Annotated in this window: 79 protein-coding genes, 1 tRNA gene and 1 pseudogene; 32 read left to right on the top strand and 49 right to left on the bottom strand. The window is 60.9% G+C overall.

The window, feature by feature from the left end:
• Together VJ464_17155 and VJ464_17150 are read right to left on the bottom strand one after the other, a co-directional pair.
• The coding region (locus VJ464_17155) for a hypothetical protein (protein ID HKQ06865.1) at positions 1 to 358 on the bottom strand (358 nt) is incomplete at its 3' end.
• A 205-nt stretch (positions 359 to 563) separates the two neighbouring features.
• Entirely contained in the window at positions 564 to 947 is a 384-nt protein-coding gene (locus VJ464_17150) for a hypothetical protein (protein ID HKQ06864.1), read from the bottom strand.
• A 202-nt stretch (positions 948 to 1,149) separates the two neighbouring features.
• Here VJ464_17150 and VJ464_17145 point away from each other — a divergent pair.
• A pseudogene (locus VJ464_17145) lies at positions 1,150 to 1,608 on the top strand (NYN domain-containing protein).
• A 334-nt stretch (positions 1,609 to 1,942) separates the two neighbouring features.
• Here VJ464_17145 and VJ464_17140 read toward each other — a convergent pair.
• From VJ464_17140 to raiA, 5 genes are all read right to left on the bottom strand, one after another.
• Complete coding sequence (locus VJ464_17140) at positions 1,943 to 2,932, bottom strand: ABC transporter ATP-binding protein (GenBank protein ID HKQ06863.1); 990 nt, start codon at positions 2,930 to 2,932, stop codon at positions 1,943 to 1,945.
• Positions 2,933 to 2,938: 6 nt separating this feature from the next.
• Positions 2,939 to 3,940, bottom strand: coding sequence for an ABC transporter ATP-binding protein (locus VJ464_17135; protein ID HKQ06862.1), 1,002 nt, complete (start codon positions 3,938 to 3,940; stop codon positions 2,939 to 2,941).
• Positions 3,937 to 4,344, bottom strand: a complete 408-nt coding sequence (locus tag VJ464_17130) for a PTS sugar transporter subunit IIA (protein ID HKQ06861.1) — start codon at positions 4,342 to 4,344, stop codon at positions 3,937 to 3,939. Before VJ464_17130 ends, VJ464_17135 begins: the two co-directional genes overlap by 4 nt.
• Positions 4,345 to 4,459: 115 nt before the next feature.
• Positions 4,460 to 5,335 carry an RNase adapter RapZ gene (rapZ, locus tag VJ464_17125; protein HKQ06860.1) on the bottom strand — a complete coding sequence of 292 codons (876 nt, stop codon included), beginning with the start codon at positions 5,333 to 5,335 and terminating at the stop codon, positions 4,460 to 4,462.
• Between the two features lie 82 nt (positions 5,336 to 5,417).
• Positions 5,418 to 5,954 carry a ribosome-associated translation inhibitor RaiA gene (gene raiA, locus VJ464_17120; GenBank protein ID HKQ06859.1) on the bottom strand — a complete coding sequence of 179 codons (537 nt, stop codon included), beginning with the start codon at positions 5,952 to 5,954 and terminating at the stop codon, positions 5,418 to 5,420.
• Positions 5,955 to 6,151: 197 nt separating this feature from the next.
• Between raiA and VJ464_17115 the strand changes: the two genes are divergently transcribed.
• Together VJ464_17115 and VJ464_17110 are read left to right on the top strand one after the other, a co-directional pair.
• A complete protein-coding gene (locus VJ464_17115; protein ID HKQ06858.1) occupies positions 6,152 to 6,889 on the top strand; it encodes an ATP-binding cassette domain-containing protein in 738 nt (245 codons plus the stop codon).
• A gap of 80 nt (positions 6,890 to 6,969) precedes the next feature.
• Positions 6,970 to 8,517: a glycine betaine ABC transporter substrate-binding protein gene (locus tag VJ464_17110; protein HKQ06857.1), complete on the top strand. Its 1,548-nt coding sequence runs from the start codon at positions 6,970 to 6,972 to the stop codon at positions 8,515 to 8,517.
• Positions 8,518 to 8,552: 35 nt separating this feature from the next.
• On the opposite strand, the gene VJ464_17105 is transcribed toward VJ464_17110, so the two are convergent.
• Together VJ464_17105 and VJ464_17100 are read right to left on the bottom strand one after the other, a co-directional pair.
• Positions 8,553 to 9,422, bottom strand: coding sequence for a hypothetical protein (locus VJ464_17105; protein HKQ06856.1), 870 nt, complete (start codon positions 9,420 to 9,422; stop codon positions 8,553 to 8,555).
• Positions 9,423 to 9,652: 230 nt separating this feature from the next.
• Positions 9,653 to 10,660 (bottom strand): tetratricopeptide repeat protein, encoded by a 1,008-nt coding sequence (locus VJ464_17100; GenBank protein HKQ06855.1) that lies wholly within the window; start codon positions 10,658 to 10,660, stop codon positions 9,653 to 9,655.
• A 292-nt stretch (positions 10,661 to 10,952) separates the two neighbouring features.
• Here VJ464_17100 and VJ464_17095 point away from each other — a divergent pair, with 292 nt between their 5' ends.
• Positions 10,953 to 13,901 carry a putative Ig domain-containing protein gene (locus VJ464_17095; GenBank protein ID HKQ06854.1) on the top strand — a complete coding sequence of 983 codons (2,949 nt, stop codon included), beginning with the start codon at positions 10,953 to 10,955 and terminating at the stop codon, positions 13,899 to 13,901.
• Positions 13,902 to 14,016: 115 nt separating this feature from the next.
• On the opposite strand, the gene VJ464_17090 is transcribed toward VJ464_17095, so the two are convergent.
• On the bottom strand, positions 14,017 to 14,787 hold the full coding sequence (locus tag VJ464_17090) for a MerR family transcriptional regulator (protein ID HKQ06853.1): 771 nt from the start codon (positions 14,785 to 14,787) through the stop codon (positions 14,017 to 14,019).
• A 326-nt stretch (positions 14,788 to 15,113) separates the two neighbouring features.
• Between VJ464_17090 and VJ464_17085 the strand changes: the two genes are divergently transcribed.
• The 4 genes from VJ464_17085 (at position 15,114) to VJ464_17070 (ending at position 19,245) form a co-directional block, all read left to right on the top strand.
• On the top strand, positions 15,114 to 16,514 hold the full coding sequence (locus VJ464_17085) for a glycine--tRNA ligase (protein HKQ06852.1): 1,401 nt from the start codon (positions 15,114 to 15,116) through the stop codon (positions 16,512 to 16,514).
• A gap of 32 nt (positions 16,515 to 16,546) precedes the next feature.
• Positions 16,547 to 16,987 carry a c-type cytochrome gene (locus tag VJ464_17080; protein HKQ06851.1) on the top strand — a complete coding sequence of 147 codons (441 nt, stop codon included), beginning with the start codon at positions 16,547 to 16,549 and terminating at the stop codon, positions 16,985 to 16,987.
• Positions 16,988 to 17,040: 53 nt separating this feature from the next.
• Positions 17,041 to 18,432: a CUAEP/CCAEP-tail radical SAM protein gene (locus tag VJ464_17075; GenBank protein HKQ06850.1), complete on the top strand. Its 1,392-nt coding sequence runs from the start codon at positions 17,041 to 17,043 to the stop codon at positions 18,430 to 18,432.
• A gap of 216 nt (positions 18,433 to 18,648) precedes the next feature.
• Positions 18,649 to 19,245, top strand: a complete 597-nt coding sequence (locus tag VJ464_17070) for a NifU family protein (protein ID HKQ06849.1) — start codon at positions 18,649 to 18,651, stop codon at positions 19,243 to 19,245.
• A 179-nt stretch (positions 19,246 to 19,424) separates the two neighbouring features.
• On the opposite strand, the gene VJ464_17065 is transcribed toward VJ464_17070, so the two are convergent.
• Positions 19,425 to 20,768, bottom strand: coding sequence for an MFS transporter (locus VJ464_17065; GenBank protein HKQ06848.1), 1,344 nt, complete (start codon positions 20,766 to 20,768; stop codon positions 19,425 to 19,427).
• A 182-nt stretch (positions 20,769 to 20,950) separates the two neighbouring features.
• Between VJ464_17065 and VJ464_17060 the strand changes: the two genes are divergently transcribed.
• From VJ464_17060 to VJ464_17050, 3 genes are read left to right on the top strand one after another with little or no spacing between them, the layout of a single operon-like run.
• Positions 20,951 to 21,535 (top strand): sigma-70 family RNA polymerase sigma factor, encoded by a 585-nt coding sequence (locus VJ464_17060; GenBank protein HKQ06847.1) that lies wholly within the window; start codon positions 20,951 to 20,953, stop codon positions 21,533 to 21,535.
• Positions 21,514 to 21,876: a hypothetical protein gene (locus tag VJ464_17055; protein ID HKQ06846.1), complete on the top strand. Its 363-nt coding sequence runs from the start codon at positions 21,514 to 21,516 to the stop codon at positions 21,874 to 21,876. The genes VJ464_17060 and VJ464_17055 overlap by 22 nt, the downstream gene beginning before the upstream one ends.
• 56 nt (positions 21,877 to 21,932) lie before the next feature.
• Entirely contained in the window at positions 21,933 to 22,433 is a 501-nt protein-coding gene (locus VJ464_17050) for a hypothetical protein (GenBank protein HKQ06845.1), read from the top strand.
• 27 nt (positions 22,434 to 22,460) lie between these two features.
• On the opposite strand, the gene VJ464_17045 is transcribed toward VJ464_17050, so the two are convergent.
• The 6 genes from VJ464_17045 to VJ464_17020 form a co-directional block, all read right to left on the bottom strand.
• A complete protein-coding gene (locus VJ464_17045; GenBank protein ID HKQ06844.1) occupies positions 22,461 to 25,952 on the bottom strand; it encodes a response regulator in 3,492 nt (1,163 codons plus the stop codon).
• Between the two features lie 149 nt (positions 25,953 to 26,101).
• Positions 26,102 to 27,256 (bottom strand): sulfate adenylyltransferase, encoded by a 1,155-nt coding sequence (gene sat, locus VJ464_17040; GenBank protein ID HKQ06843.1) that lies wholly within the window; start codon positions 27,254 to 27,256, stop codon positions 26,102 to 26,104.
• 191 nt (positions 27,257 to 27,447) lie between these two features.
• Entirely contained in the window at positions 27,448 to 29,577 is a 2,130-nt protein-coding gene (locus tag VJ464_17035) for a tetratricopeptide repeat protein (protein ID HKQ06842.1), read from the bottom strand.
• On the bottom strand, positions 29,549 to 29,992 hold the full coding sequence (locus VJ464_17030; protein ID HKQ06841.1) for a hypothetical protein: 444 nt from the start codon (positions 29,990 to 29,992) through the stop codon (positions 29,549 to 29,551). The genes VJ464_17035 and VJ464_17030 overlap by 29 nt, the downstream gene beginning before the upstream one ends.
• A gap of 137 nt (positions 29,993 to 30,129) precedes the next feature.
• Positions 30,130 to 31,623 carry a S41 family peptidase gene (locus VJ464_17025; GenBank protein ID HKQ06840.1) on the bottom strand — a complete coding sequence of 498 codons (1,494 nt, stop codon included), beginning with the start codon at positions 31,621 to 31,623 and terminating at the stop codon, positions 30,130 to 30,132.
• A 111-nt stretch (positions 31,624 to 31,734) separates the two neighbouring features.
• Positions 31,735 to 32,712 (bottom strand): polysaccharide deacetylase family protein, encoded by a 978-nt coding sequence (locus tag VJ464_17020; GenBank protein HKQ06839.1) that lies wholly within the window; start codon positions 32,710 to 32,712, stop codon positions 31,735 to 31,737.
• A gap of 135 nt (positions 32,713 to 32,847) precedes the next feature.
• Here VJ464_17020 and VJ464_17015 point away from each other — a divergent pair, with 135 nt between their 5' ends.
• Positions 32,848 to 34,005 carry a M20 family metallopeptidase gene (locus VJ464_17015; protein HKQ06838.1) on the top strand — a complete coding sequence of 386 codons (1,158 nt, stop codon included), beginning with the start codon at positions 32,848 to 32,850 and terminating at the stop codon, positions 34,003 to 34,005.
• On the opposite strand, the gene coaE is transcribed toward VJ464_17015, so the two are convergent.
• From coaE to greA, 10 genes are all read right to left on the bottom strand, one after another.
• Entirely contained in the window at positions 34,002 to 34,619 is a 618-nt protein-coding gene (coaE, locus tag VJ464_17010) for a dephospho-CoA kinase (protein HKQ06837.1), read from the bottom strand. The two genes, VJ464_17015 and coaE, sit on opposite strands and share 4 nt — an antisense overlap.
• A gap of 6 nt (positions 34,620 to 34,625) precedes the next feature.
• Complete coding sequence (locus VJ464_17005; GenBank protein HKQ06836.1) at positions 34,626 to 35,111, bottom strand: YbjN domain-containing protein; 486 nt, start codon at positions 35,109 to 35,111, stop codon at positions 34,626 to 34,628.
• Positions 35,112 to 35,156: 45 nt separating this feature from the next.
• The gene (locus tag VJ464_17000; GenBank protein HKQ06835.1) at positions 35,157 to 37,406 is read right to left on the bottom strand and encodes an ATP-dependent Clp protease ATP-binding subunit; all 2,250 of its coding nucleotides are present in this window, start codon (positions 37,404 to 37,406) and stop codon (positions 35,157 to 35,159) included.
• Positions 37,407 to 37,527: 121 nt separating this feature from the next.
• On the bottom strand, positions 37,528 to 37,959 hold the full coding sequence (locus VJ464_16995) for a hypothetical protein (GenBank protein HKQ06834.1): 432 nt from the start codon (positions 37,957 to 37,959) through the stop codon (positions 37,528 to 37,530).
• Positions 37,960 to 38,155: 196 nt separating this feature from the next.
• Positions 38,156 to 38,923 (bottom strand): hypothetical protein, encoded by a 768-nt coding sequence (locus VJ464_16990; GenBank protein HKQ06833.1) that lies wholly within the window; start codon positions 38,921 to 38,923, stop codon positions 38,156 to 38,158.
• 321 nt (positions 38,924 to 39,244) lie between these two features.
• A complete protein-coding gene (locus tag VJ464_16985) occupies positions 39,245 to 39,736 on the bottom strand; it encodes a biotin/lipoyl-containing protein (protein ID HKQ06832.1) in 492 nt (163 codons plus the stop codon).
• Positions 39,733 to 41,247, bottom strand: a complete 1,515-nt coding sequence (gene accC / locus VJ464_16980) for an acetyl-CoA carboxylase biotin carboxylase subunit (protein HKQ06831.1) — start codon at positions 41,245 to 41,247, stop codon at positions 39,733 to 39,735. Before accC ends, VJ464_16985 begins: the two co-directional genes overlap by 4 nt.
• A gap of 125 nt (positions 41,248 to 41,372) precedes the next feature.
• Entirely contained in the window at positions 41,373 to 42,155 is a 783-nt protein-coding gene (locus VJ464_16975) for a type II secretion system protein GspG (GenBank protein ID HKQ06830.1), read from the bottom strand.
• A 28-nt stretch (positions 42,156 to 42,183) separates the two neighbouring features.
• Entirely contained in the window at positions 42,184 to 42,882 is a 699-nt protein-coding gene (locus tag VJ464_16970) for a CDP-alcohol phosphatidyltransferase family protein (GenBank protein ID HKQ06829.1), read from the bottom strand.
• Positions 42,883 to 43,041: 159 nt separating this feature from the next.
• Positions 43,042 to 43,512, bottom strand: a complete 471-nt coding sequence (gene greA, locus VJ464_16965) for a transcription elongation factor GreA (GenBank protein HKQ06828.1) — start codon at positions 43,510 to 43,512, stop codon at positions 43,042 to 43,044.
• Positions 43,513 to 43,871: 359 nt separating this feature from the next.
• Between greA and VJ464_16960 the strand changes: the two genes are divergently transcribed.
• The 4 genes from VJ464_16960 to VJ464_16945 all read left to right on the top strand — a co-directional run bounded on the left by VJ464_16960 (position 43,872) and on the right by VJ464_16945 (position 49,046).
• Complete coding sequence (locus tag VJ464_16960; GenBank protein ID HKQ06827.1) at positions 43,872 to 44,678, top strand: FHA domain-containing protein; 807 nt, start codon at positions 43,872 to 43,874, stop codon at positions 44,676 to 44,678.
• Positions 44,679 to 44,955: 277 nt separating this feature from the next.
• Positions 44,956 to 46,452, top strand: coding sequence for a protein kinase (locus VJ464_16955; protein ID HKQ06826.1), 1,497 nt, complete (start codon positions 44,956 to 44,958; stop codon positions 46,450 to 46,452).
• 95 nt (positions 46,453 to 46,547) lie between these two features.
• Complete coding sequence (locus VJ464_16950) at positions 46,548 to 47,213, top strand: RDD family protein (protein HKQ06825.1); 666 nt, start codon at positions 46,548 to 46,550, stop codon at positions 47,211 to 47,213.
• A gap of 108 nt (positions 47,214 to 47,321) precedes the next feature.
• Positions 47,322 to 49,046: a SpoIIE family protein phosphatase gene (locus VJ464_16945; protein HKQ06824.1), complete on the top strand. Its 1,725-nt coding sequence runs from the start codon at positions 47,322 to 47,324 to the stop codon at positions 49,044 to 49,046.
• Between the two features lie 36 nt (positions 49,047 to 49,082).
• Here the strand turns inward: VJ464_16945 and dusB are convergent, their stop codons facing one another.
• Positions 49,083 to 50,180 carry a tRNA dihydrouridine synthase DusB gene (dusB, locus tag VJ464_16940; GenBank protein HKQ06823.1) on the bottom strand — a complete coding sequence of 366 codons (1,098 nt, stop codon included), beginning with the start codon at positions 50,178 to 50,180 and terminating at the stop codon, positions 49,083 to 49,085.
• Between the two features lie 38 nt (positions 50,181 to 50,218).
• On the bottom strand, positions 50,219 to 50,899 hold the full coding sequence (locus VJ464_16935; GenBank protein ID HKQ06822.1) for an endonuclease III: 681 nt from the start codon (positions 50,897 to 50,899) through the stop codon (positions 50,219 to 50,221).
• A 174-nt stretch (positions 50,900 to 51,073) separates the two neighbouring features.
• On the opposite strand from VJ464_16935, the gene VJ464_16930 reads away from it, so the two are divergent.
• Together VJ464_16930 and VJ464_16925 are read left to right on the top strand one after the other, a co-directional pair.
• Positions 51,074 to 51,147 (top strand) — tRNA-Arg (locus VJ464_16930).
• A 145-nt stretch (positions 51,148 to 51,292) separates the two neighbouring features.
• Complete coding sequence (locus VJ464_16925; GenBank protein HKQ06821.1) at positions 51,293 to 52,219, top strand: hypothetical protein; 927 nt, start codon at positions 51,293 to 51,295, stop codon at positions 52,217 to 52,219.
• 232 nt (positions 52,220 to 52,451) lie between these two features.
• Here the strand turns inward: VJ464_16925 and VJ464_16920 are convergent, their stop codons facing one another.
• The 3 genes from VJ464_16920 to VJ464_16910 form a co-directional block, all read right to left on the bottom strand.
• The gene (locus tag VJ464_16920; protein ID HKQ06820.1) at positions 52,452 to 52,865 is read right to left on the bottom strand and encodes a hypothetical protein; all 414 of its coding nucleotides are present in this window, start codon (positions 52,863 to 52,865) and stop codon (positions 52,452 to 52,454) included.
• Positions 52,866 to 52,961: 96 nt separating this feature from the next.
• Complete coding sequence (locus tag VJ464_16915; GenBank protein HKQ06819.1) at positions 52,962 to 53,198, bottom strand: transcriptional regulator; 237 nt, start codon at positions 53,196 to 53,198, stop codon at positions 52,962 to 52,964.
• Complete coding sequence (locus tag VJ464_16910; GenBank protein HKQ06818.1) at positions 53,195 to 53,407, bottom strand: helix-turn-helix domain-containing protein; 213 nt, start codon at positions 53,405 to 53,407, stop codon at positions 53,195 to 53,197. Before VJ464_16910 ends, VJ464_16915 begins: the two co-directional genes overlap by 4 nt.
• A 289-nt stretch (positions 53,408 to 53,696) precedes the next feature.
• Between VJ464_16910 and VJ464_16905 the strand changes: the two genes are divergently transcribed.
• Entirely contained in the window at positions 53,697 to 53,831 is a 135-nt protein-coding gene (locus VJ464_16905; protein HKQ06817.1) for a hypothetical protein, read from the top strand.
• Positions 53,832 to 53,834: 3 nt separating this feature from the next.
• Positions 53,835 to 54,038, top strand: coding sequence for a hypothetical protein (locus VJ464_16900; protein ID HKQ06816.1), 204 nt, complete (start codon positions 53,835 to 53,837; stop codon positions 54,036 to 54,038).
• 87 nt (positions 54,039 to 54,125) lie between these two features.
• Here VJ464_16900 and VJ464_16895 read toward each other — a convergent pair whose 3' ends face one another.
• Positions 54,126 to 54,419 (bottom strand): hypothetical protein, encoded by a 294-nt coding sequence (locus VJ464_16895; GenBank protein HKQ06815.1) that lies wholly within the window; start codon positions 54,417 to 54,419, stop codon positions 54,126 to 54,128.
• Here VJ464_16895 and VJ464_16890 point away from each other — a divergent pair.
• The 10 genes from VJ464_16890 to VJ464_16845 all read left to right on the top strand — a co-directional run bounded on the left by VJ464_16890 (position 54,391) and on the right by VJ464_16845 (position 63,287).
• Complete coding sequence (locus VJ464_16890) at positions 54,391 to 55,398, top strand: hypothetical protein (protein HKQ06814.1); 1,008 nt, start codon at positions 54,391 to 54,393, stop codon at positions 55,396 to 55,398. The two genes, VJ464_16895 and VJ464_16890, sit on opposite strands and share 29 nt — an antisense overlap.
• Positions 55,399 to 55,500: 102 nt before the next feature.
• Complete coding sequence (locus VJ464_16885) at positions 55,501 to 56,082, top strand: hypothetical protein (protein HKQ06813.1); 582 nt, start codon at positions 55,501 to 55,503, stop codon at positions 56,080 to 56,082.
• Positions 56,079 to 56,567: a hypothetical protein gene (locus tag VJ464_16880; GenBank protein ID HKQ06812.1), complete on the top strand. Its 489-nt coding sequence runs from the start codon at positions 56,079 to 56,081 to the stop codon at positions 56,565 to 56,567. The genes VJ464_16885 and VJ464_16880 overlap by 4 nt, the downstream gene beginning before the upstream one ends.
• Positions 56,564 to 57,076 carry a hypothetical protein gene (locus VJ464_16875; protein ID HKQ06811.1) on the top strand — a complete coding sequence of 171 codons (513 nt, stop codon included), beginning with the start codon at positions 56,564 to 56,566 and terminating at the stop codon, positions 57,074 to 57,076. The genes VJ464_16880 and VJ464_16875 overlap by 4 nt, the downstream gene beginning before the upstream one ends.
• 794 nt (positions 57,077 to 57,870) lie before the next feature.
• A complete protein-coding gene (locus tag VJ464_16870) occupies positions 57,871 to 58,158 on the top strand; it encodes a hypothetical protein (GenBank protein ID HKQ06810.1) in 288 nt (95 codons plus the stop codon).
• A 284-nt stretch (positions 58,159 to 58,442) separates the two neighbouring features.
• Positions 58,443 to 58,619, top strand: a complete 177-nt coding sequence (locus tag VJ464_16865; protein HKQ06809.1) for an excisionase family DNA-binding protein — start codon at positions 58,443 to 58,445, stop codon at positions 58,617 to 58,619.
• Positions 58,616 to 58,942 carry a ParA family protein gene (locus VJ464_16860; GenBank protein HKQ06808.1) on the top strand — a complete coding sequence of 109 codons (327 nt, stop codon included), beginning with the start codon at positions 58,616 to 58,618 and terminating at the stop codon, positions 58,940 to 58,942. Before VJ464_16865 ends, VJ464_16860 begins: the two co-directional genes overlap by 4 nt.
• Positions 58,943 to 59,007: 65 nt before the next feature.
• A complete protein-coding gene (locus VJ464_16855) occupies positions 59,008 to 62,292 on the top strand; it encodes an N-6 DNA methylase (GenBank protein HKQ06807.1) in 3,285 nt (1,094 codons plus the stop codon).
• Between the two features lies 1 nt (position 62,293).
• The gene (locus VJ464_16850; protein HKQ06806.1) at positions 62,294 to 62,983 is read left to right on the top strand and encodes a hypothetical protein; all 690 of its coding nucleotides are present in this window, start codon (positions 62,294 to 62,296) and stop codon (positions 62,981 to 62,983) included.
• Between the two features lie 130 nt (positions 62,984 to 63,113).
• Positions 63,114 to 63,287, top strand: a complete 174-nt coding sequence (locus VJ464_16845; GenBank protein HKQ06805.1) for a hypothetical protein — start codon at positions 63,114 to 63,116, stop codon at positions 63,285 to 63,287.
• A 446-nt stretch (positions 63,288 to 63,733) separates the two neighbouring features.
• On the opposite strand, the gene VJ464_16840 is transcribed toward VJ464_16845, so the two are convergent.
• From VJ464_16840 to VJ464_16805, 8 genes are all read right to left on the bottom strand, one after another.
• Positions 63,734 to 64,864: a hypothetical protein gene (locus tag VJ464_16840; protein HKQ06804.1), complete on the bottom strand. Its 1,131-nt coding sequence runs from the start codon at positions 64,862 to 64,864 to the stop codon at positions 63,734 to 63,736.
• A gap of 34 nt (positions 64,865 to 64,898) precedes the next feature.
• A complete protein-coding gene (locus VJ464_16835) occupies positions 64,899 to 65,174 on the bottom strand; it encodes a hypothetical protein (GenBank protein ID HKQ06803.1) in 276 nt (91 codons plus the stop codon).
• Between the two features lie 2 nt (positions 65,175 to 65,176).
• Positions 65,177 to 65,833, bottom strand: coding sequence for a hypothetical protein (locus VJ464_16830; protein HKQ06802.1), 657 nt, complete (start codon positions 65,831 to 65,833; stop codon positions 65,177 to 65,179).
• A 36-nt stretch (positions 65,834 to 65,869) separates the two neighbouring features.
• Positions 65,870 to 66,142 carry a hypothetical protein gene (locus VJ464_16825; GenBank protein HKQ06801.1) on the bottom strand — a complete coding sequence of 91 codons (273 nt, stop codon included), beginning with the start codon at positions 66,140 to 66,142 and terminating at the stop codon, positions 65,870 to 65,872.
• Positions 66,132 to 74,435 carry a hypothetical protein gene (locus tag VJ464_16820; GenBank protein HKQ06800.1) on the bottom strand — a complete coding sequence of 2,768 codons (8,304 nt, stop codon included), beginning with the start codon at positions 74,433 to 74,435 and terminating at the stop codon, positions 66,132 to 66,134. The genes VJ464_16825 and VJ464_16820 overlap by 11 nt, the downstream gene beginning before the upstream one ends.
• A complete protein-coding gene (locus VJ464_16815) occupies positions 74,435 to 75,670 on the bottom strand; it encodes a hypothetical protein (GenBank protein HKQ06799.1) in 1,236 nt (411 codons plus the stop codon). The genes VJ464_16820 and VJ464_16815 overlap by 1 nt, the downstream gene beginning before the upstream one ends.
• 387 nt (positions 75,671 to 76,057) lie before the next feature.
• Positions 76,058 to 76,453, bottom strand: a complete 396-nt coding sequence (locus tag VJ464_16810; GenBank protein ID HKQ06798.1) for a hypothetical protein — start codon at positions 76,451 to 76,453, stop codon at positions 76,058 to 76,060.
• Positions 76,450 to 77,001, bottom strand: a complete 552-nt coding sequence (locus VJ464_16805) for a DUF5681 domain-containing protein (protein HKQ06797.1) — start codon at positions 76,999 to 77,001, stop codon at positions 76,450 to 76,452. Before VJ464_16805 ends, VJ464_16810 begins: the two co-directional genes overlap by 4 nt.
• A 267-nt stretch (positions 77,002 to 77,268) precedes the next feature.
• Between VJ464_16805 and VJ464_16800 the strand changes: the two genes are divergently transcribed.
• Positions 77,269 to 77,829, top strand: a complete 561-nt coding sequence (locus VJ464_16800) for a hypothetical protein (GenBank protein ID HKQ06796.1) — start codon at positions 77,269 to 77,271, stop codon at positions 77,827 to 77,829.
• A 183-nt stretch (positions 77,830 to 78,012) separates the two neighbouring features.
• Here VJ464_16800 and VJ464_16795 read toward each other — a convergent pair whose 3' ends face one another.
• The 7 genes from VJ464_16795 to VJ464_16765 form a co-directional block, all read right to left on the bottom strand.
• Positions 78,013 to 78,276 (bottom strand): hypothetical protein, encoded by a 264-nt coding sequence (locus tag VJ464_16795; GenBank protein HKQ06795.1) that lies wholly within the window; start codon positions 78,274 to 78,276, stop codon positions 78,013 to 78,015.
• A 3-nt stretch (positions 78,277 to 78,279) separates the two neighbouring features.
• Entirely contained in the window at positions 78,280 to 78,657 is a 378-nt protein-coding gene (locus VJ464_16790) for a hypothetical protein (protein HKQ06794.1), read from the bottom strand.
• The gene (locus VJ464_16785; GenBank protein ID HKQ06793.1) at positions 78,654 to 80,693 is read right to left on the bottom strand and encodes a hypothetical protein; all 2,040 of its coding nucleotides are present in this window, start codon (positions 80,691 to 80,693) and stop codon (positions 78,654 to 78,656) included. The genes VJ464_16790 and VJ464_16785 overlap by 4 nt, the downstream gene beginning before the upstream one ends.
• 195 nt (positions 80,694 to 80,888) lie before the next feature.
• Entirely contained in the window at positions 80,889 to 81,119 is a 231-nt protein-coding gene (locus VJ464_16780; protein ID HKQ06792.1) for a helix-turn-helix domain-containing protein, read from the bottom strand.
• A 223-nt stretch (positions 81,120 to 81,342) separates the two neighbouring features.
• On the bottom strand, positions 81,343 to 82,173 hold the full coding sequence (locus VJ464_16775) for a hypothetical protein (protein HKQ06791.1): 831 nt from the start codon (positions 82,171 to 82,173) through the stop codon (positions 81,343 to 81,345).
• Between the two features lie 107 nt (positions 82,174 to 82,280).
• Complete coding sequence (locus VJ464_16770) at positions 82,281 to 83,579, bottom strand: site-specific integrase (GenBank protein HKQ06790.1); 1,299 nt, start codon at positions 83,577 to 83,579, stop codon at positions 82,281 to 82,283.
• A 365-nt stretch (positions 83,580 to 83,944) separates the two neighbouring features.
• Entirely contained in the window at positions 83,945 to 85,021 is a 1,077-nt protein-coding gene (locus VJ464_16765; protein HKQ06789.1) for a glycosyltransferase, read from the bottom strand.
• Positions 85,022 to 85,986: 965 nt separating this feature from the next.
• Between VJ464_16765 and VJ464_16760 the strand changes: the two genes are divergently transcribed.
• Positions 85,987 to 86,406: a helix-turn-helix domain-containing protein gene (locus VJ464_16760; protein HKQ06788.1), complete on the top strand. Its 420-nt coding sequence runs from the start codon at positions 85,987 to 85,989 to the stop codon at positions 86,404 to 86,406.
• On the opposite strand, the gene VJ464_16755 is transcribed toward VJ464_16760, so the two are convergent.
• On the bottom strand, positions 86,407 to 86,607 hold a 201-nt coding region (locus tag VJ464_16755), incomplete at its 5' end, for a hypothetical protein (protein HKQ06787.1).

Here is an 86,607-nt window from a genome sequence, read left to right as displayed (position 1 = left end):
CGGCAGGGGCGCGCGGCGGCGCGGGCTTGACCGCAGCCGGCCCGGTCGCGGGCGGCGCGGGCGTCGTCGGCTGTGGTGTCGCGGGCGCGCCGGTTTCCGACGCGCCTTCGACCGCGGGAGTCTTTGATGGCTTATCGGTGCCCGGCAGCGCCGCTTCGTCTTTGGCTTCGGTCTTCGGCTTCTGGCCCGCGGGCAGCTCGGCTTTCAATTTCGCTTCGCCTTCGTCGGCGGGCGCAACCGAGCCGGCGATGGGCGGCAGCGCCTGGGCTTTATCCGGCACGTCAGCGCCCACGGTTTCGGGTGAGCCGCTGTCGGGTGTGCTGCCGATGTCCGATCTATCCTTCGGGTCGTCTGCCATTTGTATGCCCCGTTACAAAACACGCGAAGGTAGTTTTGCTACGCGCTGAAAGTAATGGTCTGTCGGCAGTGGCTTGGAATGAGATGCTGCTAATTAAAGTTGCTTTCGCAATTGCTTTTAACATACGGCCACAGGCTTGTCAAACGCGGTTGCCGAGGGCGCCTATCGAAGCAGGTTTCGAGTAACGCCGCGCCGTCGCGCCGCATCAATGCACATAGATTTCGAGAACGCGATTCTGCGCCTGCGGGTCGTAGATGACCGAGATGACGTCGCCTTCGCTCAACTCGGCGGCGGTGATCGTTTCGTCGTCGTGGGGATCGTCCGTGAGCAGGCCGAGCAGGTCTGTGCCGCCTTCGCGCCCGACGCCGCTGCCGACCAGGTCGTTGTCGCGCGCCAGCACCGTGACTTCCGCATAATCGCGGGCCGGGCGCACGGTGAGCAATAGCATGCCTTTGGCCGGGGAGCTGATCTTGACGACTTCGCCGCGCACGGCGGCAAGCTGTTTGGCAGCGGCGGCGCGCGGCGGCGTTTGCGCGCCCGCCCCGGCCAGGCCGAGCGCGAGCGCAAGGCTCAAGAACGCGGTCAACATTCGTCTCACTCCTGCACCTGAGATGGCCGAGTGGAGAGATAAACCATCGGGAGAATGGTGAGAACCGCTCGCATGCTACACCGGCGGCCGCGACTGTTCAAGCCGGCCGGCCAGGGCGGTTCAGCTTGCAAGGCCCGCGCTCGCTGTGTTAATCATTGAATGCCTGGCAGGAGCTTTTTGAAGTCACCATAAAAAGGATTATATGCGCGGAAAAATAGCGATTTTCATTGATGGTAACAATCTGTTCCACGCAGCGAGATCGGTCGGTGTCGAAATAGACTATGCTAAGTTTTTGAACTTCCTACGCAACGATTCGCCATTGCTGCGGGCTTTTTTTTACACCGGCGTAGACGAGAAGGCCGAGCGCCAGCAGGGCTTTTTGCTCTGGATGCGGCGCAACGGCTATCGCGTGGTTGAGAAAGAATTGAAGACTTACGCCGACGGCACCAAGAAGGCGAATCTCGACGTCGAGATCGCCGTTGACATGCTCTCGCTCGCCGACAAATACGACACGGCGGTGCTGGTATCGGGCGACGAAGACTTTGCTTACGCCATCAATGCCGTCGCCTACAAAGGCGTGCGGGTCGAGCTGGCGGGTTTTCGCAGCAACACCAGCCCTCGGTTGATCGATGTGGCCGACCAGTTCATCGAGCTGGATTCGCACCTCGATTCGATCTGCAAATCCGAGAGCCGCTACAATCACTACCACAACAACAACCATCACGGGCATTCGGTGCAGACGCGCCCCAGCGGCAGCCTGAGCACGGGCAGCCTGAACACCGGCAATCTGAACGCCAATCACCTCAATGGCAGCGCGCCGGTGACCGGCAACCTCAACCCGAACAGCCTGCCGACCGGCGGCTTCGTTCGCGTGCAGGACGAAGAAGAGCAGCCACAGCCGGCAGGCACGCAAGCGACCGATTAACCCTTCGCCCTTGTCCTTCGTCGCTGCTCATTGGTGATGACACAGGCAGTGATGAACGAAGGACAAAGGATTATTCCACGCGAATACAGGCGACGCGGTGGCCGGGAGTGATCTCGGTCAGCGGCGGGCGGGCGCTCTTGCAGTCGTCTATGGCCATCGGGCAGCGCGTGTGAAAGCGGCACCCGGCGGGCGGGGCGGCGGGCGTCGGCGCGTCGCCTTCGAGCTTGTGCGGCGCGCGGCGCGTTTTCGGCACCGGCACCGGAATCGCCGCCAGCAGCGCCTGCGTGTACGGGTGCAGCGGGCGCGCGAAAATCTCTTCCGTATCAGCCTCCTCGACAATCTCGCCGAGATACATGACCGCGACACGATCAGTGATGTGCTTGACGACCGCCAGGTCATGGGCGATGAACAGGTAAGTCAGGTTGAGGTGCTGTTGCAGGTCGCTGAGCAGGTTGAGGATTTGCGCTTGAATCGAAACGTCGAGCGCCGACACGGCCTCGTCACAGACAATGAACTTCGGGTTGAGTGCCAGGGCGCGGGCGATGCCAAGGCGCTGGCGCTGGCCGCCGGAAAACTCGTGCGGGTAACGGCCCTGATAATCGGCGCTGAGCCCGACAAGCTCAAGCAACTCTGCCACACGCTCGCGCACCGCCTGGCCCGTGGCGCGCGCGCCGGCTTGCGCTTCGACGAGGCGATGCACGCGCAGCGGTTCGCCGAGCATCGCGCCGACGGTCATTCGCGGGTTGAGCGAGGCGAAGGGGTCTTGAAAGATGATCTGCATCTCGCGGCGCAACTGGCGCAGCTCGCGCGAGCTTAAGCCGAACACCTCGCGGCCATCAAAGACGACGCGCCCGGCAGTCGGCTCGATCAAACGGAGAATCGTGCGCCCCGCCGTCGTCTTGCCGCAGCCCGACTCGCCGACCAACCCCAGCGTCTCACCTCGCCGGATGGTAAAGGAAATGCCATCCACGGCGCGCACCTGCCCGATGACGCGCGGCACCACGCCTTTGCGTATCGGGTAATGCTTCACCAGGTTTTCGACTATCAGCAAATCGTCCATTGCGTTTCAGGCGGAGCCGCGCGCGGTCTCGCCGACCTGCTCGGCGAAGTGACAGGCCGCCAGGCGGCCTGCGCCAATCTCGCGCAGAGGCGGCTCTTGCTTACAAACTTCCTGCGCCATCCCGCAGCGCGTGCGAAAGCGACAGCCGGAAGGGAAGTCGAGCGGGCTCGGCACCGAGCCGGGGATCGCCGCGAGCCGCGCTTGCCGCTCGTTCAAGGACGGTAGCGAGCGAAACAGGCCGTGGGTGTACGGGTGACGCGGGCGCTCGAACAGATGGCCGACCGGCGCTTCTTCGACAATGCGGCCCGCGTACATCACGGCGACGCGGTCGCAGGTTTCGGCGACGACGCCGAGGTCGTGCGTAATCAGCAAGACGCTCATGCCCATCTCGCTTTGCAGCTCGTTGAGCAGGTCGAGAATCTGCGCCTGGATGGTCACGTCGAGCGCCGTCGTCGGCTCATCGGCGATCAACAACTGCGGCTTGCAGGCGAGCGCCATGGCGATCATCGCGCGCTGCTTCATGCCGCCCGACATCTGATGCGGGTACTCGTTGAAGCGCGTTTCCGGCGAAGGGATGTGAACCCGCCGCAACATCTCAAGGGCGCGGGCGCGCGCTGCTTGCCTGGTCACCGACTCGTGCTCAAGGATGACTTCGGTGATCTGCCGCCCGACGCTCATGATCGGGTTGAGCGACGACATCGGCTCCTGAAAGATCATTGAGATGAGGTTGCCGCGGATGCGGCGCAGCCGGCGCTCATCGAGCGTTAAGAGGTTTTCGCCGCGAAAGCGAATCTCGCCGCCGGCATACTGCGCCGGCGGCGCCGTGAGCAGTTGCAGGATGGCGTAAGCGGTCACCGATTTGCCGCAGCCCGATTCGCCGACCAGCCCGAGCGTTTCGCCCGCTTCGACCGACAGGCTGACGCCGTCAACCGCTTTCACCGTCCCGGCGTCGGTGCGAAAGTGAACGCGCAGGTCGGCGACTTCGAGCAATGGCGGATTGTTGCTCATTTCTTATGGGGCGTCAGAATGTCGCTGGTGAGATGAATCTGGCGCTGGCCTTCGTCGCGCACGCGCCGCGCGACTTCGCTGAGCGGCTCGTCCTGCTGCTGTGTGACCATCTTGATGACCATCGGCAGGTTGACGCCGGTGACGATCTCGACGGCGGCCTGGCCGAGAAAGCTAGCGGCGATGTTGGTCGGCGTGCCGCCGAACATATCGGTCAGCAACAGCACGCCGTTGCCTGTATCAACGCGCTGGATGGCGCGCTCGATCTCCTGACGGGCAACGTCTACGTCGTCGTGCCAGCCGATGGAGACGGCGGTAATGTGATGAATCTCGCCGACGATCATCTCTGCCGCCGAGACCAGCTCGTTGGCCAATTGGCCATGTGTGACGATGACTCCACCAATCATTCTTCGGAGAAGTCAGGAGTCAGGAGTCAGAAGCCAGAATGGAAAGGGAAGTCGGCTATCACCTCAGCTTTTCCATTCTGACTCTTGACTCCTGACTCCTGACTTCTTTCTCCTCTCAGGTTTTGTACCGCTGTTCGTCCTTACTGATGTCGCGGTGGACGACGCGGGTTTTAAAGCCGGCGGCGGCGAGCCGCTCGTGAATGGCGTCGGCAATCATCACCGAACGGTGGCGGCCCCCTGTGCAGCCGACGCCGATGCTCAGATAGCTCTTGCCTTCGCGCGTGAAGCGCGGCAGCAGAAAGGTCAGCAAGTCAACGAAGCGCTCGATGGTTTCATTGACCTCGGTTTGCGACACCAAATAATCGATCACTTCCTGATCGCGCCCGGTGTGGGCGCGCAGCTCAGGCACGAAGTGCGGGTTGGGCAGAAAGCGCACGTCGAACAGCATATCCAACCCGCGCGGCAATCCGTGCCGGAAGCCGAACGACGAGATCGCCACGTTCAATTCGTGAGCGCTGCCGCGCTCGGCGAAGCGATCCTTGATCACGTCGCGCAGCGTATGCACGGTCAGCTCTGTCGTGTCGATTACAATATCCGCCAGCTCGCGGATCGGCGCAAGCAGCTCGCGCTCCTGGCGGATGGCGGCGACCACCGTTTGATCCGTCAGCGGGTGGGGCCGCCGCGTTTCGCTGTAGCGGCGCAGCAGCACGTCGTCGTCGGCTTCGAGATAGACGATGGTGACGGCGACGCCTTTGCCCTTCAACTCTTCGTGGATATGCGGGAACAGCCCGAGGAATTCGCGCGAGCGCACGTCAACGACAAAGGCGGTGCGATCAATCTCGCTCGATTCGTCGCACAAGCGGACGAAGGTCGGGATGAGCTGGATCGGCAGGTTATCAATGGCAAAGTAGCCGAGGTCTTCAAACGCCTTGAGCGCCGAGCTCATCCCCGACCCCGACACGCCCGTGATGATGACGACAGAAACACTCATAAAACAGGGGCTGGGGGCTAGGGGCCGGGGGCCGGGGACCAGAGAAAATCTAGCCCCTGGTCCCCAGCCCCTAATCCCTGCTTCAGGGTTCGATCAATCCATAGTTGCCGTCGGTGCGATTATAGAGCACGCCGACCTTATTCGACTCGGCGTCGCGGAAGACGATGAAGAGGTCATCGGAATCCGCGAGCAGCAGCGCCGCCTCTTCCTGGGTCATCGGCTTGACGCGGTAGCGCCGCTCCTGGACGATGCGCGCCGCCGCCGCCGCCGCCGCCGGCAGGCTGCCGCCGGGAACTGGCGCGACTTCTTTGACCGAGGCGCGGCTGCGCTTGCGCGTCTTGAACTTCTCTTTCAAGCGCATGGCCTGCTTGACGACGCGCTGCGCTGCCGAGGTAACCGATTGCCCGGCGTCGGTATTTTCGCCGACTGCGGTGAAGACCGAATCGCGCCAGTAGACGACGATCTCCGCGGCCTTGCGATGTTTTTCGGAAGTGACCGTGACGTGCGCGCGCAGGGGCGTCGAATCGAGAATCTTGTCGAGCTTTCCCAGCTCCTTCCGGGCCAACTGCTCAATCGCCGGGGAGATGTCCATGTGACGACCGGTGAATTCAAATTCCATGTATTCGTCTCCTTTGATTGCGGATTGCGGATCGCGGATCGCGGATTATCGGGGTGGTCCTGACGCACTGTTTTTGCGTGTGGGTTGCGAATGCAGGATTGCGGAACCGGAAAGCTTGCTTACTCCCGCAATCCGCAATCCGCAATCCGCAATCCGCAATCGAGACCGTTATCGAATTTCGCGATGTGGCGTTAGCGATGAATGGCAAGCAGATCGTCAATGGCGTCAGCTTTGCCGTCCGGCGCGGCGAAACGCTCGTGCTGCTGGGCCGCAGCGGCTCAGGCAAGACGACGACCCTCAAGCTGATCAATCGTCTCTATGATCCGACCGCCGGCACCGTCGCCGTCGAAGGCCGAGCGACGTGCGACTGGGATGCGATACGCCTGCGCCGCCACATCGGCTACGTGATTCAAGAGACCGGCCTGTTCCCGCACTTCACCGTCGAGCGCAACGTCGGACTGGTGCCGCGACTGGAAGGCTGGCCGGAAGACCGCACCCGTGCGCGAGTGTGCGAGCTGCTCACGCTTGTCGGCCTCGACCCCGAAGTGTTCGCGGCGCGCTATCCGCGTGAGCTGTCGGGCGGCCAGCGCCAGCGCGTCGGCGTCGCCCGCGCGCTCGCCGCCGATCCGCCGGTAATCTTAATGGACGAGCCGTTCGGCGCGCTCGACCCGCTGACGCGCGCCGAGCTGCAACGCGAGTTCGCACAACTGGCCGAGCGCTTGCAGAAGACCATCGTCTTCGTCACGCACGACATCCGCGAAGCCTTTGCGCTGGCCTCGCGCATCGGCCTGTTCAAAGATGGGCAACTGGTGGCGCTCGACACGCCCGACGCGTTCACGCATTCAACTGAGCCCGAAGCGCAAGCCTTCTTGGAAACGCTGGAATCGGAAGTCAGAACTCGGAAGTCAGAAGTCAGGAGTCAGGAGTTAGAATGAGGAAGGAGGCGCGACGAGGTTGCTCACTGCCGCCGGCTTCCTTTTTCATTCTGTCTTCTGACTCCTGACTCCTTCCCCTTATGTCTTTGCTCAGATTCTTCATCGAAAACCGCGGCGAGGTGTTGCAACTCGTCTTGCAGCACCTGCTTTTGGTCATGGTGGCGACGGGCGCGGCGGCCCTGGTCGGGGTGCCGATTGGCATCTTGTTGACGCGGCGGCCCGCGCTCAGCAAGCCGGTGCTGGCGACGGCCAACGTCTTGCAGACGATTCCGAGCCTGGCGCTATTCGGCTTTTTGATTCCACTGCTCGGCAGACAAGGCATCGGCTACGTGCCGGCTATCATCGCGCTGTTTCTCTATTCGCTGCTGCCGATCATTCGCAACACCTTCACCGGCATCAACGGCGTAGACCCGGCAGTGCGCGAAGCGGCGCGCGGCCTGGGCATGACTGATCGCCAGATGCTGACGCAGGTTGAGCTGCCGCTGGCGATGAATGTCATCATCGCCGGCTTGCGCGTGGCGACGGTGATTGCCATCGGCACGGCGACAATTGCCGCCGCCATCGGCGCGGGCGGCCTCGGCGTTTATATCTTTCGCGGCCTCCGTGGCGGCGGCAGCAACAACACACTGGTGCTGGCCGGTGCCCTGCCTGCCGCGTTAATGGCTCTGGGAGCCGATTTCGCGCTGGGCTGGGTTGAAAGAAGGCTTGCGGCCGGCGCTCGGCACGGCGGCAGAGCCATCGGCGGGTTGATCGCGGCGGCGGGGCTGACCGTGATTATCGTGGCAGCAGTTTTCTTCTTCAGCCACAACGCCGGTACGTCGAGCGCACGCCACATCGTCGTCGGCTCGAAAGACTTCACCGAGTCGCTCATCCTCGCAGAGCTGCTGGCGCAGACTATCGAGTCGAAGACGGATATTCAGGTCGAGCGACAATTCGAGCTGGGCGGCGACCTCGTGCATCGCGCTTTGCTTTCGGGGCAGATAGACGCTTACGTCGAATACACCGGCACGGCCTTCACGGCCATCTTGAAGCATCAACCCATCAGCGACCCGCGCGCCGTCTACGATCAGGTGCGGCGAGATTATGGCGAGCAGTTCAGTTGCGAATGGCTGGCGCCGCTCGGCTTCAATAACACGTTCGCCATTCTGGTGCGCGGCGACGAGGCGCGGCGCTTGAGCTTGAAGACGGTCTCGCAGGCCGCGGCTTATGCGCCGCGATGGCGTGCCGGCTTCGGCCAGGATTTCATGTCACGCGAAGATGGCTATCCGGGATTTGCGCGGACTTACGGATTGAAGTTTGCCGAGCCGCCGCGCGAGATGGACCTATCCTTAACGTATCAAGCATTAGCGCGGGGCCAGGTGGATTTGATCGCCGGCAACTCGACCGATGGGCTGATTGATCGGCTGGGGCTGGTGCAGCTCGAAGACGACCGCCACTACTTCCCGCCTTACGAAGCCGCGCCGGTCTTTCGCCGTGACACGCTCGACCGCTACCCGCAAATCCGCGAGGCGGTGAACCAGCTGGCCGGCCACCTGACCGACGCCGAGATGCGGCGCTTGAATTACGCCGTTGACGGCGACAAGCGCGACGTGAAGGAAGTCGTGCGCGAGTTCCTTTCGCGCCTGTGACGGCTATGCAATTTTTGCTACCTCTTGCGCAATCGCTACTGGCTGGCTACCGCATCCGGCTCGCTGGTTTCAAGCCGGCGCCGCGCTCTTTTCGAAGAAGCCCTGCGGAACACGAATAGTAACTCAAGCCCGACAAGGCATGCGCCGATGGCATAAAGCGCGTACTGCACATAACGCCAGACCGACCCCCGCGAACGCAAGCCGGCGGCGTCGCGCACTTCTTCAGCCGCCGTCAGCGACAGCCCCATCGCCTGCGCCTGCCGCAACTCGCTTTCGACCTTGCGCCAGTCCTTGTCTTCAACCCCGACCCAGGCGTTGAAGTAATGCGTTTCCATGATGTCGGGATGCGTCTGCATCAGGCGCGCGGCGGCCTGCCGCACGTACTCCAGGCGGCCCGTCTTGACCGAGATCATTGCCCAGAGGATGAGATAGCGCGGGTCGTTGTCATGATTGAGGTCGGCGGCCTGGCGGACGTAGGGCAGGGCGCGTTCAAGGTTTTCACGGCGCGGCTGGCTGCCGTCGGCCGGCATCGCCAGAAATTGCGCGACACTAAAAAAATTCTCCGCCGATTCTTTTTTCTTCACCGCCGCTTCAAGCAAAGCGAAGCCTTCCTGGTTGCGCCCGCTCAACACCAGCGAGCCGCCGAGCCGCCGCATCACCACGTCATAGTTCGGCGCTTTTTTGTAGACGAGTTCGTAGAGTCGCACGGCTTCGGCAAAGTCGTTCTTGTCGAGCGCCGCCGTCGCTGCCTTAAAGGTCTCGACCATATCGGGCGCGATGGCTTGTAGCGCTTGCCAGATGCGCTGCTCTTTCTCCATGTCGCGTTGCAGCGTTTGCGCTGACGTGACTGCCGTAAGCAGCAGCAGCAGCGCACAGGCGAGATAACCGCTCTTCTTGTTGAACACGTTTGCTCCCAATGCTGATCGCCGCGCGCCGTCTGATTACCGTTGACCTGTCCGCTGGCAGGCAGGCTGCCGCAAGTCGCCGGTCATCGGTCGTCGGTCGTCGGTCTTTAAGTGTGAATCGAGGGGCAGGTGACTCGCTTACGCGGAGGAGATTCCATCATAGGCAACGCCGGGCGCGCCGTCAACGGTTGTCTTTTCGCGCGCCGGTCAGCGTTGTCGGTCAATCCACATCACTTGTCGCTCTTCTTGCTGCGCAGCTTGACCAGCGCTTCTCGAACACTGGCGGCGTTGCGGGCTTCCGGCTCGGATTTCAGGTAAGCCTCAAGCTCGCGCGCCGCCGCCTCTTTGTTGCCGCGCCGCTCGTAGACGCGGGCGAGCTGCAAGCGCACTTCGTTCATGCGCTGGTCGCTCAGCTCCCAGGCGCGATTCAGTTCATGCTCGGCGTCTCCGAAATCGGCTTCGCGCTGCGGATTGTCTTCGCGTATGGCCAGCTCGATCAAAGCGACGCCGCGGTGAAAGTGCGGCAGCGGGTTGGCCGGCTTCAAGGTCTCGGCCTCGCGGAAAGCGCGCTGCGCCAGCGCGTATTTTTTCTCCTTGAACATAATCAAGCCGAACAGGTGATAGACCGCGTCCTGCCGGTCATTGATCTGCCGCGCCCGCTCCAACTCTTCAAGCGCCTCGCGGTCCTGGCCGGCGCGGAACAACTCCTGCCCGAGCATGTAGTGGGCGTCGAAGTAATCGCTGAATTCGGCGATGGCGGCGCGCAGTAGCTCGACGGCTTCCGCCGCCCTGCCTTCGTGGAGTTTGCTGATCGCTCGCTCGTAAGCGGCGCGCGCCGCTTTCGGCACGTCTTGCGCGAATAGGGTCGTCGGCACGAGCGGGGCGGCGTCAGGCTTTGGGCGGATAACGATCTCGACGTTGACGAATTGCATGAGCCGCATGCCGCCGTCGTTATCAAAGCGCACCATCTGCGCCGCCGGCTGGAAGCCTGCCATGACCACAGCGACTTCGTATTCGGCAGGCTCAAGGCCACTGAAAGCGAAATCGCCATCGTTGCGCGTCACCGTCTGCGCCAGCATGCCGCCGCCGCCGAGGCGCAGCTCGACGATGGCGTTATTGACCGTGCTGCCGCCGGGGGTGCGCACCTTGCCGCGAATCGTGCTGCGCTGCGCCTCGGCGGCGGCGGCCAGAACGAGCATGAGCGCCAGCGCCATAAACCATGTCCGCCGATTGATCATAGAGCGCCTCCTTCTTGGCGGCGATTATATCAGCATCTGCGCTTTCATGGCACAAGGATGCGCGGCGGCTGAATGCGCCGCCGCGCATCCGACAGTAAATTTCTTCGATTGACACCGTGGCCGGCGGCGCAGTAAGTTATTCGCCGGTACGACATCCGGCGGATGCGCGGGGCTTCATCTCAGGTTTTGACGCCCCTTGCCTCGCAAGCCTTTGCCGTCGCGTTGCGTCCCACAGGTATCCCGCAGGGTTTCATCAACATTTCTATTTCAGCGCCCCCGCGTCGGAGGCTGTATGCGTCTTGCGCTTCGCCTGTTTGGTCTGCGATGGGTTGTGTTGTTTGCGGTGCTGACGGTCTGTGCCGCGAGCGCTTCGGCAACGACCGTGATCATTCCTGCCGATGACGACATGATCGTCGGCGCCCGCGCCATCATCCGGGGTCGCGTGCTTGCCGTCACCTGCGACTTCGACCCGCAAGGCCGCATCTATACCTACGTCACCGTGCGCGTCAACGAAGTGATCAAAGGCCACCTGACGGCGCGCCGCATCGTCCTTAAAGAGCCCGGCGGGCAGGTCGGCTTGCAGGGCAACCTCGTCTTTGGCGCGCCGCAATTCAAGCCCGATGAAGAAGTCCTGCTCTACCTCGACACATGGAACGATGGCGGCCTGCGCGTGCATCAACTCTTCCTGGGCAAATTCACCGTCACCCGTGAGGCGGCGACCGGCAAGACGATGGTCACACGCGAGGGGCCGGACGCTAACGTCGTCGTCGAAGAGCGTCCGCATGCAGACGGCGCGCGCGGCCCGGCGACCAGTCGCATGGAGCTTGCCGCTTACACGGCGTTGGTGCGTGCGCGGCTAATCATCAACCGCGAGCGCGCCCGCGACTTCGAGCGCGCCCACTATAGCAACGTCGCTTTGCTCGCGGAGCCGCCGGGCTACAGCCGTGTTGCCGCGGGCGGCATCCATGCGGAATTCAACTTCATCACCAATCCGCCGGTGCGCTGGTTCGAGCCCGACAGCAATCTGCCCGTCGCCTTCAACGTCAACCTCGAAAGCGCGCCGCCGGGGACGATTGATGATGTCGTTGCCGCTATGAATGCATGGTCAACGATTCCCGGTTGCGCGATGCGCGCCATCGTCGGCAGCACTGGCAATTACTGTTTCGCGCGCGGCACCAACACGATCACCTTCAACAACTGTGACGGCCAGTTCGGGCCGACGCCGGGCTGCGCCAGCATTCTCGCCATTGGCGGCTTGAACTGGGATGCGGGGCAGACGCGTGTAGTGAACGGCGTGACCTTCTATGCCGGCAACACCGGCCACGTGTCGTTCAACCCATACGCCAGTTGCGATTACGACGACCACTGCAAAGTGCGCGAGATCGCCACGCACGAGATCGGCCATGCGCTTGGGCTCGGCCACTCGTGGATCCCCTGTTCGGGATGCTCACCACCAGGCGCGGCGCAGCAGGAAGCAACGATGTATGGCGTGGCCCACTTCGATGGCCGCTGCGCAACGCTCAAGCAAGACGACACGAACGGCATTCTTTTCATGTACCCGGCGGCGGGCGCAGGGCCGGGGCCGCTGACGATCATCACCACCTCGCCATTGCAATTCGGCTTCATCGATCACGTCTATTCGCAATCGCTAGTCGCATCGGGCGGCACGCCGCCTTATCGCTGGTCGCTTGCCGACGCGGGGGCGTTGCCGCCGGGGTTCGCTTTCAACGCGTCGGGATTCGTCGGCGGCACGCCGACCGGCGAAGGCACTTACGTCTTTACGGTGCAGGTCACAGACGCCGTGAACGCCACCTCGCAAAAAGATTTTGGCATCACCATCACGCGCGCTTCTTCAAGTTTGAATTCGACGTTCGATTCTCAAGAAGTGCCGACGAAGCTGGAGCCCGGTCAGAACTTCCCCGTAGTCATTCGTTTCCTCAACAGCGGCGCGCAAGCCTGGGGCACCAGCGGCCTGTACGTCCGCTCGCAAAATCCGACGGATAACGCCTTGTGGGGCGGCAACATCGTGCCGATCTTCGGCAACCCGATTGCGCCGGGCGAATCGTTAGAAGCGCGCTTTATCGCCTTCGCGCCGCGCACGTCGGGCGTCTACGATTTTCAGTGGCAGCTTTATCAGGACGGCCAGGGATGGTTCGGGCAGATGTCAACGAACGTCCGCATCACGGTCGGCGATGGCGTGCCGCCTTTGAAGATCACCGGTGCCGCGTCGGCTGAAGCTGTGCAGGGGCAGGCCTTCACGATGCCGCTTGCGGCAACCGGCGGCTCGTCGCCTTACACCTGGACAGTGACGGCGGGCGCGCTGCCGCAAGGTCTGACCTTGAACCGCGAAAGCGGCCTGCTTGCCGGCGTGGCGGTGGCGAGCGGGGCTGCGACCTGCACCGTCGCGGTCAGCGACGCGCAATCACGCCACGACGAGCGAGTGATGACGATCACCGTGCTGCCGCCGCCTGTGCCGGCGCTCGAAATGACGACGGCGCAACTGGCGGCGGGTCAGCAGGGCGTGGCCTATAGCCAGCCGCTCGCCGCCGTCGGCGGCAAACCGCCTTACGTCTGGTCTATGGCAGAAGGCAGCTTGCCCGCGGGCCTCGCGCTCAACGCCGCGAGCGGCGCAATCAGCGGCATGCCGAGCGTGTCGGGCACCTTCAACATCACGCTGGCCGTCAGCGACGCCGACGCGCACACGGCGCGCAAGCCGTTCACGCTTACGATCAGCGCGCCGCAGTTGACCATGCAGCTTGCGACGCTCATTGAAGCTTCCGTCGGCCAGGCGTTCAGCTATCAGCCTGCCGCCGCCGGTGGCCGCCAGCCTTATACGTGGGCGATCACGGCGGGCGCTCTGCCGGCGGGATTGGCGTTGAACGGCGCGAGCGGTTTGATCTCCGGCACGCCGACGGCGGCGGGCAGCTTTGCGGTGGGGATTACTGTGCGTGACCCGGACAGTCGCAGCGTCAATGGCAACCTGACGATCAAGGTAACCGACCCGGCGACCATCCCGGCCATTAGCAGCGTCAAGTACAAAGGCGGCAAGAAGCTGATGGTTTTCGGCGAACGCTTTAACGCGGCGGCGGTGCTAATGATAGATGGTTTGCAGACGGCGGCCAATCCGAACGATAACAGCTTCGTGGTCAAGCGCCTGACGCTGGCCACAGGCACGCACGAAGTCAAAGTCATGAACCCCGGCGGCGTCGCGTCAGCGCCATTCATCTTGACGGTAAACTGAGCGGGATTTTTGGAGTGCGGTGACCAGTCGCCGCACTCCTAAGCGCCGACTTGTCAGCGCGATGATGCGATGCTCAGGCACAGGCGGCGACTGGTCGCCGCACTCCAAATGAAGATCAGCTCTCTTTCTGGCGGTGCGCCCTCGCCTGATTGACGAAGGCGGCATGGTCGTTGCGGAACGGCTGCTCGAACGTCGTCGGCCAGTTGGCCCGATCCGAGTAGAGCCGTTTCAGGCCCGCCGTGACCTCGGGGTCGCCGCCGGTGAAGCCGCGAATCAGGTCGTCCCAGCGCGTCGCCAACTGCTGTGCGCGCTCGCTCGCAGGGTCTACGCCTTCGGCCATTGCCGCTTCGACGTCTTTGAACAGCGCCGCCCAGTCGGCCTGAGCTTTCGCTTGTTTTTCGGGGGTCCAATCTTTGGCGCGCTCTTCGATCTTCTTGCGTGCCGCTTCCGAGTAATACTGCATCATCCAGTTCGTGTCGTTTTCCATATTGATCACCTCAATGATTTGTTTGAAGGCGTCGAGCGGGGCTTCGCCTTGCGCGCCGATCATGCGCTCGGCGCGCTCGATGGCCGCAATGGCGCGGTCGAGCGCGCCGCGCTTGCGGCTGATGATCTCGCGCTGCAAGCGCAAGGTCGTCGCCAGGTCGAGCGCCTCGCCTTCCAGCACCGTCTTGATCTCTTTCAGCGACAGGCCGATGAACTTCAAGGCGACGATCTGTTCCAGCCGCGCCACGTCGTGGTCGGCGTACAGGCGATAACCGGCGCGTGTGCGCCGCGCCGGGCGCAGCAAGCCGAGGCGGTCGTAATGGTGCAAGGCGCGCACCGTCACACCCGTCAATTCGGCAAACTCGCTCGCCCTGTACCAGCCTGCGACTTTGTTGCTCACCGCCTCGGCCTCCTTTCACTCGTCCATCGTAAACCCTGACGCTGCGTCAGGCTCAAGTCTTTTTTTTTGTGGTTTCATTTCTCTCTTCGGCAAGTCCCGGAAGCGAATCCAGAGTCTATTCATACTCGGTTCAGAGACAGGGGATCAACCGCCAAGACGCCAAGAGCGCCAAGCCCCTGCTAAAGACGTGCAGCTTTCTCTTGGTGTCCTTGGCGTCTTGGCGGTTAATCTCCGAGAATATCGCCCCAACTTTTAATCGCCGCGGTTGATGATGTATAGTTGTGGATTCAACCGAGGAGTATTTTTTCGACTGAGAGAACTTTCATATGGCAGATATCGAAACGATTACCAGTTTAGCCAAGCGGCGTGGCTTCGCCTTTCAATCGAGCGAGATTTATGGCGGCCTCGGCTCGGTCTGGGACTACGGGCCGCTCGGCGTCGAATTGAAGAATAACATCAAGCGCGCCTGGTGGCGCTCTGTGGTCTATGAGCGTGACGATATGGTCGGCCTCGACGCCGGCTTGTTGATGAACCGACTGGTCTGGAAATACTCAGGCCACGAGGCGACCTTCTCCGATCCGCTGGTGGACTGTCGCAAATGCAAGTCGCGGCTGCGCGCCGACAAGCTCGAAGGCGATAAGTGCCCGAACTGCGGCTCAACCGACCTGACCGAGCCGCGCCAGTTCAATCTCATGTTCCGCACCACCGTCGGCGCGGTCGAAGACGAATCGGGGCTGGCTTACCTGAGGCCGGAAACCGCGCAGGGCATCTTCGTCAATTTCAAAAACGTCCTCGACACCACGAACCGCAAGCTGCCGTTCGGCGTCGCGCAAATCGGCAAGGCGTTCCGCAACGAGATCACGCCGGGAAACTTCATCTTTCGCACACGCGAGTTTGAGCAGATGGAGATCGAGTTCTTCGTCAAGCCGCCGCAGGTGCTCAAGCCCGGCGAGATGACCGACGAAGAGTGGCACGAGCGCTGGGTCGAAGACCGCTATAACTGGCACCTTGAGCTCGGCATGAATCCGCAGAACCTGCGCAAGTATTACCAGACGAAAGACGAGCTGGCGCACTATGCCAAGGGCTGTGTCGATTTGCAGTACCGCTTCTTCCCCGAGCGCGAGGACGAACAGAAGCAGTGGGACGAGCTCGAAGGCATCGCCAATCGCACCGACTTTGATTTGAAAGCGCACTCGAAGAAGCCGGTCAATGACGAAGGCAAGCGGCTCAACCCGGACTCGACGGCCGACCTGACCTACTTCGATCACGAGTCGAATCAGCACGTCTTTCCTTTTGTCATCGAGCCGTCGGCGGGCGTTGATCGCAAGGTGCTCGCTTTTCTGATGGACGCCTACACGGAAGAAGAGGTGCGCGGCGAAAAGCGCGTCGTCCTCAGGCTGCATCCCGAGCTGGCGCCGATCAAAGTCGCGGTGCTGCCGCTGGCGAAGAACAAAGAGCCGATTGTCAATCTGGCCAAAGAGATCAAGCGCAACCTGACGCGCACCGGCGGGCTGCGCGCCGTCTATGACGACACCGCCGGCATCGGCAAACTCTATCGCCGGCAGGATGAAGTCGGCACGCCGTTCTGTGTGACCGTTGATCATCAGTCGCTCGAAGACAATCAAGTGACGATCCGCGAGCGCGACAGCATGGCGCAAGAGCGCGTGCCCGTGGCCGAGCTGGCGAAGACCATCGGCCAGAAGCTCGGCATGCCGGTCTGCGTGTAACGCACATTTACGAATCGAAAGGAGAATAGCGAATGAAGGCTTGGAAAATGGGAATCGCTTTGATGTTGACGGCAGTATTCAGCGCCGCCTGCGAAGGTAACAGCACGACGAACGGCAACGCGAACAATGCCAACCACACGGCCATCAAGAACGAGCCGGCGGCTGCGGCTGCGAACACCAACGCCGCCAACAGCAATACGAACCCGATGGGCGCGCTCGCGGCTCCCGGCGAAGGCGCGGCGCTCTATGAAGCGCGCAACTGCAACGTCTGTCACGGCTTCGACGGCAAGGGCAATGCGCAGATGAAGAACGTCCCCAACTTTACCGACGCCGCATGGCAGCGGAAGACCACCGATGCCGAGATGATCAATGTCATCCGCAACGGCAAACCGCCAATGCCTGCTTACACCAAACAGCTCACCGACGATCAGGTCAAATCGGTGATCGCTTACATCCGCTCGTTGGCGAAATAAGCCGCGGGCGCGGCGGCGCAGCAATCATCGGTCGGCGCGTTAGAATAGTCATGATGAACGGAGCAAGCAAACAGAGCTTCGCGGTGCTGCTGGTGTCGGCTTACGAGCTGGGGCACCAGCCGGCGGGGCTTGCCGTGCCGCTCGGTTTTCTGCGCCGCGCCGGTTTCGCCGCCGACGCCATAGACATTTCGGTGCAGGGCTTTGATGAAGCGCGCGTGCGCCGCGCCGGCTTCGTCGGCATCTCTGTGCCGATGCACACGGCGCTCCGGCTCGGATTGCGCATCGCCGAGCAGGTGCGGCGCATCAACCCCGCGTGCCACATCTGCTTTTATGGGATGTACGCGACGCTGAATGCCGAGTACCTGCTCGACACGGTGGCCGATTCGATCATCGGCGGCGAGGTCGAAGAAGAGCTGGTTGCGCTGGTTGAAGCCGTCGCCGGGGATGAACCGCTCAACGCGGCAGAGATCAAGCGGCGGGCCGGGCTTCCGGTGCTGGCGCGTTTGGACTTTCCGCTGCCCGAGCGCGGCGGGCTTGCGCCGCTCGAACGCTATGCGCGGCTCGCGGTTGATGGCGAGGAACGGCTCGCCGGCTATGCGGAAGCGAGCCGTGGCTGCCTGCACCACTGCACGCATTGTCCGATCCCGCCGGTTTATGGCGGGCGCTTCTTTGTCGTCCCGCAAGACATCGTCATGGCTGACATCCGTCAACAGGCCGCGGCGGGCGCGCGGCACATTACCTTCGGCGATCCTGATTTCTTGAACGGCCCGACGCACGCCCTGCGACTCGCGCGGCAGTTGCACGCCGAGTTCCCTGATCTGACTTTTGATTTTACGGCGAAGATCGAGCACCTGCTGAAGCACCGCGCGCTGCTGCCGGAACTGGCGCAAGCCGGGTGCCTCTTCGTGGTGTCGGCGGTCGAGTCGTTAAGCGATGCGGTACTCGGCCATCTCGACAAAGGCCACACGCGCGCCGACGTTGACGAAGCCCTGGGCCTGCTCAATGAAGCCGGCATCGCTCTGCGCCCGTCGTTCGTCGCCTTCACGCCGTGGACGACGCTCGACGATTACCTTGAGTTATTAGCGTTTGTCGAATCGCGCCACCTGATCGATCACGTTGACCCTGTGCAATTCAGCATTCGCTTGCTGGTGCCGCCGGGCTCGCTGCTGCTCAAAGATGCCGGCGCGTGGCTCGGGCCATTGAATCAGCCGGCGTTCACTTACGAGTGGCGTCATCCCGACCCGCGCATGGACAAGCTGCACCGCGAGGTCACAGGCATCGTCGAGCGCGCCGTGCAAGGCAACGAAGATGCGGCGGCGACCTATGCGCGAATTTTTGAAGCCGCCGACGTGATGCAAGGCGGCGGTGATGCGATCAAACGATTGCCGCGGGCCGCACCCATGCGGTCGCACCCGCCGCGCCTCACCGAAGCCTGGTTCTGCTGAGCGGAGCCGACGCGGGACCAGTTCGGTCCCCTCGAAAAACGCGCAGGACTTTAGGGAAGGTGACCAGTGACAGGTGACAGGTGACAAGAGGCGGCTTATTTTGACAAGGCGTTTGGCGATGCGCTGAGCAGGCGGCTATAATGGATGTTCAAAGGGTGATGCGCCTGATCGATCTTGTCACTGTTTAGTTAGTCACCGAATCGAAGGAGCTAGAAAATGAGTTCACCATACGCAAGCAATATTCAGATTCGCGCCGAAGTTGACCAGCGAGACATTCACGTCTGCCACTTCACGGTAGACCGCCCGGTCAATTCGGGCGCGGCCACCTTTGCCAGCGCCGAAGAGGCGAAAGCCAATGACCTGGCCAACCGCCTGTTCAGCATTCCCGGCATCACTAAAGTCGAGCTGGATGGTTACAAGGTATCGGTCACGCAATCGGGCAGCGAAGACTGGCGACAGATCGGCAAGCGCATCGGCTCGGCCATCCGCACCTTCCTGAACCCGCCGCCCGAAGTCCCCGAAGGCGACCGCCTGCCGCCGGATGAAGTCCGCCGCCGCGTCCAGCAGGTCTTAGACGATATGATCAATCCCGGCGTGGCTTCGCACGGCGGCTTCGTCGAGCTGCTCGACGTGCAGGACGATAGCATCTTCATCCGCATGGGCGGCGGTTGTCAGGGCTGCGGCGCCGCCGACATGACTTTGAAGCAGGGAGTCGAACGGCTGATCCGCGAGAACGTCCCGCAGGTGCGCGAAGTCCTCGACCAGACCGATCATGCGTCGGGGCGCAACCCGTACTACGCCGCGTCGAAGTAAAACGGCGAAGTCACGCGCCGCGTGGCGCAGATCATCAATCAAACAGCAAGGGCGCGAGCGGCTGTCAGTGAGCCGCCCGCGCCCTTCGCTTGTCTGTGCCGCCGTGTAGCGCAATCTGTTAGATTGCGCGAGCCACAGCGCAATCTAACAGATTGCGCTACAAAAAAACCGCTCTGATCTCAGGGATTCGCCTCTTGCGCCTTCGCCGTGTCCTGTCCGACTTGACGGGTGCCTTTGCTGACATTGACAAAGAGCAGCAGCGAGAGGCCGAGGATCAAAAAGATCGCTACCGACAGAATCGCTACGCGATAGCTCCCTGTCAGATCGTAGGCCAGGCCGAACAGCAGCGGGCCGAGCCAGCTTGTGCCCTTGTCGCTGACTTCGTAGATGCTGAAGAATTCGGCCTCTTGCCCTTTAGGAATCATCAGCGAGTAGAGCGAGCGGCTGAGCGCCTGGCTGCCGCCGAGGACGACGCCGATAATCGCGCCCATAATCAGAAAGTCGCGCGCCGTGTGCAGCAGGGCGTAAGCATAAACCACGACGCCGATCCAGATCACCAGGCTGATGATGATGGCGCGCTTGGTGTTCGTCAGCCTGGCGATGAAGTTGAAGATCAGCGCGCCGAAGAAGGCGACGAATTGCACCAGCAGGATGGTGCCGGTCAGCGTCGAAAGCTCCAGCCCCAGCTCTTTGTTGCCGAATTGCGCCGCCAGCGCGATCACCGTCTGAATGCCATCGTTATAAAGCAGGTAGGCCAGCAGCATCAGCAGCGTGTGCGGGTAACGCCGCAGACCGCGCAGCGTGTGGCCGAGCTGTTTGAAGCCGGCGGTGAGATAGCTGACGCCCGCGGGCAATTGCTTGACGGCGTGGCGGGGCTTGAGCCGGGCCATCGGCACCAGCGAGAAGAGCGCCCACCATGCGCCCGCCGACGCCAGGCTGATGCGCGCCGCGTGCGCTTTGCCGATCCCCCAGGCTTCGGCTTTCGCCAGCAGCACAAGGTTGGCAGCCAGCAGCAGACCGCCGCCGAGGTAGCCCCAGGCGAAACCGACCGATGAAACCGCGTCGCGCCGGTCGGGGCTGGCGATGTCGTTTAGGAAAGCGTTATAGAAAACGATGGACGCGCCAACGCTGAAATTGGCGATGAGAAACAAGCCGCCGCCGAACAGGTAGTGATCGCCCTGGAGAAAGTACAGGCCGAGCGTCGCAAACGAGCCGGTGTAGGCGAACAGCATCATCAACTGCTTTTTCAGATTCGAGTAGTCGGAAATCGCGCCCAGTACCGGCAGAAAAAGCATCTGGCAGAAAACCGACAGCGACACCACATAAGGGAAGAAAGCGTCGGGGCGGATTTGCAGGCCGAACGGATGGATGTAGCCGTCGGCGCCCGCCGCCGCTTCGGCGACCCCGGTCAAGTACGGCCCCATAAAGACGGTGACAACCGTCGTATAGAAAGCCGAGTTGGCCCAGTCGTAGATGTACCAGCCGAACAGCTCGCGGCGGTCGTTAACGGGAGGTGCGCTCATAATGGCTTGTTGGCTTCGCTTTCTTGAGAGGCTTGACTGCGCAAAGACACGCGCAGCATAAGCCATCGCCGCGCGCGATAGCAAGCACACGGGCGCGGTATACAATCCTCCACTAACCTTTTTCTCCGCCAGTGTCTCTATACTTATGAAGGCCGCCGCCTGAGGCGAGGCCGGGAGTGCGCATGGCAAAGCACGGGACCGAACCGCCGGATGAAGTGCTGGTGGTCGCCGCTATCCTGGGCGACCTCGAAGCTTTCGACGAGCTGGCGACGCGCTATCGCGCCGCGGTCATGCGTGTCGCGCAGGCCATCGTCGGTCGCGACGATGCCGAAGACGTGGCGCAGGACGCCCTGCTGCTCGCCTTCAAAGCGCTGCCGTCAATCGAAGACCCGACGCGCTTTGCCGCGTGGCTGGCGATCATCACGCGCCATCGCGCCTTCCGTTTTAACAGGCAGCAGCGCGCCCACCAGACGGGCCGCGTCGAGCTGGATGAATTTTTGCTCGGCCAGCTCGGCGCGCTGAGCGCGCCGAGCCTTGCTGACGACGACGAAGAGCTGGGCCGGGCCATTGAAAACCTGCCGGCAGATTACGCGATGGCGCTGCGGCTGCGCTTCCTCGACGAGATGCCGCTCAAGCGCATCGCGGCTTTCTTAAACGTGCCGGTTTCGACCGTCAAGTGGCGCGTGCATCGCGGCAAGCAATTGCTGCGCGATCAGGTTGAATTACTCAGACAAAGAGGTGAGTCATGGAAAGAGATCGAGAAGTGACAAAGCTGACGAACGTGTTGCGGCGCATCGCGCGGGCTGCGTGGTATGCCGCATGGAACCGGGCCGAAGCGGACGCGGCGCGCTTCTGCGCTTTGCAGTACAACCGCGTGCTGGCGCGGCTCGAACGTATCGAGCCCGCGGTCAAGCCGCTCTTTGCGCCGTTGCCGGAATCCGCCTCGCCGCAGGTGATTCGCATGGCGGCGAGCGAGCTGGCGGCTTTCTTTGACGACGAGGCCGCCGAACCTCACGAAGGGCACGAGCGGCATGGCCAGCGACAGCGCCGCCGCCATGGCTGTCGCCCGCGTGTCATCGTCGGGGTGATGCCGGTAGATCGCTGCTAGGTTGCTGCTGAACCGATTCGTAGGATTTCGAGTGATCTTTTGACAAGAGGTGAAGTATGGAACGGGACAAAGAACTGGCAAAGCTGGTCAACGTCTTGCGCCGCACGTCGCGCATGGCGTTGCAGTCGGAATGGACGGGCAGCAGCGCGGACGCGGCGCGCTTCTGTGTTGAGCAATACAACCGCGTGCTGGCGCGGCTGAAAGAGATGGACGCGGACGTCGGCGCGGTGTTCGAGCCGCTGGCCGAGGACAGCTCGCTAACGGTCGCGGCCATGGCTTGCCGGCAACTGGCGGCTTATTACGAAGACGAAGTCGGCTCGGCGGGCTGGGGCGAGTGGAAAGGCGTCTGGGGCGATCCGCGCTACGGCGCGTGGGCGGATAAGAAAGCCTTCAAGGAGTTCTGGAGCCGCTCGGCGCGCGAGATTGAAGACTTCGGCGAGTTCATCCGCGAAAACATCGAAGAGTGGGTGAAGCAGTACAAAAGCCGTCAGCCCGCCGCGGAGCCGTCGGGTCGCTCGACCAGCCGCATTGATCCCGATGAAACGAAGCGGCAGTAAGCGGCGCAATCACAGACCGGGTGCCGGCTATGACGCGGCACCCGTGCCGCGCTCGCCGATGGCCTGATGCAATTCGGCCAGCAGCTCGTCGCGGGTGAAGTTGCCCTTCTGAATGATGCGCGTCGTGCCGGTGTCGAGCGCCCGCCGCTCCTCGTGCGACAGGTCGCGCGCCGTCAGCAGAATGATCGGCGTGTCGCGCCACTCGGCGTTGACGTTCAGGCGGTGGACGACCTCGAAGCCGTCCATCTCCGGCAGCATTAAATCGAGGATGATGGCGTCGGGCCGATTCTGCGAAATGATTTCTAGCGCCGCCCGCCCGTCGCGCGCCGTCTCGACTTCGTAGCCGCTATCTTCGAGAATCGCCTCGACCAGCGCCAGCGCGTCATCGTCGTCTTCGACGATCAGCACGCGGCCCGCCTGGCTTAGCGTCGCGCGCTCAACCGCCGCGACCAGTGGCTCGCGCTCCAGCGGTTTTAAAAGAAAGGCGGTTGCGCCCGCCTGCCGCGCCGCCGCTTCAAGGCCCGCATCGGTCGCGGCGGCGATGATGACGCTTGATTTCTGTGTGCGCTCGGCGTTGTCGCCGGCAATCGTTGCGAGCAGATGGATGCCATCTTCGAGATGATCGAAATCAACGACGATGACCGCCGGCTGCGCCAGCCGCGCGATCTCAGCGCCGCGCCCCCCGTCGTCGGTCGCCGCCACCGAGTAGCCGATTTCAGCCAGATACTTCTTCGTCAGGTAGAGCGACGCCGGGTCGCTGGCCACGACCAGCGCGGTGCGCTCAGGGTCGGCTAATGCCGGCTCGTCATTTGCGACAAGGGCGCGGCCTTCAATCGCAATCGGCAATGTCATCGCGAACACAGAGCCTTCGTCAACGCGGCTGCTCACTTGAATCTCGCCGCCCAGCAGCTCGACCAGCCGGCGAGTGATGGCCAATCCCAATCCTGTGCCGCTGTGGGCGCTATGCGCGGCACGGCCCACCTGGCGGAATTCCTCGAATATCTTCGGCAGGTCGCTTTCGCTGATCCCCGGCCCGGTGTCGCTGACGCTGATGCGTATGCGATCAGCGGCGGCGCGCTCGGCACGGACATTGACTTCGCCGGCAGCGGTGAACTTTAAAGCGTTCGACAGCAGGTTAATGAGCGCCTGTTGCAGCTTGGTGCGGTCGGTCTTGAGCGTCGGCAGCTGATCTTCGACCGAGACGTTAAGCTGAATGGGGCGATTCTCTTTCAGCGGCTCGACGACGGTGATGGCGCGCTCAATGATGTCACGGACATCGGCGGCTTCGGCGTAGACTTCCATGCGCCCGGCCTCGATCTTCGACAGGTCGAGCACGTTGTTGATCAGCTCAAGCAGGTTGCGGGCGTTGCGCGAGACGCGTTCGAGATTGCCGCGATGGCGGTCTTGCAATTGCAGCGAGCGGTCGTCGAGCAGCAGTGAGGTGAAGCCGATGATGGCATTCATCGGCGTGCGCAGCTCGTGCGACATGTTGGCCACCAGCCGGGCGCGCGTGTGCGTCTCGGCGTTCAGGCGGCGGTTCTGCTCAACGAAAACACGGTTGCGCTGCTCAAGGTCGGCGCGGGCGCGCTCGCTGGCTTCGACGCGGGCGCGCAAGCCGTTGGCGTTCTCTTCGAGCCGTGAGGCGATTGATTCGAAGCGCTCGATAGCGTTTTGCAGCTCCTGATTGACCTGCGCCATCGCCGCATTCTCCTGCTCAAGGTCGAGCGCGCGCGCGTTCAGGCGGGCGATCTCCTCTTCAAGCTCGGCGGAGCGGGCGCGGACGCGTTCAAGCTGGGTTTCCAGCTCGACAGCGCGCGGGCGGAGCTGCGCCGCTTCGAGGGCGAACTCGGTGTTGCGGACTTCAAGCTGGTCGTGCGTGTCGCTGAGCGCCGCGTGTAGGCGTTGCAGCTCGGTCAGCGCCTCGCGGTCGGCGCCCGCGCCGCGCAACTGTTCGCCGAGCGCGGCCTGCTCTCGTTCCAGCTCCTGAATGCGCCGGCTCGCCTCGGCGCGCTCTTGCTCTAGCTCTGCCGTCAGCGCTTCGACGCGCTTCTCTAGATCGGCGGCCCGCGACGCAGAGGAAGCATGCTTCTCTGTCATCTCGTCGGCGCGCAGTTGCAGCCGCGTGTTCTCCTGATAAATCTCGTCACTGTGCTGCGCCTGCTCAGTGCGCAGTCCTTCAAGCTCGGCGCGCAATCGCGCATGGTCGTCATCGGCGCGCAGTCGGTCGCCGCGCAACTCTTCGATCTCGCTTTCAAGCTCGACGACGCGCGCCGCAAGCTGTGCGCGCTGCTGCTCGTGACGCTCGCGGGCATCTTCGGCGAGGCGCAAGGTACGCTCCAGCTCAAGAATGCCGTCAGCGGTCGCCTGCTGCTCTTTACAGACCCGCTCGTAGTGGTCGTTGAGCGCCGCGTGCTGCTCGCGCAGTTGCGCGTGGTCGCTCTCAAGCTGTGCCGAGGCCGCAAGCCGGGCCTGAAGCTGTTCAACTTCACGGTCGCGGTCGCCGAGCTGCTGGTTCAGCGACTCGTGTTGCTGGCTGAGCGATTCGTGTTGTTGGCTGAGCGATTCGTGTTGCTGGTTGAATTCGGCGACGCTCGCGGCCAGCTCGGCGGCGCGCTCTTTGAGCCGCGCGTTTTCTTCTTCGAGCAGACCGGCGCGGTCGCTTAAGGCCGCCAGCTCGACGGCGGTCTGTTGCTCGCGCTCCTGCTGTGCCTGGGCGCGTTCCTGGTCGCGCTCCTGCTGTGCCTGGGCGAACGCCTCGGCCTGCTCGCGCAGTTGCTGATTCTGTTCTTGAAGCTCGGCCAGCCGCCGCGTGCTGATTTCGTTATCGCGCCACAGCGATTCGCGCTCGACCTGAAGCTGCCCGACCAGCCGCGTCAGTTGCGCGACCGCGTCTTCAAGCTCAAGCGTGCGCTCGCGGGCGGCTTCTTGCTGCGTGCCGACGCTGGCGCTCTCGCGGTCGAGGCGGGCGCGCAGGCTGTCGCAGCGCGATTGCAATTCGGCGACGCGGATGGCGGCGACCGCCGCCGGCGCCAGCTCTTCCAGCGCCCGCAATTCGTCTTGATGAAATGGGCGGTGATGAAACAGGCCAATCAACCCGACCGTGCCGTTGAGGCCGCGCAGCGGGTAGAGCGCGTAGGTGTCGAGCGCGTCCTGGCGATGGCTGCGCTGCAAGCCGAAGAGTTTGTCGCCGGCGCCGCGCGGGTCGCTGAAGTCGGCGACGCCGCCGCGCGAGATCATCGAAGCATTGAGGACGGCAAGCGGAATGCGCGGGAATTCTTTGGTCATTTCGCCGCCGCTTGCCGCCGCCAGGTGCAGACACATCTGGCGGTTGGTGCAGGCATCCGCAAGCGGGCAGTGGTCGCAGATGTCGCCGCGTTTGACGACCCAGACCTTGCACACCGGCACGCCGCTTTCGGCAACGACGGCTTCGGCGACGAGGCTCAGGGCGCTGTCCAGGTTTGAGCCGCGCCCGACTTCATCGAGGATTCGCCTGATTCTGTATTCGCTGGCTATTTGCATCTGGTTGTTCGAGTGGGGCGATCTATCGGTCTATCGGGGACTCGTGATGTGCCAGTCGGAATTGTAAACTCAACCTCGCGGAGCGTCAATTATCTTATTTCAGCCGCCAGCGGGCCACGGCAAATAGATTGTTGCCGTGGCCGGTTGGCTTATTGCTTCATCGCTTCGATCAGAATCTGCGCCACCTCTGGGCGCGAGAACTCGCGGGGCGGCATCTCGCCTGAGGCGAGCAACTGGCGCACCTTGGTTCCCGACAGCGTCACATGCTCAGCGGAGTCGTGCGGGCAAGTCTTGTTCGACGCCATCGCGTCGCAGCGCCGGCAATAGAACGAGTGGTCGAAGAACATCGGCGTGATGGCCAGCGCTTCGGCGTCGAACTCGTTGAAAATGTAATGTGCATCATAGGTGCCGTAATAGTTGCCAACGCCCGCATGGTCGCGCCCGACGATGAAGTGCGTGCAGCCATAGTTCTTGCGGATGATGGCGTGAAAGACGGCTTCGCGCGGCCCTGCGTAACGCATCGCAGCCGGGTTGACCGCCAGCATCGTCCGCGTGCGCGGGAAGTAATGCTCCAGCATCGCCTCGTAACAACGCATGCGAACCGTTGCCGGAATGTCATCCGACTTGGTCTCGCCGACCAGCGGGTGCAGCAGCAAGCCGTCAACGACTTCGAGCGCGCACTTGATGATGTACTCGTGGGCGCGGTGAATCGGGTTGCGGGTTTGAAAGGCGACGACGCGCTGCCAGCCTTTCTTCTTGAACGCCTCGCGCGTTTGTTGCGGGTCGAAGCGATAAGCGGGAAATTGCGGATTGCGCGGGCGGTTGAGCAGGCTGATCTTGCCGCCCAGGAGCCAGTCGCCTTGCTCGTAAAGCGCCGCGACACCGGGGTGCGCGGTTTCGGTTGTCAGGTAGACGCGCTCGGCCTCGCGCTGCTTGTCGTAGCGGTATTTTTGTTCGAGATGAAGCACGCCGAGCAGGTGATCGTCGCCGGCATAGAGCGCCACGTCCTGGCCTTCGTTGATCGTCGCGGCGAGGTCGTCGGTGGCCGACAGGGTGATCGGTATCGTCCACGGCAGGCCCGAAGCCAGGTGCTTGTTGCCGCGCACGGCGATGTAATCGTCTTCGCACATGAAGCCTTCAAGCGGGCTGAAGGCGCCGTTGGCGATCATTTCGAGGTCAGAGATTTCGCGCGCCCTCAAGGTCAGGCGCGGCATGGCGGGGGCGCGTTCGAGCAAGGTTTCGCGCTCGACGCCGGTAAGCTCACGATTGATGAGCCGCCCGCCATGTGCCGGTATGATGTCCATTAATTGTTTCCCTCACAGATAAAAATTGCCTCATCGAATAAGTCGCCGTCGCTCAGTAAGCTTTTTGAGATACGAAACAAGCTATAAACGATAGGCGAGCGCCGCGCCGGCTGTCAACGCAGGCGATCATAGCGGTTGTCCAGTGGTGATGGATGCTGTAGGACGATTGCCGTTAAAAGAAGAACCTTGTCTTACTCTGACTGCTCCCCGCGCCATTCGGCCAGCGCGTCCCGCGCTTTTTGAGCAGCGGGGCTTTCGATCTGCTCATAAATCTTCAGCGCCGCTTCAGCGAGAGGAATAGCCTGCTCGCGTTGGCCGAGTTCATCCAGCGCGAGGCTCATATTGTAAAGATAGATACCTTCATTGCGCCGGTCACCGATCTCACGAGCAATCACGAGAGCTTGCTCATATAACTCGATGGCGTGGCGCGTCTCGCCCAACTCAGCGTAAGCTACGCCCAAATTACCCAAGTCTGCGCCCTCGCCGCGCCAGTCGCCGATCTCATGATCAATTACCAAAGCTTGTTCATAGAATTCAATGGCTCGGCGCGTCTCGCCCAAATTTTTGTAGGCTACACCCAAGTTGCCTAAGTCTGCGCCCTCGCCGCGTCGGTCACCGATCTCTCGATCAATCACGAGAGCTTGCTCATATAACTCGATGGCGCGGCGCGTCTCGCCCAACTCAGCGTGAGCTAGTCCCAAGTGAGTCAGTGCCGCGCCTTCACCCTGCCGGTCGCTGATCTCGCGAGCAATAATGAGATGCTGCTCATAATATTCAATGGCTCGGCGCGTTTCGCCCAGATCAGCATAGGCCATGCCCAAGTTGCCCAGATTTGCACCCTCATCTCTTCGTCGTTTCAACTGGCGCGCAGTAATCAGAGCTGAGTCTAACCATCCAATACGTCTACGCGGATGCTGCCGTAAATTGAGCAAGGATGCCCCTGCTAATGGAAAGCGTCCGCATAGTTCGGCTGCTTGGTTCTCCTGTGCTGCATGTGTGGCTGCAAGGGCTTGTCCAGCCTGAATGTTGCGCCACTCAAGGTCAAACAAAACAAGTCCCTGCTTGAGCGCATCGCCGCCTTGCAGATAAAGCTTATTGGCTTTTTGGAGTTCATCGCAGTAATGCACTGCATGGCGCAGTTGTGCCATTGAGCGTGTCGCCTCATCCAACTGCGGTCTAACAATCAACCTCACAAGATCATGCAGGCGATAGCGCGCGGTCTCTTCGTCGTACAGCACCAGATTGCGCTCAAGCAATTTGCTCAAGCTGTCGCGCGCTTCATCTGGCTTTACATCCCACACCGCCGCTGTTGCCGCGCGGTCGAAGCTTGCCGGGAAAACTGCAAGCATCCGCCAGCGCAATGCAAGCTCGGCGCTCTCCTGCTCCAGTTGTTTGGTGCTGAGTCCAAGCACTGCTCCGACGTCGAGATCATCTTGCTTCAATCGTTCAAGCCGTTGGCGCTCATCGCTCAACGCCTCGATATACTCATCCACCGTCCAGTCCCGATGCACCGCAAGGAACGTCCCTGCCACACGCAAGGCTAGCGGCAAGTGGCCACACAACTCGGCGATTCGATTTAGTTGTTGATCTGTTGCGGGCCGTTTGTCGAGGATTTCGCGCAGCATGGCGCGGGCTTCTTTTTCAGAAAGCGCATCAAGATCGAACCGGCGCACACCTTCCAACACAATCGCCCGGCGCGAAGTGACGATCAGCGCGCACGGCGCAGGCGGTACGAGCGGGCGCACCTGCGCGGCGTCGAAGGCGTTGTCGAGCAGGATCAACACGCGCTTGCCGGCAAGCAGGTTGCGATAGACTTGCGCGACTTGATTGATGTCGTCCGCCGCCGGCGTTTCAGGGTGAAAAGCGCGAATGACGCGCAGCATGGCTTCAATCGGTGCGAGCGGCTGCGACGTGCCCTGCATGTCTACGACGATCTGCGCGTCCGGGTAGTGGTCGGCCAACAGGTGCGCGACGTGAACCGCGAGCGTCGTCTTGCCGACGCCGCCCATGCCGTTAAGCGCCGAGATGACCACATGGCCGTCGCCCTGTTCGAGCGCCTTGCGCAACTCGCTCACTTCGCGCTTGCGGCCCGTGAAGTCCGCGATATCGCTCGGCAGTTGGCGCAACGGCGACGCGAGCAAAGCCGGTTGCACAGGCGGCGCTTGATGAACGTTCACCTGTACGACATTCCCGGCGTTGTCGGTTGTCACGACCGAATCATCGACGTCGCCGCCAATGCCGACCGCGCCCTCGCCGGGAACTTCGACGCGAGTGCGGGCCGGCTGCGCACGCTTACTCTTTTTCCGATTTTCGTCGGTCATTGGTTTGATCGCCCGTGATGATGGTGCCGCCGCTGACATTACCGCCGATGCCGACGCTGCGGTCGCCGCTGACAATCACCGTCACGCCGGCGTTCTTCGCGTTCTGTAGAATGCCGTCCAGCTCGCGCGCAAGCTCGTTGTCGTTAGCCAACAGCTTCTTCAACTGGAGACGCAACGCCGCCTGCGCGTCTTCGTCTTCGGGCGTCGTGGCCACATCACTAATTGCTTCTTGCAGAGCGGGCGTCGCTTCGGCCTTCGGGCGCAGCTTGGCCCATAGCGACTTCGCGTATTCAAACGCCTCGCCGCTGATCTTCTTAGTCACTTCTTTGGCGGCTTCTCCGCCCAATGTGTACAGGGCAGGCAGGGCCGGGACCAGATACGTCACCACGTCGCTCGCAATAGTCGCAGGGTTCATACTCACTCCTCCTGATGATGATCGAGTTGGCTTCGAGGCGGTGCGGGCTGCGGTAGCGGCCAATAAAAAAACGCGCGAAGCCGCGCGTTAAGCAAATCGCAATTGCCGAGTGATGTCAAGTACAGATTCCGGAACGCTCAGCGCATGGCTTTTCGCGCGAGCTGCAACGCCAATTCCATGTCTCGGTCACGGCCTGCGATGAGATCGTCTATCGTGTGATTGACCGGGTAATCCGGCACCACGCCGTGGGCGGCGGCCTTGTAGCCGCTCACCGCCATGTAGTAGGTCACGAGCGGCACGCGCAGGCCGATCTTCGTGTTCGGCAGCACGACCTGCGGCGTCATCCCTGAGCTGTTGCCGTAATAGCCGCCGCCCGATTCCTCGCCGATGAAGGCGGCGCGTTTGTGATAGTGCGCCTGCGACAGAAACTCTGAAGTCGTCGAGAAGCTGCCGCCATTAATTAAGATATAAACCTTGCCGGTGAAGGTCGGTTTGCTCGGCTGATTGATGCCCCAGTTCGGGTGACTCGTCTCATGGAACTTGCCGTCCGCGCCTCGCTCGGCCTGCTTGGCGCTAACCTTGAAGTTGGGGTTGCCCGCGTATTTCATCAGCTCGAAGTGGTCGTTGTTGATGACCAGATCGTTGTAATACTTGAACGGCTCGCTGATCAGGTAAGACAGTAACAGCTTGCCAAGCTCGTCAGCGCCGCCGCCGTTGTCGCGCAGGTCGATCACCAGCGCCCGCGCCGCTTTCACCTGCATCTCCTCGAACGATTCCTGGTAAAAGGTCTTCAAATTCTTCTTCTTCTCGGCGTCAACGTAGCCGCCGAAGCCATTGATCTTCATCACCGCAATGCGGCCCTCGTCCAGGTAATGAAGCCCGCCGGCACTCGTCGGCGCTTCGTCTTGCGGGTAAGCCGCCTTCGCCATCTGCGTGAGCTTCGGCAGGGCGACGCCTTCAAGTCGCACTTTCTCTTCGCGCCGCGTCTTCGGGTTATAGACGATCAGGTCGTAAGGGCTCTGAGCGCCGATCAGCGTGTACAACAAGACGCCGAAGCGCAAGCCGCCGATGCGCGCCTGCCGCGAGGTTTCCACATCGCCGTCGCCTGAGGCTGCCGCCAGCAGCGCCGCAATGATCTTTGCCGCCGGCCGGCGGTTGATGGCGCGAATCTCAAAGCCTGCGAGACGATGCTCATCGCTCGACAGATCGCGGAAGATGTAAGCGCGCCGGTTGATCACTCGCACGTTCAGCGGCAGCAGCGCGACCTGTGTGCCGACCTCCTTGCGCAACGGTTCGGGTAGGCTCAGCCCCGTGTGACCGCACTTGATGGCGGCGACCGCCGGCGCCAGCACACGCAGGAATTCATACGCGCTCATCGGGTGATCGAGCGCCCGCGCTGCCGCGTCAAACGTGCGATCAAGTTCCGGCTTCGGCGTGTAGCGATAGATGCCGCTGTGGCCTTCTTCGAGCGCGCGCCGGGCGATTTGAAAATCTTCGCGCAACTGCTCCGGCGTGAATGTTGGCAGCGATGCTGCGCCATCGTGTTTCGTCTGATTCGCAGTCTGCGCCGGCACAGAGAGCCACAGCGCCAGCACCGCAAGAGAGATAGCCGACAGTCGTTTTATCCACATACGTCCTCGCTCAATGATTGAACGGCGCGAAGGATGGCGGGCACACCGACTCTTCATACTGGAAGCGCGCGGCAAAAGTTGCGAGAAAGGCGTTACCGCCGCCGCGACGACTTACTGGCCGGCCGTCGCTTCGTTGTAAAGCTTCTGGATGAAGTCGGGCGGGTCGGGCTCGGCTTTTAAGGTCTGCTTCATGCCTTTGCTATAGGCCCAGCGGTGCAGCCACGACACGCCCCGCGGGCCGGCATAGGTGTCGGGCAAGCGGTAGGCCGGGTCTTCCAGGGCGCGCGCCAGTGTGACAAATTGATAGCCGCGCTTCTCGAACATCCGCGCCACGCCGTCAAAGTAATCGGCGTTCAACTCGTTGGCGTGTAGCAGCAGAACATGGCGCACCGGCGCGCCGACGACTTCCAGCGACAGCTTCTCGAAAAAGTCCACCATCGTCTGCATGTGCTCAAGGTAAGCTTTGCTTGTGCGCTCGACAAGCGCCGCGTCGTTGCGCTCTCTGGCCCGGACATAAACCGTGTTGAACATGTAATCGGCGTCGTCAAAGGTCACCGGCGCAACCGTGTAGCCGCGCTCGGCGAGGAACTTCTCGAAAGAGGCACGGGCTTCAAGCGTCGGGCCGGTGCGCAAAAAGGGATGGCGGAAATAGCGCAGCTTCAGCCCACGCCGCTCCATCAGCATGCGGGTGACGGTTTCGCCTCGTATCAGGTCTTCTTCAAAGGCGGCGAGCGGCGTCGTTTGCAGCGACGGGTGCGAATAGGTGTGATTGCCCAGCTCAAAGCCGTTGTCGAGCCAGAGCTTGAGGATCGCTACGCGCTCATCCATTTCGCCCAGACGGTAGAGCTTGCGCTCGTTGACGAAGCCGACCACAGGGATGTTGTGCGCCTTGATTACCCCAAGCAGCTTGACGGTCATGGCGCGCAGCCGCTTCAAGTCCATATCAGGCCCATTCAGCGGCAGGTCATCGAAGGTGACGCAGACCTCTTTCGGCGCGGCATGCGCCGTGGGCTTTTCCCGCGCCGGCAAGTTCGTAGCAGCAACCACAACTAAGAGCGCGACAAGCACGGATCGCTTCATCAAATTCATGTTTTTATTTCTTCCTTTCAGTCTGTGAATATGTCACTCGCAGGCGAAACGTCAAGGCCGCGGAGCATCCTTCAACGCGCCAGCTATGACCCGGCGCGTTGAAGGATGCTCCGCGGCTCTGCTAAAACTGTGTTAATGGCACAAGACGGCAAAGCGCTAGAGACTTACTTGCAATCGCATCAAGCAGAGATGCTCGACTTCGCTCGCTGGCTCGTCGAGCAGGAATCCATGTCGCGTGATGCAAAGGCCACGGCGCGCATCGCCGAAAACTTTGGCGACAAGTTGAGCGAGATGGGCGCGGCGGTCGAACTGCTCGCCGACCCGAAGTTCGGCGCGAGCGTCCTTGCGCGTTTTGACTTCACGGGTGGTCAGGCCGCAGACGACAAACAACTGATGATCGTCGGCCACCTCGACACGGTGTGGCCCATAGGGACTTTGGCGGCGCGCCCGTTCCGCGTCGAAGACGGGCGGGCTTATGGGCCGGGCGTCTTCGACATGAAGGCCGGCGTAACCATCGCTACGTTTGCGCTGCGCGCCATCAAAGCGCTGGGCCGCAGGACGCAGCGGCGCATCGCTATGCTAATGACCTGCGATGAAGAGACCGGCAGCCACTTCTCGCGCCCGTTCATCGAAGACGAAGCGCGGCGGGCACGGGCGGCGCTGGTGCTAGAGCCGCCGATCCCTGGCGGCGCGGTGAAGACGGCGCGCAAAGGCGTCGGCGAATTTGAGCTGGTGGTGCGCGGCAAGCCGGCCCACGCCGGCAACGATCCGCGCGCCGGTGTCAGCGCCATCACGGAGATGGCGCATCAGGTTCTCGCCATCAATAACTTGATCGATTACCCGCGCGGCACGACGCTCAACGTCGGCGTCGTGCATGGCGGCGTGCTGTCGAATGTCATCGCCGCCGAAGCGCGCGCCGCGGTTGATATGCGCTTTACAGAAATGGAAGAAGGTTACCGCATCGAGCAGGCCATGCAGCAGCTCAAGCCCGTACTCGATGGCGCGCGGCTCGAAGTGCGCGGCGGCATCAACCGCCCGCCGCTGCTGCGCACGCCGGAGATCGCCGCGTTGTTTGCGCAAGCGCGCGAGCTGGCGAAGGGAGTCGGCTATGACTTGAGGGAAGGCGCGGTGGGCGGCGGCTCGGACGGCAACTTCATCGCGGCGCTGGGCGTGCCGGTACTGGACGGCCTCGGCGTAGACGGCGCCGGCGCGCACGCCGAGCATGAGCATATTCTGATTGACGACATGGTGCGCCGCGCTACATTGCTGGCGCGCTTGATCGAGACGATTTAGTGCGCGCTGGCCGGCTGATCGCGGCGCAGTTGTTGGTAAACCGTGATGACGCGCCGGCGGGTTTCTTCAAACGTCCCTGAGGTGTCTATCTCGTAATCCGCATAGCGGCGCTTCTCTTCCGAAGTCATCTGCGCGGCAACGCGCCGTTCAGCATCTTCGCGGGTGATCTGATTGCGCGCCATCAAGCGAGCGACCTGCGTTTCGCGGTCACAGTAAACGACGATCAATTTATCGAAGCGCTTGTAGCCGCCCGATTCGATCATCAGCGCGGCGTCAATGATGGCGATGCCGTCAGGGTGTTCGGCTTCAGCTTCGGCGAGCAAGCGGTTCTGCGCGTCGATGACGCGCGGGTGGACGATCTCGTTCAGGCGGCGGCGGCGTTCGGGGTCGGCAAAGACGATAGGGCCAAGCCGGTTGCGGTCGATGCGACCGTCGGCACCGAGAATCGCTTTGCCAAACTCGTTGACCAGGTCGAGATAGGCCGGCTGGTTTGGTTCCATCACCGAATGGGCGATCTTGTCGGCGTCAAAGACGACGCAGCCTAGCTCGGCAAGCACCGATACGACGAAGCTCTTGCCGACGGCGATGCTACCCGTGAGTCCGACCTTAAGCATCTCCGGTTATTCCCAGCGCTCGACAATCTCATGCTTGATCGCCGTCAGTTTGTCGAGCGCCGTCTTGCCACCGAACGTCGCGACGATCTGATCGTCCATGTCATCGGCGGCGCGCGCGATGGCGGCCACCGATGCATATAGCTCGACGCGATCCATGCCATCGCCGAGGATGGTGTGCGACAACACGACGGCACCCTTGCCGCCTTCGTCAATCGCCAGGCCAAAGCCGCCGAACATCAATCGCAGGTTGTAAGTCAGCAAGTGACGCATCAGCGCCTCGGTGACCTCGACGTCAATGACGACGTAGGAGAAGACCTCGACGCCGGCCTGCTTCTCGCCAATCGGAAAGGCCCGCACGTAGATGAACGTCGAGCCTTCCTGCAAAGCCATGGTGTCGCCCATCGCCGTGATGTTCACCTCGCCGAAGATCGCGTGCAGGTAATCGCGCGCGCGGTCATAGGCTTGCTTGTGCGGTTCGCTTTTGAATTCCATAAGCCGGAAGATAGAAAGAAGTGATCGCCCGCGACTCAAGGCATCTCATGTTGTCGCGTCGCCGACACCGCGCACCACCTGCACCGTGTCGCCGGCGACGCGGACGGCGACGCCGAGGCGGCCGCTGTTGCGATCAAGGTGCAGTTGCGCAAAGGGGATGATAATCGCCTCTTGTAACATGCGTTCGAGTTGCGCCAGGCTCTTGCGCTCGACGGCCAGCCGCTCACTGAAATATGCCGCGAGCCGCGCATCCATTTCGAGGCGCACCGGCTGCGCCGCTTCGAGCCGCGCCCGCAAGGCTTCAAGCCGCTCGCCGATGATCTGTTCGGTCGCCGCGCGGTCGAGCACCTGGAACTCGATCACTTCGTCTACGGTCGCCGCCAGTGATTCGACCAGCCCGAAGCTGCGCTCTCTGAGCTGAAGGCCGCCGGTCGCCGTCCGCAGGCTGCCGGTGAGGCGATGCTCGCCGCTTTCGCCGTTCGGACGAAAGCCGAGCGGCGCGGTCTTGTGTTGCTCGCTCGACTGCGAGCGCGTCATCACGACGGTGGTGTTCGACAGCGAAATCTCCGTGCCCGTCGTGTCGGTGAAGCGCCCGTGCTCGAAGGCTTCGCCAAGAAACTGCTGAACGACGGCGTGCGCCAGATCGACGTTGCGAAAGTAGAGCACTGAATGCGGGCTGTCTTCTGCCGCCTTCGCCAGCAAGCCGCGCTCGCCGTGACCGGCGTAGCCCGGCTCGGCGCCGATGAGCCGCGACAGCGAATGCGATTCGGTGTACTGGCTCAGGTCGAAGGCGGTGATCTTTTGTGATGAGCCATACAAAAACTTGGCGAGCGCCGTGGCCAGCTCATGCTTGCCGACGCCTTCGGGGCCGACGAAGAGAAAGACGCCGTCGGGGCGCTCCGGCTTCAGCTCAAGGCCGAGCTTGGCGATGCGCGCCACACGCGCCACGTCGCGGGCGGCACGCGCCTGGCCGGGCACCGCCGCGTGCAGAAAGGCTTCCAGTTGCTCAAGCCGCTCCGCAGGGTCTTTGTCCATGATCTCCAGCGGCAGGCCGGTCATCTCCGACAGCGTCTCGGTGACCGCGTCGCGGCTGACGCGCTCAAGGCCGGCGAACGACGCTTTAGCCGCCGCCTTGTCGAGCAGGTCGAAGGCTTTGTCGGGAAAGCTGCGGGTATAGAGAAAGCGCTCGGCCTGGTCAACGATGAGCGCGATGACCTCATCATCAATGCGCACGTCGTGATAGCTCTCGAACGCCGCGCGCGACTCCAGCAGGATGCGGCGCGTCTCTTCGGGCGAAGGCTCTTCGACGGTGATGTTGCTGAAGCGGCGGGCCAGGGCTTCGTCGCGGGCGATGTACTTGTAATACTCCGCGAGCGTCGTTGCGCCGATGCAGGTGATGTCGCCTTTCGAGAGCGCCGACTTCAATAGGTTCGCCACGTCGCCCGTGCCGCCTGAGCCGCCGGCATTCAACAGCGTGTGAATCTCGTCGAAGAAAAGAATCACATCGCCCGCCCGCTTCACTTCTTCAAGCAGTTGCTTCAGCCGCTCTTCGATGTCGCCGGTGAACTTGGCATCGGCCAGCAGCTTCAGGCGCGAGACTTCGAGGATGCGCTTGCCGCGCAAACGCTGGGGAACGCGGCCTTCGCACAAGCGGCCCGCGACCGCCGTGACCAGGGCGCTTTTGCCGACCCCCGGCTTGCCAATCAGCAGCGGGTTGTTCTTGAGCTTGCGGCAGAGCGTTTCCAGCACCGCCGTCATCTCGCGCTCGCGCCCGACGAAGGGATGTAACGATGCGTCTTCGGCGTCTTCGGCGACATCCGTGCAGTAATCCTTGAGCGCGCCGGCGAGCGCCCGCCGCTTCAACGGCCCGGTAAGCATAGCATCATGACGGGGCACGTCCTGTTGATGGGGCGCGGCATCCGGAGCCGGCGCGGCTTCGCCAAGCGCCTCGCGAACCTGCGGGCTGGCCAGCGCCGCGCGTAAGAGATGTTCCGCCGCCGCCTCCTCCTGGCCTTCGGCGCGCGCCATCTGGCTGGCGGCAGATAAAACGGCCTGTGTGTCTTTCGTTACCGTAAGCGATTCTGAGGCGAGCGGAAAGCGTTCGCGCAAAACTTCGGCGGCCGACCTTAACAAGCTCGCCGACCGGGCATCTGACGCCGGCGCATCGCTGAGCAGCGCGACCAGCAGATGGAGCGGCGACAAGACGCCGCCGCGCGCCCGTGCGAGTTGCCGGGCGCGCTCGAAGGCATCACGTGCCCCGGCGTCGAGCAGGTTGAGAAGCTGTTCTTTTTGCATGCCTACGGGCGAGCCGCTGAACAAAAGTTTGGCGCGATGCCGATCATCTGGCGTCGCCGGCTTCTATCTTTCGCGGCTGTCCTGACAGCCTAGCCTGCCTGTGGTTGCGGGTCAATGCCGATTATTGAATCGTCTCGGAGCTGACGGCCGCCGGCTGGTTCACATCCATGACCGTGAGCCACTGTTCGGCGAACAGCGTCGAATTGATGAGCGTTTGGACGACGTAATCGCCGGCCACCGGAAAGGCGATATTGGCAAACATGGTGACGTTGTCGGCATAGCCGCCCGGCGGAATCTCGAAGGCCGAGGGCTGCGAAACGGCAATCGGTTGCGTGCGGTCGGGCGTCAGGATGCGGACTTCGGAGAGGTACTGCCCGCCCCCCGACCAGTGGTTGAGGATGACCAGCTTCAAGATGTTGATCGGCAGTTGCGGCACCTGTATGGCGTAGAAGACGCCGATGAGGCTGAGCTTCTGGCCGACCTCAAGCCGCACGTCTTCGCAAAGAATCGTGTAGTGTAGTTTCAACTGCGTCGCGCTCTCTTGCCCTGTCATCGCTGCCCTCGCTTTCGCCTACCAGCTTAACACCCGCCGCGCCGGCCTGCCATGCCAGTGCCGGGCGAAGCGCGCCCTCAGCATCAAATAAGAAAGCCGGGCCGCGAGTCATATCGATATGACTCGCGGCCCGGCGGTTGTCGCGCGCCCGCGCCTCAAGCGATGCGGACGCCGGTTCGGTTATAGATAGCGGTGACTAGCGCCGGCTGCGATAGCCTTCTTCGTAGCCGCGGCGGAAGCCTTCGCGGTAAGCCTGGCGATAGGTGTCGCGGTCGCCATACTCTGAGCGCCAGCCGCTCTGCGCATCGCGGTAGCGCGTATCCCTATCGTAGCTGGAACCACGCCGGCGCGAGGCGTCATCCTGGCCTTGACGATAGCCGTCGCGATAGCCGGCCTCTTGCGCAAGCCGGTTAATCTCGTTGCGGTCATAGCGGCCATTCTGGTTGCGGTCGCGATTCCAGTTGCCGCCACGGTCGTCACGACGCCCGTTGTACCAGTCATCCTGGTCATAGCGGTCATCGTTGTAAACGTCCTTCAATCTGCCGCCGAGCGCCCGCTCGACATCCGTGCGCGTCCAGCGCCGCTCGCGGTTATGCGTGAAATCTTCGTAGGCCATCTCGAACCCACGGCGATAGGCGTTGCGGTAATCGTCGCGATACCCCATCACCGCCAGATAGCCATTGGTGTCGTTGCGAAAGCCGGGGATGTCTCTGAGGCTGCGGCGACCGCCGTTCTGCATGTTGTCGCGCACCTCGCTGTAGCCGGTATGATAGCCGAGCTTCATAGCATAATCCCGCACACGGTCTCTCGACCAACTGCCATTCTGGCCGTAACGACTATCATTACGATAGCGATCATCCTGATAATTACGGTCCTGCGCCAGCGCCGCTCCGCTCAGCAGCACGCCGAGCATTAGCGACAGCGCAGCACCGCTCACCACTCTCCTCAATGAACTGAATCTCATCGTTGTCCTCCCTCCCGGCCTCGCCAGGATCAGTTTTCTGTTTACCCTCAGGATTGATTACAAGCCGTGTGCCAAAGGCGGCTTGTTTAATGACGGGTCATTTATCAGGGCTTTTTCGAAATTTTGTCCCTTTTTGCCGGAGCCTCGAAATCCGGCGCAGTAAATCCGAACACCAATTGCGAGCCAGGGCAGACGAAATGGGATGAGGAACAGGAAGCAGTTGGCAGTAGGCAGTAGACAGGAAGCAGGAAGGAGAATAAGAGCCGCGGCGATAGCCGCCTTCCTTATTCATTCTGACTTCTGACTCCTGACTCCTGACTTCTATTCCACGATGGCGAGCACTTGATTGGCGGTCACGGTTGCGCCTTCGCTGACGCGCACCTCGGTGACGCGCCCGGCCTTGGGCGATTTGATTTCGTTCTGCATCTTCATGGCTTCGACGACGATGACGCCCTGGCCGGCGGCCACTTCATCGCCGGCGGTGCATAGCACGCGCACTACCTTGCCCGGCATCGGCGCGGTGAGCTGCTGCTGGCCTTCGACGCCATGATCTGCCACCGCGCGCCGATGCTTGCGGTCAATGACCTGCGCTTGAAAAGTGCGGTCGCGCAGCCGGACGCGCAGGCCGCCGCCCTCGGCCCAGACACGCGCCTCGTATACGTCGTCATCCGTGAACAGCAGGTACGCCCCGTCTTCGGGGCGCACGACATCGATCTCGTAGCGGCGCTCGCCGACGGTCGCCGTCACATGGCCGTCGCGCTCTTCAAGCTCGACCGTCATCTGCCGGCCATTGATTTCGGTTTCGTACTTCATCGTCGCTGATTCAGCCTGCCGTAGAGCTTCCAGCGGCTCTCGGTCGCGTGTCGCCCTGGCGCTTCGATCCGCGCCGCACTGGCCCGCGCTTCGAGAATGGCGGCAATGCCGGCGAGGTCTTCGAGCCGTCGCGCTGGCTCGTCGTCGGCCCGCGTCTGTTCGCTAGCCCTATCTTTCAGGAAGCGGTCAATAAAGCCTGTGTCAAAATCGCCGCGCCGGAACTGGTCGTCATTGACCACAGCGCGAAAGAAGGGAAGCGTCGTCTGGATGCCTTCGACCGCGTACTCGTCGAGCACCCGCGCCAGCCGCGCGATTGCCGCCGCTCGCGTTTCGGCCCAGACGCAGAGCTTCGCCAGCAGCGGGTCGTAATAGATCGGCACTTCCCATCCGGCGTAGCTGCCGCTGTCATAGCGCACGCCGGGGCCGGCGGGCGTCGTCATCCGGGTGATGCGACCGGGGCTCGGCAGAAAGTTGTTCCGCGGGTCTTCGGCATAGACGCGGCACTCGATAGCGGCGCCGCGCATCACGATGTCATTTTGTGAGAAAGATAACTTTTCGCCTGCCGCGACGCGGATCTGCTCGTGAACCAGGTCGCGGCCCGTCACCAACTCGGTCACCGGATGCTCGACCTGCAAGCGCGTGTTCATTTCGAGGAAGTAGAAGTTGCGCTGCGGATCAACCAGAAACTCGATGGTGCCGGCGTTGTAATAACCGGCGCGGCGAGCGATCTCGACCGCCGCTTCGCCCATGCGCCGGCGCAAGTCTTCGTCAACAACCGGCGAAGGGCATTCTTCGACCACCTTCTGATGCCGCCGCTGCAACGAGCATTCGCGCTCGCCGAGGTAAACCATGTTGCCAAAGCGGTCGCCGATCAATTGAATCTCGATGTGGCGCGGGCGCTCGATGAATTTTTCGACGTAGACCGCAGAGTCTTTGAAGCTGGCGGCGGCTTCCGATTGGGCTCGCTCAAGGGCGCCGGCCATCTCTTCGCGCGAGCGCACCAAGCGCATGCCGCGCCCGCCGCCGCCCGCCGCCGCTTTGAGCATCACCGGGTAGCCAATCGCTTCGGCGGTCGCCAGCGCTTCTTCGACCGAGCCGAGCGCTTCGGTGGTGCCGGGGACGACCGTAGCGCCGGCGGCGCGGGCTGCCTGTCGAGCGCTGGTCTTTGATCCCATCAACTGCATGGCCGAGGCCGGCGGCCCGATCAGCACAAGGCCGGCGTCTTCGACGGCGCGCGCGAATTCGGCATTCTCGGAAAGGAAGCCATAGCCGGGGTGAATCGCTTCGGCCCCGGCGCGGCGCGCCGCGTCAATGATCTTGTCTATGCGCAGGTAACTTTCGGCGGAAGGCGGCGGGCCGATGTGGATGGCCTGGTCGGCGACGCGGACATGGAGCGCCGCGCGGTCGGCGTCCGAGTAGACCGCTACGGGCGAGATGCCCATCTCGCGGCAACCGCGCGCGATGCGCACGGCGATCTCCCCGCGGTTGGCGATCAGCAGCTTCTTAAACATACAGCGGATGAGCAGCGGGTGTGGGCAGCGCGCCTGAAAAAGAGAAAGGCGAAATCGACAGCCCCCTCACTTCAACGCGCGGCGCTTGCGGTGGCTTGATCCATTTCGCCTGATGAGTTCACCCGTTAGCGATCTGACGTAGTGTGGGCTGCTGGCAGCTTCTTGATCTCGGCGCTGGTGAAGAAGACGCCGTCGCGCATGATGATGTCGTCGTCTGTGCCTTCGATGCCATCAGCGCCCGCCGAGCGCAGCTCAAAGGAGCTGTACTGAATCGGCGCTTTGCCCAGCGCGCGCGGATCGTCGTTTCTTGCCAGCGCCTCTAAATAGCTCTGATAACGGATCGGCTTCTCCCAGTAATCCGCCGGCATCGCCTCGCTTAAAACTTTCTTCAGCTCGTCGTTGTTCTTCGGATAAGAGTGGGTTGTTGCTTTGTAGTCTTCGAGAATAGCGGCAACGTGGTGCATGGCGGCTTCGGTGGCGGCGACGCGGCGGACGCGGTAATTGTCAAGGGCGCGCGGAATGGCGCTAACGCCATAAGTCGCCATGCCGACCATACCGACGAGCGCCAGCCCGAGCGTGACCGCCGCGACTCGCCGCCCGCCGTAACTTGCCGGGTCGCGCTTCTCCAATCGCAAGGCGCGCATCGCAAGCCATGCCGGCAGCAGCGCCAAAGGCGCTAACCATTTCGTCAGGACGGCGGTTAAAGCGATGGCCAGCGCGAGCAGCAACAAGGCGGTCATCGCCGGGCCGTAGTGGCGAATCCGCGCCGGCGTTTCGTCGAGCGGCACGCCGACAAAGCGCGCCCCGCAGGGGCACACTTCGGCCCCGATACGGATGTCATCACCGCAACACGGGCACATCATGAGCGGCGCGGCTGCCTGCGCTCGAACCGTAGAATTTGACCTCACAAATCGTCTCCTCACTTAGAACTCGAACTCAATTCTGTACTGAATAATCGGCGCTCACCAGGCTGTCGGCTTCGAGCTTGGCCTGGGCCGCTTTGACGGCGGCGCGGTCGGTTTCGCGCAGTTCCCGCCACGTGTGATAAATGCGATGCACCACCGTCCAGTGCGACAGCACCGCCAGCACCCACAGCACCTGCGGCATCTTGTGCAGGAAGGGGCTGGTGGCCGGGCCGACTTCCGTGAGCGAGGCGATGATCAACAGTACGACGCGCTCGGGCCGCTCAAGAAAACCGACCTTGCAGGCGATGTCGAGCGATTCGGCGCGCGCCCGCGAATAGCTGATCATCACCGAGCCGACCAGCGCCAGCCCGGTCAGCGTCACCAGCAGCGTCGAGTGGCCGCCCGCCGGGCGCGCGTAATAGACCATGATGCCGACGAAAACGATGATGTCAGAGTACCGATCAATCACCGAATCGAAGAACGCGCCGAAGCGTGTCACCCGCCCGCGCAGCCGCGCCACCTGGCCATCGAACATGTCAAAGATGTTGGCGAGGATCATCAATAATCCCGCCTTGAAAAACATCCCGTAGCCGAATAGCACGCCGCAGCCGATATTCATCAACAGGCCGAGGAAGGTCAGCACGTTGGGGTTGATGCGGCTGCGCGCCAGCCCGCGCACCATCGCGTCAATCACTCGTTTGCCGCCTGCTCCGATGGCTTCGCTGATCATCTGTCGGCCCCCAACCTTCGGCCTCACCGCGCGCGCGAAGCGACACTATGTCAAACGCTTGCGCCCATTGTCAAGATCGCCCGCCGCCTGGCTTTAGATGCGCGCCGCGGCCCGCGGTGGCGCGCGCTTTGCGGCCATTGCGGGTGGGGCGCTCCCCGTTCACCCTTCGTCATGGATCGTCGTCAGGCGAACGACCTCAAAGCGCCGCCTGCCGCTCGGCGTCGTGATCTCTGCCTCGTCGCCTTCGCGCTTGCCCATCAGGCCGCGCCCAATCGGCGAAGTGGTCGAAATCTTATTCTGCGCAAAGTCCGAATCTTCGGCCATCACCAGCTTATAGGTCACCTCTTCGCTGCTGTCGAGGTCGTAGAGGACGAGCGTCGAGCCATAAGCGGCGCGATCCGTCGGCAGCCGCGACATGTCGATCATTGACAGATCGGCCAGCCGCTTGCGCAAGTTGGCAATGCGGGCGCGCACGTAATCCTGGCGGTTGCGCGCCGCCTCGTATTCGGCATTCTCCGACAGGTCGCCCATGGCGACGGCTTTCTTCAGCTCCTGCGGGATCTCTGTCCGCAACTCTGCCTCTAGCTGGCGAAGCTCTTCTTGAATCTTGCGTTTAATTTCTTCCGGCATAGACAAACAATCCAGTCTGCGTTTTCGCGCCTCTCCATGTGAAAGTGTGAATGCGCGCGATTACCTGCGCGGTAACGGCGAATGGTCATGTCGCCAAGGGCGGCGGTAGACGTTGACATCCGGTTGCTCCATTCCCCGATAGTGTATACGGCCCGGCCCCGGCTCACAAGCACGATATGAAGCAGCCGCCGCGCCGCTTTCCGGCCACCGAGGCGCCCTGTCGTTGATCTTCAGACCGCCTTTCAATCGCGCAATTCTGATCGTTCCTATTTATTGCCAGCGTATAATCTCTAGAGTATAATCCCCCGTGCCGCTAGATATTGCCCGTAGGCAAGGAGAGCTGTGGGAGGCCCAGCCTTATGATCAGGTGCAACAACTGTGGGACGAACAATCTTGACGGGAGCGACTACTGCGATGAGTGCGGCATGAAGCTCGACCTCGTCCCGCAGTCACGCGGACGGCAAGCTTTCTTCCAGCCGCCGAGCGCCGTCGCTAGCGAACCGCCGCCGCCCAACACCAACGAAGGGCCGCCGATTGCGCCGCCGTCGTTTACCACCTCGACGAGCATTCCCAAGCCGGCCATGCCGGCACGCGAGCGCCGCAACGAGCCGCGCCGCGCCGACGCGCCGCCTTCGGGCAATCACGCGGGCCGCCGCCCAAGCGCCACCGACGAGCGCGCCGCTTATAATCCGAACGCCCCCGCCGCGCCCTACGCGCCGCCGCCGCCTGAGCCGCCGCGCGCCGCCGGCCAGACCTACGCGCTGACCTCGCGCGGGCGCACGGACGAGATGCTCCCCGACGGCAACAACTCGGCGTTGATGGATAACCCGCGCGTGACGGCGCGGCTGCTGATCGAGCGCGGCGGGCGCGTCGGGCGCGAATTCGCCATCACCGGGATTGAGACCAACATCGGGCGCTGGGACGCCGACAGCGGCATCTTCCCCGACATCGATCTGGACGAAGACGACCCGGAAGCAAAAATCTCGCGCCGCCATGCGCGCATCATCAATCACAACGGGCAATACTTCATCGAAGACCTGGGCTCGACCAACGGCACCTTTGTTAATCGCGGTCGGCGGCTGCTCCCCGGCAAGCGGCAGATGTTACAAAACGGCGATGAGATCATCGTCGGCAAGACGTTCTTGAAGTTTCAAGTGCTCAGATAAGCGCTCTGGTTCCCTTGGCTGGAGATGGGCTTCGCCCGCTGGCGGTTCCTCGTTCCTCGTTCCTGGTTGGTGCGCCGCCGGCATTGGTTGCCGCCGGCGCGATCAACCAGGAACCAGGGACTAGGAACCAGGAACCCGTAGTATGTTTTGCCCAGAATGCGGCAATCCGGTTCACGAGGAGGAGTCCGATTGTCGTGTGTGCGGCGCTCGACAGGATTCGACGCCGCTTGCGCCAAAGGCGATTATCCTGGAAGCGCGCAGCAGACGCAGTGAAGACATGCCTGATTCTAAAAAACCCAAGCATGCGGCGACGCATCAACTAGAGCCGGGCACCCTCCTGCTCGACCGTTACCTTATCGTCCAGCGCGTCGGCGGCGGCGGCATGGGATCGGTCTATCAGGCGAAAGACAAGCGCCTCGCCGACCGCCTCTGCGCCGTCAAAGAGATGATCGAGATGTTTGCCGATCAGAACCAGCGCGCCAAGGCCGTCGAAGATTTCAAGCGCGAGGCCGAAGTCCTGGCGCAGCTCGATCACCCGTCAATCCCGACCGTCTTTGATTACTTCATCGAAGGCGGGCGCTACTACCTGGTGATGCGCTGGATCGGCGGCGGCGACCTCGCCGAGCAGATGCGCGTGCGTCACGGCATCGTCGAAGAGGCGGCGGTCACCAAATGGGCAATCCAGATCTGTGACGTGATGCACTACATCCACTCGCAGAAGCCGCCCATCATCTACCGCGATTTGAAGCCGGCCAACCTCATGATCGACGACAAGTCGGGCCGCGTCATGCTGGTAGACTTTGGCATCGCCCGCGTCGTCCGGCCGACGGAAAAAGGCGTCACCGCCATCGGCACGATGGGCTATGCGCCGCCGGAGCTGTTTGCCGGCAAAGTCGAGCCGCGCTCGGACATCTACAGCCTCGGCGCGACCATGTTTCATATGCTGACGGGCTCGGACCCGCAGGACAATCCGCTGTTGATCTTCGACTTCAGCAAGAACCCGCGCCCGCGCCAGATCAACCCGAACATCTCGCCGGAGATGGAGAACCTATTGATGCGCGCCGTGGCGCACAAGCCCGAAGACCGCCATGCCTCGGCGCTCGACTTCATGCGCTCGCTTGAAGAGCACAGCACGCACCTCGAAAGCCGCCCGCGACCCGAGGCGCGCGCGTCGAACAACTATGCGCGTTCGTCGAACCCTGCCGCCGTCGCGCCGCCCATCATCCAGCGCGAAGTGAGGCCGAACCATTCGACGCCGGCCTCGGCGGCCTCTGGCGGCGCGGCCTCGGCAGCCGGCCAGGATTGGGTCTTCTGCGGCCACTGCGGCGAAAAGATCGGCGCCGAAGACGTCTATTGCGCGCACTGCGGCAACCGTCAGCCGGCGGCGGATGGCGCCGCCGGCGGCACCGGGTTGACCGCCGAGCCGCGCGTCACCGCTCAACTCGTCGTCGTCAGCACCGGCGACATGGTCAAGCCCTTCTCCTTTCTCATCAACAAAGAAAGCGTGTTGATCGGACGCACAGACCCGCACACCGGCATCTTCCCTGAAATCGACCTCACGATGCATGACCCCGAGACCAAGGTGTCCCGCCGCCACGCGCGCATCTACCGCGCCGGCGAGCAGTTTATGATCGAGGACCTGGGCTCGGTCAATGGCACCATCGTCAACTCCAGCGGCGGCTCGATTCGCCTCAACGTCAAGCAACCTCGGGTGCTGACGCCGGAAGACGAACTGCGGCTCGGCGGAACCGTTTTGAAATTCACGCTCAGCTAAGGTAATTTAGTCAGTGGCCGGTGGTCAGGGGTCAGGGGTCAGTTGCGCGATTGCAGCCGACCGGTGACTGACCACTGACCGGTGACCACTGTCTTATGCAGAAATTCTGTCCATACTGTGGCAAGCCCCTGACCGAGCGGTCAAAATTCTGCCCTTCGTGCGGCAAGGCGACACCGGCGCGGGAAGCGCCTGCCGCGGTTGCGGTCAACGAGCGCGCCGCCCAACCCGCAAACGTGCCGCCTGCCGAGCGCCCGCGCCCGCGACCCGTCGTCGTCGGGGCGACGGGCCGCGCCGACGGTCAGCGCCGCAGGGTTGCGCCGCCGACTTATGCCTTCATCGGCTCGCTTGAGACTGCCGGGTTTGGCCTGCGCTACGGCGCCTGGATGTTCGATTTTCTGATCTCGCTCATCGCCATCATGGTCTTTACCTTCGTCATCACGGCGGTGAGCAAACAATCGGTCGTCGGCTCGAACAAGGACTTGCTGATTGTCGCCGGGCTGACGCTGTTGTTGTTCGTTTTAAATTTCGTCGTGCTGGCCGGGATCACCGGACAGACCGCCGGCATGCGCATTCTCGGCATCTATATCGTGCGCGAGAGTGGCAAACCGTTCACCATTAAACAGGCGGCGCTGCGTCACTTGCTCGGCTACCCGCTATCGATGGCGGTCTTCTTTCTCGGCTTCCTCTGGATGCTTTGGGACCCGCGCCAGCAGGGCTGGCACGACAAGCTGGCGCGCACCATCGTCGTGATGTCTAAATGAGAAGAAGTCAGGAGTCAGGAGTCAGGAGTCAGAATAAAAGCCGCAGCGGTAGCTGCCTTCCTCTTCCATTCTGACTCCTGACTTCTGACTCCTGACTCCTGGTGTTCTATGTCTACCTTTATCATCCGCCCCAAAGATTTCGAGCCGTCGTCGGTCAAGCTCGACCGCATGAAGCTGACCATCGGGCGCTCGTCGCGCAACGATATCTGCATCAGCGATCCGTTCGCCTCGCGCCTGCACGCCGAATTGCGCCGCGAAGGCGATCACGTCCTGCTGGTTGACAACGGCAGCGCCAACGGCACCTTCCTCAACGGCCAGCGCGTCAGCGGCACCGTGCGCCTTGAGCCCGGCGACTTGATCCGCATCGGCGAGACCGAGATCGAGTTCAAGACCGAAGAGCAGGACATGATGTCGGGGGCGACCGTCTTTTTATCCGGCCCGGTCGGGGCGCTGCCTGCCGACACTATCACCTCGCCCATCGCCTCGCGCTCGACCAGCGATTTGCTCTCATCGATCAAGTCGGGGCAGATCGCCGAAGACATCCGCCCGCGCGCCAACATGCACACGCAACTGACGCCTGAAGCCGCCACACAGGGGCGTGACCTGCTGAGCATCGTCTCGCAGGTCGGCATCGCTTTGCTGCCGCGCACCACGCTCGAAGACACCTTGAAGCTGACCGTCGACCTGGTCTTTCAGGCGATTCCGGCAGAGCGCGGCTTCCTGTTCTTGAAAGAGGCGGGCGACATCGTCTGCAAGATTGCGCGGGGCGCGCATGCCGCCGCCTTGCCGACCGCTTCGCAGGTGCAGATCAGCCGCTCGATCACCAGCAAGGTGATCGGCGAAGGCGCCTCGGTGCTGACTTCGGACGCCATGCACGACCCGCGCTTTCAGGCCCAGCAATCGGTGGTGCTGTCGCAGATTCGCTCGGTGATGGCGGTGCCGCTGGCGTCGGGCGAAGAGATTTTCGGCATGATCTATGTCGACAATCCCTTCCACAACCGCTTCCGCGAAGAAGACCTCAAGGTGCTGACGACGATTGCCTCGGTCGCTTCGATCAAGATCGAGCACGAGCGCCTGATCGAAGAGCGCATGGAGAAGCGGCGCATGGAAGAAGAGTTGAAGGTCGCTTCCGAGATCCAGATGCGCTTGCAGCCGGTCGCGCCGCCGAAGATTGATGGCTGGGACATGACCGGCGTGTCGTTCCCGTGCCGCGAGATCGGCGGCGATTATTACGATTTCATCCAGTGCAAAAACGATCCGTGTCTGACCGTCGCCGTCGGCGACGTATCGGGCAAAGGCACCGGCGCGGCGCTCTTGATGTCGTCGCTGCATGCGGCGGTGCGGGCGCAGGCGCAGACGCGGCGCTCGATCAGCGAGGTGATGGCCGAGATCAACGAATACATCTTCGAGAACTCGCCGTCGAATAAATTCCTGACCCTGTTTTATGGCACGATCAACCCGGAGACCGGCGAGCTGAAGTATTCCAACGGCGGCCACAACCCGCCGATGCTGGTGCGCGCCACCGGCGAAGTGCTGCGCCTCGACAAAGGCGGGTTGCCAATCGGCATGATGAAGGGCATGGCGTATCAGGAAGACTCGGTCGGCTTTAATCTCGGCGACGTGCTGGTGATCTACAGCGACGGCATCACCGAGTCGGTGAATGAACAGGACGAAGAGTTCGAAGAAGATCGCTTGATCGAAGTCGTGCGCCACAACCTGAACCGCTCGGCCTCAGGCATTCGCGACCGCATTGATGAAGCCCTGTCGCGTTTCGTCGGCACGATGGCGCCGGTAGATGACATGACGCTGATGATCATCAAGCGCAACGCCTGATGATCGGCCGCGGCGGCTAGCGGTTGGATAAGTGGTTCAGCCGGCCGATGGCGCGGCGTTCGTAAACTCGGCGCACTTCGGGTCGCGCGGGCCGCGGTCAACGAACTCTGCCCCGTCCGCCAGCGCATGGTGATCAGGCGGCAGGCCATGCTCGATCATCGCCGCGAAATACTCGTCGATCTGCTTGAAGATTTCCGCAATCGTCTGCGAATGAAAGACGCGCTCGCGCAGCCGCGCACCGCCCGCCAGGCCGTGCGTGAAGTAGCCGCACATCTGCTTGAGCTTGCCGGCCAGGGCGCGCTCGTGCAGCTCATCTTTCAGTAATTCATAATACCTGTGCAGCACCTGCTGCTTTTCGCCCAGCGTCGGCTGATGTGGGCGCTCGCCGCGCATCAGCTCGGCGGTCTGGCGAAAGATCCAGGGATTAGCAATCGCGCCGCGCCCGATCATCACCGCATCAACGCTGCTTTCTTCGAGCCGCGCCAACGCCTGCTCCGCCGTCACCACATCGCCGCAGCCGACGACGGGGATCGATACGGCACGCTTGACGGCGGTGATGATCTCCCAGTTAGCGCGGCCGCTGTAGCCCTGGGTGCGCGTGCGCCCGTGAATGGCCAACATCTCGCCGCCGCAATCTTCGACCAGCCGCGCCACTTCGACGGCGTTGATCGAGCTGTCGTCCCAGCCGGTGCGAATCTTCATGGTCAGCGGGATCGAGATGGCGCGGCGCACGCGGCGCAGGATTTTTTCAAGCTGCGGCAGGTCGCGTAGCAAGGACGAGCCGCCGCCGCCGTTGGTGACCTTGCGCGCCGGGCAACCGCAGTTGATGTCGACGATGTCGGCGCCGCTCTCTTCGATAATCTCGGCGGCCATCGCCATGCGCTCTTCGTCGTGGCCGAAGATCTGAATCGACAGCGGGCGCTCTTCATGCAAAAAACGCATCATGCGGTGCGTCCGCATGTTGCCGCGCGTCAGCCCTTCGACCGAGATAAACTCGGTGACGATCAAGCCGACGCCGCCAAGCTCTTTGATCAAGCGGCGGAACGACGAATCGGTGACCCCGGCCATTGGCGCGAGCACCAGGTTGGGCTTGATCTCGATGTTTCCGATCTTAAATTTTCGGGTCGCGCTCATAAGCAAAAAGTTTAGCACAAATCCCGCGACGGACGCCGCTATCTCTTGGTCTCGTAATAAGCGCAATACTCGACCAGGCAGCACTGCTCGCAGGCGGGTTGCTGTGGGCGGCAGACGCGGCGACCATGGCGAATCAAGTTGACGTGAACTTCATAGTAGCGGTCGGCGGGGATCATGGCGGTCATCAAGCGGTGGGCCTCCTCGTCCGAGCAGCGTTCAGGGATCAGCGCCAGACGCCGCGCGATGCGAAAGATGTGCGTGTCTATGGGAAAGATGGGACGATCACAGGCGAACAACAGGGTGCAGGCGACGGTTTTGGGGCCAACGCCTTTGAAGCTCGAGAGAAAGGCGACGGCTTCGTCAAGCGGCGCGCTACGGAGAAAGCCGATGTCGAGCGAGCCGCGCCGCTCATAGATTTCCTTCAGCAGCCGTTTGATGCGGAGCGATTTCTGTTTTGCCAGACCGCCGGAGCGAATGGCCGCTTCGATGGAGGTGACGCGCGCCCGCCGCGCCGCGTCCCAGTTGGGGAACTTCTGTTTAAGGCTGGCAAAAGCGCGCTGGCTGTTGGCATTTGTGGTTGACTGCGAAAGGATGGTTTCGACCAGCACATCGAGCGGGTCGAGCCCGCCTTCGCATTCGGGGACGCCATAGACCGCTTTAAGGTTTTGAATGACGTAGCCGAGGCTTTCGGGCGCTTCACTGACCGCCTGCTTGTTCATCTTCGAAGTTCTATCAAAGCGTAGTTGAAGGCGCAACAGGGTTAGGGTGAGGGACAAGCAGTAGATAGAAAAGCGAGCGGTTGATAGAAATTGACTGCGGTTGACACCACAAGCGGCGGTTTGCGATAATCCTGCTTTGACAATTCAGCACTGATTCACAACAGTGCCGTCTAAGCGCCCGTAGCTCAGTTGGATAGAGCGTTTGGCTACGAACCAAAAGGTCGCACGTTCGAGTCGTGCCGGGCGCACTTTAGAATTAAATACTTAGAGCCACCTGCCAGGTGGCTCTTGTTGTTGAACCCCACATATGTTCCCACATTGAAGGGCTACAACAACTTCGAAAATCTGCACTAACGGTAGGCGAGAGCAGTAACGATTATACGGAGCATGATAATGACTGACCAAGTAGATGAAGCAGTTAAGCAATTGAGAAAAGCCGAGGATTCAAGACTACGCTTCCTCAAAGACTTACTCCGCAATGCCGGGACACTCATGGAGGGTGCTATCAGCAGAGCCGCTCAGGCAGGGAATTGGATAGATAAGGCGCTGGCCGAAGGAGGGGCCATTGACCGCGCTGCTGCCAAAGCGCAGTCAATTGTCGAAGGATTGCAGAGAGCTATCAAGACCATCAACGAAATGAAGGCCGAGATGGCGAAATCGTCCGAGGTTATGTATAAGCATGGATGGTGGGTGATCAATGACCTCCCTATGTCGTTTTACAGAGTAATCATTGCACACGAAGGCAACCTTACAGCCCATGATCTCACGCAATATATAGTGGGTCATTTCAATTCTAACGAATGCCAGGAACTTGCCAATATCGTCCAGGGCTGGGATGCGTCCGGCTTCAGCGAAAGGAAGAAAATATTCGAAGACGCACTTTGGGCACACAAAGAGGGCAAATATACCTTGACCGTGCCAACCCTTATCATTCAGATCGAAGGCATCATTAGAGAATTCATCAAAACCGAAGACGCTGGCTTTACGGCTTGGCGCTTCGAGACAGTCAAAAAGCGGTTTACTGATAAGTTTGTGACCTTGGACACCATACCCGCAGCAGATCAAATCAGCTTAGATGACGTCCAGGCAATTGCGAATTACCATAACTTGGCAATGCTTGAAAGGATCTACGTTGACTATAATCCATCTAACCACGCCGAGCCGGGCGACGTAAACCGCCATGCCGTAAGCCACGGTCTGTGGCTCACCTATTCGACCGTCGAAGCGTCGACCAGACTAATCCTGTTGCTCGACATGCTTCATTCCATGCTGAAGCAGCTAGGATCAGCGGCCGCGCCAGCAGGCGCCTCAGTCACCTAGTTAAGCGGCGCTTCGCGCGATCCGAATTCAAGGCAGTTTGCCCGCCACTGATGATACCGCGCCACCTTGTTTGTCAAATCGGCGCTGCCCATTCCTCCACTTCGTTCCGGCCTTTCAGGTGACAAACAAGCATCCGGCGCAGTGTGATGCTTTTGCGGGCAAACTCCCCCCGGAGATCGAAGCCGCCAGTGTGTACCGTCATTAGCGCGTTCGCATCGGCGCCGATCACTGATCACCGAGCTGGGCCGCGCGCCGGCGCCGTGCGGTCTGGGAAAAACATGAGCACCACCACGCCGGCCAGCCCCAGCAATCCCAGGTAGCCCAAGCCGACGCCATAGCCCTTCCCTCTCGCGAACGCGCGGCAGGCGGAGACGAGCACCCCCGAGGCAACAAACAGAATCGCGCCGGACACCAGCGCCACGCCGGGGGCTTTGCTGAGTTGCGTCGTCTCATATATCTTCGCGATGGGCAGCAACACCCCGAACAGCAATCCCACGAACGCCTGGCCGACAGCCGCCAGCGAAGCGCCGTCCACACTCATCAGCCCATCCGATTGCATCGCCAGGTCGAAAAAACAGCCTAGCGCGGTAATGCCGAGGCCCAGCCAGAATAGCCCGCTGGCCCTACGCTGATATTCAGCTCGCATGAGAGTACCTTTCCGAAAAGGTTAATCAGGAGGGGCAGAACTTACATCAATCTGCTGGCATTATAATGGAAGAGTCAATAAAACTCGCCTGTGAAGTCATGCGCTGTTAGCCGCCTGAAGTGCCTTCCGAATTTTGGCCCACTCCGCGTCGCGCGCCTCCACCATCCTCTCGATGTAGTCATCAACTTCCGACTCGACCCAGTAAAACTTGCCGTTGCGCGTGACCGGCTTCGGGAAGTCGTCGGCGGGGTCGGCGGCCCAGTTCTCCAGGGTGCGCGGCGTCACGCCCATCAGACCGGCCACCGCGCCGGCCTTGAGCAGCTTGCGCTTCATTTCGACTTGGCTTTTTTGGCTGTTGGCTTCTTCGCGCCGGGCTTGGGTCCCGGCTTTCTCATTTCAAAGCCATCGAGCGCGCTTTCAGGGATCATCCAGTATTCGCCAGCCGGGCTCTGTTCTTTGCGGGCGCCCGGAAACCTGCCGCGCGACAGCCACACTCGGACGGTCGAAACCGTCGTGCCGAGTCGGCCCGCCACTTCATGCACGGTCAAGTCACTCCCGCCTTTCCGCCTGGCCATAGCCGAAATCGTAATGCCGGCATAACAATCAGGCAAGGCCGATTCTACACCGCCAGCCCGCCGGCCAGCAAGTGAGTTTGTTACGGATACATAACGAATTGGATTGACGCCGCCGGGCGGCGGGCATATACTAAGTTTGTTATGTCGACGTAACAAACTTACGGTTGAGAATCAACGCGCCGCGCCAGCCGCAGACCATGAAGACCAAACGGCGGTTGAAGGCTGGCCGGCGCGGCTGAGATTCGAGGGCTCTCATATGCAAGACAATTTCCCGCTGCTGATGCCCTGCGACCTCAAGACGTGGCTCGATTACGAATTCGAGCGGGCCGTCCGCGCCAGGCAAGGAAAACCCCAGGAAGAACGCGGCGACGCGCCGCCCGAGGGGGTGTGACGAATGCCACGGAAGAAGAAGGCCACATCACAGAGGCCATACGTCATGCCGAAGACCGCCGCCGAGCTGGGCATCCGTTGCGCCGAGTGCGGCGGGCCGGCGGAATGGTTCGACTACGGTCGAGCCCGGCGCGACCACATGGCCGGCTTCATCTGCACCAAGCACCCGCGCAGCGCGCAGAGCGAAAAGCTACTCGTGCGGGGCTGAGGCCTCGCCCCGGCTCTCGGAGGCGCGCGCCCTGTGGCCGCTGCGAGCTTTCAACCTTCAGCGGCCACAAGAGCAAGGGGCGAGTTATTACGGCTTGAGCAGGAAGCGGGCGGCGAGGCCCAGCGCGAACATGGCCAGCATCACGCCGGCGCCGTCAACGCCAGCGCCGCCGGCGGGAATCGCGCCGGGCAACTGGCCGTCGCACTCGCCGGGGTCATAAACGCAATCGGCATCACCGCACGTGCAGGAACCGCCGCCGACCTTTGTATGACCGGCGACGGCGACCACGTTGAAGGCTTGAGCCCCACGGCTCAGGTGAACCATTGACGCCGCGACAGGCAGAGCTAGAACGATGAACGAAACAGCGATCAGCTTTTTCATAGTCGGGAAGTGCTCCAAAGAGAGAAGTGTATCCGCTCTGCCTGGAAAGGCAGGCGGGCGCGAGCTTTCGCGGGGCATCTTAGCAGCAATAGCGACGGCTAACCAATCCTTCGAGCAGGACACGGCCCGGCTGCTGAGACTGGCCGAACTGGCTTACGGCCGGCGCGACGACACGGCCCTGGAAGCGATCACCGGGGCGCTCGAATCAATCCCATTCCAACCGGCGCAGCGCGCCGCCGCCTACTACCGCGCCGTACTTCACACCCGCGCCGGGCAACTGGACGCGGCGGCCTCATTGCTGGCGCCGCTGACCGCACCGCGCGCCCTGCTCACCCTCGGCACCGTCGAAGAGTACCGCGGCAACTTCGCCGAGGCCGCCCGCCTGCACGTCGAAGCGATAAAGGCCGGCCAGAGTGTTGACCCGTTCGCGGTCGCCGGCGCCTCGATGCAGCTTGCCGTCATCAAGGGCATCGAGGGGGATAGTCAGTCAGCCGTCAATGAGCTGCGCGCGATGTTCCCACTCGTGCGCCAGGCCGCGCGCCTTCACCCGCATCTGTGGTTTCAGTATCACAACGAGATCGCCGTCGAGCTGGCCGCAGTCGGGGAGGCGGACGCCGCGCGCCGGGCCATCGCCGTGGCCCTGGCGAGCCCGATTGCCCAGGCTTACCCCGAATGGTCAGAGACAGCCGACGAGCTGCGCGAGCGCGACGCGGCGGCCGTCATCGCCAGAAATAGCGGTGTCGTCGAGGCCGCCGCGCCAAAGGCGCAGATATCCACTCGCCGAAAAGAGCGACGCCGACGGATTGCCCGCAACTGCTATTGCAAGATTATTGCGAGCAAAGCCCGGCCAGCAGCGCGGGACCTCATCGCCGGCAGCGGCGAGCGCACCAGGTCAGCAATCATTCGAACGCGCGCCAACCCGAGAGCCTCACCGCGCGCCCCGCCGCTCACCGTTCATCGTTCATCAATCGCCCATTAGAAGACTTCACAGTAAGGCAAAGGCCGGAGGCTGTCTGACCCGCAAAGATCGCCAGCCCCGGCCCGATCACCGCGCGCTTTGCGGCGCGCAGGAGATGAATTGATGAAAGCAGATGAGAACCAACCCGGACAAGAGCCGTTCGACATTTTTACGTCCGAACGATGCATGCGGCTAGTAGACGCGGCGATGTTCGCCGAAAGAGACGAGCCGGACGAATTCATCCGCATGCTTATGCTGCTGCACGACAACACCAAAGAGGCGGCAACGCAAGACGCCCTCTTCGAGCTGATCAAGGCCGCCTTCAATGTTTCCATAGCCCACACGGTAAGCCTCGAAAACTACCTCGACGACCTGCGCGCCGGAGGCAGGGTGACAGAGGCATGGAGGGCGAAGAGATACGGCCCGACAGCCGGCGATGCCCCGGAGTCATCGCCAAAAACGGCGAGCGGCGCCAAGGTGAGCGACGAGCGCCGGCGCAACGTCATGGAGCTTGGCGAGCACCTCATCGCGATCCTCGAAAACCCGGAGACGCCGGTCGCGATTCACAACGACCTGGCCGACGCAATGAATGACCTGATCAACGACGCGTCACCAGGCATCGCCGGCGACGCGCGCCGGAACTGGCCGCAGATCGCCGAGCGCCTTCTATCACAGCCAGAGAAGGAAGGGGGCCAGCGCCAATGAGAAAGAAAAAGGCCATGACCTTCAACCTGTGCGATTACGACGCGCTTCATCTCGTCTTCGCCAACCGCAAAGGCGGCACGATCTACGCCATATCTTTTGATCGAGCTTTTGCAAGCAGGAGGCATCAACAGGCCGGGAAGGAAGACGAGCGGACGGCGCAAAGCCTGAGATTCACCCATCACAAGCGAGCGGCCAGCATCGAGGCGGCCAGCCTGGAGCTTGCCTTTCGCGCGAAGGATGCGCCGCGCCGGCCCGACGCCAAGACTCACGAGCAGACGTTCAAGCTCGACCGCCCGCTTGCGATCAGCATAGAAGGCGCGGACGGCGCTGACTTCGGCACGTTCCGATGGGAGCGACCCGGAGAGCAAGCGGCGTTCGACATCAACCACGAAGACGGCAGCGGGCACAGCCTGTTCTACTTTCAACCTGAGAAGGGATTCAAAGCGCCGCGCCGGGCAAAGGTAGAAAGCGAGGTGCGGCAGTGAACCGATTCACCACGCGCTACATGCCGGGCGGCAATGCGATGACACCATTCCAGCAGCAGGAGAGGGTGAAGCGGTTTGCCGCACTCCACAACCGCGCCACGAGGCCAAACCAGGATCGGTTTTATCGGCACGCCGAGCGGTTTGAAATCATTGACACGTTGCTGAAGATGAAGCTCGACTGGCTAATGGTCGATTGCATGAATGCCTGCCTGGAAGCCGACAGGAGCGATTTGCAATCGGCCATCTTCATCCTCACGCAAGGCGACCTGCCGCGCCTCGATTCAACCGGCGGCTTGCTGTTCGTCTCACTTTCAACCGAAGCGGCAGAAGCGCTCAAAGCCGACGCCAGGCGCTGCCACAGGGACCCGGAGCGGCAAGCGTTAGCGATCCTTGAAGCCTACCTGGGCCTCTACCTGCCGGATGGGTCTGAAATAGATGTGAGCCAGGAAGACATTTCGCGCGCGCTGTCGGAGATCGAGTGGCTGACTCGGGAAGAGGGCAAAGAATGACGCCGCGCCGTTTTCTCGCATACCGACGCCAGGGCCGCACGAGCAGACGCCGGCGGCGCAGAGGTTGACCACCAGCCGGGCTGCGAGCGATGGACCGACGTCGAAGCGGCCCGCCCCCAAAAATCGAAAGGCCCAAGGTGCTGCTAACACCCTGAGCCTTACACCGGCGGGAGGCACCCCGCCGCAACGGATGAACGTCAATGGCGACTATACCACAGAACCCGCCTTGCCCCAGGTGTGCGGGGCCGAGCATCAAAGGAGGCTTCTACCGCGGCGGGCAGCAATACCGCTGCAAGGGTCAATGCGGGCGCATATTCGGCGCGCGCACCAGGGGGCTCAACAACCCGAGCTGCCCCAGGTGCGGCGGGCGCAGCACGAAGTACAGCCACGACGACGCCGGCACCCGACGCTATAAGTGCCGAGGCGGCTGCGGGCGCTACTTCAACGCGAACACCAAGCCAGGCGAGCCGCGGCCAAACCCGCCCTGCCCGAAGTGCGGAGGGCCGAGCAGCCGGCAGGGACGCAAAGATGGGATTCAAAGATATAAGTGTAAAAGCTCCTCCTGCGGCGGCTTTTCACTGGTAAAGAAAAAACGACCGCCACGCAAGCCACACTGCGAGATGTGCGCGCAGTGGAGTAAAAGCCCTAGACCACGTAAAACCGTTTGGCAATCAAAGAAAGACCCGAAGCCCCCATGTCCGCGTTGCGGCGGGCAGGGCGTCAGAATGCAGCGGTACGGGTGCAAGCAGCGTTACCATTGCAGAGGCGAATGCGGTCGGAGCTACACACTGACTATGAAGGCGGTTCATCAATTCGAGGCAAGGCTGGCCGGCGACGAGCTGCTGCCGATGATCGAGCGGGCGGTGTCGCGCGTCGCCGACGAGCTGCGCGAAGAGGTCGCGCAGGAGATGGCCATCGCCGCACTCTCAGGCGAGCTTAGCCTGTCGGACATCAAGAGCGCCGTCCCGTTCTACCGGCGCAAGGTGAGCCGCCAGATGGCCGACCGCTTCAAATTCGTCTCGCTCGACGCGGTGATCCCCGGCCAGGATGGATTGACTTACGCCGACCGGCTGGCGGGATGATCACCGGGGCCGCGCTCGACCAGCGTCCACGTGGCCCACCGACCACACAGAGTAGAAGCATCGTTTATCATTGTGACTTGAGCGGCGTGGCCTTGGCGGGCTGCGCCGCTTTTTGTTTTTGAGGATTTAAGCAATCCTACAATCCCATGCCGTCCTCTTGTCCCCGGTTTTTGCTTGCTTTGTAAGGAGGTTTATATATAATCGGCCCATCACAATGTTTCACTAGTTTTCACAGAGTTTCTCTGTTTTTACGTTTTTTTCAGTAACAGGGGCACGTGAGGCGTATGGCCGGGAACAGAAAGACCTTCACCGAAGCCGCTCGCTATCTCGGCGTCTCGCTGCCTAAGCTGCGGGCGCTGGTCAAAGAAAGAAAAATCACCGTCGAAAAGGACCCGCTCGACGAGCGTAAGAAGCTGATCAAGACGGCTGAATTGCGCAAACTAAAAGAGGCCAGGCCATGAAAGTTATCGCCTTAGCTAATCAGAAAGGCGGCGTCGGCAAGACCACCATCACGCGCGAGCTGTCGGCCTGCCGCGCCATGCGGGGCTTCCAGGTTCTCGCCATCGGCTGCGACAGCCAGGGCTCGCTGGCGCGCTCCTGGTGCGAGACACAGCCCGAGTGGCCGACGCTCTCCAACGTGACGACCGAGGCATTCTTGAACTCGCCGGCGCAGATTGACATTGCCCAGTGCCTGGACTGCCGCGGGCAAGGGTTCTATTACCCCAATGGCATTGGCAATGGACCTGCGGCGAAGTGTAAGCACGGTAAGCTACAGCATCAATAGCGCGATGTAATGACCCCAAAAGCAACAGGATTGTTAGTCTTAAACACGAAAGCGGCGGACGTCGAATGAGACAAATGTTCTTCTTACCATTCTCAAAAGAACCGCCCGGCTCCTTTCTTAAGGAAGCCTATCGAAGCCTTGGGTATGAAAAAGGGGCATTACTCGAGGCCGTTTCATTTCCGTCTCCTGGAAGCCGCGAGATGGAAGAATGGTTACAAAAAGGAGATTGGCTTTCTCTCGCAAAGAAGGTTGGCGCTGAGAAGGTATTCTTCGTGAATGATGATCCTGTGATTGTGTTTTGCGAGGTCCGAGATTCGCAAGATGCCACAGGTTTAATAAAAGCTTTTCGCCAAGCGTGGTGCATGGCCAGGCCACAATGCTTATTCCTAGCTTTACCTGGCGAGCTCCGCGTCTATAGCCTTAACAGACCTCCAGCGAAAAGTGTCGGCGAATGGCAGAGCCTTAGTCCGCTTGCGGTCGCCAATAGCGTATTGGACGTTGCTGTAAAGCTGAATGCATTCCGACGTGAGCAGGTAGAGTCTGGCCGCCTGTTTGAAGAAAGGTATTTTGGAAATATTGAAGAGCGTGCTGATCGCCGTTTGATTCACGACTTAAAGGCCGTGCGTCAGGCTTTGTTGGACTCTCCGCTTAAGAAGCGCTACGCGCATGCCTTGATAGGACGGTCTATCTTCGTTCGCTATCTAGAGGACCGTGAGGTTCTGATACCAAAGTATTTCGAGCTAGTGGCCAAAGGCCACCCTGCATGGGAAGCGATTCTCTCTGAAGTGCCGGAAAAACCTGCCCTGACCATTGACTTAGAAAAACGCCGATATGACCGTGTGCTTCGTAACAAGGACTTCACTTATGCCCTCTTCAATAGGCTTGCAGAAGACTTCAATGGGGATATGTTCCCGCGAGATCTGGAGGAAGAGCAAGCAGTTGATCAACATCATCTCAATTTGCTTCGTGGGTTCCTGCTCGGTGAGAGCAACTCTGACCAACCAACACTCTTCTTCTGGGCATATGATTTTGAAATTATTCCTATTGAGCTAATCAGCAGTATTTACGAAGAGTTCTATCATGAGAATAACGAAGATGATAAAGGAACTCACTACACGCCGAGTGTTCTTGTTGAGTATGTCCTTTCAAGAGCATTAACATCGGATCGGCTGGCCACGAATCCTAAGGTCCTCGATCCTGCATGTGGCTCCGGGATCTTTTTAGTAGAAGCCTTCAGGCGAATGGTACGCTTTAGCGTTCAACGGCAAGAAGGGAGTTTGCCATCACCTGACGAGCTTAGGCAGATTCTCCGCAATCAAATTAGGGGAATAGAGATCAACACAGAGGCCACACACGTAGCTGCCTTCAGCCTATACTTAGCTCTTCTTCACTACCAGAAACCGCCTGACATTCTTGCCAGCAAGCGACTTCCTTATTTGATTCATGCAGAAGGTCAGCCAAAAGATGAGCATCATTACCATCTGCTTTTTAACTCAAATGCCTTCAGCCTTACACCGAGCGAACGAGTTGAACTACAAGGAAGGCTAGAGCAAAGCAGAGTCTTCACGGGGCGTGCAGAAGTGCAGCGTATGCTGACAGATGACCGTACCTTGGATATAGAACTACACAGCTTCGATATAATTGTTGGGAATCCCCCGTGGTCTGAGGCGGGCAGTGGCTCTGATATTAAGAAAGATAAAGAGCGAGATGATGGGAGATTACAAGCTATTCGATGGGCAAAAGCATATGAACGCACTGTCGGTGATAAAAGCTATTCACAGCTTTTTATATACAGAACATTATCTCTAGTAAAAGATCCTGGGGTGATTGGGTTACTCGTTCACTCAAGTGTCATATTCAATCAGAGGAGTACCAGTCAAGAGTTCCGCCAGGTTTGGCTTTCAGAGTCAACAATCAATGAAGTCGTGAATTTTGTTCATGTCCGAAGATTATTCTTTGATAAGTCCATAGCCCCTTTCATCTTTGTCCATTTTGGGTTAAAGAACAATGACAAAGAAGATTCACATCTTATTTATGTCAGTGCAAGGCGTACAAGGGCAGCTGAGCGACTTCGAACGGTCGTTTTAACTAATGCTGATCAACGCATAGTACGCAAGTCCGAGTTGAAGAACAGAGATTATCTATGGAAAACCTATTGGTGGGGAACGCATCGAGATTCGGCGTTGCTTGCTGTTCTTGATGCTGAGGTTAGATTGAAAGATTTGCTGAAAGAGGATGATGCCAGCCCTGGTTATGGCTTTCAGCGTGGCGGGCAAAATCCTAGTGATACCTTGAAGGAATTGAAGCCACTAAAAAGTGAGAAATTGCGGTGGTACGGGCCGCTAAGGAAAGAGTGGTTTGAAGATCCTCCGAAAGGGGTAAAAAGGCAGCCGGATGAAAGGCTATATCAAAACCAGAGATTAATTGTAGTAAGAGGAATAAAGGCATCGTATGGAGCGTGCGCACGTCTCGAATACGATGAATTCTCATTCAGACATACTATCTATTGTGTTCCCTTGCCGTCTCTTCCAACTTGGCAAGCTAAACTGATCTTAGGCATTTTCTGGTCCTCACTAGGACGGTACAGGCTTTTTATGACATCAGGCAGTTGGGGGGCGTGGTACGACCAGACTGTGCCTTCGGATATTCTTTTAATGCCCGTGAGGATCCCTGAAGAAGAAAATGCAGTTGTCAAAAGAATTGTTTCTGCTGTTGACTCGATTCGCTCCTTAACTACTGCGATTCCAGCAGAGTTTTTACAAGAACTGAACACTGCAATCTTCGACTTATTTGGGTTCACTGCGCCTGAACGGGACCTAGTTAATGATTTCTTAGATTATAAATTCGACCTTCTAATTAACGGGGCTGACTCAGCGGCGCAGCAAAGGACAAGGAGTAGGCTTCAAACGTCACAAGGTACTATTGCCAACCTACCAACTCACCAAGATTCCCATCAGGAGTTGGAAGGATACCTTTACGCATTTCTCCAAGTATGGAACCGTGAACTAGAGCCGAACGGTGAGTTTAGATGGCGGGTCATTCGCCCACGGGATACACCGATGGTAGCCGTTGTCTTTACGACTCAAGAGAAAGGATCATCGCTGCCAGAGATCCTTTCGAGTGAAAAAGAACAGTGGGAATTGCTTCTTGCGCGATGTGAAGAAATTCTATTACAGCCTGTGACTCAGCGCATCTACATTGATGCCATTGTTCGTGCAGTTACAGATACAGATATTTTCATTATAAAGCGAGACGAAAGATGGCTATGGACTCGCAGTGTTGCCCGCGAGGACGCAGAGGCTACGCTACTCCAAGCCATGCAGATGCAGGCCAGTACCTTGGAGAGATAGAATGAACCAGCCTCGGCTATCGCAGTTAGATATCTGGAGAAATCATGAGTCCCGCGTACTGAGAATCCTTTTCGAGGCGCTAAGAATCCTTCAGAAGAAGAAATTACCTCTTTCTGAAACACGTCTCAATAGAGATCTTTACTTCTGTCTTCTTGAGGCGAATCGGAAATTGTGGGAAGCAGGTGTAGGCGGATTCGATCATCCTCCCACACCAGAAGGGAAAAACCCACCTGATCCTGATGACGATTACGAGGCTCGGCGTGAGAAGATGATACCTGATTTTTACTGGTCCTTTATCGATTATCTAGTTACTGATCCCAAACGCAGTGGCCGCTTTTTTTTTATTGAGTGTAAGCGTCTCGGCAAACCAAAACGAACAGACTGGATCTTCAACGAGAATTATATTAACCATGGTGTGCTCCGCTTCGTCACCGAAGAACACGCCTACGCGCAAGGAGAAATATCATCTGCCATGGTGGGCTATGTGCAAAACATGGAGTTCGATGAAATTTTGCGTGAAGTAAACGAAACCGCCAAAGCCGTGTCGGTTCCTATCTTAGTCGGTCCGATAGGAGGCTGGCAGAAGAATGACATCAGCATACTTGAACACGAACTTGAGCGACCATTCCCCATTTCACCTTTGAAGCTCAATCACTTTTGGGTTGATCTAAGAGAGTGCGAATTAGCATGAGTCATCTCGCTCAACCTATCATCTGCGATCGGACAAAGGCAATTCTAATCTAATATTGATCAAAGTTACTTCGACAATCGAACTGCGGCTCGACGAGCTGCTCGCCTTGCGCGAACGTTCACGCTACTAGTTGGCAAAGCAGGCCGGCATCAGCCACGTCCACCTCTGGTGCCGGATCAAGGGCGAGATCAATGCTATTCAGTTCGACACCATTGCTAAGAGTTGCAATCTGATCCTCTGCCGCCTGCAACTCCACATCCTCGATTCTAAGGCACCGCCGGCGCGCGCCGCTCTGGCGCTCTGAGGCGATTCGCCCGGCGGGCGAGGCTTGGCATCCCCGGACGCTCTGAGGCCGAATAAACGCCACGGCGGGCCGTTCAGCTTGTCACTCGTCACTCATCACTCGTCGCTCTTTAATCAATTTCCGGAATGGGTAATTTTGGGCACTCCTCCTCCTGTTTTCCTCCTGTTATTCGCCGACCGAGGGTGTGATCCTTTGCGGTGTTCCCAATCGACGACACCGCCAGAAAGGGCGATGACGCCGGCAGGCGATTACTCGCAAATCGGCTGCGAGGTTGTGCGGGTTTATTGCGGGCAGTGGGCCGCCGGATCTTCCATCGCCCGATCTGGCGAGCGGCGCCGGCGTGGATCCTCTCGCCGTTTTCGGCGATGGGGGATCACCGCGCCGGGCGCCGCCTTCGTCATCAAGCGATTCGGCGGGCGCCGCCGGCAATCATCTAACCCGCCCGCTTAGTTTACCGTCCACGTCCCTTGTGAGTACTCCGCGACCCATTGCGTGGTGGAGATCGCCGTCAGCCGAATCGAGCCGCCCGTGGTGGCGTTCGTGATGTTGCCGGCGGAGGCAGAAACAGACCCCGCGACGCGGATCGTCGTCGAGGCGCCGGCGATCACCTTCAAAGTCTGCGCGGCGTCCACGTAGAAAATGTAGGTCAGCCCCGCCGCCGCCGTTGGCAGCGTGAAATCGACCTCGCCCGACGCGCCCGCGTTGGTGAAAAATCTGCCGGTGTCGCGGGCGACGACGGTGTAATTGGCGGTCTTCGCTACCACCTCGCGGTTGCCGCGGAAGACGCCGACCGTCGTGTTGGAGCCGGCATTGGCCAGAATCACCCCGGCGGATGGGCTGTCATATCCCCCGACCGTCGTCGTGTTGGGGTTGCTCGTGCTGTTGGTGAAGTAGACGCCGCCGTTGGACGTGAGGCTCAAGCCCTGCGGGCTGGTGGAGAAGAGCGCGATGCTCGACACGAGCACGGAGGCGGTGTTGTTGCCCGTGAGCGTCAAAGTCTGGTTGCCGGCGAGCCCCGTCGTCGAAAGGGTCGGGGCGAAAATCACCCCGTCGCGGCGGACCGAGAACTGCGACGCGCCGCCGACCTGCAAGTCCATCAACAGCGAGCCGGAGGCGCTGGCCGTGTTCGTGATGCTGGCTTTGATCGCCGTGAAAGTGATGCCGCTGCTATTCCAGGTTTGGGTGATGTTTGGAGACGGCGTGCTGGTGGTGATCGTGCCGATGGCGAACGTGTGCTGCCCCGTCCAGGTCGGCGTGATCGACTGAGAGAGCGCCGGCGCGGCGTCCGAACGCATGAAGGTGGAGGCCGAGCCGTTGACCGCCGAGAGGCCGATGGGCGCGGAGGGGTTCGCGCCCGAAACGCTGCCGCTCGCCGTGATGTCAACGCGCCCATTAACGGGATCGAGCGTGCAGGTGACGCCGGTCGAGCAGTTGAGCCGGGCCGTGCCCGCCGACCAGAGCTTCGCGCGCGTGCCGCCTTGCAGCACTTCGAGCTTCAGAGTGTTGTCCTGCGCGTGAGCGGTGATCGGGGCGAGCAGCAGCAGCGCGGTCGCAAAAAATCTGAGAAGGCTTTTCATATGGTCACTCCGGGGGCTAGTCGGGGCGAATCGGTCAGGCGATCCTGCGCGGCGCCTCTTCCATCTCTCGCTCAATCTCTTGTTTGAGCTTTGCGAGCAGCTCGTCAATGGCCGGGCTGCGCGTGGCGCGCGCCGAGGATATCGGGCGGCGCGGCGGCAGATCGCCGCGCGCAGTGAGTTCGATGATGTAGAGCTGAGACAGCCGGTTGACCGCCGAAGTCAGCTCTTTAATACGCGGCTCGAAGCGGAGCATGAACCACAGAATAACGACGCCCAGCGCGCCGTAGTTGATCAGCTCTTTGAAGTCCATGGCTAATTCCCCAGGTCGCCATAGGGGTTGGCGTTCGGGTCGGGCACGCCGCCTTGACCGGGGAGCTTGAGAAAGCCCGGACTGATGCCATTGCCGCGCACCTGTTGCAGCATCCGTTGCAGCATCAAGAACCCCGACAGGTCGCCGCCGGCGCTGCCGATGATCTGCCCCAAATTAGGCGTCGGCCCCGTGCCGGTCGAAGTCTGGTTGTAGGTCGTGCCAGGCGCGGCGAAGGCCGGCCCCGCGGCGAGCGCGAGCAGTTGGAGCTGGCGCTGGCGGGCCTGCTCCTGGAGCTGCGCCTCGCTCTGCTGCATGGCATTCGCCCGCTGCACCTCTAAGCCTTGCGTGTTGAGGTTGAGCTTGCCCGAATCGTTGAAGCCGCGCGCCACGGCGTTCGCCTGAAGCCGTTTCATCATGGCGTCGAAATTGTTATTGACGCTCAGGCCGGCGGTGTTTCTTTCCGCCTGCGTCGGCTCGCCGCCCTGCTTGATCCCTTTGCGCAGGAACTTTTCGAGGACGTTTTGCAGGCTCTGCTGGCCGTCGCTAAAGACCGGCGTAGAGGTGCCGGAACTCGTCGAGGTTGAAGTCGGCGCCTTGCGACCGAGCAGACCGCCGATCAGTGAAGAGCCAAGCCCTATCGCGGGCGCAGCCGCTGCCATAATTCACCATCCAGTTTGGGGGCTGGATTACAGGGACTAGGCGCCCGCCTCGCAGTAATGCATCCAGAATCTCACCGGGCAGACCGGCGGCAGGAGCAGCGCCACGAAATGAGGGTCGAGCGGCTCGCACTCGCCGGCCAGATACTTCATCAAGTCAACGACGAGCTGCTCGCCCGCGTCGCGCACGGCGTAAGGGTCGGCGCTGGCGCGCATCTTCTTATCGTTTTCCTTCAGCCGAGAAATCATCTCCTGCTCGCGCAGGAAATTTTCAACGTACCTCGTAAAAGCCTCGCGCTCCTCATCGTTCATCGTCGCGCCCCTCCTTCACGTCTCGAATGGTATCCCGCACCGCGCCTTTCAGGTCGAGCAGCAGCTCTCTGAGGTCGGCGCGGCCATCCCTCACTTCGTTCTTTGCCCTCACGCGGATCGAGGAGAACATCTTGACCAGGCTATCTTTGACGCGCTTCCGCTGGTCGTCGTTGAGCGCCTGATAATCCCGGCTGCCCTTCAGCTCGTTTTCGGCGAGAACGCGCGCCGCGAGCACTTCCAGGTTGAACCCGGCGGCCTCCTTGTCGGGCAGCTTCTTCCCTTCGCTCTTCTCGAAATCCGAGCGTGCCTCGGCGGTCGCGGCCCGCAGGACGGCGCGCTTCATCCGGTCGTCGAGCTTCTGGTAAGCCTGAGACTCAACCAGCATGTCCAGCCGTTCGCCGACGAGCTGCCCCGACCCGGCGGCGCGCTTGTCGAGCGCTTCCGCCGACTCGCCCGCCTTTGCCTTGGGCTGGTTGATCGAGACGCCCAGCCGGTTCATTTCGTCGAGCGCCGGGGTCGAGCGGTCGGTGTCGTAGTTGAAGACTTCGCCGGGCAGACTCTTACTCGGTATTTCGCGGCCCAGCACGTCGCGCTTTGCCGGCAGCGTTTGACGCAGGCCGGGGGTGCCTTTCTTGAATTCCTGTTCGGCGCCCTTCGCCTCGCGCTCTTTGTCGTCGGTGAGCGCCGCCGCCTCCCGAAGCGCTGAATCGCCCGGCAGCAACGTCCGCGCCTGCGACACGCTGAACCTGCCCAGGTTCTCGCCGGGCTTCTCGATGAGGTCCGCCGCGTCGGTGACGAGCTTCGCCGTCGGGTGTTCGGCGACCAGCGCCTTGGCGGCGGCGGAAACCACGTCTCTGGCCGTCGTCGGCTCGGCGCCGTCTTCTTCCTTGTGGCGATTCTTGTCGACCGCCTGGCGCACGGTCGCCCCCAGCGTCATCAGCGCGCCGACGGGGCCGAGGTGCAGCACCGGCAACCAGATATTTGTCCCTGGGATATGCACGGCGCTGCGCCAGTGGCCCTCCGCGTCGGAGACCGGCGTTGATAGCATGCCCTGCATCTGGCCCTGGCCCGAGAGGTAATAGCCGAACGCGAAGGCCGCGGCGCCCACGCCCATGCGGCCCATCGCCATCGAGAGCTGGCGGCGCGCTTCGGCACTCGGCCCGTTCGCCTTCCACTCCTTGACTGCGCCCCACACGTCAGCTGCGCCGCCTATGGGGGTGTATTTCAGATTCATCTCGACGACGTTGGCCGGCGTGTTCATGAACAGCGTCGCCTGGTCGAGCACTTGCCGCGCCCGCGGGCTGAAGACTTCCGCCGCGTCGCGCAGCTTCTTCACGAACGCATTCTGATTGCGATAAGTGACGTACTCGGCATCGGCCATCGCGTCGAGTGATATGCGGGCGGTTGCTGATGGGTCTTTGTCACCCCCGATCAATTCTCGCGTGCGCGCTCTCACCTCTGATGGCTTGATCGTGCCTTGCCGGGCTTCGCTTTCGGCCCAGAGTCTCGCGCGCTCCTCCATCGCCCGGCGGATCGCCAGGACGCGCTCCGGTTGAAGCGCCGCGCCGTAGACTCTGCGGCTGCCGTTGACCCACAGGCGAAACAGCGGGTTGCCGTCTGGAATCTCGCGCGACATCTCAGGGATGCCGGACGGATCGCCGTGGCGCAGGATGTTGGCGGCCTCTTTGACGCCCTTCGTGGCGCCCTCGTAGCCGGCGCGCGCCATCGCCCCGAAGTCCATAGCGGTGAGCGAGCGCCCGCGCTTGAAGCCGGCCATCAACACATCGGGGATCGTTGCGATGGCGCGGCTCAGCTCTTCGGCGGGCATCGCCGCGCCGTGGCCGATCACCACCTTGGCGAGCGTGCGCAGGTTCATCAGCTCGTTGGTGCGCCGCAGCGCGAGCAGCTTGTCGGAGAATGACGTCTTTTTCGGCCCGTCGGACTCTTCGAGGTAAGCTTCGCCGGCGGTATGCTTCGCCCCGCCGTTGCCACTCGACGGCTGCGATGGGCCTGCGGGCGGCTCGTCGCGCATGACTTCATCCCAGGCGTCTCGAATTGCCTTGCGGCCCTCTTCTGTGAGCTTCACCCCTTTTGCCATTGGCTCTCCCTCTGGCACCGGGGCGGTTTGAAAGAGCGTCCTTTGACCTTTGGCGGCGCGCGCGTCGCCGCCGCCGCCGAAGTCAACCGGCTCGCCGGGCAGCTCTTGCTGAATCCGGGGCTGGCGGGCGTCGGCCTGGCCGGTGAGCTGCTGCCATACGGTTTGCAGGTGCTCTTTCACTTCGGGGCCGAACTCTTCGGCCATGCGGCGCGACCAAGTTGAAAAATCTTTGACTGATTTATAAAGGTCGTAGCCGGTCACTATGGCCGCGTCGTAGAGGTCGCGGACCGGGTTCGAATTCAAGCGATTGCCGGAAAGGCTCTCCCTCATCCGCTCGCGCGACCGCGCCACGAATTCGGGCTCGCGCATCGCTGCATACATTCCTGTGTGTGTGTTGACTTCACCCTTTGCCTTATCCCATATCCATTGGTGCAGGACGTGGTTGAAAGCCTCGTCGGGGATGTCCGGCGCGACTCGGCCCGACTCCCGCAACTGACTGAATCGGCTGTTGATGCGCTCTGCGACCGCGCGGCTTAGCTTCACGTTGCCGGTAAAATCCTTGATCGCGCGGGCGAACTCGGCCTGTCGCGTCTTGAGGTTGGCAATGTGCCCTTTACCCGTCAGCCACCAGTTGATTTCAACCGCATCAATCGTGGGGCTGTCGCCGAACCCCAGCAGGTGTTTCAGGAAGCCGACCTTGCCGACGCCGATGCCGTTGAGCTTCGAGCCGGCGGCCTGGAGCCTGATGGTATTGCCTTTGGCTTCGTTCATCTGCGCGACGGCTGTAGCCAGGTTGCGCATGTTGAAGGTGCCGCGGCGCGCTTCGCCCAGCACGTTGTTCTTGGCGAGCCGATCATCGCCGAACGCCTCACGCACGCGGGCGGCCTCGGCCCACAGCTTTTCGTTGAACACGCCGCGCTCAAGGTCGGCGAGTGCCCGCTGCCCATGGGGCGAGAGCAGCCAGGCGCCGGCGGCCTCTTCCGGCCTGATCATCAAGTCGCCTTTCTTGTTGGCGGTCAGGTACTCGTTCGGCAGGTCGAGCTTGATCCCCGCGGCCTTCATCTTCGCGCGCAAGGTTTCGGCCTTGATCGCGGTGGCGCCCTGGCTCGCCACGGTCATGTAGTAAGCCTTCGCCACGTCGCGCAGCGTCAGGCTGCCTTTAACGACCTTCTGCCGCTGCTCGGTGATGAAGTCGGCCACGTCTTTGAGGTAGCCGGGGCGATCACCCGCGAGCGCCTCGGCGACCACGCTATCAGGGATGAGCCGCGCACTCTTGAGCCTGGCCAGGACCTGGCGCGGGCCGAAGCCTTTCAAGTCGTCGAAGATGTCTTCGAGGTGTGGCCTCACTTTCTCGCCCAGGCGGTTGACCATCTCTTTGGACCAGGCCGAGAAATCCTTAGCGCCTTTATAAACGTCGTAGGCCGTCACCAGCGCCGTGTCATAGAAGACGTGCAGCGGGTTGGCCGACAGCTTGTTGCCGGCCAGCGATTCGAGCAGCCGCCGGCGGGCATCGCGGACGAAGGCCGGGGCGTCCTCGTCAAGCTCGCGCTCGATGGCGCGCTTGATCTCCTCTTTCGGCAGCGCGTGCTTTTCGACGAACTCGGCGGCGGGCTTCGACAGCTCGCGCTCGCCGCCTTGGATCCTCTCGCCACTTCCGGCGATGGGTGATCGCGGCTCTTTGAGTGTAGGCGGGGCTACATTTTCAGCTTGCTCGCGAGCGGCTGGCGCTTCAGGTCCTTTTGCTTCGACTTTCTGATCAGCATGCGCGCCGTTGCCACGGCCAGCTTGTGATCGTTCTTGTTCGGTGAATAGTCCGGCTTGCTTTCCTTGGCCATTGGTCGCCTCCTCAACTGCGGCCTCGAAGAATGCGCCCTTTGTGGGTTCAATCTTCGAGAAGAATGATTGCTGTTTCGGATCGCCCGCCGCGTCGGCGACCCGCAGGTAATTATCCAGAATCTCGCCGATGACCTTCGCCGAGCGCTTGTTCTTATCAAAGACGGAAAGAATCTCTTTTTGCAGGCCCGTCAGCTCGTCGCCGAACAGCCCGCCCTGCCTGAGATACTCGTCAACAGACGTGCCCTGCTCGCGCAGCGCGGAAAGCTTCTTCATCGCCGCCGCGATGTCGCCGGCAATGTCCACCGGGTAGCGCACGCCGGCACCAATCGCCTTTTTGAGCGATGCGAAGCCGCCGGCGTTCTGGAGCATCGCGGTCGTGATGTTCTTCACATTGCTGTCGGTGGACTCGGCGAGCTTTTCAAGTGCCGCGACGCCTTCAGGAGTGTCCGCGTAAGCCTTTGCGAAGATCGCGTTGCGGATGCGGTTCGCGCCCTCTTGCGACACCTGGCCATCGGCGGTGACGTAACGCCCGCGCTCAGCCGGACCAACGACATGCTCAAGGAAACGGCCCACAAACCCGCGGTTGCCGGCGGTCAGTACCTCGCCAGAATCCGACGGGCGGAAATTACTCATCAGCCCTTCGTCGAGCTTCGCGGCGTCACTGCGCGCTTGCTCGACCGCCGACATGCTGGCCGTCGCCTGCTCGTTGGCTTCGCGGGCAAACTGCGCGCGGTCTACTGGCGTCAGGCGCTCGCGGACCAGCACCGGATTCTTGACCCGCTCGACGGCGGCGCGGTCGAGCCCCAGGCGGTCGGCCTGATCGGCGACGAAGCCGCGATAATTCGCGGCGTTCTCCGGGTGGCGCTCGTAGACGCGGCGCAGCGCCATCACGCGACCGTTGCCGCTCTCGACGACCGAATCAGGCCCGACAATCGGAGCGCCATCGCTGGCTTTCGGAGACTCGCCCAGGAACTCGGGGCGCAGGTTGCGGGCCATATTATTAACCTGCTCTTCGCTCGCCAGGCGCGAGCGGTCGCGCGGCTGCACTTCCTGGGGATAGCGCGGGTTGGGATTGCCCGCCGCGTCGTGCGAAGCGATCAGCGAGTCAGCCTCGACGACCTTATAGCGGGTTTTGATTTGTGTGCCGCGCTCAGTGGTCGCCGTCGCTTCGTTGCCGGTTGAGAGCGCCGGGCGCTGGCCAGCCTCGCCACCTCGAGCGATGCCGGCAGCCGCGCCGCCCTCGATCTTTCCTTGCACCCCGCGCTTGACCTGGTCAAACACGGCGGCGCGGGCCTCTTCCGCTGTGGCGAAGCGATTATCGGGCGGCGTGTAGAGTTCATATCTGCCGGTCTGGTCGTTGTGCAGCTTGACCTTGGTTACTTCGTACTGGCCATCGTCGGCGCGTTTCGTGGTGACGGTTACGCGGCGCGGCTCGCCTTTGACACTTACCGCGATTTCATGTGGCACGTCGGCGAGCACTTCTGGCTCGATCACTGAAGGTTGCACCTGCTGTTTTTTCTGGCCACCCGCCATCTCATCGAGCGCGCGCTCGAAGTGCGTGCGATCGCCAATCGCCATTTCCGGCGATGATGACGTCGGGGCCGCCGGGCGCTCCGTCGGGCGCATCGCCCTTTCAGGCGATGCCGTGGACGCTGGTCCGAGGTCCATCTCTTGGAGCGCCGATTCGAACGCCGTGCGCTGTGGGACGCTAGTCCCATTCGCGCCGCCCTGCTCTTTGAGCAGCCCCCGCTTGACTGCGGTAGCTTCAGGCGAAAACTCCCGCGCGTGATCGGCCAGCACATCATTGACGCCCTTGGCGGCATCCTTCGGGCCGAGACCGCTCTTTGCGGCGACTTCGCGCAGCGGGGTTGATTCAACTTGTTCGACGAGTGCGGGCGTCGCCTTTTCCATCGCCTGTTCGCCGACGCTGAGCGTGCTTTGCTGTTTCAGAGTCGCCTGTGCTTTTGCGATGGCTTGACGCTGGTCGACCTGGCCGGCTGAATTGACGACGCGGGCCGCGCCGTCCGGCCCGATGGCGACGACCGCCTCACCGGGGCGCAGCGGCGCATCCGGTTGCTTGCCCAACGAGGTAACATCAGCACCGCGCCCGACTTTGAAAAACCTTTCGGCTCTGCTCAGCTCTTCGTTCGACAATGAAGTGGTGCCAGAGATGCCCGGCGTCATCCCCATCGGCTCATCAGCGGGCGGCGCGGCTGCCGGAGCGGTCGCTTCCGACTGCGGCGACGGCGCGCCCTGATAGGCACTATCGCGCTGTCGAATAGCAGCGGCTTCCGCTTCTGACATTTTCGCGCCTTCAGCGGACAGCCCCGAAACCGGCTTGAGTTCAACCGCATCGTGATTTTCGCCTACGACCTCATAGACCTGGCCATCGGGCGTGCGGACGCGCTTGCCGCCGAAGACGCCGAGGCCGCCGCCGAGCAGCGCTTGAGAAATCACCTGCTCACGTGTGCCGCCTTCGGCGGCGGTGGTCCCGCCGAACAGCGTCGCGCCGAGCAGCACGCGCTTAGGCACCGAGAGCACGGAGCCGGCGTGCATCGCCGCCCCGAGCGCGGCATTCTGCGCGGCGGCGAAGCCCACAGAGTCGGGCGTCGCCCGCGGGTCAGCCGCCGCGGCGCCCGCCCCCTCAACCGCCATCGCCGGGATGCCGCCGGCGGCGAGCAAGGGAAGATCAACCGCCAGGTGGCCGGCGCCCCTTTCAAACTCGGGCAAGACGCCCTCGCCGCCGCGCTGCGCAGAGTAGGCCGCATATTCATGGCCCGATTCAATCGCCGGCTTGAACTCTGGCGAAGGCGTGACGCCGAGCATCTTTTCCCAGCCGTAAATGACATCACCGAGGCCAGCGACCCCGGATTGAACACCGGAAGCGACGTTGGCCGCATGGCCTTTCAAATACCACGGCAAATCTTCGGGACGGTCGGCGGGTCTACCCCCCTGTGAAGGTGCCTGCGGGCTCTGCGCGCCACCGCTCCGTATTCGCGCCAGGTCGTTTTTCACCTGCGACAGGTGGCGGATTTTTTCATCCACAAGGGCCAGTGACGGGCCGGCCTGTTCTGCCGGTTGGGTGAGCAGATCGCCGCGCATCTTCGCCAGCTCGCCCAACCGCTGGTCGAGCGCCGCTTCGTCTTTGATGTTCTCACCGGGAATCAGCGCTTCCGGCTCCTCGACGTAGACGCCGCGGCCCAGCTCGTCAGTGCCGCGCTGGACCAGCCGCATGCCGAGGCGGGGGCCGGCTAGAACATTCGCGCCCCGATGAGGCGCCGGCTCATCCTGCGGGCGTGGGCCGGTCGGCGCGGGCGCAAGATGCACGGTCGGCTTGCCGCTGAATGGATCAAACGGCGCAGGGCTGTAGACTGCCGATGGCTCGCCCGCCGCCGTCGGTCTCATCGGCTGTTGTGACGATGTGGGCCCAGCGCTCGCCGTCTCCTCATTCGTCGAGGGCTTGACGCGCTGCATGATCGTGTAGCCCTGATTGTATAAGTCGGTGGCCGCATTTTCTTCACCCGTCACGTGGCGAGTGATGCCGCGCCGGGGCGTCGTTATGTCCGAATCTTGATAGCCATGCTGCTTCGCATAGTCGGCCAGCTCGTCGGCATAGATCACTTTCGGCCCGGCCTTTGACGTCGCGGGCATCAGGTCATCAGTCGTGAGCGAAGGCGTCGGCGCCGGCACGCTCTGAGATTTTGGCAGGTTCGGATAAGCTTTCTTGCCCGGCTTGGAATCAAGGAACTGCCGCGCCCGGTCGGGATGCACTCCCGCAGTCTGCGCCACTTCATTAACGGCAGCCGTGTACATCGGGTGCTCGACCTCAACGGTTGCCGGCGCGCTAATCCCCATCTTCGAGAGCGCGCTTTCAAAGCTTGATTGCGGCGCGTTGCCAGGGGTCGGACTCACGGCAGGGCGTTCTTTCACCCAGCCGCTTGAAGCCGCGCCGGGCGACTGAAGGCCCATGCCAGAAAGCGCCGCCTCGAAGTTGGTCTGCGCCGGCGCGGCCTGGCCCGGCGACGGTTGCGGGCGGGTGCCGGGCCGGTCAGCGTCGAGATGGATATGCGGCCCGCTGATGGTGATGCCGTTAGAAGTTACAAACGGCTTCGTGACCCATGAATAGTCGCGCACGTTGAGGCCGAGCTGCGGCGCGCGCGACGTGACGAAGCGCCGCTCGTCGCTGGAGAGGTCGCGGGCGCGCACGTCGGCGGCGCCGCCGGGGTGCAGCTTGCGGTGTTCTTCGTTGTCGCTGGCGGTGACGAACAGATCGCGACCGAACCGCGATTTGAATTCGCCGTTGAGCTGTCCGAAGAGGCCCTGGAAATCGCCGCCCTGTTGCTGCGGATCGCTGCTCATTACTGCCCCTGGTAGCCCGGCTGCGCCGGCGCAAACTTGAAGCGCGAAGCGCCGCCCGCGCCGCCGAGCTTGCGCTTGATGTAGGCCCGCGCGTCGGCGTCACTGCGCACAATGCCGGACGCCATCAGGTCCCGCGCGAGTTCGGTTTCGAGCGTGGCGCGTTGCTGGTCGGTCAACCCCTGCATGCGGGCGTACTGGTCCACCTGAGCCGTCGCCTTTTTCGGATCGATACGCGGCGCCGCCGGGGCCGTGGCGCCCTTCGGCTGTCCGGCACCGGCAGCACCGGCGCCCGCCTGGCCGCCGCCCTGCTCCAGGAACTCGCCCTGCTTCTGCTGGAATTCGATGTCCTTTTTCGGGTCTGTGATGTAGACCTCAGAAACGCCGTAGCGGTCGCGCGCCCGCTTTGATGAGCTGAGGGCGCGGCGTGCCTCGTCTACGCCCACCTGGTTATCATTGGCATAAGCCTGAGCCGCGCGCTCGAATTCATCGCTGGTCTTGCCGTTCGGATAGGTCTGTTTCCACCATTGCAGCGCGCGAAGATTCGCGGCGTTCTTATCCCTGTCACTGTAGGCGTGCGTCGGCGGGGTGCCGGCGTTCGGCCTGATCTCTTCCTTGGTGCCGTCGGGTCCGGATCGGAAGATGTGCACCGCGCCATCGGGCGTGATGGTGTGAAAGTTAAACTGGCCGTGAGTCGCCGCGTTGTTGGCGAAGTTTAGGAAGCCGGCGACGTTTTCAGGACGCAGTTTTACAGTCCTGCCCTTCGCCGCCGGCTGGTTAGGAAAGAAGGCGTCAAGCGGGAACTCTTGAGCGTTGCGGTCGGCGACCTCCGCATCAATCTCTTTCTCTCTGCGGTGCTTGTCCAGCTCGCGCTGTGCGTTGCGATCAGCGACATACTGCGGGTCAGGACGGCTGTAATAATTCTCGCCGATCTTTTCAGCCCTCGGCATGAGGAACTGTGAAAAGAAGGTGCCGGGATGCACCTGCACGCCGCCGGCGGCAAGCACTCGGTCTATGTCGTCGCGGTTCTGGTTGGCCTGCGCCTGCTGGTCGAGCCGCGCGTCGCGGTCATGCAGCCATTTGTCGTTGGCCGTCTCGCGCTGGAAATTCTGCTGACGGAGCTGGGCGTCCTGCTGCGCCAGCTTGGTGTTTTCAATCAGCGAAAAGAGTTGGTGCGACTTCAGTAGCGCGCCCAGCGCGCCGCCGCCGGGGTAGGCGGGGTTGTTGTCGTCAAACATAAATTGCTCCAGGTGCGAAGCGGGTTGAAGCGCTTGCGGGCGGGGGTTGGTAAGAAAAGGCGATTTTTACGAGCGGGAGGGCCGCTCGCCTGGGTGAATTGATTGTATTCAAGAATCCCCCGAAGGGATAGAGTTTTATTTTACTCTTTCAAATTTGCAGGCTTCACCGCATACTCTCACCCATTCGGGTTGAACTACCGACCTGAGAAAAGGCGACAAGAAAGGGCCGCACTCGCTCCAGGGCGCGGCCCGTTTCTTTTTTACAGGCACCGCCGGCGCGCGCCGCTCTGGCGCTCTGAGGCGATCTGCCCGCCGGGCGAGCCGTAGAACGTCCGAACGCTCTGAGGTCAAATAAACGCCACGGCGGGCCGTTTAGCTTGTCACTCGTCACTCGTCCGCAGAGCCGCACAGAGCCAGGAGTCCGCGCAGCTCGTCCACCAATACCCACGTGAACGGGTAAAGCTTCGGCAAGTACTTCTCGATGATCGGCCAGCGATCAGCCGCCCCCTCCGGCCTCGATTCCTCCCAATCCATCACCACCGAAAGGAAGACCAGCTTGAAGCGGCCATAGTCGGGCGACGCGCTGTTGAACGGCGGGGCCAGGCCGTCCAGTTCCTTGGCGCGCGCCACCAGCGACTTTTCATCCGACTTCCCGGAGGCCACCAGCTCAACAAATTCACAGAGCGCCGCGGCGATCTCGCGCGCCCCCGGCCCATCGCTGAGCCTGCGCGTCAGCGCGAGCTGGTAACGGAGCTGCTCGTCGTAATCGTCAGTTTTTTTCATCTCAAGTACTCCGCGGCTTCGGGCTCGCGCGCGATGACGTCCTCGATCACCTGCTCGCGAGGCTTTTTATACTTCTGCGCCAGGTCGTCAACCATCCGCATCCACATCTCGCGGCGCTTCTCGGTGGCGGTCAATTCAATGGGCTGCGTCGCCTTGCCTTCGAGCCGATCCCAGATCAGCGTTGCGGCGCGCACGTCGCCCAGGGCTGCTTTGACGCACAGCCTCTCGGCAATGGCCTCCGCGTAGGTGGCCGCCGCCCCCGGCATTTGCTCGTCAACCTTGCGCCTGAGCGTCGCCGTCATGCTGACGCGGGGCCGCCCGTTCGGATTGCCTGATTGACCGGGCTGGAATTGCGTCGCAGGATTGCCCGACTGGCCGGGCTGGAATTGGCCGCCGCGCCTCCTGTTTTCCTCCTGTTTTTCGCCCCCGGAGAATTGATTTATCAGGGCGTCCAGGTAGACTTCTCTGCCGGCGCCGCTCGCCGATTCTGGCGATGAGTGATCGCGTGGCGCTGTGCGCAGGCCATCGCTCTTGGCTTTCGACGACACCGCTTTTTTCGGCGATGCGTCCGATGGCGCGGCCTTACGCCTGGAAGTATTACGCTTCTTAGGATCAGCGTTCGCGGAAGGTTTTTTTGTGGCCACTGAAAATCCGAAGTGGAGGACTCACTCGGCCGCTGGGAACGGCTTGCGACAGATGATAGCATTACGGGCGCCCAAAGAACACGGTCAGCACGCATCAAGGTCGCCTTTGCTTTGCCTGGCGCAAGCTGCCAAGCAATAAAATGATACGCCGTCGCTACATGGAGAGTTACTATGATTGGTGCGATCATCGAAAGTCTGGAGAAGTCGTTTGGTCAGTCCAAACCAGGGCGACTTTTGTACGTCTTTTTCTTGCTGGTGCTAACTGGCATCGGCCTTTACATCTACAACAGAGCTACCGGATACACTTATTACATCGAAATTGACAAACGAATTTCCGCGCTGGAGAGACTCCAAGCGCTTGAAGAAAAGCAGGTCCCGAATTCGCCGTCTTTAGGGCCTATATACAATGCCATCATCACAGAGTTAAACCCGCCTATCCGGGAGGCAACCCGGCCAAAGAAGAGCCTCCTAGCCTTCGAGTCTGAGGAGCTGATTAAATTCTTTGGCGCGACTTTCACCTTCATTTTACTTTTCTTCGTCTTTTTGTTTGAGACGCTTCGAGGGAAGCGCGGTACAGATAATCCAATCGGAGGAGCGATCTTCATGACATTCCTTTTTGGCATACCCGCGGTGCTAATTCCTACCTGGGGGTCACCCTGGGTCAACGCTGGCATTTATACGGTAGCTCAGCTGGTTTTTTTCAGGCTTATGTACGTTACTGAACGAAGTTAGGAGTAGGATTCCACAGAAAGAGTTGAGGCGCTCATTTTCGCAAATAAATACCTGCATGACCTACACCCAAAAACACGGGAGCTCGTAGTCGAGCGGCTGTGCGCCGGGCAAGATCAGGGCAAAGGAAGATGGGCCGTTCTTCAGTTTGTTCGATTCGGCCCGTTTGATCCGCCGGCAACATCGCTAGTCTCGGCGATGGGTGATCGCCACCGGCCCGCGTTTCGGCAGACTCTTTTTAATGACTTCCCAAGAAAGATCGAAGAACCAACAAAGCGACTCGCTCAGAGCCGCTTCGACGTCGCCGCGCGTTGCGCCCCGCTCCACCATCTCAACGGCGGCATCCCTGAGAGCCAGCACAAGGGCCAGGCTCGCGTCGTCTACGCCGGGGCCGAACAGGGAGTGCCGCTTGATGCGCCGGCGCAGCTCGTCTTCGTCAACCGCGGCCACCCATCACCCCCACACAGCATCATCCGGGGCCGGCTCGCAGTTCCCGCAATGCCAGTAGAAACCGCCATCGCGGTAGCGCCAGCGCCGCGGCTCAATACAACCACAGGGCAGCGGGTTGGACAAGAACTCTCGGAGGGATGAGCACTCGAAGCAGAAACCCGAAAAGATCGCGCCGACCTTCCCGCAGTCGCCGCAGGCGACCAGGCACAGGCCGGGCGAGCGGCGCAGCATCGCCAGTATCTCTTCGCGCGCGGCGGCCAGTTGCGAGCGGTGATCAGCAGTGACGACACCCGGCGGGGCTTTCACCCTGAAGCCGTCCGCGCTCAATTCGAAGGCAGCGCCCGACAGGATCAGCGACGAAACCAGCTCGCTCGTGCTCATATGTCGAAGACCTCCAGACCCGAAGGCTCATCGGCAAACCGCCCGGCGCGGCTGCCTGAAGGCATGGACGGTAATGTATTTCTATTTCGTGATAGATATACATCTTCCCTAACTTCAATAGGGCCGCGCCCGCCGGCCCCTATATCCATGCTTTCATGGACTAAGGGCTCACCGATTTGGCCGGCGGCGGTTTCCGCCCCCATCTCCGTCTGGTCGAACGGTAAGTCCATGCTTTCATGGACTAAGGATTTCGAACTGCCGGCCCCGCCCTCCTGCTCGATTTCAGCCGCCGCCGCGAGCCCGCGACAGAGTGCCTCGCTAGCCATTCTATTCAGCTTGCCGATCAGCGGCGCCGTAATCTCATCAACGGCTTCGCCCATCACCTCCGGGCCGCTGCACTTATTCACTTCCCGCTGGATCACGCGCTCAAGCTCGCTCTCATACACGTCAAAAAACGCTTTCTCTACCTCATCGAAAGGGGTCCTGCTGGAAAGTGATGCCGCCCTGCCTGGTTTCACTTTTACTTCGGCGCGCGGCGCGGCCCTAGGTATCATCTCGGCCACCTGCTGCGCCGCCCACTCGTCAGCCTGCCAGCGTCGCTCGAATTCCCCTCCGACGCTATCGGCCAGGTTGATTGCGATCAGAGCAAAGCGCAGGATTTGAAGGCGATAACGCGAGCCGTAGCCCTGCCCGGTGTCAGGGTTCATCTTGCCCGGAATGTAGCTGACCATCTCGCAGCCCAAAGCCTCCTGCTCCGCCCTCAGCCTGGCGGTGTCCGCCCCTACAAGAGCAGTCTTAGAGCGATCCTTGACCGTCTTGCTGCGCCTGTACTTTTGATAAAGCTGTGAATGCGTGGCCATGAAGTAGACGAAAGGATTCGGCAGCTTTTTGGCGTAGGCAATCAGCGCGTTGATGATCCGGTGATGATTGCCCTCGAAGCCGAGCGCGGCCATAATCACCAGAATCATATCTACGACGCGGGCCGCCTCTCTGCCGGTCAGCCTCAACAGCCGCTCTTTATTCTTGTCTTCGCTGATCGGCGGGTCGGTGTCGTCATGCCTCATGCCATCCACCGCGCGTTCGATGGCGCGCCGCGTTTCTTCCTTCGCGCGGCTGATCGTTTCATCCTGCGCAACTTCCGGCTGATATAAAGGTGTATCCTCGATGAGCGCCGACAGCGCATCACGGTTGCCGCCAGCATTTTCCCAGTCGCTGAGGTCGCCGTGTTCATTCAGACCGGGGAGGCGGAGCACGCGCACCGTCTCGGCGACGCCGTAACAATCGGCAGCCACCTTTGCCGCGAGCCGCTCACCCGCCTGGTCATTGTCGGGAATGATAACGAGATTCAATTGCGCGAAGCGCCCGGCAAATTCAACGCGCCAATCAGAAGCGCCGCCGGCGGTGGTAGCAACAAACTCAAGCCTTGTGCCCGTGTCGGCGTCCTTTTCGCCTTCAACGTACAGGATCACCGAGCCCGGCCCTGCTTCGATCAGTCGCGCCTCTTTGTAAAGCGCCGTCCTTTTGACTTCACCGAACCACCGGGCATCAGCATGAGGTCTTTTGCCGGGATCATCAAAAACGTTTTTGCTCCCGTCTTTGGCCGCGCGCCAGTCGCCGTCATTCCAACGCTCGAACCATGCCGCATACAGCCCATACCGCCAGCCGCCTTGCCCGTCGGGGGCGCGCCAGGTGAATTGTTTATTGCGATAGCGAACGTGCTGATAGAGGAGCCCGCCCGAGCGGTCGTGATAGTCGTAGGTGGCGACAATTTCCCAGCCGGTTCTCTGCGGCTTCGGCGGTGGGGCATCGGTAAAGAGGTCCGCCTTAGATATGCCGAGAGCTTCACAGATCGAGTCAATAGAGCATCCGGCATGGCAGTTGAGCAGCGCGCGGCCATCACCACCGCGCGTCACGCTCAGACTGAATCGTTTATCATCATGAGCGGGGCATAAGCCGACCCAGCTGCGTCCGCTGCGCTTCTTCTGCCGCAGCTTCGATAAAATGAAATCAACCGGATTACCGCCGTCGCTCGCCATTAAGCAGCTTGTCCCTTACCAGGTCCTACGACGGCAACCCGCGCGTCAACAGCAATGAAGATGGCCGGAGAATGATCAGGGGAAATTGCTACGCCACGGATGGGCGGGTGTGATATGTTACCCATTGTCAAACCTCAACGCCTGGGGGCCGAGTGGCAATTGACAACCTGGGGCGACGCGCCACGTCGCCCTTCCCTATTTTTTGGGGCCATTCTTCTCCAGCCGCTTCAAGAAAGCCGTCAGATGCTCAGGCAAGAAGCGCCGGCGAGTGCCCACCTGCGAATAGCTCAAATCCCCGGCAGCCATCGAGCGGTAAAGCGTTGCCCGGCTCAACCCGGTCGCCGCCACCGCATCATCGACGGAGTAGCAGACTTTGAGAGGCAAGCCCGCCGGCTGGTCCATCACTTCGGTTGAATCACTGCTCATCGATGATGCTCCTTAAAAAAGAAATCGCCGCCGGATGTCCCGACTCAGCGAGAGACATCCGGCGACGGTAGATTAAGACAGCCCTGAATTGGTGTATATGAAATTAAATCTGAGGTGTAGAACGGCAGTCAGACGGCCTGCATGCTGCTACTAAAAACGAAGCAAATGCCGGCAGTCGAATAACAGATTGAGTGTCGTTGAAGGCTTGTCAATCAGACGGCAGCTATTTCTCTAACTGAGTGCCATCCGGGGGATCGCTTTCGACGGCACTTCTAAGGGCCTCACCTTCCTGGCGAATCCTCATGTATCTTCTGTAGCTCAATCCACCTAAGAACCCGCAAACGCGGGCCGTATGCGCCGCGGCAAGGTGGGCAGGCTTTCGGGAGTATTCGTCTGGATGGCCAGCCAATTGATCGAGCAAGTCATCTGGCATATCGGCATATTTTTCGAGAATTCTTTTCTTCCAATCGGCAGGCTCGATATTTAGCTTCCTGAGTCTGCTGGCTTCATTCTGCCACGCCTTATAAACGATTTCGGCATATTGCCACTGGGCGCGGAGTGTCGGATAGAGGTGGGCAAACTGAATTTTCTTTTGCGCATCATCACCAGAAAGGGGAGAGCGCGCGGCCCAATCCTTCATGCGTTGTGCGACCCTCTTCTTGAATACCTTGGCCATCGCAGACGACCAAACCTTGATCGCGTTATTATCCACGAAAGGAAACATCTGCCCCTCGAACCAGAGCAGATCAAACGATTCGGTGATTTCTTGTTTGATGTGGTCCTGAAGATAGCGGAGCGCCGCACCGAACTCCCCGCAATCAGAATGGTCGGCGTAATGAATGTTCGAAACGATAAAGACCGGATCGTCGTCTACATACACAGCCAGCCCCAACCGTCCCGTGATCCCGTGGTTGTCGCCTGAGATTTCCTCTATGAATTCTTTCTCCGACTCATCAATAGGGACAAAGAAGGTGTCACAACGAATCGTGAATGTTTGAGAAGCTACAACCTCGCCTTCGACCTTCTGGCCATCCCCATTTGACTGATCCGACATATCGCCCTCCCGCCGAGCGCCCGAATGTTCCGGCCCGCCAACGCAGATCGGGATTTCCGCGCTGTCCGCTGGTTCATGAGGCCAGCGTTAGGCGAGCCGAACCCGTATCAGTTAATCAAAGGCTTCTTGCCCCCATCAACCGACTTGTTGAACTCATCCAGCAGCGCCGCGACGCGCCGGGCCGTCTCGACGTTGGCATTCACATACCTGAAAGTAGTATTCGCCTGTGTGTGGCCGAGCGCCCGGCCCACCTCAGAAAGCGGCATGTGTGCCCCGACGAGCCTCGTCGCGTGTGTGTGCCTGAGATCGTGAAAGCGGACATCCGGGAGCCCGGCGTCAGTGCGCGCCGCGACGAAGGCCCGCTTGAAGTCTGAGGTGATGCCGAACAGCGGCACCTCGACGCCCGCAGGCAGACGCCCGACGATGGCCAGCAGCTCGCCGGCCAGCCGCTCCGTCATTGCGACGGTCCGCTCGCGCATCGTTTTGGTGTTGAAGGCGCGGACAGTGATCAAGCGATTCTCGAAGTCGAGATCAGCCGGCAGGAGCTTCAACATCTCGCCGCGGCGCATGCCGGTGTCGAGCGCGCAGATGATGATGGCGCGCAGGTGCGAGCGCTTGCCGGTGCAGGCCGCCAGCAGCTTTTCTTCTTCGTCGCGAGTGAGAATCCGCTCGCGCTTCTTCTCGTCGCTCGACATGATCAGCGCGTCGCCGACGTCGAACGGGCTGCGCTTGATCCAGCCATTACGCAGGGCGATCCGCAGCACGCGGCGCATCAGCTCAAGCTCGCGGTTGACCGATGTAATAGAGCGCCGCGTCTTGCGCGTCGTCTTGGTCTTCAGCCGCGCGGCCTTGAACCGCTTCAAGTCCTCATGCGTGATGCTCCGTAATTTGCGCCTGCCGAAGTGCTCTCTCAGGACGCCCAGAGAAGTCTTCAGGCTCCGATGTGAGCGCAAGCCCGCCACCTTGCGACCCTCCACATATTCAGGCTCGATCAGATAATTCTTTTCGTAGTAAGCGGCCAGGTCGTTGAAGGTCATCTGCGCGGCGTCGAGCAGCTCCGCGCCGTGATCGTCGAGGTCGCGCAGCAGCCCCTTGATGATCTCTTTCGCGTCGGAGCGATTCCGTGCCCGGCGCTCGATCTCGCGGCGCTGGCCGCTGTCGTCGACAAACGTCACGCGGGCGAAGACGCCACCGCGCCGCTCGTGAACTTTCTGCGATGTAATCTTGATCGCCTTGCGAGTCGAGAGACCCTGAAGGATTTCTTTCAGGTAGGCGCCGGCCTGTTTTTGAGTCCCGGCTTGGCGTTCAATCTTCTGCCGCTTGCCCTGCCCGTCAATGAAAGCTACGCGCGCAAAAAAGACGGTCTTGCGCTCACGAATAGAGCCTGATCGAGTCTTCCCCATCATCGCCTCCCGAAGCGATTCCCGAATTGTGCTCCCACATATGCCCCACATTGGAGCGAGACACTATGAGACAGCGGGAGAAACTATATCCCAAAAACAAGCAAGAATCTAAGGGAATTTGTAGGTTTTGAGATATGAAGAAATGAGCGGATACAAAGCCTTTTAGACTACGAACCAAAAGGTCGCACGTTCGAGTCGTGCCGGGCGCACTTTAGAATCAAGCAATTGGAGCCGCCGCAAGGCGGCTTTAGTTGTTTGGTCACACATATGGTCACACATTGACAAACCATAGTTGAATATTTTCCCGACCTTTTGACTCTACCATCATTGGATTTCGAATCCTCTGATGAGAGAGAAAAAACCTGTGGCTATTCTAACTGTGGTGCCGCGCGGCTTCTCCTTAGAGCCTCGCAGATACTTTCAAGCACTAACTGTGGTGTGGTATTGGAGCAGATGGTTTCTACTCTCAGTGAAATTTCCCTAGGTATGGCCTGATTATCCAGAACTGCTCTGGCGGAATGCAACAGTTCATCTGTATTTGTAACGCCACATATTCCAATTCTGCTCAGAATGCGATAATTCTCTTCTTCGTGTCCGGGCATTGGCTCTACTAGTATCAAGGGCTTTCGGAGTTGGATCACTTCTGCCGTAGATAGCCCACCAGGTTTAGTAATAACCAAGTCGGCTGCAACAAGATATAGAAGGGGATCAACAAATCCAAGGACTTCCAAGTCTTGGTGATCCACAAGATGTCGCAAATAGGAGCGTATTTGCATTTGCCGTTCTGCACTTCCAGTAATTACTACCAGCCTTGTATTAAGTTTTATAAGCTCCTCGATTATCTTCTCCAACCCCCATCCTGAACCACCTCCCATAGCTACAATTAGACGTGCACCAAACGGCAGTCTTAAATGTGCACGGGCCAACTCTCTATCCAAAGGCGCATAGTAGTCTTTACGAAGCAACATTCCAACTACAAGTATATTACTTTTCGGGACGCCGATTTGCTCAATATCGATTTGTTGATCCTGTGTTGGTACTAGGTAGCAGTCTACACTAGGGAACAGCCAAAAAGGTTGAATATGCCAGTCGGAAATGGCTACCCACAGCGAAGTTTCGAGCCTCCCGATCCTCTTGAGATAATCTACAATAGCCGTGGCAACGGGATGTGTGGAGATCACAAGTGCTGGCGCGCTAGTCACCAGTAAGTGATGTGTCTGAGGAAATAGTCTTGGTAATATCCATTGGCGACCCCAATCGATTCCGGGTACGTTGCACCAGTTCTGGTAGAGCCATCGCCATAGCCAAGGCATTTTGCGCAAAAGCCAGAAGTAGATCGCATTAGCTCCAGAGAAACGTCGGTGGCTATCTAATGCTAAGACATCTACCATGATAGGGGGGATGCCTACGGCTCGCAGAAGCTCGCAGTAGTTTTCAGCCAGCACTTGGTGTCCTTTGGACCCAGAGCAAGCATATAGGATTACAATGAGCGGGCGTGTCGATCCTGTCACTTATTTTCTCGTGGCGTCCCACTTATTTGACCAGATCATAGACCAGAGCCGCGGCACTCTGACTATGTTAAAGTAGATCAGAATGATTGGAATCACATGTAAACAGATGATTGCGTAGAGGAAAATTCGTGCTATTGAGAACACGTTTGTGATGCCCTCAATCTGAGACTCCGAAAATTGGGCAGAAGGGGCAGATGCTGTCGTAGCCGCTTTAGGTATGATAAGAGCAAGTGTTGACGCGGCTGTAAGCAAATGGTCAACAGGTGTATGAAGGATACGCCATGAGGCGTAAAGCAGTGACGTGGATACGAGGAGTGGGACGAGCGTTAAAAAGGGTGCATATAGTATCCGAGGCCATCGAGTCGCGCTTGCTGTGCTACGCCGCCACGTTTCCCAACCGATGAACCCGCTCTCGGATGGACTGCCGTACGAAATGAATTGTGCAATCTCATGTATTTCAACGCTCTTGTAAAGCAGGTATGTCATAGAGACTGCATTCAGAAATGCAATAACAAGCGGGGCATAAACATTGTAGCCTCCATTTCCGAGTACAAGTACCAGGAGAGGTTTCGGCTCTGGACTAATGATCCATGCTGCGACTCCAATAAGCCCTATGAGATAGTAGATTCTGAAGTACCCTTGAACCTCTCTGTCAGCTTCGCGCAAGTCATCTCGAAAGGCCACCATCTCTGTCTCTGATAGTGGACGTCTAAGCTTAGGTAAGTTGGGGGATGAGACTTTGCGCTTCAGCATATTGGATAGTTACGGCTTTGCACCACAAATCCCTAAATCAGCCGACTTTTAGTTCAAACGCGATTTCTGGACCAAAAGTCACTTTACCCCTGTCTTTCAGATAGGGCAAACCTTGCATCCCTGAAAATAGCTTGTAGAATGGGCCAATGGAAACCCTGGCACAGTACCTTGACCGGCTGATGCGCCAGAAGCAATTGACGCCGAAAGAATTAGCCAACCGCTGTGGTCTTACCGATAGCTATATCGGGAGACTCCGCAAAGGCAGGTCTGACAATCTGACTGTCCAAACAGTGAAGAAACTGGCGATGGCGCTCGACGTGAATGCCCACGAAATCTTTACGGTGGCTGTGGGGATTCCAATCAGTGAAATGCCGCCGATTGACCCGTCTTCGCTCTTGGATCAGATACAACAGCTCATCGCCGATGTGAACGGATTGGCCATCTTGCGGCAGTTGCTTGACTTTTCGCCGGCTGAGCGCAAGATACTGCTTAATTACATGGAGTATTTCAAACGACCGCCATCCAACGGCAAATCGGGAAAGAAAGGCAAGCCGCGCAAGAAGTGATTAGGCAGAGGGCTTGTCGGGTGGCCCGCCGGGTTGTGACAAGAGGTTCATCACGAAGGCTAAAATAATCCGCATCTGGTCTTCGTCCATGCGGTTGTCGCTGATGAGTCCGAGCAACTTGAAGCCCATATCTTGCAAGCTCATGTCTTCCAGAAATTGCTCCGTCTGTTTGTCTTTGGCTTTCTTGGCCATCTTCTTTTT

Source organism: Blastocatellia bacterium, from assembly GCA_035275065.1.
GTDB lineage: Bacteria > Acidobacteriota > Blastocatellia > UBA7656 > UBA7656 > DATENM01.
The sequence above is the reverse complement of the archived record's forward strand: the minus strand, read 5'-3'. Positions and strand labels throughout refer to the sequence as shown.

Coding starts and splice junctions, on each gene's coding strand:
- VJ464_16890 (HKQ06814.1), top strand. CDS start 54,391: ATGAACGAAACAGCGATCAGCTTTTTCATAGTCGGGAAGTGCTCCAAA.
- rapZ (HKQ06860.1), bottom strand. CDS start 5,335: ATGAGTGTTTCTGTCGTCATCATCACGGGCGTGTCGGGGTCGGGGATG.
- VJ464_16945 (HKQ06824.1), top strand. CDS start 47,322: ATGTCTACCTTTATCATCCGCCCCAAAGATTTCGAGCCGTCGTCGGTC.
- VJ464_16915 (HKQ06819.1), bottom strand. CDS start 53,198: ATGAAGCGCAAGCTGCTCAAGGCCGGCGCGGTGGCCGGTCTGATGGGC.
- VJ464_16850 (HKQ06806.1), top strand. CDS start 62,294: ATGAACCAGCCTCGGCTATCGCAGTTAGATATCTGGAGAAATCATGAG.
- VJ464_17055 (HKQ06846.1), top strand. CDS start 21,514: ATGGAAAGAGATCGAGAAGTGACAAAGCTGACGAACGTGTTGCGGCGC.
- VJ464_16985 (HKQ06832.1), bottom strand. CDS start 39,736: ATGAAGTACGAAACCGAAATCAATGGCCGGCAGATGACGGTCGAGCTT.
- VJ464_17110 (HKQ06857.1), top strand. CDS start 6,970: ATGTCTTTGCTCAGATTCTTCATCGAAAACCGCGGCGAGGTGTTGCAA.
- VJ464_16810 (HKQ06798.1), bottom strand. CDS start 76,453: ATGAAAAAAACTGACGATTACGACGAGCAGCTCCGTTACCAGCTCGCG.
- VJ464_17060 (HKQ06847.1), top strand. CDS start 20,951: ATGGCAAAGCACGGGACCGAACCGCCGGATGAAGTGCTGGTGGTCGCC.
- VJ464_17025 (HKQ06840.1), bottom strand. CDS start 31,623: ATGTGGATAAAACGACTGTCGGCTATCTCTCTTGCGGTGCTGGCGCTG.
- VJ464_16865 (HKQ06809.1), top strand. CDS start 58,443: ATGGCCGGGAACAGAAAGACCTTCACCGAAGCCGCTCGCTATCTCGGC.
- VJ464_17150 (HKQ06864.1), bottom strand. CDS start 947: ATGTTGACCGCGTTCTTGAGCCTTGCGCTCGCGCTCGGCCTGGCCGGG.
- VJ464_16780 (HKQ06792.1), bottom strand. CDS start 81,119: ATGAGCAGTGATTCAACCGAAGTGATGGACCAGCCGGCGGGCTTGCCT.
- VJ464_16990 (HKQ06833.1), bottom strand. CDS start 38,923: ATGAGATTCAGTTCATTGAGGAGAGTGGTGAGCGGTGCTGCGCTGTCG.
- VJ464_17085 (HKQ06852.1), top strand. CDS start 15,114: ATGGCAGATATCGAAACGATTACCAGTTTAGCCAAGCGGCGTGGCTTC.
- VJ464_16895 (HKQ06815.1), bottom strand. CDS start 54,419: ATGAAAAAGCTGATCGCTGTTTCGTTCATCGTTCTAGCTCTGCCTGTC.
- VJ464_16830 (HKQ06802.1), bottom strand. CDS start 65,833: ATGGCAGCGGCTGCGCCCGCGATAGGGCTTGGCTCTTCACTGATCGGC.
- VJ464_17005 (HKQ06836.1), bottom strand. CDS start 35,111: ATGGAATTCAAAAGCGAACCGCACAAGCAAGCCTATGACCGCGCGCGC.
- VJ464_16955 (HKQ06826.1), top strand. CDS start 44,956: ATGCCTGATTCTAAAAAACCCAAGCATGCGGCGACGCATCAACTAGAG.
- VJ464_17070 (HKQ06849.1), top strand. CDS start 18,649: ATGAGTTCACCATACGCAAGCAATATTCAGATTCGCGCCGAAGTTGAC.
- VJ464_16825 (HKQ06801.1), bottom strand. CDS start 66,142: ATGAACGATGAGGAGCGCGAGGCTTTTACGAGGTACGTTGAAAATTTC.
- VJ464_17020 (HKQ06839.1), bottom strand. CDS start 32,712: ATGAATTTGATGAAGCGATCCGTGCTTGTCGCGCTCTTAGTTGTGGTT.
- VJ464_16770 (HKQ06790.1), bottom strand. CDS start 83,579: ATGATGGGGAAGACTCGATCAGGCTCTATTCGTGAGCGCAAGACCGTC.
- VJ464_16935 (HKQ06822.1), bottom strand. CDS start 50,899: ATGAACAAGCAGGCGGTCAGTGAAGCGCCCGAAAGCCTCGGCTACGTC.
- VJ464_16870 (HKQ06810.1), top strand. CDS start 57,871: ATGAAGGCGGTTCATCAATTCGAGGCAAGGCTGGCCGGCGACGAGCTG.
- VJ464_16815 (HKQ06799.1), bottom strand. CDS start 75,670: ATGTTTGACGACAACAACCCCGCCTACCCCGGCGGCGGCGCGCTGGGC.
- VJ464_16925 (HKQ06821.1), top strand. CDS start 51,293: ATGACTGACCAAGTAGATGAAGCAGTTAAGCAATTGAGAAAAGCCGAG.
- VJ464_17000 (HKQ06835.1), bottom strand. CDS start 37,406: ATGCAAAAAGAACAGCTTCTCAACCTGCTCGACGCCGGGGCACGTGAT.
- accC (HKQ06831.1), bottom strand. CDS start 41,247: ATGTTTAAGAAGCTGCTGATCGCCAACCGCGGGGAGATCGCCGTGCGC.
- VJ464_16900 (HKQ06816.1), top strand. CDS start 53,835: ATGCCACGGAAGAAGAAGGCCACATCACAGAGGCCATACGTCATGCCG.
- VJ464_16855 (HKQ06807.1), top strand. CDS start 59,008: ATGAGACAAATGTTCTTCTTACCATTCTCAAAAGAACCGCCCGGCTCC.
- VJ464_17030 (HKQ06841.1), bottom strand. CDS start 29,992: ATGAACCCTGCGACTATTGCGAGCGACGTGGTGACGTATCTGGTCCCG.
- VJ464_16790 (HKQ06794.1), bottom strand. CDS start 78,657: ATGAGCACGAGCGAGCTGGTTTCGTCGCTGATCCTGTCGGGCGCTGCC.
- VJ464_16775 (HKQ06791.1), bottom strand. CDS start 82,173: ATGTCGGATCAGTCAAATGGGGATGGCCAGAAGGTCGAAGGCGAGGTT.
- VJ464_16995 (HKQ06834.1), bottom strand. CDS start 37,959: ATGACAGGGCAAGAGAGCGCGACGCAGTTGAAACTACACTACACGATT.
- VJ464_16920 (HKQ06820.1), bottom strand. CDS start 52,865: ATGCGAGCTGAATATCAGCGTAGGGCCAGCGGGCTATTCTGGCTGGGC.
- VJ464_16950 (HKQ06825.1), top strand. CDS start 46,548: ATGCAGAAATTCTGTCCATACTGTGGCAAGCCCCTGACCGAGCGGTCA.
- VJ464_16860 (HKQ06808.1), top strand. CDS start 58,616: ATGAAAGTTATCGCCTTAGCTAATCAGAAAGGCGGCGTCGGCAAGACC.
- VJ464_17035 (HKQ06842.1), bottom strand. CDS start 29,577: ATGACCGACGAAAATCGGAAAAAGAGTAAGCGTGCGCAGCCGGCCCGC.
- VJ464_17075 (HKQ06850.1), top strand. CDS start 17,041: ATGAACGGAGCAAGCAAACAGAGCTTCGCGGTGCTGCTGGTGTCGGCT.
- VJ464_17135 (HKQ06862.1), bottom strand. CDS start 3,940: ATGAGCAACAATCCGCCATTGCTCGAAGTCGCCGACCTGCGCGTTCAC.
- VJ464_17065 (HKQ06848.1), bottom strand. CDS start 20,768: ATGAGCGCACCTCCCGTTAACGACCGCCGCGAGCTGTTCGGCTGGTAC.
- VJ464_17130 (HKQ06861.1), bottom strand. CDS start 4,344: ATGATTGGTGGAGTCATCGTCACACATGGCCAATTGGCCAACGAGCTG.
- VJ464_16905 (HKQ06817.1), top strand. CDS start 53,697: ATGCAAGACAATTTCCCGCTGCTGATGCCCTGCGACCTCAAGACGTGG.
- greA (HKQ06828.1), bottom strand. CDS start 43,512: ATGCCGGAAGAAATTAAACGCAAGATTCAAGAAGAGCTTCGCCAGCTA.
- VJ464_16760 (HKQ06788.1), top strand. CDS start 85,987: ATGGAAACCCTGGCACAGTACCTTGACCGGCTGATGCGCCAGAAGCAA.
- VJ464_17015 (HKQ06838.1), top strand. CDS start 32,848: ATGGCACAAGACGGCAAAGCGCTAGAGACTTACTTGCAATCGCATCAA.
- VJ464_17080 (HKQ06851.1), top strand. CDS start 16,547: ATGAAGGCTTGGAAAATGGGAATCGCTTTGATGTTGACGGCAGTATTC.
- VJ464_17100 (HKQ06855.1), bottom strand. CDS start 10,660: ATGATCAATCGGCGGACATGGTTTATGGCGCTGGCGCTCATGCTCGTT.
- sat (HKQ06843.1), bottom strand. CDS start 27,256: ATGGACATCATACCGGCACATGGCGGGCGGCTCATCAATCGTGAGCTT.
- VJ464_17050 (HKQ06845.1), top strand. CDS start 21,933: ATGGAACGGGACAAAGAACTGGCAAAGCTGGTCAACGTCTTGCGCCGC.
- VJ464_17140 (HKQ06863.1), bottom strand. CDS start 2,932: ATGGACGATTTGCTGATAGTCGAAAACCTGGTGAAGCATTACCCGATA.
- VJ464_17045 (HKQ06844.1), bottom strand. CDS start 25,952: ATGCAAATAGCCAGCGAATACAGAATCAGGCGAATCCTCGATGAAGTC.
- VJ464_16800 (HKQ06796.1), top strand. CDS start 77,269: ATGATTGGTGCGATCATCGAAAGTCTGGAGAAGTCGTTTGGTCAGTCC.
- VJ464_16885 (HKQ06813.1), top strand. CDS start 55,501: ATGAAAGCAGATGAGAACCAACCCGGACAAGAGCCGTTCGACATTTTT.
- dusB (HKQ06823.1), bottom strand. CDS start 50,180: ATGAGCGCGACCCGAAAATTTAAGATCGGAAACATCGAGATCAAGCCC.
- VJ464_16880 (HKQ06812.1), top strand. CDS start 56,079: ATGAGAAAGAAAAAGGCCATGACCTTCAACCTGTGCGATTACGACGCG.
- VJ464_16970 (HKQ06829.1), bottom strand. CDS start 42,882: ATGATCAGCGAAGCCATCGGAGCAGGCGGCAAACGAGTGATTGACGCG.
- VJ464_16960 (HKQ06827.1), top strand. CDS start 43,872: ATGATCAGGTGCAACAACTGTGGGACGAACAATCTTGACGGGAGCGAC.
- VJ464_16835 (HKQ06803.1), bottom strand. CDS start 65,174: ATGGACTTCAAAGAGCTGATCAACTACGGCGCGCTGGGCGTCGTTATT.
- VJ464_17115 (HKQ06858.1), top strand. CDS start 6,152: ATGAATGGCAAGCAGATCGTCAATGGCGTCAGCTTTGCCGTCCGGCGC.
- VJ464_16840 (HKQ06804.1), bottom strand. CDS start 64,864: ATGAAAAGCCTTCTCAGATTTTTTGCGACCGCGCTGCTGCTGCTCGCC.
- VJ464_16785 (HKQ06793.1), bottom strand. CDS start 80,693: ATGGCGAGCGACGGCGGTAATCCGGTTGATTTCATTTTATCGAAGCTG.
- coaE (HKQ06837.1), bottom strand. CDS start 34,619: ATGCTTAAGGTCGGACTCACGGGTAGCATCGCCGTCGGCAAGAGCTTC.
- raiA (HKQ06859.1), bottom strand. CDS start 5,954: ATGGAATTTGAATTCACCGGTCGTCACATGGACATCTCCCCGGCGATT.
- VJ464_17095 (HKQ06854.1), top strand. CDS start 10,953: ATGCGTCTTGCGCTTCGCCTGTTTGGTCTGCGATGGGTTGTGTTGTTT.
- VJ464_16820 (HKQ06800.1), bottom strand. CDS start 74,435: ATGAGCAGCGATCCGCAGCAACAGGGCGGCGATTTCCAGGGCCTCTTC.